This is a genomic window from Embleya sp. NPDC020886 (assembly GCF_044333915.1).
Lineage (GTDB): Bacteria > Actinomycetota > Actinomycetes > Streptomycetales > Streptomycetaceae > Embleya.
This window is the reverse complement of record NZ_JBIRRX010000004.1, coordinates 1-115,343: the sequence shown is the minus strand read 5'-3', so window position 1 is coordinate 115,343 and position 115,343 is coordinate 1. Positions and strand designations below refer to the sequence as shown.

The 115,343-nt window shown below is 70.8% G+C and carries 99 protein-coding genes, 2 rRNA genes, 1 other RNA gene, 1 pseudogene and 1 riboswitch (1 of these 104 running past the window's edge); of the genes and pseudogenes, 38 read left to right on the top strand and 65 right to left on the bottom strand.

Translation table 11 applies throughout. The features are described 5' to 3' along the window. The 6 genes and pseudogenes from cbiQ to ACH4U8_RS15505 all read left to right on the top strand — a co-directional run. A protein-coding gene (cbiQ, locus tag ACH4U8_RS15530; protein ID WP_395778313.1) for a cobalt ECF transporter T component CbiQ crosses the window boundary here: on the top strand, positions 1 to 564 show its 3' portion. Its footprint begins 198 nt before the window's first position; the window shows 564 of its 762 coding nt (coding positions 199–762); the start codon falls outside the window, past its left edge; its stop codon occupies positions 562 to 564. Further along, positions 561 to 1,337 (top strand): ABC transporter ATP-binding protein, encoded by a 777-nt coding sequence (locus tag ACH4U8_RS15525; protein ID WP_360307434.1) that lies wholly within the window; start codon positions 561 to 563, stop codon positions 1,335 to 1,337. The genes cbiQ and ACH4U8_RS15525 overlap by 4 nt, the downstream gene beginning before the upstream one ends. Before the next feature lie 304 nt (positions 1,338 to 1,641). Then, a pseudogene (locus tag ACH4U8_RS15520) lies at positions 1,642 to 1,923 on the top strand (DUF3618 domain-containing protein); the annotation flags it as partial. A 184-nt stretch (positions 1,924 to 2,107) separates the two neighbouring features. After that, positions 2,108 to 2,410 (top strand): co-chaperone GroES, encoded by a 303-nt coding sequence (locus tag ACH4U8_RS15515; protein ID WP_052173837.1) that lies wholly within the window; start codon positions 2,108 to 2,110, stop codon positions 2,408 to 2,410. Positions 2,411 to 2,614: 204 nt separating this feature from the next. Further along, entirely contained in the window at positions 2,615 to 3,277 is a 663-nt protein-coding gene (locus ACH4U8_RS15510; RefSeq protein ID WP_395778311.1) for an RICIN domain-containing protein, read from the top strand. Between the two features lie 221 nt (positions 3,278 to 3,498). Continuing rightward, complete coding sequence (locus ACH4U8_RS15505) at positions 3,499 to 4,539, top strand: LLM class flavin-dependent oxidoreductase (RefSeq protein WP_395778882.1); 1,041 nt, start codon at positions 3,499 to 3,501, stop codon at positions 4,537 to 4,539. Positions 4,540 to 4,597: 58 nt separating this feature from the next. On the opposite strand, the gene ACH4U8_RS15500 is transcribed toward ACH4U8_RS15505, so the two are convergent. Next, positions 4,598 to 6,160 (bottom strand): molybdopterin-dependent oxidoreductase, encoded by a 1,563-nt coding sequence (locus ACH4U8_RS15500; protein ID WP_395778309.1) that lies wholly within the window; start codon positions 6,158 to 6,160, stop codon positions 4,598 to 4,600. Positions 6,161 to 6,348: 188 nt separating this feature from the next. On the opposite strand from ACH4U8_RS15500, the gene ACH4U8_RS15495 reads away from it, so the two are divergent. Then, entirely contained in the window at positions 6,349 to 7,044 is a 696-nt protein-coding gene (locus ACH4U8_RS15495) for a GNAT family N-acetyltransferase (protein WP_395778307.1), read from the top strand. Here ACH4U8_RS15495 and ACH4U8_RS15490 read toward each other — a convergent pair. The 4 genes from ACH4U8_RS15490 to ACH4U8_RS15475 all read right to left on the bottom strand — a co-directional run bounded on the left by ACH4U8_RS15490 (position 7,023) and on the right by ACH4U8_RS15475 (position 15,917). Next, a complete protein-coding gene (locus tag ACH4U8_RS15490) occupies positions 7,023 to 11,828 on the bottom strand; it encodes a DNA repair ATPase (RefSeq protein WP_395778305.1) in 4,806 nt (1,601 codons plus the stop codon). The two genes, ACH4U8_RS15495 and ACH4U8_RS15490, sit on opposite strands and share 22 nt — an antisense overlap. Before the next feature lie 47 nt (positions 11,829 to 11,875). Next, positions 11,876 to 13,906 (bottom strand): flotillin family protein, encoded by a 2,031-nt coding sequence (locus ACH4U8_RS15485; protein WP_395778304.1) that lies wholly within the window; start codon positions 13,904 to 13,906, stop codon positions 11,876 to 11,878. Positions 13,907 to 14,036: 130 nt separating this feature from the next. Beyond that, positions 14,037 to 14,699 carry a hypothetical protein gene (locus ACH4U8_RS15480; RefSeq protein WP_360307411.1) on the bottom strand — a complete coding sequence of 221 codons (663 nt, stop codon included), beginning with the start codon at positions 14,697 to 14,699 and terminating at the stop codon, positions 14,037 to 14,039. Positions 14,700 to 14,825: 126 nt separating this feature from the next. Next, complete coding sequence (locus ACH4U8_RS15475; RefSeq protein ID WP_395778880.1) at positions 14,826 to 15,917, bottom strand: PucR family transcriptional regulator; 1,092 nt, start codon at positions 15,915 to 15,917, stop codon at positions 14,826 to 14,828. Positions 15,918 to 16,086: 169 nt separating this feature from the next. On the opposite strand from ACH4U8_RS15475, the gene ACH4U8_RS15470 reads away from it, so the two are divergent. The 4 genes from ACH4U8_RS15470 (at position 16,087) to ACH4U8_RS15455 (ending at position 20,533) form a co-directional block, all read left to right on the top strand. Beyond that, on the top strand, positions 16,087 to 16,752 hold the full coding sequence (locus ACH4U8_RS15470) for a response regulator transcription factor (RefSeq protein ID WP_360307408.1): 666 nt from the start codon (positions 16,087 to 16,089) through the stop codon (positions 16,750 to 16,752). Beyond that, positions 16,749 to 17,927, top strand: a complete 1,179-nt coding sequence (locus tag ACH4U8_RS15465; protein ID WP_395778302.1) for a sensor histidine kinase — start codon at positions 16,749 to 16,751, stop codon at positions 17,925 to 17,927. Before ACH4U8_RS15470 ends, ACH4U8_RS15465 begins: the two co-directional genes overlap by 4 nt. A gap of 153 nt (positions 17,928 to 18,080) precedes the next feature. Next, complete coding sequence (locus ACH4U8_RS15460; protein WP_395778300.1) at positions 18,081 to 18,974, top strand: ATP-binding cassette domain-containing protein; 894 nt, start codon at positions 18,081 to 18,083, stop codon at positions 18,972 to 18,974. After that, positions 18,971 to 20,533, top strand: coding sequence for an ABC transporter permease (locus ACH4U8_RS15455; protein ID WP_395778298.1), 1,563 nt, complete (start codon positions 18,971 to 18,973; stop codon positions 20,531 to 20,533). Before ACH4U8_RS15460 ends, ACH4U8_RS15455 begins: the two co-directional genes overlap by 4 nt. A 27-nt stretch (positions 20,534 to 20,560) precedes the next feature. Here the strand turns inward: ACH4U8_RS15455 and rdgB are convergent, their stop codons facing one another. The 6 genes from rdgB to ACH4U8_RS15425 all read right to left on the bottom strand — a co-directional run bounded on the left by rdgB (position 20,561) and on the right by ACH4U8_RS15425 (position 24,869). Continuing rightward, positions 20,561 to 21,163: an RdgB/HAM1 family non-canonical purine NTP pyrophosphatase gene (gene rdgB, locus ACH4U8_RS15450; protein ID WP_360307396.1), complete on the bottom strand. Its 603-nt coding sequence runs from the start codon at positions 21,161 to 21,163 to the stop codon at positions 20,561 to 20,563. 73 nt (positions 21,164 to 21,236) lie between these two features. After that, complete coding sequence (locus ACH4U8_RS15445; protein ID WP_360307393.1) at positions 21,237 to 21,635, bottom strand: hypothetical protein; 399 nt, start codon at positions 21,633 to 21,635, stop codon at positions 21,237 to 21,239. 216 nt (positions 21,636 to 21,851) lie between these two features. Continuing rightward, a complete protein-coding gene (gene rph, locus ACH4U8_RS15440) occupies positions 21,852 to 22,577 on the bottom strand; it encodes a ribonuclease PH (protein ID WP_360307390.1) in 726 nt (241 codons plus the stop codon). Between the two features lie 54 nt (positions 22,578 to 22,631). Continuing rightward, positions 22,632 to 23,387, bottom strand: a complete 756-nt coding sequence (locus tag ACH4U8_RS15435) for an MBL fold metallo-hydrolase (protein ID WP_360307387.1) — start codon at positions 23,385 to 23,387, stop codon at positions 22,632 to 22,634. Beyond that, on the bottom strand, positions 23,384 to 24,199 hold the full coding sequence (murI, locus tag ACH4U8_RS15430) for a glutamate racemase (protein WP_360307384.1): 816 nt from the start codon (positions 24,197 to 24,199) through the stop codon (positions 23,384 to 23,386). Before murI ends, ACH4U8_RS15435 begins: the two co-directional genes overlap by 4 nt. A 283-nt stretch (positions 24,200 to 24,482) precedes the next feature. After that, positions 24,483 to 24,869 (bottom strand): hypothetical protein, encoded by a 387-nt coding sequence (locus tag ACH4U8_RS15425; protein WP_395778296.1) that lies wholly within the window; start codon positions 24,867 to 24,869, stop codon positions 24,483 to 24,485. A 59-nt stretch (positions 24,870 to 24,928) separates the two neighbouring features. On the opposite strand from ACH4U8_RS15425, the gene ACH4U8_RS15420 reads away from it, so the two are divergent. Next, on the top strand, positions 24,929 to 25,396 hold the full coding sequence (locus ACH4U8_RS15420; RefSeq protein ID WP_395778294.1) for a MarR family winged helix-turn-helix transcriptional regulator: 468 nt from the start codon (positions 24,929 to 24,931) through the stop codon (positions 25,394 to 25,396). A gap of 93 nt (positions 25,397 to 25,489) precedes the next feature. Here the strand turns inward: ACH4U8_RS15420 and ACH4U8_RS15415 are convergent, their stop codons facing one another. Together ACH4U8_RS15415 and ACH4U8_RS15410 are read right to left on the bottom strand one after the other, a co-directional pair. Then, positions 25,490 to 25,966: a hypothetical protein gene (locus tag ACH4U8_RS15415; RefSeq protein ID WP_395778292.1), complete on the bottom strand. Its 477-nt coding sequence runs from the start codon at positions 25,964 to 25,966 to the stop codon at positions 25,490 to 25,492. Positions 25,967 to 26,154: 188 nt separating this feature from the next. Continuing rightward, positions 26,155 to 26,328 (bottom strand): hypothetical protein, encoded by a 174-nt coding sequence (locus tag ACH4U8_RS15410; RefSeq protein ID WP_395778291.1) that lies wholly within the window; start codon positions 26,326 to 26,328, stop codon positions 26,155 to 26,157. Positions 26,329 to 26,372: 44 nt separating this feature from the next. On the opposite strand from ACH4U8_RS15410, the gene ACH4U8_RS15405 reads away from it, so the two are divergent. From ACH4U8_RS15405 to ACH4U8_RS15390, 4 genes are all read left to right on the top strand, one after another. Next, a complete protein-coding gene (locus tag ACH4U8_RS15405; protein WP_395778289.1) occupies positions 26,373 to 26,990 on the top strand; it encodes a DUF5753 domain-containing protein in 618 nt (205 codons plus the stop codon). Next, positions 26,990 to 27,214 carry a DUF397 domain-containing protein gene (locus tag ACH4U8_RS15400; RefSeq protein ID WP_395778287.1) on the top strand — a complete coding sequence of 75 codons (225 nt, stop codon included), beginning with the start codon at positions 26,990 to 26,992 and terminating at the stop codon, positions 27,212 to 27,214. The genes ACH4U8_RS15405 and ACH4U8_RS15400 overlap by 1 nt, the downstream gene beginning before the upstream one ends. A gap of 158 nt (positions 27,215 to 27,372) precedes the next feature. Next, positions 27,373 to 28,215 (top strand): helix-turn-helix domain-containing protein, encoded by an 843-nt coding sequence (locus tag ACH4U8_RS15395; protein WP_395778285.1) that lies wholly within the window; start codon positions 27,373 to 27,375, stop codon positions 28,213 to 28,215. A 716-nt stretch (positions 28,216 to 28,931) separates the two neighbouring features. Further along, the gene (locus tag ACH4U8_RS15390; protein ID WP_395778283.1) at positions 28,932 to 30,065 is read left to right on the top strand and encodes a methyltransferase domain-containing protein; all 1,134 of its coding nucleotides are present in this window, start codon (positions 28,932 to 28,934) and stop codon (positions 30,063 to 30,065) included. Here the strand turns inward: ACH4U8_RS15390 and ACH4U8_RS15385 are convergent. The 9 genes from ACH4U8_RS15385 to clpS all read right to left on the bottom strand — a co-directional run bounded on the left by ACH4U8_RS15385 (position 30,029) and on the right by clpS (position 36,477). Beyond that, complete coding sequence (locus tag ACH4U8_RS15385; RefSeq protein WP_395778281.1) at positions 30,029 to 30,931, bottom strand: NAD(P)-dependent oxidoreductase; 903 nt, start codon at positions 30,929 to 30,931, stop codon at positions 30,029 to 30,031. The genes ACH4U8_RS15390 and ACH4U8_RS15385 overlap by 37 nt on opposite strands. Positions 30,932 to 31,069: 138 nt before the next feature. After that, positions 31,070 to 31,504 (bottom strand): zinc-binding dehydrogenase, encoded by a 435-nt coding sequence (locus ACH4U8_RS15380; protein WP_395778279.1) that lies wholly within the window; start codon positions 31,502 to 31,504, stop codon positions 31,070 to 31,072. Positions 31,505 to 31,772: 268 nt separating this feature from the next. Further along, the gene (locus tag ACH4U8_RS15375; RefSeq protein WP_360307363.1) at positions 31,773 to 32,723 is read right to left on the bottom strand and encodes a cysteine synthase; all 951 of its coding nucleotides are present in this window, start codon (positions 32,721 to 32,723) and stop codon (positions 31,773 to 31,775) included. Beyond that, positions 32,723 to 33,004, bottom strand: a complete 282-nt coding sequence (locus tag ACH4U8_RS15370) for a MoaD family protein (RefSeq protein ID WP_395778277.1) — start codon at positions 33,002 to 33,004, stop codon at positions 32,723 to 32,725. Before ACH4U8_RS15370 ends, ACH4U8_RS15375 begins: the two co-directional genes overlap by 1 nt. Before the next feature lie 176 nt (positions 33,005 to 33,180). After that, positions 33,181 to 33,279 carry a putative leader peptide gene (locus ACH4U8_RS15365; protein ID WP_360307782.1) on the bottom strand — a complete coding sequence of 33 codons (99 nt, stop codon included), beginning with the start codon at positions 33,277 to 33,279 and terminating at the stop codon, positions 33,181 to 33,183. A 178-nt stretch (positions 33,280 to 33,457) separates the two neighbouring features. Further along, a complete protein-coding gene (locus ACH4U8_RS15360; RefSeq protein WP_360307357.1) occupies positions 33,458 to 33,871 on the bottom strand; it encodes a M67 family metallopeptidase in 414 nt (137 codons plus the stop codon). A gap of 65 nt (positions 33,872 to 33,936) precedes the next feature. After that, a complete protein-coding gene (locus tag ACH4U8_RS15355) occupies positions 33,937 to 35,346 on the bottom strand; it encodes an amino acid permease (protein ID WP_360307354.1) in 1,410 nt (469 codons plus the stop codon). A gap of 164 nt (positions 35,347 to 35,510) precedes the next feature. Continuing rightward, a complete protein-coding gene (locus tag ACH4U8_RS15350; RefSeq protein WP_360307351.1) occupies positions 35,511 to 36,110 on the bottom strand; it encodes a DUF2017 domain-containing protein in 600 nt (199 codons plus the stop codon). A gap of 76 nt (positions 36,111 to 36,186) precedes the next feature. Further along, positions 36,187 to 36,477, bottom strand: coding sequence for an ATP-dependent Clp protease adapter ClpS (clpS, locus tag ACH4U8_RS15345; RefSeq protein WP_020553361.1), 291 nt, complete (start codon positions 36,475 to 36,477; stop codon positions 36,187 to 36,189). A gap of 116 nt (positions 36,478 to 36,593) precedes the next feature. Between clpS and ACH4U8_RS15340 the strand changes: the two genes are divergently transcribed. Next, the gene (locus ACH4U8_RS15340; protein WP_395778275.1) at positions 36,594 to 37,529 is read left to right on the top strand and encodes an RDD family protein; all 936 of its coding nucleotides are present in this window, start codon (positions 36,594 to 36,596) and stop codon (positions 37,527 to 37,529) included. 184 nt (positions 37,530 to 37,713) lie between these two features. After that, complete coding sequence (locus ACH4U8_RS15335) at positions 37,714 to 38,514, top strand: RDD family protein (protein ID WP_395778273.1); 801 nt, start codon at positions 37,714 to 37,716, stop codon at positions 38,512 to 38,514. Here ACH4U8_RS15335 and ACH4U8_RS15330 read toward each other — a convergent pair. From ACH4U8_RS15330 to ACH4U8_RS15310, 5 genes are all read right to left on the bottom strand, one after another. Then, positions 38,498 to 38,701: a hypothetical protein gene (locus tag ACH4U8_RS15330; protein WP_158696122.1), complete on the bottom strand. Its 204-nt coding sequence runs from the start codon at positions 38,699 to 38,701 to the stop codon at positions 38,498 to 38,500. The two genes, ACH4U8_RS15335 and ACH4U8_RS15330, sit on opposite strands and share 17 nt — an antisense overlap. A 663-nt stretch (positions 38,702 to 39,364) precedes the next feature. Then, positions 39,365 to 39,988 (bottom strand): isochorismatase family protein, encoded by a 624-nt coding sequence (locus ACH4U8_RS15325; protein ID WP_360307340.1) that lies wholly within the window; start codon positions 39,986 to 39,988, stop codon positions 39,365 to 39,367. A 60-nt stretch (positions 39,989 to 40,048) separates the two neighbouring features. Continuing rightward, the gene (locus ACH4U8_RS15320; RefSeq protein ID WP_395778271.1) at positions 40,049 to 41,353 is read right to left on the bottom strand and encodes a nicotinate phosphoribosyltransferase; all 1,305 of its coding nucleotides are present in this window, start codon (positions 41,351 to 41,353) and stop codon (positions 40,049 to 40,051) included. Positions 41,354 to 41,466: 113 nt separating this feature from the next. Next, positions 41,467 to 42,273, bottom strand: a complete 807-nt coding sequence (locus ACH4U8_RS15315; RefSeq protein WP_360307335.1) for an SDR family oxidoreductase — start codon at positions 42,271 to 42,273, stop codon at positions 41,467 to 41,469. A gap of 97 nt (positions 42,274 to 42,370) precedes the next feature. Continuing rightward, a complete protein-coding gene (locus ACH4U8_RS15310; protein WP_395778270.1) occupies positions 42,371 to 42,733 on the bottom strand; it encodes a hypothetical protein in 363 nt (120 codons plus the stop codon). A gap of 217 nt (positions 42,734 to 42,950) precedes the next feature. Here ACH4U8_RS15310 and alaS point away from each other — a divergent pair, with 217 nt between their 5' ends. Next, positions 42,951 to 44,249 carry an alanine--tRNA ligase gene (gene alaS, locus ACH4U8_RS15305; RefSeq protein WP_395778268.1) on the top strand — a complete coding sequence of 433 codons (1,299 nt, stop codon included), beginning with the start codon at positions 42,951 to 42,953 and terminating at the stop codon, positions 44,247 to 44,249. A 450-nt stretch (positions 44,250 to 44,699) separates the two neighbouring features. On the opposite strand, the gene ACH4U8_RS15300 is transcribed toward alaS, so the two are convergent. Beyond that, positions 44,700 to 45,560 carry a helix-turn-helix transcriptional regulator gene (locus tag ACH4U8_RS15300; protein ID WP_395778266.1) on the bottom strand — a complete coding sequence of 287 codons (861 nt, stop codon included), beginning with the start codon at positions 45,558 to 45,560 and terminating at the stop codon, positions 44,700 to 44,702. 591 nt (positions 45,561 to 46,151) lie between these two features. After that, positions 46,152 to 47,519, bottom strand: a complete 1,368-nt coding sequence (locus ACH4U8_RS15295; protein ID WP_360307324.1) for an FAD-linked oxidase C-terminal domain-containing protein — start codon at positions 47,517 to 47,519, stop codon at positions 46,152 to 46,154. 72 nt (positions 47,520 to 47,591) lie between these two features. Here ACH4U8_RS15295 and ACH4U8_RS15290 point away from each other — a divergent pair, with 72 nt between their 5' ends. After that, positions 47,592 to 48,059 (top strand): Lrp/AsnC family transcriptional regulator, encoded by a 468-nt coding sequence (locus tag ACH4U8_RS15290; RefSeq protein ID WP_360307321.1) that lies wholly within the window; start codon positions 47,592 to 47,594, stop codon positions 48,057 to 48,059. A 121-nt stretch (positions 48,060 to 48,180) separates the two neighbouring features. Here ACH4U8_RS15290 and ACH4U8_RS15285 read toward each other — a convergent pair whose 3' ends face one another. The 10 genes from ACH4U8_RS15285 to ACH4U8_RS15240 all read right to left on the bottom strand — a co-directional run bounded on the left by ACH4U8_RS15285 (position 48,181) and on the right by ACH4U8_RS15240 (position 58,943). Beyond that, positions 48,181 to 48,960, bottom strand: a complete 780-nt coding sequence (locus tag ACH4U8_RS15285; RefSeq protein WP_360307318.1) for a S16 family serine protease — start codon at positions 48,958 to 48,960, stop codon at positions 48,181 to 48,183. 87 nt (positions 48,961 to 49,047) lie between these two features. Continuing rightward, the gene (locus tag ACH4U8_RS15280) at positions 49,048 to 49,719 is read right to left on the bottom strand and encodes a helix-turn-helix domain-containing protein (RefSeq protein ID WP_360307315.1); all 672 of its coding nucleotides are present in this window, start codon (positions 49,717 to 49,719) and stop codon (positions 49,048 to 49,050) included. 442 nt (positions 49,720 to 50,161) lie between these two features. Next, on the bottom strand, positions 50,162 to 51,943 hold the full coding sequence (locus ACH4U8_RS15275; RefSeq protein WP_360307312.1) for a DEAD/DEAH box helicase: 1,782 nt from the start codon (positions 51,941 to 51,943) through the stop codon (positions 50,162 to 50,164). Between the two features lie 115 nt (positions 51,944 to 52,058). Further along, complete coding sequence (locus tag ACH4U8_RS15270) at positions 52,059 to 53,468, bottom strand: MFS transporter (protein WP_395778264.1); 1,410 nt, start codon at positions 53,466 to 53,468, stop codon at positions 52,059 to 52,061. Between the two features lie 121 nt (positions 53,469 to 53,589). Continuing rightward, the gene (locus ACH4U8_RS15265; RefSeq protein WP_360307300.1) at positions 53,590 to 55,761 is read right to left on the bottom strand and encodes a xanthine dehydrogenase family protein; all 2,172 of its coding nucleotides are present in this window, start codon (positions 55,759 to 55,761) and stop codon (positions 53,590 to 53,592) included. A gap of 30 nt (positions 55,762 to 55,791) precedes the next feature. Then, complete coding sequence (locus ACH4U8_RS15260; protein WP_395778262.1) at positions 55,792 to 56,361, bottom strand: (2Fe-2S)-binding protein; 570 nt, start codon at positions 56,359 to 56,361, stop codon at positions 55,792 to 55,794. Then, positions 56,358 to 57,191 carry an FAD binding domain-containing protein gene (locus ACH4U8_RS15255; RefSeq protein WP_360307779.1) on the bottom strand — a complete coding sequence of 278 codons (834 nt, stop codon included), beginning with the start codon at positions 57,189 to 57,191 and terminating at the stop codon, positions 56,358 to 56,360. Before ACH4U8_RS15255 ends, ACH4U8_RS15260 begins: the two co-directional genes overlap by 4 nt. A 378-nt stretch (positions 57,192 to 57,569) precedes the next feature. Next, positions 57,570 to 57,887: a DUF3039 domain-containing protein gene (locus tag ACH4U8_RS15250; protein ID WP_360307294.1), complete on the bottom strand. Its 318-nt coding sequence runs from the start codon at positions 57,885 to 57,887 to the stop codon at positions 57,570 to 57,572. Between the two features lie 119 nt (positions 57,888 to 58,006). Continuing rightward, complete coding sequence (locus ACH4U8_RS15245) at positions 58,007 to 58,564, bottom strand: YqgE/AlgH family protein (RefSeq protein WP_360307291.1); 558 nt, start codon at positions 58,562 to 58,564, stop codon at positions 58,007 to 58,009. Between the two features lie 4 nt (positions 58,565 to 58,568). After that, positions 58,569 to 58,943, bottom strand: coding sequence for a hypothetical protein (locus tag ACH4U8_RS15240; RefSeq protein ID WP_360307288.1), 375 nt, complete (start codon positions 58,941 to 58,943; stop codon positions 58,569 to 58,571). A 151-nt stretch (positions 58,944 to 59,094) separates the two neighbouring features. Here ACH4U8_RS15240 and murA point away from each other — a divergent pair, with 151 nt between their 5' ends. Then, complete coding sequence (murA, locus tag ACH4U8_RS15235) at positions 59,095 to 60,438, top strand: UDP-N-acetylglucosamine 1-carboxyvinyltransferase (protein ID WP_360307285.1); 1,344 nt, start codon at positions 59,095 to 59,097, stop codon at positions 60,436 to 60,438. Positions 60,439 to 60,596: 158 nt separating this feature from the next. On the opposite strand, the gene ACH4U8_RS15230 is transcribed toward murA, so the two are convergent. From ACH4U8_RS15230 to ftsE, 7 genes are all read right to left on the bottom strand, one after another. Further along, complete coding sequence (locus ACH4U8_RS15230) at positions 60,597 to 60,878, bottom strand: HU family DNA-binding protein (protein ID WP_355539945.1); 282 nt, start codon at positions 60,876 to 60,878, stop codon at positions 60,597 to 60,599. Between the two features lie 256 nt (positions 60,879 to 61,134). Next, entirely contained in the window at positions 61,135 to 62,541 is a 1,407-nt protein-coding gene (locus ACH4U8_RS15225) for an NAD-dependent malic enzyme (RefSeq protein WP_395778260.1), read from the bottom strand. A 445-nt stretch (positions 62,542 to 62,986) separates the two neighbouring features. After that, positions 62,987 to 63,356: a transfer-messenger RNA gene (ssrA, locus tag ACH4U8_RS15220) on the bottom strand. Positions 63,357 to 63,496: 140 nt separating this feature from the next. Further along, a complete protein-coding gene (smpB, locus tag ACH4U8_RS15215; RefSeq protein WP_360307776.1) occupies positions 63,497 to 63,976 on the bottom strand; it encodes an SsrA-binding protein SmpB in 480 nt (159 codons plus the stop codon). 57 nt (positions 63,977 to 64,033) lie between these two features. After that, entirely contained in the window at positions 64,034 to 65,290 is a 1,257-nt protein-coding gene (locus tag ACH4U8_RS15210; protein WP_379992829.1) for a M23 family metallopeptidase, read from the bottom strand. Between the two features lie 165 nt (positions 65,291 to 65,455). After that, positions 65,456 to 66,361, bottom strand: a complete 906-nt coding sequence (ftsX, locus tag ACH4U8_RS15205; protein WP_360307276.1) for a permease-like cell division protein FtsX — start codon at positions 66,359 to 66,361, stop codon at positions 65,456 to 65,458. 56 nt (positions 66,362 to 66,417) lie between these two features. Further along, the gene (ftsE, locus tag ACH4U8_RS15200) at positions 66,418 to 67,107 is read right to left on the bottom strand and encodes a cell division ATP-binding protein FtsE (RefSeq protein WP_020553326.1); all 690 of its coding nucleotides are present in this window, start codon (positions 67,105 to 67,107) and stop codon (positions 66,418 to 66,420) included. A gap of 237 nt (positions 67,108 to 67,344) precedes the next feature. Between ftsE and ACH4U8_RS15195 the strand changes: the two genes are divergently transcribed. Next, positions 67,345 to 67,533, top strand: coding sequence for a hypothetical protein (locus ACH4U8_RS15195; RefSeq protein WP_360307273.1), 189 nt, complete (start codon positions 67,345 to 67,347; stop codon positions 67,531 to 67,533). Positions 67,534 to 67,909: 376 nt separating this feature from the next. Here ACH4U8_RS15195 and ACH4U8_RS15190 read toward each other — a convergent pair whose 3' ends face one another. Next, entirely contained in the window at positions 67,910 to 68,101 is a 192-nt protein-coding gene (locus ACH4U8_RS15190; RefSeq protein WP_360307270.1) for an LPXTG cell wall anchor domain-containing protein, read from the bottom strand. A gap of 88 nt (positions 68,102 to 68,189) precedes the next feature. Here ACH4U8_RS15190 and ACH4U8_RS15185 point away from each other — a divergent pair, with 88 nt between their 5' ends. Beyond that, positions 68,190 to 68,915 carry a hypothetical protein gene (locus tag ACH4U8_RS15185; RefSeq protein WP_395778258.1) on the top strand — a complete coding sequence of 242 codons (726 nt, stop codon included), beginning with the start codon at positions 68,190 to 68,192 and terminating at the stop codon, positions 68,913 to 68,915. Between the two features lie 352 nt (positions 68,916 to 69,267). On the opposite strand, the gene prfB is transcribed toward ACH4U8_RS15185, so the two are convergent. From prfB to ACH4U8_RS15170, 3 genes are all read right to left on the bottom strand, one after another. Further along, positions 69,268 to 70,380: a peptide chain release factor 2 gene (prfB, locus tag ACH4U8_RS15180; RefSeq protein ID WP_360307264.1), complete on the bottom strand. Its 1,113-nt coding sequence runs from the start codon at positions 70,378 to 70,380 to the stop codon at positions 69,268 to 69,270. Positions 70,381 to 70,417: 37 nt separating this feature from the next. Next, positions 70,418 to 72,481, bottom strand: a complete 2,064-nt coding sequence (locus ACH4U8_RS15175; RefSeq protein ID WP_395778256.1) for a protein kinase — start codon at positions 72,479 to 72,481, stop codon at positions 70,418 to 70,420. 147 nt (positions 72,482 to 72,628) lie between these two features. Next, complete coding sequence (locus ACH4U8_RS15170) at positions 72,629 to 74,104, bottom strand: serine/threonine-protein kinase (RefSeq protein ID WP_395778254.1); 1,476 nt, start codon at positions 74,102 to 74,104, stop codon at positions 72,629 to 72,631. Between the two features lie 305 nt (positions 74,105 to 74,409). On the opposite strand from ACH4U8_RS15170, the gene ACH4U8_RS15165 reads away from it, so the two are divergent. Continuing rightward, entirely contained in the window at positions 74,410 to 77,034 is a 2,625-nt protein-coding gene (locus tag ACH4U8_RS15165; RefSeq protein ID WP_395778252.1) for an FHA domain-containing protein, read from the top strand. A gap of 84 nt (positions 77,035 to 77,118) precedes the next feature. Here the strand turns inward: ACH4U8_RS15165 and glyA are convergent, their stop codons facing one another. Then, positions 77,119 to 78,402 carry a serine hydroxymethyltransferase gene (gene glyA, locus ACH4U8_RS15160; RefSeq protein ID WP_395778250.1) on the bottom strand — a complete coding sequence of 428 codons (1,284 nt, stop codon included), beginning with the start codon at positions 78,400 to 78,402 and terminating at the stop codon, positions 77,119 to 77,121. A 32-nt stretch (positions 78,403 to 78,434) separates the two neighbouring features. Then, positions 78,435 to 78,523, bottom strand: a riboswitch (ZMP/ZTP riboswitch). A gap of 158 nt (positions 78,524 to 78,681) precedes the next feature. Here glyA and ACH4U8_RS15155 point away from each other — a divergent pair. From ACH4U8_RS15155 to ACH4U8_RS15140, 4 genes are read left to right on the top strand one after another with little or no spacing between them, the layout of a single operon-like run. Next, positions 78,682 to 79,893, top strand: a complete 1,212-nt coding sequence (locus ACH4U8_RS15155) for an ABC transporter ATP-binding protein (protein WP_395778248.1) — start codon at positions 78,682 to 78,684, stop codon at positions 79,891 to 79,893. Then, positions 79,890 to 81,236: an ABC transporter substrate-binding protein gene (locus ACH4U8_RS15150; protein WP_395778246.1), complete on the top strand. Its 1,347-nt coding sequence runs from the start codon at positions 79,890 to 79,892 to the stop codon at positions 81,234 to 81,236. The genes ACH4U8_RS15155 and ACH4U8_RS15150 overlap by 4 nt, the downstream gene beginning before the upstream one ends. A gap of 9 nt (positions 81,237 to 81,245) precedes the next feature. Continuing rightward, the gene (locus ACH4U8_RS15145) at positions 81,246 to 82,607 is read left to right on the top strand and encodes an ABC transporter permease subunit (RefSeq protein WP_360307243.1); all 1,362 of its coding nucleotides are present in this window, start codon (positions 81,246 to 81,248) and stop codon (positions 82,605 to 82,607) included. A 20-nt stretch (positions 82,608 to 82,627) separates the two neighbouring features. Then, positions 82,628 to 83,524: a carbohydrate ABC transporter permease gene (locus ACH4U8_RS15140; protein ID WP_360307773.1), complete on the top strand. Its 897-nt coding sequence runs from the start codon at positions 82,628 to 82,630 to the stop codon at positions 83,522 to 83,524. Here ACH4U8_RS15140 and ACH4U8_RS15135 read toward each other — a convergent pair. Further along, positions 83,485 to 83,667 (bottom strand): hypothetical protein, encoded by a 183-nt coding sequence (locus ACH4U8_RS15135; RefSeq protein WP_395778244.1) that lies wholly within the window; start codon positions 83,665 to 83,667, stop codon positions 83,485 to 83,487. The genes ACH4U8_RS15140 and ACH4U8_RS15135 overlap by 40 nt on opposite strands. Before the next feature lie 146 nt (positions 83,668 to 83,813). On the opposite strand from ACH4U8_RS15135, the gene ACH4U8_RS15130 reads away from it, so the two are divergent. Next, positions 83,814 to 84,239 carry a hypothetical protein gene (locus ACH4U8_RS15130; protein WP_360307238.1) on the top strand — a complete coding sequence of 142 codons (426 nt, stop codon included), beginning with the start codon at positions 83,814 to 83,816 and terminating at the stop codon, positions 84,237 to 84,239. 67 nt (positions 84,240 to 84,306) lie between these two features. On the opposite strand, the gene ACH4U8_RS15125 is transcribed toward ACH4U8_RS15130, so the two are convergent. Further along, positions 84,307 to 89,190 carry an NAD-glutamate dehydrogenase gene (locus tag ACH4U8_RS15125; RefSeq protein WP_395778242.1) on the bottom strand — a complete coding sequence of 1,628 codons (4,884 nt, stop codon included), beginning with the start codon at positions 89,188 to 89,190 and terminating at the stop codon, positions 84,307 to 84,309. Between the two features lie 358 nt (positions 89,191 to 89,548). Here ACH4U8_RS15125 and ACH4U8_RS15120 point away from each other — a divergent pair, with 358 nt between their 5' ends. Continuing rightward, the gene (locus tag ACH4U8_RS15120; protein WP_395778240.1) at positions 89,549 to 90,112 is read left to right on the top strand and encodes a DJ-1/PfpI family protein; all 564 of its coding nucleotides are present in this window, start codon (positions 89,549 to 89,551) and stop codon (positions 90,110 to 90,112) included. Positions 90,113 to 90,143: 31 nt separating this feature from the next. On the opposite strand, the gene ACH4U8_RS15115 is transcribed toward ACH4U8_RS15120, so the two are convergent. Next, complete coding sequence (locus tag ACH4U8_RS15115) at positions 90,144 to 90,803, bottom strand: HAD hydrolase-like protein (RefSeq protein WP_360307229.1); 660 nt, start codon at positions 90,801 to 90,803, stop codon at positions 90,144 to 90,146. 26 nt (positions 90,804 to 90,829) lie between these two features. Further along, entirely contained in the window at positions 90,830 to 91,291 is a 462-nt protein-coding gene (locus tag ACH4U8_RS15110) for a DUF6912 family protein (RefSeq protein ID WP_395778238.1), read from the bottom strand. 268 nt (positions 91,292 to 91,559) lie between these two features. Between ACH4U8_RS15110 and ACH4U8_RS15105 the strand changes: the two genes are divergently transcribed. Further along, on the top strand, positions 91,560 to 92,153 hold the full coding sequence (locus ACH4U8_RS15105) for an Rv3235 family protein (RefSeq protein ID WP_360307223.1): 594 nt from the start codon (positions 91,560 to 91,562) through the stop codon (positions 92,151 to 92,153). A gap of 113 nt (positions 92,154 to 92,266) precedes the next feature. Here the strand turns inward: ACH4U8_RS15105 and secA are convergent, their stop codons facing one another. After that, on the bottom strand, positions 92,267 to 95,035 hold the full coding sequence (secA, locus tag ACH4U8_RS15100) for a preprotein translocase subunit SecA (RefSeq protein WP_360307220.1): 2,769 nt from the start codon (positions 95,033 to 95,035) through the stop codon (positions 92,267 to 92,269). Positions 95,036 to 95,174: 139 nt separating this feature from the next. Here secA and ACH4U8_RS15095 point away from each other — a divergent pair, with 139 nt between their 5' ends. Both ACH4U8_RS15095 and ACH4U8_RS15090 read left to right on the top strand, forming a co-directional pair. Next, complete coding sequence (locus tag ACH4U8_RS15095; protein WP_395778236.1) at positions 95,175 to 95,705, top strand: GNAT family N-acetyltransferase; 531 nt, start codon at positions 95,175 to 95,177, stop codon at positions 95,703 to 95,705. A 28-nt stretch (positions 95,706 to 95,733) separates the two neighbouring features. Continuing rightward, positions 95,734 to 96,948: a winged helix-turn-helix domain-containing protein gene (locus ACH4U8_RS15090; protein WP_395778234.1), complete on the top strand. Its 1,215-nt coding sequence runs from the start codon at positions 95,734 to 95,736 to the stop codon at positions 96,946 to 96,948. 60 nt (positions 96,949 to 97,008) lie between these two features. Here ACH4U8_RS15090 and ACH4U8_RS15085 read toward each other — a convergent pair whose 3' ends face one another. From ACH4U8_RS15085 to mtrA, 6 genes are all read right to left on the bottom strand, one after another. Next, positions 97,009 to 97,719 (bottom strand): response regulator transcription factor, encoded by a 711-nt coding sequence (locus ACH4U8_RS15085; protein WP_052174179.1) that lies wholly within the window; start codon positions 97,717 to 97,719, stop codon positions 97,009 to 97,011. A gap of 220 nt (positions 97,720 to 97,939) precedes the next feature. Further along, positions 97,940 to 98,620 (bottom strand): ribosome hibernation-promoting factor, HPF/YfiA family, encoded by a 681-nt coding sequence (gene hpf / locus ACH4U8_RS15080; protein WP_360307211.1) that lies wholly within the window; start codon positions 98,618 to 98,620, stop codon positions 97,940 to 97,942. Next, positions 98,508 to 98,873: a phosphoribosyltransferase family protein gene (locus ACH4U8_RS15075; protein WP_360307770.1), complete on the bottom strand. Its 366-nt coding sequence runs from the start codon at positions 98,871 to 98,873 to the stop codon at positions 98,508 to 98,510. Before ACH4U8_RS15075 ends, hpf begins: the two co-directional genes overlap by 113 nt. A 750-nt stretch (positions 98,874 to 99,623) precedes the next feature. Continuing rightward, positions 99,624 to 101,399 (bottom strand): LpqB family beta-propeller domain-containing protein, encoded by a 1,776-nt coding sequence (locus ACH4U8_RS15070; RefSeq protein ID WP_360307208.1) that lies wholly within the window; start codon positions 101,397 to 101,399, stop codon positions 99,624 to 99,626. Then, positions 101,396 to 103,063 carry an MtrAB system histidine kinase MtrB gene (gene mtrB, locus ACH4U8_RS15065; protein ID WP_395778232.1) on the bottom strand — a complete coding sequence of 556 codons (1,668 nt, stop codon included), beginning with the start codon at positions 103,061 to 103,063 and terminating at the stop codon, positions 101,396 to 101,398. The genes ACH4U8_RS15070 and mtrB overlap by 4 nt, the downstream gene beginning before the upstream one ends. A 133-nt stretch (positions 103,064 to 103,196) precedes the next feature. Beyond that, complete coding sequence (gene mtrA / locus ACH4U8_RS15060) at positions 103,197 to 103,874, bottom strand: MtrAB system response regulator MtrA (protein ID WP_026219725.1); 678 nt, start codon at positions 103,872 to 103,874, stop codon at positions 103,197 to 103,199. A gap of 392 nt (positions 103,875 to 104,266) precedes the next feature. On the opposite strand from mtrA, the gene ACH4U8_RS15055 reads away from it, so the two are divergent. The 5 genes from ACH4U8_RS15055 to ACH4U8_RS15035 are packed head-to-tail and all read left to right on the top strand — an operon-like array spanning position 104,267 to position 109,729. After that, on the top strand, positions 104,267 to 105,661 hold the full coding sequence (locus ACH4U8_RS15055) for a hypothetical protein (protein WP_395778230.1): 1,395 nt from the start codon (positions 104,267 to 104,269) through the stop codon (positions 105,659 to 105,661). Continuing rightward, positions 105,658 to 106,323, top strand: coding sequence for a DUF4129 domain-containing protein (locus tag ACH4U8_RS15050; protein ID WP_395778228.1), 666 nt, complete (start codon positions 105,658 to 105,660; stop codon positions 106,321 to 106,323). Before ACH4U8_RS15055 ends, ACH4U8_RS15050 begins: the two co-directional genes overlap by 4 nt. After that, a complete protein-coding gene (locus ACH4U8_RS15045) occupies positions 106,320 to 107,462 on the top strand; it encodes a DUF4350 domain-containing protein (protein ID WP_395778226.1) in 1,143 nt (380 codons plus the stop codon). Before ACH4U8_RS15050 ends, ACH4U8_RS15045 begins: the two co-directional genes overlap by 4 nt. Continuing rightward, on the top strand, positions 107,459 to 108,427 hold the full coding sequence (locus ACH4U8_RS15040) for an AAA family ATPase (protein ID WP_395778224.1): 969 nt from the start codon (positions 107,459 to 107,461) through the stop codon (positions 108,425 to 108,427). The genes ACH4U8_RS15045 and ACH4U8_RS15040 overlap by 4 nt, the downstream gene beginning before the upstream one ends. Before the next feature lie 6 nt (positions 108,428 to 108,433). Beyond that, complete coding sequence (locus tag ACH4U8_RS15035) at positions 108,434 to 109,729, top strand: DUF58 domain-containing protein (RefSeq protein WP_395778222.1); 1,296 nt, start codon at positions 108,434 to 108,436, stop codon at positions 109,727 to 109,729. Between the two features lie 246 nt (positions 109,730 to 109,975). On the opposite strand, the gene ACH4U8_RS15030 is transcribed toward ACH4U8_RS15035, so the two are convergent. The 3 genes from ACH4U8_RS15030 to ACH4U8_RS15020 form a co-directional block, all read right to left on the bottom strand. Further along, positions 109,976 to 110,242, bottom strand: a complete 267-nt coding sequence (locus ACH4U8_RS15030; RefSeq protein WP_395778220.1) for a hypothetical protein — start codon at positions 110,240 to 110,242, stop codon at positions 109,976 to 109,978. A gap of 1,674 nt (positions 110,243 to 111,916) precedes the next feature. Next, positions 111,917 to 112,033 (bottom strand): 5S ribosomal RNA (gene rrf, locus ACH4U8_RS15025). A gap of 129 nt (positions 112,034 to 112,162) precedes the next feature. Continuing rightward, a 23S ribosomal RNA gene (locus ACH4U8_RS15020) occupies positions 112,163 to 115,289 on the bottom strand. Between the last annotated feature and the right edge of the window lie 54 nt (positions 115,290 to 115,343).

Sequence of the window (115,343 nt, the reverse complement as noted above, 5' to 3'; positions counted from 1 at the left end):
TTCCTGCTGCGACGCATGCTCGTCGAGCTGCCGTTCGTGGGCTTCGCGCTGCTGTTGCCGTTCGTGGCGAACGGGCCGAGCGTCGAGGTGCTGGGCCTGTCGGTCAGCCGGGACGGCCTGCTCGGCGCCTGGAACATCATGGCCAAGGGCACCCTGGGCGTGATCGCCGGAGTCCTGCTCGCGGCCACCACCGAACTGCGCGACCTGCTGCTGGGCCTGCAGAAGTTGCGGATGCCGCCGCTACTGGTCCAGATCATGTCGTTCATGCTGCGCTACGGCGCGGTGATCACCGCCGAGATGGGCCGGATGCGGATCGCCCGCGAGTCCCGCGGCTTCGTCGCGCGCGACCTGCGGCAGACCCCGGCGGTGGCCAAGTCCGCCGGCGCGCTGTTCATCCGCTCCTACGAACGCGGCGAGCGGGTGCACCTGGCCATGCTCAGCCGGGGCTACACCGGGACCATGCCGGTAATCCTGGACACTCGGGCGAGCGGTGCGCACTGGGCCGCCGCCGCGGCGCTGCCGGCGGCGGCGCTCGTGCTCTGGGCGGGTGCGCTGACCCTATGAACGGAGTACCTCACGTGAGCGAACCGACCGCCGCCCCCTCGCTGGCCGTCCGCGGCCTCGCCTACGCCTACCCCGACGGCCATCAGGCGCTGTACGGCGTCGACCTGACCATCGCCCGGGGCGAACGGGTCGCCCTGCTCGGCCCCAACGGCGCCGGCAAGACCACCCTGGTGCTGCACCTCAACGGCATCCTGACCGCGGGCGCCGGCACCGTCGAGGTGGCCGGGCTGCCGGTGGCCAAGGAGCACCTGCGCGAGATCCGTCGCCGGGTCGGCATCGTCTTCCAGGACCCGGACGACCAACTGTTCATGCCCACGGTCCGCGAGGACGTCGCGTTCGGCCCGGCCAACCTGGGCCTGCGCGGCGCCGCGCTGGAGGAACGCGTACAACACGCCCTGGCCCGGGTGGGCATGGCCGGCTTCGCCGATCGCCCGCCGCACCACCTCAGCTACGGCCAGCGCCGCCGGGTCGCGGTGGCCACGGTGCTCGCGATGGAGCCGGAGATCCTGGTCCTGGACGAGCCCTCCTCGAACCTGGACCCGGCGAGCCGGCGCGAGTTGGCCGAGGTACTGCGTTCGCTCGACGTCACCGTGTTGATGGTGACCCACGACCTGCCCTACGCGTTGGAGCTGTGTCCGCGCGCGCTGGTGCTGGCCGGCGGCGTCGTGGTCGCCGACGGGACCACCCGCGAGCTGCTCCTGGATCGCGACCTGATGGCCGCCCACCGGCTGGAACTGCCGTACGGTTTCGACCCGTCGTCGGTCCCGGCCTGACCGGCTCGCCCCCGCCCGCCCGCGCCACGCCACCCGGTTGACACGGGTGCGGGGCTGCACCTGACAGACTTGGGGAACACACGAGCGCAGGGGCCGGAGAGGACGGGTTGTGAGCGACCACGGGCGGGAACTGTCTCCGGCGGAGTTGGAGCGGCAAGGCCGGGCGGCGTTGGGCCGTCCGGTGACGGCACACGCTGAGCGGAGTCGGGTGGAGTCGGTGAACGGTGCGCACAAGGCCGACGGTTCGAACGCCGGGCACAAGGCCGGGGAGGCCGTCGACAAGCCGTCGACCGGCGACCAGCCGGACCGGCGCTCGCCGCAGCAGATCGAGCGGGACATCGAGGCCGCCCGGGCCAATCTGGCGGTGACGCTGGACGAGATCGTCGATCGGGTGAAGCCGGCCAACGTCGCGGCGCGCGCGAAGGACAAGGTCCGGGCGCAGTTCATCGACAGCGACACGGGCGCACCGCGCACCGAGCGGATCGTGCCGCTGGTGGGCGGGGTGGCGGGGCTGCTCCTGCTGGTCGTACTGGTCAAGAGCCGCGGCAAGGGCGACAAGAACGGCAAGGCCGGCAAGAAGCGCTGAGGTCCCGCACCGACGCCGGGCCGACCTCGCCGGGCCCGGCCGAGGCGGAATCGGATCGGGACATCACACCTCCCGGTGACGCACGTTCCGCGTCGGACGGGTAGCTTGTCGAAGCGTGAGTTCCGACAGGTCCCAGTCTTCGAGCAAAAACGCCCACGATCTCGGCGAGAAACTGCCCATCCGCATGCTGCACGACCGCGTGCTGGTCCGCCAGGACGCGGCGGAGGGCGAGCGTCGTTCCGGCGGTGGCATCCTCATTCCCGCGACCGCGCAGGTCGGCAAGCGGCTGGCGTGGGCGGAGGTGGTCGCGGTCGGCCAGAACGTCCGCACCGTCGAACCGGGCGATCGTGTCCTGTACGACCCCGAGGAGCGCGCCGAGGTCGAGGTGCGCGGTGTTCCGTACGTCCTGCTCCGCGAGCGCGATCTGCACGCGGTCGCCGCCGAACGCATCGAGGTTTCCGGCGAGGCCACCGGCCTCTACCTCTGACCGCGGACCGTCCGCCGAGAGATCCCCGAACAGCCGTCGAACGCCGGGTGGTGAGCCCTTCACCACCCGGCGGCTTCGTATGCGCGCGGTGGATCGGGCCGCCGGGATGGACCGAATCGGGTGAGCCGGCTCACTCCTGCGGGTGAACTCTTCTGCCAGGATGACCCGATCCGCACGAAGAGCCGGCCAAGAGGAGAGGGACAGATGCCGCGACGTCGGATCTGGATAGCGGCGCTGTGCGCGGTCGCGCTGGTGGGTTTCCTGGGCGGCGGCCTGGTCGGGGTGTTCGGTGGTGGCGGTGGCGGTGGTGGCAAGTCCGCCGCCGCGGCGACGTCGCCCGGTGCGACCAGCCCCTCCCCCACCACCGTGGTCGGTGCACAGGTCAGTACGCCGCCGACCACCGCCGCGCCCACCTCGACGTCCCCGTCACCGTCCAGGACCGCGCCGCCCAAGTCGCCGCTGACCCTGGGTGCCCGCTACGTGCTGACCCTCGGGGACGGCCGGGCGATGGACGTGAGCGGCGCCAGCGACCGGGACCGGGCCGCGGTGATCGCGTATCCGGCCGGAGCGGGCAAGGCGAACCAGCAGTGGGTGGTGCGCGACGCGGGCGGCGGCTTCGTCCGGCTGGAGTCGGCGCTCTCGCGCAAGTGCCTGGAGGTGTCGGGCGGCCGGGACTCGCGGGCGTACCAGGACGACTGCGGACGCGGCGACAACCAGTTGTGGAAGCCGCAGGCCGACGGCTCCGGTGTGGTCCTGCTGGCCCGCAACGGCTCGGCGCTCGGGCTGGGCGAGCAGAACAAGGGCCTGCAGGGGCTGGGCCTGGTGCCGGCCGGCTCGGGCGCGGTGTGGCGAGCCGCCGGCGCGTGAGCGGGCGCCGGGCGAACCGGCCGGGCCCGCCCGGCCCTGCGGCGGATGTGCTCCCCCACCGGGTGTGACCCCCTGCACGCCCGCCGCCCGGAACAGCGCGCGCCGCCCTGCGGTTGCACCTCAGAGCGATCGCGGCCACCCCACCCTCGGCGGCACGGGTGCACGGGTGCGCAATCGGGCGGGCGAGAAACGGCGAGGAAGAGGGACGCGGAGTGGACGCTGTGAAGCTGTCGGTACTGGACGTGGCCCCGGTGGGGACCGGGTATTCGGCGACCGAGGCACTGCGCACGAGCACCGAGCTGGCCCGGCGGGCCGAGCAATGGGGCTTCCATCGGTTCTGGGTGGCCGAGCACCACAACATGCCCGGCATCGCCAGCTCCTCGCCGCCGGTGCTGCTCGCCCACCTGGCCGCGCACACCTCCACCCTGCGGCTGGGCTCGGGCGGCGTGATGTTGCCCAACCACGCGCCGCTGGTGGTCGCCGAGCAGTTCGGCACGCTCCAGGCGCTGCACCCCGGGCGGATCGACATCGGCATCGGCCGGGCCCCGGGCACCGACCAGGTCACCATGCGCGCCCTGCGCCGCGGCGGTGGCGCCGAGTCGGTCGACGAGTTCCCGCAGGCGCTCGGCGAGCTGATCGGCTTCGTCACCGGGTCGTTCGCCCCGGATCATCCCTACTCGCGAATGCACGCGGTGCCCGGTCCCGCGTCCGGGATCGAGGCGGGCGGCGAGTTCGCGGCCGGCGAGGCGCCGGTGTGGCTGCTCGGATCCAGCGGCTACAGCGCCCAACTGGCCGGGATCCTGGGCCTGCCGTTCGCCTTCGCGCACCACTTCAGCGGGCAGCACACGGTGCCCGCGCTGCGGTTGTACCGCGAGTCGTTCCAGCCGTCCGAGTCGCTCAAGGAGCCGTACTCGATGATCGCGGCCGGGGTGATCGCGGCCGACACCCACGAGCAGGCGGAGCGGCTCGCGCAGTCCCAGGCGTTGTCGATGTTGCGGCTGCGCAGCGGCAATCCGGGCCGGATGCCCTCGCCGGAGGAGGCCGAGTCCTATCCGTGGACGCCGGCCGAGCGGGAGTTCGTGGCGAACTACCGACGCCAACACATCAGCGGTGACCTGGCCGAGGTGCGAGCCGGTATGCGGGAGTTGCGCGAGCGCACGCAGGTGGACGAGTTGATGGTGATCAGCAACGTCTACGGGCACGATGCCCGGATCCGGTCGTACGAGTTGATCGCGAAGGCGTGGGGGCTCATCGAGGAGTGAGCCCGGCGCCGGGCCCGGCTCGTTGTCGGGCTCCGGGCCCGGCTCGCCGGTCGGCGATTCAGCGCACCGTGACCTCGACGTGGTGCTGCCCGGTGGCGCCGTCGGGCAGCACGTCCGCGGTCTTGGCGGTCTGTACCGCGCCGGTGCCGTCGGTGGCTCGGACGCGCAGGGTGTGCCGGCCCGGCGTGGCGTCCCAGCGCAGGCGGTACTGCCGCCAGGTGTCGGTGGTGGTCTGCGGCGCGAGTTCGGCGGGCCGCCACGGGCCGTCGTCGACCTGGATCTCGACCGCAGCGATGCCTCGGTGCTGGGCCCAGGCGACGCCCGCGACCGGGATCGGGCCGGCCTCGACGCTGCTCCCGTCCCTGGGGGTGTCCAGTCGCGACTGGATCTTGATCGGGGCCTGCCGGGCCCAGCCGAGCCTGACCCAGTAGGCGCTGAACGTGTCGAACCGGGTCACCTCCAGGTCCACGAGCCACTTGCACGCGGAGACGTAGCCGTACAACCCCGGCACCACCATCCGCACCGGGAAGCCGTGTTTGATCGGCAGCGGCTCGCCGTTCATCGCGTACGCCAACATCGCGTCACGCCCGTCCAGCACCTCGCGCAGCGGGGTGCCGATGGTCATCCCGTCCGACGAGCGGGAGACCAACTGGTCGGCGCCGGGCCGGATGCCCGCCTCGCGCAGCAGGTCGGCCAGCGGGGTGCCCAGCCAACGGGCGTTGCCGATCAGGTCCTCGCCGACCTCGTTGGACACGCAGGCCAGCGTGATGTCCCGCTCGATCGCGACGCGCTCCAGCAACTGCCGGTAGTCGAGCCGGATTTCCCGGTCGACCAGGCCGTGGATGCGCAGCTCCCAGTCCTCGGCGCGCAGTTGCGGCACGGTGAAGGCGGTGTCGATCCGGTAGAAGTCGGCGTTCGAGGTCAGGTACGGGGTCAGGCCGGGTTCGAGCAGGCCGGGGCCGGCCGGGGCGGCGGGGCTGAGCGGTGTGGGCAGGTTCGCGGCGACCGCGGCCCGGGACTTCTCCGCGTTGAACCGGGCGTGTTGCAGCATCCGGCCGCCGAACCCGGTCAACGCGGCGAGCGCGGCGGCGCCGGCCACGAGCACCGTGCGGCGTGTGGTGTCCGGGGCCGGCTCGCTCACGCCGTCCTCGGGCGCGCCCGGCAGCGGGCGGGCGAGCGGGCGGCGGTCGATCAGGTCCGGCCGGGTCAGCACGACCAGCGTCAGCACCCCGAACAGCGTGCCGACCGACACCGGCGCCAGGTCGGCGGCTTCGAACGAGGGTCGGTCGGCGGCGGTCCACGCGGCGAAGGCGCCGAGCGCGAGCACCCCGGCGATCCCGTAGCGGAGCCGGCGGGCGGCGAGCACACCCAGTCCGGCGGCGAACACCACGAGCAGCACGGCGATCACGGTCAGCAGAAACGCCTTGTCGCCGGTCCCGAAGGTGCGGATCGCCCACTCGCGCGGCCCCTGCGGCGCCCGGTCGGTGACCGCGCCGCTGATCGTCACGAACGGGGTGGCCTCCGGTCGCACGAAGGCCGCGACCGCCTCGGCCACCCCGAGCGCCACCGCCGCCGAGACCACACCGACCAACGCGGCACCGGACCGACCAGAACGCCGCACAACGCCACCTCACGTCCGAGAACAACCCTGGCGAACGGCTCGCCAGGGCTGCCCCCCATCGTGGCTTCGCGCCGGCCCGCACGGGGAAATCCGCTGCTTACCGTTGTGTGACGAAGCACCCCGAGCCTTATTGCGAGTACCTTGCAATAAGCTTTCCGGGTCGAGTCGTCGATCCGTCTGGGGAAGCCGTGACCACCACCGTCCGCGAGCACCTTCCGTTCCCCGCCGCCGAACTGGTGCGGGCCTGGGTCACCGGTTGGGCGCCCGCCCGCGAGGTGCCGCCGCCGGTCGAGGTGGCGGGCGGCTTCCGGCTACAGGTGGGCCTGCCGGGTCATCGGGTGCGGTACGTACTCTTCGATCTCGATCGGGTGGCCGAACTCGCCCGGACCCGGACCGCTCCCGGGACCTGGATCAAGGTCCTCGCCCCGGTCGAGCGGGTGCGGGCCGAACTGACATCCGCGTGGACCGTGGGCGAGCCGGAGTATCCGATGACCGGACCGCTGCGGCGGGCGACGGTGGACGTGCCGAGCGGCTACACGATCGAGATCGAGCCGACGGGCGGGGTGGTCCAGGTCCGGCTGCGGGCCGCCGACGGTGCCGTCGCCGCCCACGGTTGGATCGCGGTGACCGGGGAGACCGCGGTGGCGGACCAAATCGGGACCGATGCGGCGCACCGCCGTCGGGGCCTGGGCAGCGTGGTGATGACCGCCCTCGGCGACGCCGCCGCCGCGCGGGGCGCCCGGACCGGGGTCCTGGTGGCCAGCCCGGACGGGCTGGCGCTGTACCGCACGCTGGGCTGGACGCAACACGGCGTGCTCACCGCGGCCTGGATCCCGGAGCCGGTCCGAGAAGACGATGCGGCTCAGCCCCGACCCGCCAGGTAGGCCCGCTTCACCTGCGCCCAGCGCAGTTCCTGGGCCGGCGTCGACCGGCCGCGCAGTTCGGCCAGCTTGAGCAGGTTCGCCTCCGCGTCGCCGGTCAACGTCTGGGCCTCCGCGGCGTAGTGGTCGTCCAACAGCGTTTCGACCTCGGCGTCGTCCAGCACCGGCAGGAGCCGCTCGGCCAGCCTGTTGGTGTCCCGATAGGAGCCCTGGAGGCGGAACGGCGGTTCGGTGCGCGAGGATTCGGACTGTGCCGCCGAGGCGATGTAGGCCCGGTTGACCGCGAGGACCGTCTCGCACACGTGCAACAGTCGGCGCAACACCGCCACGATGCGCTCCAGTTCGGTCGGATCGTACGGGTGGGCGAGGCGCTCCGGGCGGGCGGCGGCGTCGCCGCGGGCGAGCCGGACCAGCAGTTCCAGGTCGCCGCGCTCGCGACCGACGAGCGGGGCCAGGATCGGGTTCGCGGTCAGCGCGTTCTCGATGTGGCTCAGTGCGAACAGCTCCTCCCGGCCGCCCAGCACGTCGCCGAGGTTCCACACGTCGGCCCGGTTGGCGAGCATGTCCGGGATCCGGAAGCGGGCCCCGGACTCGGTGTACGGGTTGCCCGCCATGCACACCGCGAACCGCTTGCCGCGCAGGTCGTAGCTGCGCGCCTCGCCCGCTCGCACGCCCTCGATCCGGCGTTGCGCGTCGCACAACGAGACGAATTTCTGGAGCAGTTCGGGCGAGACGTGCTGGATGTCGTCCAGGTGCAGCAGCACGTTGTTGCCCAACTCCAGCGCGAAGCCGATCTTCTCGATCTCGCGCCGCGCGGCGGCGTCCGGTGCGGCGGCCGGGTCCAGGGACGTGGTGCGCGACCCCAGGGCCGGGCCGTCGATCCGGACGAACGCCAGGCCCAGGCGGGCCGCGACGTATTCCAGGAGCGTGGTCTTGCCGTATCCGGGCGGGGACAGCAGCAGCAACAGACCCTGGTTGTCGGTGCGCCGGGCGTCGCCGGCCGCGCCCAGTTGCCTGGCCAGGTTGTCGCCGATCAGCGGCAGATAGACCTCGTCGATCAGCCGGTTGCGCACGAAGGTCGGCAACACCCGGGGGGTGTGCGCGTCCGGCCGCAGTCGCTCGCGCTCGGCGGCGAGCAGGCTCGCCCGGGTGCGCTCGTAGGCCCGATACGCGGGCACCCGGACCCGGCGGAACTCGTCGGTGCGCAGCAGGAATTCGTCCAGCCGCAGGTCCAGCGTGCCGGCGCCGGTCAGGCGCGGGTGGCTGCCGAGCAGACCGGTCACGGTGGTCGCCAGGGGCGCGTCCACGGGGTGTCGGTCCAGCGTCTTGCCGCACACCTCGATCGCGATCGCCTCGGGCAGGTCGACGGGCGGGCCGGCGTCGAGTCGTTCGGCGTAGGCGCCGAGCCACGCGGCGACCAGTTGGTGGCGGGCGGCGAGGTCGTCGCCGAGGGCGCGCAGGTCCTCGGCGAAGTCCTTGGCGGCGGGTGAGCCGTCGCCGCCGAGCGCGGTGCGGAAGTCGGCGAGCAGCGTCCGGGCCGCGGCTCCGGTGACGAAACGTGGTCCGCCGGCCGCGAGTTCCTCGACCAGGTAGCCGCCGACCGCCTCCCCGGCCACGGTCGGCGCGCCGAGCGTGCCCGCCAGGAACTCGACGGCCCGTTCGCCGAGTTCGGCGGCCAGATCGTGCGCGGCCGGCACCGGGCCGAAGGTCTCCCGGGCCCGGGCCAACGATTGGGCCCGGATCGTCCACGGCGCCCGGGCGTCCGGACCGGCGCCGTAGGCCCAGAAGAGCTGGGCCGCGGCCCGCACCTGCGGCGTGAAGCGCAGCAGTCCGGCGCCGGCACGCAACCGCAGTACGGCCGCCAGCAGCGCCGCCGCGTCGTGGTCGTGCACGCCTCGGTCGTAGCCCTCGCCGTGCCGGGGCAGCGCGATCCGGCGCACCTCGGCGAGCAGTTCCTCGGCCGAGGGGGTGGCCGAAGCCGGGAATCGGATCTCGGCCAGCACCACCGCGGCGAGGTACTCGGCCCGGTAGACCTGCGGCGACTCCGAGCCCAACGGCTGGTCCCGAAAGGCCCGGTGCGCGGCCGGCAGCGGCTCGCGCAGCGGCGCGCGGTAGTCGGTGCCGGTGATCGCGAAGGCCAGGCCGTCCCCGTCCGGGAGCAGGGTCAACTCCATCGGCCGCCCGTGCACCGCGAACCGATGCCGGCCCAGCCGTACGGTTCCCGCCGCGTCGTGGAGTTCGGCCCGGTCGCGCAGGGCCCGGGCGGCCTCCTGCCGAGCGGCCTTGAGCCGGCCCTCCAACTCGCCGGCCCGCACCGGGTCGCCGAGTCGGTGCAGTTCCGCCGCGGTCGAGCGCACCTTGGCGACCAGCGCGTCGGAGGCGAACCAGGTGTTGATCTCGTCGGTGCTCGCCAGGTCGGCGACCCGGCGAGCGATCGTGGTCAGGATCCGCCGCGCCGAGTCGACCAGTCGGGCGCTGTGTCGGGCGCGCTCGTCCAGCCGGGCCTGCTTGCGGGCGGAGAACGCGTCGTGGACGCGCTCGCGTTCGTGGTCGATCCGGGCCTGGTGCTCGTCGAGATCGCCGAATCGGGCCTCCAGGTTCTCGATCCGGGCGAGCAGCCTGCCGAGTTGTTCGTCGCACTCCTCGGGATCGACGGCGGCGGACAGCGCGCCGACCACGGTCTGTTCCAGGAGGGTGATCTCGGCGGCGAATTCGGCGCGTTGTTCGGCCGCGACCAGCTCGCGCCGGCGGGTCGAGAGGGTGGCACGGGCCCGGTTGACCCCGCCGAGCACCTCGCCGATCCGGGTCAGGATCGTGGTGCGCACGGTGGCGTCGGTGCCCTCCAGCGTGCCGACCACCTCGGTGACGATGCGCAGGCCCTCGGCCTGTTCGTCGATCCGCTCGGTCAGCGCGGCCGATCCGGCGACGGTGTCCGACTCGGCGGCTTCGGCGGCCAGGCGGTCCACGGTCCGGTGGGTGTCGGCGAACGCGTCGGCGGTGGCGAGGAAGGCGACCGCACGCCGGCCGGCCTCGGCCAGTTCCTCGACCACGCTCGCGTCGAGGCCGTCCAGGGCCGCGGTGTCCACGTAGCGGATCTCCCGCAGGGTGGCCAACCGGCCCTGGGCCCGCCGCAGTTCGGTGAGCTGTCGGACGCACGCCGCGGCGCTGTCCGGGTGTTCGCCGCGCACCCGCCGGGTCAGCGTGACGGTGTTCGCGGCGGCCTCCTCGACCGCCTCGGCGGCGATCCGGCGCAGGTCCAGGACCCGGCGGAACTCCTCGACCACATCGGCCGCGGTGCCCCGGACGGCGGCCAACGGTTCGTCGAGTCGCTCGAGTTCGGGATCGGCGAGCCAGTGGTGGGTGTCCTCGACCCGGGCCGCGGCTGCGGCGATCGCGGCGAAGACCGCCGTGGTGGGCGCCATCTCCTCGGCCATCGCGGCGATCGAGAGGCAGTCGGCGATGCCGCGCACCAGTTCGGGGTTGCCGATCCGGGCCAGCGGGCCGGTCCCGGCGGGCCGCGCCGCCGCGTACGCGTCCGAGGTGTACGGCGTGCGCCACACCTGGATCGGGTGCACCCGGCCGGGTTCCTCGCCCACCGCGCGCAGCACCGCCATCGTGCCGTCCGCGAAGAACGCCCGGCCGTGTCCGACGATCGGCGCCGCGGCCTCCTCGCGGATCACGTTGTAGGAGAGCAGCACGGTGCGACCCTGGGCGCGGACCCGGAACACATAGAGCACGTCCTCGCCGTTGGGCGAGCGCACCGTCGACTCGAACTCCAGGCCGACGGTGTCGATGTCGAACGTGCGCGCGGTGCCGGTGCTCAGGTAGTAGCCGCCGGGGAAGACGATGCCCTGCTCGTCGGGAAGTCGCCGACAGGCCGCCCCGATGCCGTCCAGGCGCAGCACCTCGCCGGTGCGGGTGTTGTGCACCAGATGCCGCCACGCGTCCTCGTGGTACGGGCGCACCCGGACCAGCAACAGCGGCCCGACCCGGGCGTGTTCGACGTCCGCGTCGGCCAGCGACTGGAGCGGATCCTCAACCGGTTCGGCGTAGACGCCCTCGGCGGTCGCGGTGTCGTCCACCACCTTGACGGTGAGCCGGCCGTCGAGGGTGGACACGTACAACGTCTGTGCGATCGCGATGTGCGGATGCCGGCCCGGCACGTGGTCGGCGCGGGTGCTCGCGGTCCAGGCGAAGTCGTGTGCCGGCGGGAGGGCGTACTCGCGCTCGCCCTGCGCGTCCAGATAGGTCGGGCTGCCGTCCGGGCCGAGCCGCCAGCGCAACACCCGGATGTCGGTGAGCCGTTCGCCGACCCGAAAGACCGCGAGCAGGTGCGTGCCGGTGTCGCGCAGGTGCAGCAGTTCGGTGTCGCGGAAGTAGCGGAAGAGTTCGGTGAAGTCCTGCCGGAAGCGGGCGTCGTCGAGCAGACCGGGCACCGCGTCCGCCGGCGCCGGGGCGAAGCCCTCGGGCGTGCGCCGGTGCAGCGCGAACACGTCGTCGGGGCAGACCGGTTCGCCCGGCACGCCGCCGCCCCGGAGGCCGACCAGGAGCAGCCCGCCGACCTGGACGACGTCCCGGGCCCAGGCGGGGCGTTGCGTGTGCACCCGGTGGGTGTCGGCCAGGTCGAGCGTGCCGCCGCCGTAGGTGTGCACCCGGCGCTCGTTCAGCGCCCCGGCCCGCGCGCCCAGGTCGCGGGCCGCGCTCAGCAACCGGTCGCGCAGGACCTCGTAGGTCCCGGACTCGGCCTCGGACTCGGAACCGCCCCGGGCCGGGGCTGGGCTGCTCACGTTCGGGTCAACTCCCTTGTCGTACGGGCGGTTCGGGACGCCGGTGACTACTTGCCGGCGCCGTTGAGCTGCGCCGGGACCACCAGGTCGGCGAGTCGGGTGTCGCCGAGGCCGCCGGCCCGCACCGATTCGAGCAGGCCCTTGAGCACGGCGGTCTGCGGGCCGCCGCCGGCGATCAGCGCGCCGAGCGCGCCGGCCAGGGTGAGGTCGCGCACGCCGCTCGCGCCCAGGCCGCCGACCATCGCACCGAGGTCGGCGGCGAAGGTGGAGCCGTTCGGGTCCAGCCAGGCGCCGGCCATCGTGCGTACCGTGTCGGAGCGGTCCACGAACGCGTCCACACTCTTCCCGGCGGCCATCGCCCCCATGATGCGGTCGAAGAACATGCTGTCGCCGCCGACGATGTCGATCTTGGCGTTCTCCAGGCCGGTCGCCAGCACCGTGGCCTGGGCCTCGGCGATCTGCCGGTTCACCTCCAGGCCGGCCAGCCGGATCTCCTTCTCCGCCTCCAACCGCAGCCGGTATTCCTCGTGCTCGCGGCTGGACTCGTCCAGCGCGGCCATCGCGGCAGCCTTCTCGGTCAGGCCCTCGGCCTCGCCCTTGAGCCGCTCGCGCAGGCCCTCGGCGCTCGCGAGCGCCTTCTGCCGGGTCACCTCCGCCTCGGCGTGGCCCAGCTTGGCCACCGCCTCGGCCATCCGCTCCTGCACCTCGGCCTCGGCCAGGCCGACCGCCGCCGCCTCGGCCCGCTTGCCCTCGGCGCCGCGGATCGCCGCCTGGGTGTCCAGCTCGGCGGCCTTGCGCCGGGCCTCGGCCAGGGTGAGCTGCTCGGCCGCCCGGTGTCCGGCCGCCTGCTCGGCGGCCTCGGCCGCCTTGATGTCCTTGACCAGTCGCTCCTGCGCCTGGGCCTCGGCCTGGATGATCAACGCCTGGCGCTCGCGCTCGGCCTCCTCGACCAGCCGGAGCTTCTTGATCTCCTCCTCCTGCGCGGCGACGGTGCGCTCGACCGCGATCCGCTCCCGGATCACCTCGGCGATCTCGCGCTTCTCCCCCTCGACCTCCTTGTCGCCGGCGATCCGACGCAGTTGGGTCTCCCGCTCCCGGGCGATCACCTCCAGGAGCCGGTCCTTCTCGATCCGCTCGTTCTCCACCGCGATCACCCGCTCGCGGTTCTTCTGCGCGACGGCCACCTCACGCTCGCGGTTCTCGTTCTGGATCCCGAGCGCCTCCTCCGTCTTCATGTGGGCGCTCTGCGCGCGCAGCCGCTCCTCGGCCTGCACCCGGGCGGTCTCGGCCTCCTCGCGGGCCCGGCTGATCTCGATCTCCCGGCGCTGCTTGATCTCCGCGTCGGCCTGCCGGCGCTCCAGTTCGAGCACGGTCTCCCGGGCCTCGACGTTCTGCCGGGTCATCTCCTTCTCCTCGGTGCGCTGGTACTCGTTGGTGCGCACGTGTTCGATCGCGGTCAGCTCGGTGATCTTGCGAATGCCCTGGGCGTCCAGGATGTTCGCACCGTCGAGCTGGCTCATCGGGGTCTGTTCGAGGAAATCGATCGCGGCGTCGTCGAGGTGGTAGCCGTTGAGGTCGGTGCCGATCACCGCGAGGATGCGGTCCCGGAACTCCTCGCGCTTGGTGTACAGGTCGACGAAGTCGAGTTGCTTGCCGACCGTCTTGAGCGCCTCGGCGAACTTGGCGGCGAAGAAGTCCTGGATCGCGGCCCGATCGCTGGCCCGGTCCGCGCCGATCGCCTGGGCGACCTTGATCACGTCCTCGACGGTCTTGTTGACCCGGACGAAGAAGTAGATGTGGATGTCGGCACGGATGTTGTCCCGACAGATCAGGCCCTCGCGGCCGGTCCGGCGGATCTCGATGGTCTTCACCGAGATGTCCATGGTCTCGGCCCGGTGCAGCACGGGCAGCACCACGGCACCGGTGAAGGTGACGTCGACCGTGTCCGCCTTGGAGATGATCAGGGCCTGGCCCTGCGACACCTTGCGGTACAGCCGGGCCACGGCGAGCAGCACGACGAACAGGACGAGCAGGACGACGGCGACGAGCACACCGATGCCCACGGTGATGGCATCCATCAGTGAAATCCCTTGGTCGAACGGGACGTTGGTTGGCAGGAAGGCGGTTTCGGCGCAGGCGATCCCGCGGCCGCGACGCACGGCGCCGCGAGCGGGGTGGGGACGAGCACGAGGGGCGGGCGCGGCCCGATCAGCGCACCGTGCGATCCGGGTCCAGCGCACTGTCGAAGCGGGTGACCCGGAAGAACTCGCCCGCCACGTCGTAGTCGAAGATCAACGCGGTGCTGCCGGAGACCAGCCCGCTCTCGTCGGTGCGCACCTGGAGGATCGCGGTCGAGCCGTCCTCGGCGCGGACCTCGGCCTGGCCGAAGTCGGGGCCCACCCGGCCGGTCCGGACCCGACAGGTACGACCGACGAAGTCGGCGCGCACAGAGGGCCGTTCGGCCGGCAGGAAGCGCCGGCCCAAAGCTCGCACCAGGCGTGCGGCGAGCAGGCCGAGACCGAGCGCCGCGGGGAGCGCCGCGGCGCGCAGCCACCATCGGTCGGTCAGCGCGGTGCCGACCAGACAGACGAACCAGGTCACCACGATCGCGAACGAAAGGGTCACGGTGATCGGCACGCCGGCGGTGTCGCGAGGGTCGTGGTCCCCATGACCCGGATGACCACCGTGAGCATCATGGCCCCCGTGGGCCCAGGGCCCCCCATGATGTGCACCCCCATGGTCCCCGTGGCCGCCATGACCCACGACGACACCGCCGAGCAGCACCAGCAGCCAGTAGGCCGCCACCACGACGAGCGCGAAGCTGAACAGGACGGCGGGAAACGCCAGTGCCGCCCGCACGAAATCCCCCACCGTTCCACCCCCTCGGCTCGCTGTGCGCCGACATCGTGGCACCGGCCGCCCGGCCGGCGCATTGCCGGAAGCCGGCAGTGTTGACACCTGTTTGGCGTCCGGTACCGGGCCCGAGGGAAAGCGCGATTAAAGCGGGGTACCGGGCCAGCCCAAGAGCCGGGCACCCAGGGCGGCCGTCTCCAGGGTGTAGCGCTGGAGCGCGTCGCCCGGGTCGTATCCGGTCAGCGTGCGAATGCGCTCCAGCCGGTAGGACAGCGTGCGTACGCTGATCCGCAACCGGCGGGCGGCCTCGGCATTGACGTAACCGGCCGCCGCACACGCGGTGATCGTCTCCAGCAGCGGGCCCGCGCCGCCGCGCGCGTGCACGAGCGGACCCAGGGCGGTGCGGACCAGGTCCGCCATCGCCGCCCGGTCGCGCATCAGCACCGGGAAGACCAGCAGATCGCCCGCGTCCAGCACGGTGCCGGGCAACTCCAGCCGCACGGCCAGGTCGAGCGCGCCCAACGCCTCCTCGTAGGACAACACCACGCCGCTCGCCCCGGCGTGCGGTCGGCCCGTCGCGACCCGGTGCGCGCCCTCGTGGCCGGCGTCGGTCCGGGTCGCGTGCTTGGCGAACGCCGTCAGTACCGACTGCTCGTTCGCCGCCGCGATGCACACGAGCCGGCCGTCCTTGGTGGTCAACAACACGTCGCGCTCGCCGAACCGGCCGATCAACTCGCGCTCGACCCGGCGGGCCAGCGGATGCACCTCGTCGTAGTCGCTCGGGCCCACGGCCACCGCGACCGTGTGCGCCCGGGCCAGGCGCAGCCCGAACCGCTCGGCGCGCTCGGCCAACCGTCCCGGGTCGCTGCGGCCGTAGAGCAGATCGTCGATGAACTCGCGGCGCGCGGCCTCCTCCTGGCGCACCGCGAGCCGCCGCGCGCGCTCGTGCCCCGCGCCGAGGGCGGCGATCGCCGCATCGAGCGCGGCCAGCACCGCGTCCCCGCTCCGAGCCGCGCCGCTCACACTCGCCGCGCGCCCGATGCCCGGCAACGTGGCCCACGCCCGCCGGGTCTCGCCCAGGTACAGCCCGACCAGGGGGCGCCAATCGTGCCCGGCCTCCGCCGCCCGCTCGCCCGACTCCGCCAACGCCTGCAACTCCGCCCGCCGCAACAGCCGCCCGGTCTCGGAGACCTCCCCGAGCACCTCCGGCCAGCCGTCCGCGAACTCGACCGGCATCCCGTCGTCGCTCTCCACGTCCGGTCCCCCCGAAGCCCCACCCCGTTGCCGAATTCCCGAGACCGAAACGCTACCAACATTGCCGATTCCCGGCAGCGACCGGGCGCGCGGCGCAACACCCGGCCCTGGCAGGACGCGGCACCGAAGGGCGCCGGCAGAATCGAGGGTTGTGACGATCTCGGTATTGCTGGCGGACGACCAGGAAATGGTGCGGCGAGGGATGCGGCGCATTCTGGAGCGGCAGGCCGACATCGAGGTGGTCGGCGAGGCCGGCGACGGTGTGGCCGCGCTGGAGGCGGCACGGCGATTGCGGCCGGATGTGGCGCTGGTGGACATCCGGATGCCCCGGATGGACGGGCTCGAACTGACCCGACTCCTGGCCGGGCCGCACGCCGAGGTGCCGGTCAAGGTGGTCGTGGTGACCACGTTCGACCTGGACGAGTACGTCTACCCGGCGTTGCACGACGGCGCGTCGGGCTTCCTGCTCAAGCGGGCCGGCCCGACCCTGCTGGTCGAGGCGATCCGGGCGGCGGTGGTCGGCGACACCCTGATCAGTCCCTCGATCACCGTGCGCCTGCTCGAACACGTCACCCGACCGAGGCCGGCACGCGGCCGGCCCGCGCCGATCGAGGCGCTGACCGAGCGCGAGGTGGAGATCGCCGGCCAGGTCGCGGAGGGCAAGACCAACGCCGACATCGCGAGCGAGCTGTTCATCTCGCCCGGCACGGTCAAGACGCACGTGGCCGCCATCGGACGCAAACTGGGCGTGCGCAACCGGGTCGGCATCGCGATGCACGCCTGGGAGATGGGCTACGCCCCGGCCGGGCCGCGATGACCCCCGTTCGGCAGCGTCGCCGGATCGGCTGGGCCGTCGCGGCCGTGGCCCTGGTCCTGCTGCCGCTTTTGCTCGCCCCGCCCGTGGGGATCCTCGCCGCGCTGCCGGCCGCACTCGCCGTCGGTGTCGCGCTGCCCCGCTGGCCGATCGGGCGGGTGAACCTGGCGGGCGCCGCGTGGGTGGTCGTGGCGACCTCGTTGCTGCTCGACCTCTGCTATCCGGGCCCGCATCAACTCGCGGGCTTTTGGCTGCCGTTCGAATTCGTCGGCCTGTGGCTGACGGTCGAGCGGGTGGTCCGCCGGCTGCCGGCCCGCACCGCCGCACGGCTGGGTTCGGCGCTCGGCCTGGCCGTCGCGGTGCTTCCACTGCGCTTCACGTTGCGCGCCCCGGAGGCGACCTGGGAGGCGTCGGTGGCGATGTGCGCGGTGGCGCTGCTGCCCGCGGCGGCCACCGCCGGCGTCGGCCTCTACCTGCGCTCGCTCGACGACCGCCGCACCCGCGCGGTCGCCCTCGCCCGCCGGCTCCAGCGCCTGGAAGTGGCCCGCGACCTGCACGACTTCGTCGCCCACGAGGTCACCGGCATCGTCTTGGAGGCCCAGGCGGGGCAGCTCGACGAGCCGACCGGGCCGGACACCGAGCACACCCACGCGTTGCTCGCCCGGATCGAACAGGCCGGACTGCGCGCGCTGGACTCGATGGACCGCACGGTACGGACCCTGCGCGAGAGCGCGGGGGAGGGCGACGCGACTCAGTTGCCCGAGCCACCGACCCGGGTGTACGGAATCGCCGATCTCCCGCTCCTGGTCGAGCGCTTCACCGACTCGGGCCGGGTGCGCGCCGAACTCGACCTGGCCCCGGACCTGGCCGCCGTACCGCCCGGACCACTGGACGAGGCGGCCTACTTCGTCGTCCTGGAGGCACTCACCAACGTGCGCCGGCACGCCCCGGACACGGCCGGCGTCACGGTCGCGGTCGGCCCCGCCCGCGGCCCAGGGGTCGAGATATCGGTGACCGACCTCGGCGGCGGCGCCCGTCCCGCATCGACCGAACGGGACGGCGGCGGCACCGGGTTGGCCGCCCTCCGAACCCGCCTGGAAGCACTGGGCGGCACCTTGTCGGCCGGTCCCCACCAGGGCGGCTGGCGCGTGGTCGGGCTGCTGCCGAACCCGCGATAGCACCGGCGCACGGCGCCCCGACCCCACCGGATATCTGCCGAACGGCAGATGTCCCCGCTCTCGCGAACGCCCAGGCTGGTCCGGTGCCGCCACATCACGCGGCGCGGCGTCGGGCGACCCGTCCCGGCGCGTCATCGCGGAGGGTCGACCGACATGCTCGAACTGATCGACGTCACCAAGGAATACCCCGGCGGCAAACGCGCCGTCGCCGGCGTCACACTGCGCCTGGAACCGGGCCTGCTCGGGCTGTTGGGTCCCAACGGCGCGGGCAAGTCCTCGCTGATGCGCATCATCGCCACGGTGACCCGGCCGACCTCCGGGCGCATCCGCTTCGACGACGTCGACGTGCTCGCCGACCCGGACGCGCTGCGCCGTTCGCTGGGCTACCTCCCGCAGGACTTCGGGGTCTATCCGAACCTGGGCGCCCGCGAGTTCCTGGGCTACCTCGCCGCCGCGAAGGGCCTGAGCGCGCGCTCCGCCCGGGCCCGGATCGAGGAGCTGCTCGAAGCGGTCAACCTCGCCGACGTCGGCAAACGCCCGCTGGGCAAATTCTCCGGGGGCATGCTGCGCCGAGTGGGCATCGCCCAGGCGCTGCTGGCCGACCCGCGCGTGCTGGTCGTGGACGAGCCGACCGCCGGCCTGGACCCCGAGGAGCGGGTCCGCTTCCGCCACCTGCTGGCCGAACTCGCGGTGGACCGGGTGGTGCTGTTGTCCACGCACATCGTCTCGGACGTCGAGTCGGTCGCCTCCGACATCGCGGTGCTCGCCGCCGGAACCCTGCTCCGTCGCGCGAGCCCGGAGCGGTTGCTGCACGAAGTACGTGACGTGGTCTGGGAGATGACGGTGCCTCAGGACCAGGTGTCGGCCGCCCGGGGCCGCTGGGTGGTGAGCCGGATGGTGCGCACCGCGGCGGGCGTACGGCTGCGCGTACTCGCGCCGCGGCAACCAGCCGATTCCGCCGTCCCGGTCGTGCCCGACCTGGAGGACGCCTACCTGGCGATCGTCTCCGGCCTGCTCGCCGACAGCGCCCAGGCGGTGCGGCCGTGACCGCGGGCATCGTGGTGCGCCTGGCCGGTGCCGACTTCCGCGATCGGGTCCGCCGTCCGGCCTACCTGGTCACCCTGGCCGCGGCGGTCGCGCTCGCCTATGTGGCCATCCCCGGCCCCAACGCGCACTGGACCGTGATGAACATCGGCGACTACCGGGGCCGGTACGACAGCGCGTACGTGGGCACGGCCACCGCGCTGGCGGGCGCGCTGTGGTTGACCCTGGGCGGCTTCCACGTGGTGCGCGACGCGATCGGCCGGGACGAGCGCACCCGGGTCGGCCGGTTGCTGGCGGCGACACCACTGCGTACGTGGGCCTACCTCGCGGCCAAGTTCCTCGGCAACGTGCTGGTGCTCGCCTCGATGGTGGGCGTGCTCGCGCTGACCGCGGCCGGCATGCAGTTGCTGCGTGGTGAGGATCGGCGGATCGAACCGGTCGCGCTGCTCCTGCCGTTCGCCACCATCACGCTGCCGATGGTGGTGGTCACGGCCGCGATGGCGCTGCTGTTCGAGACGATTCCCCGGCTGCGTGGCACCCTGGGCACCGCCGTGTGGTTCTTCGTCTCGCTCACCGCGGCACTGGGCGGGCAGTCCGGGTCGGCGCCCCTGGGCGGCCTCGGCGTGCATGCCGCAGTCGCCTCGATGCGTGACGAACTCGTCGCGCAGAACGGCGAATTGGCCGGTCAGGAGTTCAGTCTCGGGCTGACCTGGCGGGACGAGCCGCTGCGCACCTTCGACTGGGCCGGCTTCACTCCCGGCGGCGTCTTCCTGCTCCAACGGCTGGCCCTGGTGCTCCTCGCGGTCGCCGTCGCGGTGCTGCCCGCGCTGTGGTTCGCCCGTTTCGACCCGGCCCGGGCCGGCACGCGCGTCGCCGTCGGGGACGAGCCGTCGACCCAGCCGGTTCGCCCGGACACACCGCCCGCGCTGCCGCGCACTCCGGCCCGCGTCGGCTTCACCTTCCCGCGTCTGCTCGCGGGCGAGCTGCGCATCCTGGTCCAGGGCGTGTCCCGACGTTGGTGGGTGGTGGCCGCGTCGTTGTCCGCGTTCGGCCTGGCCGCGACCGGGAACGTGGTGACCTCGGCGGTGCTGCCCGCGTTGTGGATCTGGCCGCTCATGGTGTGGTCGCGGCTGGGCACCCAGCGCACCGAACACGACTTGGCCGGCCTGCTCGGCGCCTATCCGACGCCGCGTCGACGGCTGTTCGCCGAGTGGACGGCCGGCCTGCTGCTGACCGTGTTGATCGGACTCGCCCCGGCCGTCCGGATGGTGGTCGCGGGAGACACCCCGGGGCTGGCCGCGTGGGCCGCCGGCGCGCTGCTGATCCCGTCCTTCGCCCTGTGCACCGGACTGGCCGGTCGCACCCACCGGCTCTTCCAGGCGCTCTATCTGCCGCTGTGGTGGGGCATCCTGAACAACATCACCGGACTGGACTTCATGGGCGCGATCCGCCGCCAGGGCGAACCGGCCGGACCGCCGTGGTTCGCGGTCGCGGCCGTGGCGGTGGTACTGCTCGCGGTGGCGATGGGGATCGGCGCGGCACGCCGGCCGGACCGCCGCTGAACGCGGGCGGCGAGCGACCGGGCCGGGTCAGCCGACCAGTTCGGAGACGATCGGCGCCAGAGCCCGAAACGCCTTGCCCCGGTGGCTGATCGCGTTCTTCTCGGCGGGGCTGAGCTCGGCCGCGGTCCGGGTGTCGTCGGCGACCCGGAGGATCGGGTCGTAGCCGAAACCGCCGGTGCCACGCGGCTCGCGGGTCAGCGTGCCCTCGAACCGGCCCTCGACCACCCGCTCGGTGCCGTCCGGCAGGGCCAGCGCCGCCGCGCAGGCGAACCACGCGGCGCGGTGCTCGTCGCCGATGTCGGACAACTGCGCGAGCAACAGCCGCAGGTTGGCCGCGTCGTCGCCGTGCGTGCCGGCCCACCGCGCGGAGAAGATGCCGGGCATGCCGTTGAGCGCGGCCACGCACAGGCCGGAGTCGTCGGCGATCGCCGCAAGTCCGGTGGCCTGCGCGATGGCATGCGCCTTGAGCAGGGCGTTGGCCGCGAAGGTGAGGCCCGTCTCGGGCACGTCGGGGACCTCCGGATAGGCGTCCATGCCGACGAGTTCCACATCGAGCCCGGCATCCTTGAGGATCTGCTGAAGCTCGACGACCTTGTTGGCGTTGCGCGTGGCGAGTACGAGACGGCTCATGCGGCCAGCCTAGCCTCGCCGGGTGTGGCCGGATTCCCGGCGGCGGATCGACACCGACCGCCGCCCGGGTCCGCTACTTCACACAGATCGTGGTCAGGTTCTTCGCACCGTTGATCAGCGGCTGCACGTCGCTCGCGCTCAGGTTGCCGCCGTTGGCGAGCCGGGTGCTGAGCTGGGTGATCACGTCGCCGAGGCCGTTCGCGGCGTTCTTCGCGTCGTTCGAGTCCAAGTCCTTGGTCTTGTCGTCCAAGGTCTTCTGCAGGTTGTCGAGCGCCTTGCGGGCGGCGTCCGGGTCGTTCAGCACGTTGCCCAGCGTGGAGATGTCGTTGGTGAGGTTGGTGGCCAGTTCGGCACACGAGATGGCCTGCTGCGCCTGCTCGCACGCGGCGGTGGCGAACAACGCGCCCGCCATGACGGTGGCCGCGATCGTGGTGCGCAGGACCCGGCGGGAACGGTACGTGGCGCGGAACATGGAGCTCCTCGTCAGGGACGGGCTGATCGGCCCGGTCGTGGCTGCTGCTGATCGGGATGACCAGGTGCCCCGACCGTACTCGCGTCCGACCACGCGACGGGCCGTCGGTGGCACACCCGATGCGTGCCGGTTGCGCGTACGTGACACTCGCAACCGGCACGTGACCACCACTTGCGGCGGTATGCCGGGAAAGCGCGCCCGGGGGACGCAGCGCTCTCAGGACTCCAGAGCGAGCTGCTGAAGCACCGTCAGTTCCTCGCAGCCGTGCGTACCGAGGTCGAGCAGGTTGTTCAGCAGCGCGCGGTCGAACGGCTCCTTCTCCGCGGTGCCCTGCACCTCGACGAAGCGTCCGTCGCCGGTGCAGACGATGTTCATGTCGGTCTCGGCGCGGACGTCCTCCTCGTACGGGAGATCGAGCATCGGCACGCCGTCGATGATGCCGACGCTGACCGCCGCCACCGAACCGATCAGCGGGTTGGCGCCCTTGCGGGTGAGCTTGTGCTCGCGCGCCCAGGTCACCGCGTCGGCGAGCGCGACATAGGCGCCGGTGATCGCCGCGGTCCGGGTGCCGCCGTCGGCCTGGAGCACGTCGCAGTCGAGGTGGATCGTGGTCTCGCCGAGCGCCTTGGTGTCGATCACCGCACGCAGCGAACGACCGATCAACCGCGAGATCTCGTGCGTACGCCCGCCGATCCGGCCCTTGACCGACTCGCGGTCGCCACGCGTGTGGGTGGCGCGCGGCAACATCGAGTACTCGGCGGTGACCCAGCCCTCCCCGCTGCCCTTGCGCCAGCGCGGCACACCTTCGGTGACGCTCGCGGCGACCAGGACACGCGTACGGCCGAACTCGACGAGGACCGAGCCCTCGGCGTGGTCGAGCCACTTGCGCTGGAACGTGACCGGTCGGAGCTGGTCGGGGGTACGGCCGTCTACTCGTGACATGGACCCAGCCTAAGCGGTGCCGCGCACGCTTTCGGACCGGACGCCCGGCGTGCCTCAGACCGTGTGCGTGGCGTCCGGCAGAGCCAGCTCGACGGCGCCGCTGAAGGTCTTGCGGGCATCGTCGAGGTTGCGCCCGCGGCTCGTCCACGGCGGGATGTGGGTGAGCAACAGCCTTCCCACGCCTGCCCGTTCGGCATGCTCACCGGCCTGTCGGCCGTTCAGGTGCACATGCGGCAGGTCTTCCCGGCCGTACTCGAAGGACGCCTCGCACAGCAGCAGGTCGGCGCCGCGCGAGATCCGCACCAGGTCGTCGCTGACCCCGGTGTCGCCGGAGTAGACGAGCGATCGGCCGCCGACCTCGATCCGGTAGGCGTACGACTCGACCGGGTGCGGCATGCGGTCCGCGGTGATCCGGAACGGGCCGACCTCGAAGGTGCCGGTGACCACGGTGCGGAAGTCGAACACGTCGGCCATCCGCCCGTTGTCGATCGCACCCTCGACGTCGTAGGCGCGCGCGATCCGCTCGTGCGTGTCGACCGGGCCGTACACCGGCAGCCGGGGCAGTTCCCCGGCCGGACAGTACTTGCGGGCCACGAAGTAGCAGGCGAGGTCGAGGCAGTGGTCGGCGTGCAGGTGGCTGAGCAGCACCGCGTCGACCGAGGCGAGCGTGGCGTGCCGTTGCAGGGCGCCCAGGGCGCCGTTGCCGAGATCGATCAGGATCCGGACCCCGTCGGCCTCCAGGAGGTAACACGAGCAGGGGCTGTCCGGCCCGGGGAAGCTGCCGGAGCAGCCGACGACGGTGAGTTTCACGTGAGGGCTCCGAGCGCGTCGACGTGCGCGAGTTCGGGGCCGAGGAACCGGCGACCTACGTCGCGGAACTGGGCGGGATCGCCCGTGGTGAGGAATCGGTGATCGGGTGCGGGCCGACCGACGTCGCGCATCAGGCCGCCGGCCACGAGTGCGCGATAGACGTCCTTGGCGGTCTCCTCCGCGCTGGAGATGAGCGTGACCTGCTCGCCCATGACGTAGGAGATGACGCCGGTGAGCAACGGGTAGTGCGTACAGCCGAGGATCAACGTGTCCACGCCCTCGGACACCACCGGGTCGAGGTAGCCGCGGGCGACCTTGAGCAGTTCGTCGCCCCCGGTCACGCCCCGCTCGACGAACTCGACGAAGCGCGGGCACGCCTGCGTGGTGAGCCGAATGTGCGGCGCTGCGGCGAACGCGTCCTCGTAGGCCATCGAGGTCTTGGTCGCCTGCGTCGAGATCACCCCGACCCGCCCGTTGCGGGTGGCCGCCGCGGCCCGCCGGGTGGCGGGCTTGATCACTTCGACCACCGGAACGGCGTACCGCTCGCGCGCGTCCCGCAACATCGCGGCGGACGCGCTGTTGCACGCTATGACGAGGACCTTGACGCCCTCGTCCACGAGCCGATCCAGGCACTCCAGCGCATAGCGGCGCACCTCCGCGATCGGCCTCGGCCCGTAGGGCTGCCGCGCGGTGTCGCCGAGATACCGGATCGATTCGTTCGGAAGTTGGTCGAGCACGGCCCTGGCCACGGTGAGACCACCGAAGCTGGAGTCGAAGATTCCGATCGGCGCGTCGTTGGATGCGAATGCCACTCCCCGAGAGTACGCAGTAGAGAGGTACGTCCCGGTGCACAACGGGCACGGGGGTGACCGACGTCACGGGACATCGGCCCTTCGGGCCGGCAGCGGCTCCGCCGCTCTCCTCGGTACTGCTCGTCGATCACTGGTCGACGATCAAGTCGTGGGCGCCGGCACGCCGGAGGGGTGGGCCGGGTCGACGTCGCGGTCGGGTGAGCCAAGGGCCCACCGGACCCCGAGGTCGCGGGTCGGCTCAACTCGCCCGCCCGTTCGCATCGTTACCCGAACGCGTGGTGAATCACGTGGCGCCGAGGGTCGGGGCGGTCGCGGTCGGGCGGGTGAGCCACCAGGCGGAGGCCAGGTGCACGGTCGCGCTCAGGGTGCCGCCGAGGGCCATGCCGGTGATGCCCTGTTCGATCCCGATCACCGCGTCGCCCAGTTGTGCGGCGCCGGCGACGGCCAGGATCGGGATCAGGCCGCGGTCGGTACGCCGGGCGAGAAGGTAGAGCAGGCCGGCGGCGAGCGGAACCGCCCGAACGCCATACGCCTGGGCGTACATCCGCATCCCGTCGCTCACCTCGGCACCCGACCCCGACAGGATCCCCGGGTCCACCATCCCCAGCACCGCCGACCCCGCCGCCCCCAACGCCATCGCCGCATTGACCAACAACACCGCACGCCGCATGACTTCACTCCCAGAATCATTCGAACTCTGAATGGTTCTCACAGGGTATTATGCAAACCATGAAAGATGTCAAGGGCCAAAGCCCGGCAGACCCAGCCGGTCCGCTGACGAGCACCCTCACGTTCCGCCTGGGCACCCTCGGCGCCATCGCCACCGAGCGCTTCACCGAGGCCGTCCAGGCGCACGGCCTCAAGCCCAAACAGGTCGGCCTGATGGCGGTCCTGGCCGCCGGCACCGCCGACTCCCAACAGGACATCGCCCGCACCATGGGCGTCGCCCCCAGCCTGGTGGTCAGCCTCGCCGACCACCTCGAAACCCTCGGCGCCATCCGCCGCGAACGCGACCCCAACGACCGCCGCCGCCAAGTCCTCACCCTCACCGACCGAGGCCACACCCTGCTCGCCGAATGCACCACAGCCGCCCACACCCTCGACGCGGCCCTCACCGAGGCCCTACCCCCGGCCGCCCGCCAAGCCCTCCACCAGGCCCTGACCACCCTCGCCGCCCAAGCCGGCCTCCCGACCTGATCCGACGCACCCCCGAACGCCTTCCCCACCCCGAGAAGAGATTTCGAGAAGCACGTCGAAACGCCGGCCTCGATCGCCCCTACCGTCGGAGCATCACCCTCGGCGGCAGCAACAAGACGAGGGATCTTCGGCCACCCGAGAATGGCGGTCCGTCCCGGCCGGCCCCCCACGCCAACCATCCGTCTCCCGCCCGATCGTCATGTAGGGCACCTCGAAGCGCAGCAGATACTCCATGAGGAACTTGCCCCCGTCGGCGGGCAACTCGGCGGCACCTCGCTCGGTGTACAACTCGCGCGCCCGCGAAATGGAACCGCCCGCCGCCACAAGAACCGCCAAGGCCACCACGGTGGTGTGGGGTTGCGCGCCCAACACCACAACCCGCTTGTGCCGAGCCATCAACGTGAGCAGCCCGATCAACCGCTCGAACGCAACGACCGGCTGATCCTCCACCCCACGCTCGAGCACCGGAGACCGCAACAACACCGCCGGCCACATCGCCCGGCGAATCGGCACATCGTCAATACGCCGATCGACGACCACGACCAATGCGGGTGCCTGCTCCGGAGCCAACTCCCATTGCGTCAGCGCCCATTCCCGACAGCGGTTGCGTCTCACCCGGTGGCGACGAAGCCCACCTACCACTTCCGATCGATGGCGGGGCAGTTGTCCGGGCGGCTCCGCAACCCACAAGTTCGGTACCACCAACCACGCTCGCCGAGTCGGGGCCGTGACGTTCTTCTCCATTCGAGGTGTGAGCGTCACGGGCGAACCACGAACCCGGCCACGAATGCCTGGTAGCCGCCCTGTCGGGGTTCGCATCGGAACGAGATCGTCAGCGCGCGGGTGATGAGCAAACCCCGCCCGGACTCGGCATCCGGATCCTCGACGGGTCGCGGCAGGTCCACCGGAGCCTGCCGGGCCAGGACGGTCACCCGAGGTCCCGCCGGAAGCACAGCCGGAACTGCGCGACCTGCTCGTGCAAAAGCGCATCCGGCACTGGTGGCAGGAGTTCGCGAACGACGTCAACGCCACCCTGGCGGAAGTGATCGCGCTGGAAGACGACGCCGCTGAGGCGTTGGAGTACCAACCGAACGTAATCCCGGGACTTCTCCAGACCAGGGACTACGCGAGCGCGATCATCACGACAGGCTTCAACGCCTATGGACCCGACCAGGCAGAGGCTTTGGTCACTGTCCGGGAGATGCGACAACGCCTGCTCCGCGACGACGAACCGCTGAGGTACCACGCCATCGCCACGGAGGCCGCCCTGCGCTTCGACGTCGGCGGCCCCGCCGTCATGCGAGAGCAGATGCGGCATCTGAACGGGGAAATGGCGCTGCCGAACGTCACCTTCCAGATCGTCCCGTTCTCGGCCGGACGAATGGCGGCTCAGGCGGCGGGCTTTGCCATCCTCAAGTTCGAGGACACTCACGATCCCGACGCCGCTTGGATGGAAGGTGTCGGCGGTATGATTCCACGTGACTCGGAGCGCGAAATCCGCCTGTACAACAGGCTGTTCGCCGAAATCGCGTCAGCAGCGTTGTCGCCGGACGAGACCGCCGCGCTACTACGGGAACGAGCAGAGAGTCTGTGATGAACAAGAGCGAGCTTTACGAAGCCGACCTGACGGACGCCGTCTGGATCAAGGCAAGCGCTTCGAACCAGAACGGCACCTGCGTCGAACTTGCGGACCTACCCGAGGGTGTTGCGATGCGCGACTCCAAGAACCCCGCCCTCCCCGCCCTTCGCTATACCCGCGACGAACTCGCCGCCTTCATCGCCGGCGCCAAAGCCGGCGAGTTCGACCACCTGATCTGACACCCACTCGCACACGTCTCGATCGCCCAACACATCCGCCGGGTGATCGAGACGCTGTTCGGGAAGCCCAAGACACCGGCTCGCCCCGGCCTACGGCACCTTCGCTGGCACTTCGCCATCCGGTACGCCGACTTCGTGACCGGAGTACCTTCTCGCGCGTGAGCACCGACTACCAGCGGGCGCGCGAAGCTCTCGGTGCGCGACTGCGTGAGTTGCGTACCGAGAACGGCACGAGTGGGCGAGCGCTTGCCCACCGTCTCGGGTGGCCGCCGTCGAAGGTCTCGAAATTGGAGACCGGCCGCCAGACGCCCACCGTCGCCGATCTCGATGCCTGGTCGGAGGCGGTCGGACAGCCCGGCCTGGCAGGCGAACTGAAGGGCCGACTCCGGGGCCTGGAGACCAACATCCGCTCGTGGCGGCGGCAGTTGGCCGCCGGGCATCGACCACGGCAGGACGAAGCGCTGGTCCAGGAGCGGGCGACACGGTTGGTGCGGGCCTACGAATCCTCGGTGGTACCCGGCCTCCTGCAAACCGCCGAATACGCGCGCCACCTTCTCCTCCTGAACGCCGAACTCCGCCGAACTCCGCGCGACACGGAAGCTGCCGTCCGGGCCAGGATGCGCCGACAGGAAGTCCTTTACGAACGCGGGCACATGTTTCACGCCGTGCTTTGGGAGGGCGCGATTCGAGCTCTGATCTGCCCACCGCAGGTAATGGCCGGGCAGCTCGACCGCCTCATGGGTGTAATCGGTTTGGACACGGTCAAGCTCGGGATCGTTCCGCTCGACACACCGATGACCGTCACGCCTCGACACGGCTTCTGGGTCTACGACACTCGCCTGGTGATCGTGGAAACGATCCACACCGAGATTTGGCTCGACGACAAGGCGGACATCGACCTGTATCTGAAGGTCTGGCGGCAACTCGATGATGCCGCCGTGTACGGGGCGCGGGCACACCAAGTGATCACACGGGCTCGTGCCGCGCTGCCGGCCTGCTGAGCGCCTCCGAACTTCGGGCATCGACAGGGCCACGGGCGACCGCGATGTACCCGCACGTGCGTTCCCCTCCGGAAACAACGCGAACCCGGTCCCCCGTCCGGCGAAATTCGGAGAAACCGGGCAGCCGCGAAGCACCGACGCCTCTAACGTCGGAGCGTGATCGTCGTTTCCATTCACGAATGGGCGAATCGAAGACCGTACGAGTCGGCAAGGAGCACCGAGATGACCCATCCATCACGAGTTTCACCCGAAGCGGATTTGGTTTCATACCCCGAGCCTCCCGGCAGCAAAATCATCTTGGCGGTATATCGAATCGGCCCCGGCGGAGTCGAGGTGGTTGCGCCCCGGGAGACGCATGTCGGATTCAGCCGCAGTGCGGGATCGGCGGAACCGGCATGCGCCTGCTCGGTGCATTGCCGGTGGCCCTACCGGAACGGGGAACAAACACGCCACGCAGATGGAGAGGTGACCGCGGTGACAACCCACACCGCCCGGCATCGGGACAAGAGTGGTGACGATTCGCAGCAGGATCGGCCGATTCCGCCGAAGCTTCCGCCGGATCCGCCGCCGCAGAAGTGACGACGACCGGCCGAGGAAGAAGAGGAGCGTCCGTGAGAGTCGGCGAGGTGGAACATGGCCGCGCCATCGAAGAGTTGCTTCGCCTGGTCGAGGCGCGTGTCGGGTCCCTGGGGCCATGGCGGGATGCCCTTCGAGCCGTGCCCAGGCACCACTTCCTGCCTGATGTCGTCCGGGTGCGGCCTGCGGGTGGGCGCTCGCCGGTGCGGGTCGATCGGCGGGTGGCTCCCGAGGCGTGGTTCGAACTCGCCTATCAGGACGTGTCGGTGATCGTGCAGGTCAACGATGGCGCCGAAGGCGACGCCGGGGGCGGCCCCGACTGGCCGTCCTCGGCCGCGTCGCAACCGAGCGTGGTGGCACGGATGTTGCTCGACCTCGACGTCCACGACAGGCAGCGCATCCTGGAGGTGGGTACCGGGTCGGGGTGGAACGCCGCGCTGCTCGCACATCGGGTCGGCGCCGATCGTGTCGTCACCGTAGAGATCGATGCCGCCCTCGCCGCGCGGGCCCGCCGACGACTGGCCGCACTCGGACCGGCCGCCCCCAAGGTGGTCACCGCCGACGGCGCGGCGGGAGGACCCACCGGCGAACCCTACGACCGGCTGCTCTGTACGTGTGCCGTCGAACGGGTGCCGATGTCGTGGCTCGCCCGCACCCGACCCGGCGGCCGGATCGTCACGCCCTGGGCCACGTCCTGGACCGCGGCTGGTTCGGCGATCCTGACAACACGTCAAGACGGCTCCGCCACAGGTCGCTTCACCCCGGGCGGCGCCTTCATGCGGATGCGCGCCCATCGCGCCGGCCGGATCGACGACCTGGACACCGTCGTCCGCCCCGAGCACGTGCCGGACCTCGGCCGCACCGCGGTGTCCCCGTGGGAGGTGACCGGCGACGCCGACTTCGCGATCGGCGTCGCCGTACCCGGAGCCTGGCACCTGTGGGAGCCACAACGCCCCGCCGAATCCGTACACACCCGGTTCTGGGTGGCCGACGAAGCGGGCACCTCATGGGCCTGCGTCGACTACGACGGAACGCAGCTCGCGCACTTCGCCGTACGGCAGTTCGGCCCGCGCCGACTGTGGGACGAGGTATCGGCCGCGCACGCCTGGTGGGCTTCGGTGGGCCGCCCCGGCCTCGACCGGTTCGCGCTCACCGTCGACACCGACAGCACCCAGTCCGTCCGGCACGACTCGCCCACCGGCGCCTCCTGGCCCGTCCCCGGCACCGCCCCGGAAGTTCACCGCTTCCCGAAGTGCTCCACCAACCGGGAGTAGCTGTCCTCGCCGTGCCCGCGCTCGACCGCATCGGCCACCAACGCCCTCGTGTACTCCGGGAATTCGACGTCGATCCCACGCGCCCTGCTCTCCCCGACCAGGTCCGCCAACGACGGCAGGTGGTGCTTGAGCGCACCGAAGTCGGCCGCGTACTCGCCTCGATCGACCTCGGCCGCGATCGACGGCAGGATCGAGAACAGCGCCGACACCGAGGGCCCGGCCTGCTCCAGGAAACGCCTCACCTCGACGCCCTCGGCGGACAACAACGCCGCCGCGTGCAGGAAGCCGTTGAGCGTGCCCCACATCGTGCCGTGCACGGCCATCCCGTACAGGCCCGGAATCCCCGCGTCCTCGCCGAGCAGACTCCCCCGCCCGCCGATCAACGCGAGCTCCGCGCCGTACCGGGCGAAGACCTCCCCGGACCCGCCGTAGAACACCACCGCGTCCGGATCCCCGACGGCCGGCGCGATCGTCATGATCTGCCCGTGCAGATAGGCCGCTTCCCGCCCCGCCGCCCACTCCGCCATCGCCCGGGCCTCCCCCGACGTCCCGTCGGTCAGATTGACCACCGCGCGACCCGCGAGCGCATCCCCCGCCGCCGCCAAGATCTCCCGAGCGGCGTCGTTGCCCTTCACGTTGACGATCACCAACGACCCCGCCGCGACCGCCTCCCGAACATCGCCCGCCGGCCGCGCCCCCAGCGCGAGCAAAGCCTCGTCCCGCCCCGGCGTCCGGTTCCACACCGTGGTCGGCCGCCCCCCGGCGACGAACGCGCCCGCCAACGCCGAGCCCATCTCCCCCAATCCGAGCACGGTCACCGCCGTACGGGCATCGCTGTCACCGGAGGCAAAGGTGGTGGTGGTCATGATCGTGGCCCTCCCGAACAGCCGCGACCCGCTTCCACACCGGCCCCGGCGACGTAGTCGTGCAGGAGTCGACACGCTAGGAATTCAACCGCACTTGAGGTCAAGGCCCCACCGCGCGCACACCGCGACCCACCCCGGCTACGGCACCAGCAGCACCCGCCCCAACTGCCCCCGCCCCTCCAGCACCCGATGCGCCTCGACCGCCTCGGTCAGCGGCAGCCGCGCATGCACCGCGACCCGCAACCGGCCCGAGGCCAGATATTCGGCCACCTCGGCCGGCTCCCGCCGCGCCGCCGCCGGATTCGCCGCCTGCCAGGCGAGCAGCGAAAACCCGGCCACCGACCGCAACGCGAACAGGTCCGTGACCGGAATCGCCGGCAACTCGCCACTCGCCGCGCCGTACACCGCGATCCGACCGAACGGAGCCAACACGTCGAAGCTCTGCCGCAGAATCCCGCCGCCCACCGAGTCGAGCACGACATCGACCCCGCCCGGCGCCACCTCGCGCACCCACGCCGCGCACGCCCCGACCGAGGACGGCTGACCGCCCCCGAATCGCGAGGACCGCGCCATCGAGCGGCCGAAAACCCGATCGCCCCCGGTGCCGAAAAGGCACTCGGGGGCGACGGAAACTCTGCAATCAGCGCGGGCTCGAAACTCGAACCCGCAGGCCGGCCCGCACAAAACCGACCTCGGCCCGAAGGCCGACGAGGCCGACGAGGCCAACGAGGCCAACGAGGCCAACGAGGCCAACGAGGCCAACAAGGGGGACGAGGGCGACGCAGGCCGACGCACCCGAGCCCACCCTCAGCTCAGCCCCCGGGGCCGACCCACCCGAACCTCACGCCCACAACTGACCCTGCAACCCCTCGACCGCGGCCTCGGTGCTCTCGGCCGTGTAGATCCCGGTGGACAGGTACTTCCACCCCGCGTCCGCGATCACGAACGCGATGTCCGCGTCCTCGCCCGCCTTGACCGCCTTCCGCGCGATCCCGAGCGCCGCGTGCAGCACCGCGCCGGTCGAGATGCCCGCGAAGATGCCTTCCTTCTCCAGCAGTTCCCGGGTACGCCGAACCGCGTCGGCGGAACCCACCGAGTAGCGCGTGGTCAACACCTCGGCGTCGTACAACTCCGGCACGAAGCCCTCGTCGAGGTTGCGCAGGCCGTACACCACGTCGTCGTAGCGCGGCTCGGCCGCGACGATCGTCACGCCCGGAACCTTCTCCCGCAGGTAACGACCGACGCCCATCAACGTGCCGGTGGTGCCCAGCCCGGCCACGAAGTGGGTGATCGTCGGCAGATCCTCCAGCAACTCGGGCCCGGTCGTGGCGTAGTGCGCGTCCGGATTGGCCGGATTGCCGTACTGGTACAACATCACCCAGTCGGGATTCTCGGCCGCGAGCTCCTTGGCCACCCGTACCGCCGTGTTGGAGCCGCCCGCCGCCGGCGACCCGATGATCCGGGCGCCCCACATGCGCAACAACTCGCGGCGTTCCTCGGAGGTGTTCTCCGGCATCACGCAGACGATCCGGTAACCCTTGAGCTTGGCCGCCATCGCCAGCGCGATGCCGGTGTTGCCCGAGGTCGGCTCCAGGATCGTGCAGCCGGGGGTGAGCAGCCCGTCCCGCTCGGCCGCCTCGATCATGTGCAGGGCCGGACGGTCCTTGATCGAACCGGTCGGGTTGCGGTCCTCCAGCTTGGCCCACACCCGCACGGTCGGCGACGGCGACAGACTCGGCAGGCCGACCAACGGGGTGCGGCCCACCGAGTCGAGCAACGATTCGTAGCGCATCAGATCGAGCCGCCGGCGACCGCCGGAAGAATGGTGACCGTGTCGCCGTCGCCCAGCTTGGTGGTGAGCCCGCCGGTGAACCGCACGTCCTCGTCGTTGAGGTAGACGTTGACGAAGCGGCGCAGTTCGCCGTTCTCCTCCACCAGGCGAGCACGCACGCCCGGGTGCCGGGCCTCCAGGTCGACCAGCAGGTCGGCGAGCGTGTCGCCGGACCCGGGTACGGCCTTGGCGCCGTCGGTGTAGGTGCGGAGGATGGTCGGGATGCGGACCTCGATGGCCATGGATGCGCTCCTCTGGTGTTGACTCGAACGGAGAGAACGCAGTCCGGACGCGGGCCGCACCCCAAACGCTCCGACGGGGCCGATGGAGACCGCGGGGCGGGGGTCGTTCGCATGCGCCGGTGCTGCGGGACTTGCCTGCTGCCTGGGGTGCCTGGTGAGCCGATCCGGGAAGCGGATCAGCCCACGCGCGCAGCGCGACAGAGGGCGCTGGAGAGTCGGCACAGATCGACGTGCAGGCGTGCGACGAGAAACGCGCCCGGGGCACCGCCCGGCACCGCTTCCGTCGTATTCACGCCCGCATAACGCATATGGTCATGCTAGCCATTCCCCCGGCCCGCTCCGATGTGATCTCGCATGGCGGAACACCCCATATCGACAGGTGAGACGCAGTGGGTCCGGCAAGGGAATCAACCGGCAACAACCCGACATCGATCACCCCTGCATCGACAGGCATCAATAGGTGTCCACCACACTGACCTCCTCCTCGGTGATCACCCCGTCGACGATCCGGTACGACCGGAACTCGTACGTCTCCTCGTCCCGCGTCGACACCAGCACGTAGTGCGCGTTGGGCTCGGACGCGTACGACACGTCGGTACGCGACGGATACGCCTCGGTCGCGGTGTGCGAGTGGTAGACGATCACCGGCTCCTCGTCGCGATCGTCCATCTCCCGGTAGAGCTTGAACAGGTCGGCCGAGTCGAACTCGTAGAACGTGGGCGACCGCGCGGCGTTGAGCATCGGGATGAACCGCTCGGGGCGGTCGGTGCCCTCGGGCCCGGCGACGACGCCGCACGCCTCGTCGGGGTGGTCGGCACGGGCGTGGGCGACGATCCGATCGCGCAGATCTGCGGTGATGGTGAGCATGCCCCGAGCGTACTGAGCACCTCCCGACCCCGCGCGAGGCCCACCGCCCGCCGCCGACCCGCCGATCAGACCTTCATCGGCTTCGCGTGCCGCGCCGGGATGTACGCCGCCACCAGGAACGCCACCCAGATCGGCACCACGTACAACGCGATCCTGGTGTCCGCGGAGAACCCGAGCAGGACCACCACCATCACCAGGAAGGTCAGCACCGCCCAGCCCGTGTACGGCGCACCCGGCATCCGGAACCCGTGCCCGGCCAGCCGGCCCCGGTCCACCGCCCGCCGGTAGCGCATCTGGCAGGCGACGATCATGCCCCACGTCCACAGCGCGCCCACGGTGGCCACCGAGGTGATGTACATGAACGCCTTGTCCGGGACCAGCGCGTTGATCAGTACGCCCAGACCCATCACGATCGCCGACACGGTGATCGCCGCCGCGGGCACCCGATGCGCGCTCAGCCCGCTCACCCCCGGCGGCGCCTGTCCCTCGACCGCGAGCGTGCGCAACATCCGGCCGGTCGAGTACAGGCCCGAGTTGCACGAGGACAGCGCGGCGGTGAGCACCACGAAGTTGATGATCGCGGCCGCGGCCGGGATGCCCACCCGGTCGAAGACCAGCACGAACGGGCTCTCCTGGGCGTGGAAATCGGTCCACGGCGCCAGCGAGAGGATGATCAGCAGGGCGCCGATGTAGAACAGCCCGATCCGGAACGGGATGGTGTTGATCGCGCGCGGCAGCACCTTCTCCGGATCCTGCGCCTCCCCGGCGGTGACCCCGACCAGTTCGACACCCAGGAAGGCGAACATCACGATCTGGAGCACCAGCAACGTCTCGCCGACGCCGTTGGGCGCGAACCCGCCGTCCGACCACAGGTGGGTGACCGACGCCTGGTCGCCGGCCTCGCCGAAGCCGAAGATCAGCACCCCGATGCCGACCAGGATCATCCCGATGATCGCGGTCACCTTGATCATCGAGAACCAGAACTCGAACTCGCCGAACAGCTTGACCGAGATCAGGTTGGCGGCGAACAGCACCGACAGCACCACCAGCGCGGTGACCCACTGCGGCACCGAGGGCCACCAGTACTGCACGTAGACGCCCGCCGCGGTGATCTCGGCCATCCCGGTGACCACCCACATCACCCAGTACGTCCAGCCGGTCACGAAGCCGGCGAACGGCCCGAAGAACTCCCGGGCGTACTCGGCGAAACTGCCCGCCACCGGGCGATACATCAGCAGTTCACCCAGCGCGCGCATCACGAAGAAGATCACTACGCCGGCCACCGCGTAGGCCGCGATCAACGACGGCCCGGCCTTCTCGATCGCACCGCCCGCGCCCAGGAAGAGGCCGGTACCGATCGCGCCGCCGATCGCGATCATCTGGATCTGACGGCTGTTGAGTCCCCGTTCGTACCCTTCGGCGTCGACACTCGGTTCGGCCGCATTCGCGCTCGATCCGGCCTCGGTGTCCATCATGATCGCTCCCGTTCGTCGGTACGGAGGCCGTATTACCAACGAACCGGGGCGGAAACCCGATGCCGATCGATCCGGCGTGTCCCTCTTTCAACGGATACGCCATGTGCAAGGAATGCGCCGTTGCCATGGGCACGCCGCGCGGCGTGCCCTCGACCCACCGGTCGCTACAGCGCCCCGAGCAACGAGTCCTGCAGGCCGCCCAGCCAGTGGAAGACCGCGAACAACCAGCGCCGCGGATCGTCGTCGGCCAGCTTGGCCTCGAACTCCTCCATGTCCTCGGTGACTTCGAGCCGGGTGCCGATCACCAGCCGCAGGTCGTTGAGCGTGCCCAGCCAGGCCTGAACGCCGGCCGCGTCGAGCACCACGCGGTGTTCGCCGCCCTGGGTGCGCAGCTCCTCGGCGTCCGCCGGTTCGGTCAGGTCGACCAACTCGGCCAGGTCGGCCAGCACGATCCGCGCGTTGTCCCGCTTGCGCAGCCGCAGGTCGGTCTCGGTGTAGCGACGGAACTCGGCCGCCGCCTCGGCGTCCTCGGCATACGCGTCCGGCAGCAGGCGGGCCAGCGCGGGGTCGTCCGGGGTGACCGGCACCTCGGACGAGCCGAGCCCGGTCAGGCCCAGCTCGGCGGCCAGCGGATCGGTCGCGTCGTCGTCGGGCGAGACCATCTCCACCAGTTGACCGCACAGATCGGCCAGCACCCGCACGTGCATGTCCTCCAGGACGATCTCGGGTCGACCCGAGCGTCCGCGCATGAAGAGGCCGTTCACAGGCTGTGCAACTCCCGGAGAAGGTGGGGCGGGAACCGAAGTGGTCGGCGGGCCGAACGGGCGAACCGCCCGGGTGTCACTTGTCGTGCTGGATGGTGGCCCACAGGCCGAAGCCGTGCATCGCGGTGGTGTCGCGCTCCATCTCCTCGCGCGTCCCCGACGAAACCACGGCCCGCCCCTTGTTGTGCACGTCGTGCATCAGCTTCTCGGCCTTCTTCTTCGGATAGCCGAAGTAGGACTGGAAGACGTAGGTCACGTACGACATCAAGTTGATCGGGTCGTTCCAGACGATGCACACCCAAGGGGTCTCCGCCCGGACGTCCTCGTCGGGCTTGTGCTTCTCGACCTCGATGGGAGCGACACTCATGGGTCCCATGCTGCCATCCGGGCTGGGCCCGGGCGAACCGGCTCGACGAGAGCGATCGGGCCCGGATGTGACCCGGGGCGTACCCGTCACCCCTCCCGTACGGCAAAATCCCGCCCATGTCCTCTGCACCCGCACCGGGTTGGTACCCGGATCCGGAGATCACCGGCCACATCCGTTACTGGGACGGCGGTGCCTGGGTGCCGGACAGCAGTCGGCCGGCCGAGGAACCCGGCCGGTCCGCCGCCGAACAACCGGACCAGGCCGCGCAATCGGGTGCCCCCGAGGCGCTCGAACAGGGCGGTCGGGTGATCCGGGGCGAGGTGCTGTCCGCGCGGGCCGGCGGGTTGTACGACATGTCCTCGACGGGCATGTACGCACCGCCGACCGGCACACCCGAATCCGCCGGCCCGGCCGACGCCGGTGCGGCGCGCTCCGGCCCGACCGGTCCCACCGCCCCCACCGGCCCGAGGCGCGGCGCGACGCCGGGCGCCGAGGTGCCGCCGCAGCGCGCCGCCGAGGAGCCGGGGCCGTGGCGACCGGTCCAGGCCGACATCTTCGGCAGCAACGAGCGGCGCCCGGCGAACCCGGGTCGGCGCCTGCTCGCCCGGATCGCCGACGCGCTGGTGCCGCTCGCGGCCGGTGTCGCGGTCGGCATCCCGCTCGTCCCGGACGCGGTCGACCACATCCGGGACAAGATCGACCGGGCCCGCTACGAGGGCCGCGACACCACCGTCTGGCTGATCGACGGCACCACCGGCACGGCGCTCGCCGCGGTGCTCGGCACCGTGCTCGTGGCCGCACTGCTGTACGAGGCGCTGCCCACCTGGAAGTGGGGCCGCTCGCTCGGCAAGACCCTGTTCGGCCTGCGCGTCGCCGACCTGGACAGCCACGACACGCCGTCGTTGTGGCAGTCGGTGCGGCGGTGGGCGGTGCTCTACGTCCCGGGCGTGTTGGTGATCGGCCTGTTCGGCGCCCTGTGGGGGCTGTTCGACCGGCCGTGGCGTCAGGGTCTGCACGACAAGGCGGCACGCACGTTCGTGGCGCGGGACTGAGCGGGCCGGTCCGGAACGAGTCGGTCCGCAAGGGATCGGTCCGGAATGGATCGGTCCCGAGCGGGTCGGGGTGCGGCGGGGCCGGCTCGCCCCGCCCCCACCACTGACCCATCCAGGCGCGACACGCCCGAATTGACCCGAGACGTCACACTTACGTCAGCTTTTGTCCGCTTTACTCGGCTTCATGACAGGTAGTGCGCCGCCTCCACCGCCCGACCCGTACGGCGACGACCCCTCGGGTCGCAACCCGTCCGGACCACCACCTCCGCCCGGCCGACAACCCCCGCCCGGCCAACCGCCGTACGGACAGCCGCCTTACGGACAACCGCCCTACGGGCAGCAGCAACCGCCCGGCGGGCAGCCGCCCTACGGCCAGGACCCGACCGGGCAGCAGCAACCCCCATACGGCCAGGGCCCGTCCGGGCAACCGCCGTACGGCCAGGACCCCACCGGGCAGTATCCCTACGGTCAGGGCGGCTCGTACGGACCGGGCGGTCCCTACGGCCAGGACCCCTCCTACGGCGCCGGCGGCGGCGGTCACGGCGCGGGCCCCACCCTCGGCGGTCCGGTGCGGCGACTGCTCGCGCGGATCGTCGACAGCATCATCGTCGGCGTGGTCGCGGGGCTGATCTCGTGGCCGGTCACCGACTACGACTACGACGACGTGACCTTCGGCTCGCAGTTCGCCTCGGGCCTGATCTTCTCGTTGGTCTATTTCGTCTACGAGGGCTTCCAGCTCGACCGGTTCGGCCGCACGCTCGGCAAACGAGTGGTGCGCATCCGGGTGGTTCGGGTGGCCGACGGCGGGCCCATCGCTGGGTCGATCGCATGGACCCGCGCCGGCGTGTACACGTTGCCCCTGGCCGTGCCCTGCCTGGGCACGCTCTTCTGGCTGGTCAACGTGTTGTGGCAATTCTGGGATCAGCCGTGGCACCAGTGTCTGCACGACAAGGCCGCCCGGACCACCGTCATCCGCGGGTCGTGACCCGGGACGGGTGATGCCGTGCGCGGATGCCGAGCACTGCCGTCGTCGTGCCCAGCGCGACCCCGATGCCCATGGCGACGGCAGCTCCCGCCACGGTGCGCGGCTCCCAGGCCGCCAATAGTGAGACCGTCAAGACGATCGTGACGAATACGCCGTAGCCGAGACGGAAGAAATCTCCTCTTGCCACGACGCACCACCTCCCCTGCACCCCTATGTGCACGCCCCCCGTCTCTCACGCTACTGCGCGGGCCGCGCAATGTAACCATTCGATTGCGATCGGGATTTATCGGTCCGGGCTGCGGGCACCCTCCCGCGACCGGTCGGAGCGGTGATCTTCGGCTCAGGAATGGCCGAGACCCGGAGAACGCACGTGAACCCGAGGCACCTCGCCCCTGCCGTCGTCGCCACGCTGTGCGCACTGCTCCTGCCGGCCACCGCGCCTGCCGCGCCGGGCCCGGCGGCCGATCCCCCGGCGGGGCGCACCGCGGACTCCGGCCCCTTCGTCGAACGCGACGACGATCTTGCGCATCCGTTCACCGAGCGGCGCGGGCAGCGGCGCGGCGCGGCGCGGCGGTGCAGGCGATCACCGAGGACCCCGGGCTCACGGCGCGCACCGTGCCGGCGGCCAAGGCGGGCGCGGCGGAGATCCGTCCGCCCAGGCGCGGGTGTTCGTGATCCTGGTCGAGTTCGGCGATCGCCCGAACACGTCGGGCGGGCCGGGGTCCGGGGCTCCCGGCCGGGTGAGGCGAACCCAGCCTGCCCGGCGCATGAGGGCAACCAGCCCGGCCGGCGCATGAGGCCAAGCAGCCCCGCCGGCGCTTGAGGCGAACAAGCCGAACCCCCACCGCCCTCAGGGCAAGACCCGCTCCCCCACGACCTCCGCCCCCGCCCCCCGAAGCTCGGCAAGCGCGACGGCCGTACTCTCCCGCCCCACCCCCGCCGTCAACCCCACCAACACCCGCGTCGAAAACCCCTCCCGCACCGCATCCAACGCAGTCGCCCGCACGCAGTGATCCGTGGCAATCCCCACCACGTCCACCTGCGTAACCCCCCGCGCCCGCAACCAGTCCGCCAACGACGTCCCGTCCCCGGCCGCCCCCTCGAACCCGCTGTAGGCGGCCGCGTACGCCCCCTTGGAGAAGACCTCCTCGACCCGCCCCGACTCGACCACCGGCGCGAACGCCGGATGGAACCGCGCCCCCTCGGTCCCGGCCACACAGTGCACCGGCCAGGTCCCCGCATAATCCGGCGTCGCCGAAAAGTGCGCCCCGGGATCCACATGGTGATCCCGCGTCGCCACGATGTGCGCATACGCCGGCGTCTCCGTGTGCACCGGATCCGGCGGCTGCTCGGCCGCATTGGCCGCGACGTGGTGCCGGATCGCCTCGGCGACCGCCGCCCCGCCCTCGACCGCGAGGCTGCCGCCCTCACAGAAGTCGTTCTGTACGTCGACCACGATCAATGCCCGGGTCATCGCTTCGTGCCTCCTCGTGACCGGCCCGGCCCCGTCGAGTCCGACGAGCCCGTTCCGCGCCTACTCGTAGATGGTCGGAAGTACCGGTTCCCCGCGCGAGAGCTGCGTAGCCGAAAGCGGCAGTTCCTCACGCGAACGCGCGTGTCGCGTGCGCGCCGCCGACAGCGGCTCGCGCCCGACGATCTCTCCGTCCACGACCAGCGGGACCAGCAATTCCCGCTCGCCCGGCACGGCTTCCGCATCGGCGCGAAAGGGCCGCAGCACCTCGGCCTCGGCCACCCCGTCCGCGTCGTACCGCCGCACCGCGCTCTTGCGACCGCCGTGGCTCGGCTTGCCCGGCGACTTCTTGGCCACCGGCACCAGCGGCGCGTCCGGCGCATCGCTCATCGCCCGCGCGACCAGTTTGTACACCAGCGACGCGGTCGGCTGCCCCGAGCCGGTGACCAATTGGGTGCCTACCCCATAGGCGTCCACGGGAGCCGCCCGCAGCGAGGCGATCGCGTACTCGTCGAGGTCGCTGGTGACCACGATCCGGGTCTTGACCGCCCCGAGCTCGTCGAGCTGCGCCCGTACCCGGTGCGCGAGCAACAGCAGATCACCCGAGTCGAGCCGAACCGCGCCGAGTTCGTGCCCGGCCACCTCCACCGCCGTGCGCACCGCGCTCGCCACGTCGTAGGTGTCCACGAGCAGCGTGGTGTCCGCGCCGAGCGCGGCCACCTGCGCCGCGAACGCCTCGCGCTCGTCGTCGTGCAGCAGCGTGAACGCGTGCGCGCTGGTGCCCCGAGTCGGGATCCCGTACCGCTGCCCGGCACGCAGGTTCGAGGTGCTCGCGAAACCGCAGATGTACGCGGCCCGCGCGGCGGCCACCGCCGCCTCCTCGTGGGTGCGGCGCGAGCCCATCTCGATGCACGGACGCCCGGCCGCGGCCGACGTCATCCGGGATGCGGCGGCGGCGACGGCGGCGTCGTGGTTGAGGATCGACAGGATCAACGTCTCCAGCACCACCGCCTCGGCGAAGCTGCCCTCGACCACCACCAGCGGCGAACCCGGGAACCAGCACTCGCCCTCGGCGTAGCCCCAGATGTTGCCGGTGAACCGGTAGCCCGCCAGCCAGTCCAGCGTCGCCGGACCGACCACCCCGGCCTCGCCGAGGAAGCGCAGCGTCTCGTCGTCGAAGCGGAAGTTCTCGACAGCGTCGAGCAGCCGCCCGGTGCCGGCGGTCACGCCGTAGCGCCGACCGTCCGGCAGTCGGCGGGCGAAGACCTCGAACACCGAACGGCGATGCGCCGCGCCGCTGCGAAGTGCGGCTTCGAGCATCGTCAGCTCGTAGTGATCCGTGAGCAATGCCGTGGTTGCGGTGTCCATGTCGTCAGCATAACACGATTACTCGTCAGTTTGACGATTACTCGCAAGAGTGGTGCGCATCACGGTAATTCGCCCACTCAAGCCTCGATATCCGGACAATTTCCACCATCTCGCTATCCGACCCGGTCCTCCTCCGGCGTCGGCGCCCAGGTCGAACCGTTGATGTGCGTGCCGCCGCCGACGAAGAGCGTGTTCCCCGTGACATAGCGCGAGTCGTCACTGGCCAGGAACAGGGCGGCGCCGCCGATGTCGGTCTCCGGGTCGCCCATCCGGCCCATCGGATTGGCCGACTCCGCGAGCGCGGCGGCCTCCGGGTTCACCTTGGCGTAGGCCGCGAACGCGTCGGTCCTGGCCCCGGGACAGATCACGTTGGCCCGGATCTGATGCGGCGCCCACTCCCGCGCCGCCGAGCGGGTCAGCGCCCGCAGCGCCTCCTTGCCGACGTTGTACTCGGCGGTGAACCGATGCGCGTTGACGCCGTTCAGGCTGGCGATGTTGATCACGCTGCCGCCACCCGCGTCCCGCATCGGCTCGAACGCCGCGCGCATCGTCCACCATCCGGCCCACAGGGCCATGTCCAGACCGTGCTGCAACATCTCGTCGGTCTTGTTCTCCAGGCGGTTGATCCGCCCGCCGCCCCACGCGTTGTTCACCAACGTGTCCAACCGGCCCCACCGGTCCAGCGCGGCCTCGACCAGGCCGACCGCCTCCGCCTTGACCGTGACGTCGGCGACCACCGCGAGCGTGTCGACGCCGAACACCTCGGCGATCTCGGCGGCGACCCGATCCGCCGACTCGGCCCCGATGTCGTTGACCAGGATCCGACATCCCTCGGCCGCGAACCGCCGGGCGATCCCGCGCCCGATGCCCGCCCCGGAGCCGGTGATCACCGCGACGTGGTCCTGAAGACGTCCTGCCATGGCGCTGCCTCCCACGTTGATCGTTTTGCCTTCGTGGGTATCCGCAACAGCCCTACAAAACAAGGGCCTCCCACCGAAAGCGCGACGAAGCCGCAGGTCAGCTGGGGCGCCACTGGTGATCGCAGTCCCGACACTTGCGGTCCCCGTACGGCATCGAGGACACCTTGCCCGAGCCGCACTCGGGACACGTGGGACCGTCCGCGGCGGTCGGCGGACGCCAACGCGCGGCGCACGAACCGCAGACGTAGTCGCCGACGATGTCGGTGCTCACCTTGGTCGAGCCGCACTTGCCGCACTGCACCTCGACGTGTCGCCGCTTGCGCGGCGCGGCCCGGCCGATCGCCGCCTGGCGTTCGCGCTGCGCGGAGAAGCCCCAGTAGGAACGCAGCCGGTCGGCCATGTCCGGCTGCAGGTCCGCCCCCCGGCCGTACGGCGCTTCGATGCTCGGCAGGTCACTCATGCCCGTCACGGTAGGCCATCCGGGCGACCGGGCACCGGTTCGCGGCCCGAAAATCCCGTCGCCGACAACCCGGTGTCGGTTATCGTCGAAACATGTGGATCAACGGGCAGCGAGCTACCGGCGTCGGGCCGGCGAACCGAGCGCGATAGCGCCGCTCGGCCCGGCTCGGCGTGTGTGTACTCCCACCGCCCGCTGCTCTCGCGAAGGCCGATTCGCCATGCTCTCGCCACAGATCCGTTCCACCTTCCTCGACTTCTTCACCGCGCGCGGACACCGCCTCGTGCCGTCCGGTTCGCTGCTGCCGCCCGATTCGAGCCTGCTCGTGGCCAACGCGGGGATGAACCAGTTCAAGCCCTGGTTCCTGGGCGACGTCGAACCCGAAGTGCCCCGCGCGACCTCGGTGCAAAAGTGCGTACGCACCGTGGACATCGACCACATCGGACACACCCGCCGGCACTCCACCTTCTTCGAGATGCTCGGCAACTTCTCCTTCGGCGACTACTTCAAGTCGGAGGCGATCGCGTTCGCGTACGAGGTGCTGACCGAACACTTCGGCCTCTCCCCCGACCGCCTGTGGGTCACCGTCTACGAGGACGACGACGAGTCGGCGCGCATCTGGCGCTCGGTCGGCATGCCCTCGGAGCGCATCCAACGCCTGGGCGCGGCGGACAACTTCTGGTCGATGGGCGTACCGGGGCCGTGCGGTCCGTGCTCGGACGTCACCTACGACCGGGGACCGGCGTACGGGCGCGACGGGGGACCCTCGGTCGACCCCGAACGCTTCGTCGAGTTGTGGAGCCTGGTCTTCATGCGCAGCGTGCGCGGCGAGAGCGAACCCGGCGGCGGTTTCCCGGTACTCGGCGACCTACCGCGCACCGGCATCGACACGGGCCTGGGCCTGGATCGGCTCGCGACGGTGCTCCAGGGCGTGGACAGCACCGTACAAACCGACCTGCTGCGCCCCACGTTGGCGACGGTCGAGGAACTGGCGGGCCGGGCCTACTCCCCCACCGACCGCGACAACCCCGATCGGGTGTCCTTCGAAGTCCTCACCGACCACGCGCGGGCGATCGCGTTCCTGCTCGCGGACGGCATCCGTCCGGGCAAGGAGGGCACCGAATACGTCCTGCGTCGACTGATCCGAAGGGCGCTCCGACACGGCCGTCGCCTCGGCATCCGGGGCCCCGTCCTGCCACCCCTCACCGCAAGCATCGTCACGACGCTCTCCCCCGCCTGGCCGGAACTCACCCGAGGCGCGTCCCTCATCGAATCCCTGACCGCCCGGGAGGAAGAATCCTTCGCCCGCACCCTCCACAAGGGCACCCGCCTCCTCGACAAGGCGATCCGCCGCCGCCTGGAAGCCGGCCACCCCGACCTCCCCACCGAAACCGTCGTCACCCTCTACACCACCCACGGCTTCCCCCCGGACCTGACCCTCGAAGCCGCCAAAGAAGCCGGCCTGACCATCGACACCCCCCACCTCACCTCCCTCCTCCCCCCACCAACCCACCCCTGAAGCAACCCCCAAGCCCGGCCGGCCCCCGGTACCTCACGACCCGGCCGGCGCCTGGGGCCACTCGCCCCCGCCGGCACATGAGGCGAACCCAGCCGGCCCGACGCTTGGGCCACCCAACCTCGCCGACGCTCAAGCCGAATCAGCCCCGCCGGCGCATGAGGCCAAATCAGCCCCGCCGGCGTTTGAGGCGAACCCAGCCCGACGCATGAGGCCATCCAGCCTCGCCGGCGTTTGAGGCGAATCAGCCCCGCCGGCGCTTGAGGCGAATCAGCCCGGCCGGCGCTTGAGGCCACATCAGCCCCGCCGGCGCTTGAGGCGAACCAGCCCGGCCGGCGCTTGAGGCCACATCAGCCCCGCCGGCGCTTGAGGCGAACCAGCCCGGCCGGCGCTTGAGGCGAACCCAGCCCGCCCGGCGACCGAGGGCAACCCGACCCGCCAACCCACCCACCACTAGGCCGACATCGTTTGCACGCCGACAACCCGAAGCAACGCCAACCGCCCAGCCGCCAGGCTCCCCGCAGGGGCCGAATAAACGACCACCCGCTGCCCCGCCTCCACGGCAACAAGCACCTGACTCCGCAAGGCGATCTCCCCGACCTCCGGATGCCAAACCGTCTCCCCCCGCCGCCCGGCCCCCTCGCACAGGCCGCCCCCCTCGTCCCCGCCCCCCGACCCCGCCGCCGCCCACAACGCGGCGAACTCGGCCGACCGCGCACACAACCGCGCCACCACCCCCGCGACCCGCGCATCACCCGGCCGTTCCCTGAGCACACCCCGCAGATCGGCCACATACGCCCGGGAGATCGCATCCACGTCCGCCCCGCGAAACCGCTCCCGCGAACCCGGCTCGCAAAACCACCGCACCACGACGTTGCGCCCGACGTTCGCCCCCAGCAGCGCCACCGCCATCGCGTTCTGCGCCAATACGTCGCCCGAATCCGAGATCACCTGCGCCGGCACATCGTGCAGCCGATCCAGGATCAGCAATATCGCCGGCGACACATGCTCGTCCGCACCGCAGGACCGCCCCGGCGGAACACGACCGGCAAGCCGGAAAAGGTGATCACGCCCGTCCTCCTCCAACCGCAACGCGCGCGCCAACGCGGCAAGAAGCTGCGGCGACGGATGCGGGCCCCGGTTCTGCTCCAGCCGCGCGTAGTAGTCGACCGACATCCCGGCCAGCCGCGCGACCTCCTCGCGACGTAGCCCCGCCGTACGGCGCCGGACCCCGTCGGGCAGCCCCACGTCCGCCGGCGACAGCCGTTCCCGGCAGTGCAGCAGAAAGCCGGCCAGCTCCTGTCGATCGTTCATGCCCACAGGATCCGACGTCCCCGCACCGGTATCCAGGGCCCATCCGTCCCTGGATCACCAGTCCCCGGTTGGGCGTTCCCTGGGACCGGGCAGCTCCGAAGCGGCCGACCCACCGGCAGCCGGCCGCCGATTGCCCGAGGCCGCCCACCCACCCGGCGATCAAGCGCCGAACACCCAAAGCCCGAACAAGCCCCGGCGAATCAGGCCGCCCGGCGGATCGCGGTGACGAGTCGGGCGGTGGCCTGCGCGCGTGCCTGTCGACGGCGGCGCAGTGCGATTGCCGCGACCCGTACCTCTCGACTGTCCCGCTTCTCCACGACCGCCACCTCCGAACGAACCCGTCCCGCCCGAGAAGGCGACACCGTGCGCCCCAACAGGAGCGACACCCACAAACCTAGGTGCCACACCCCCCGTCGGGCGTCGCCCGGGAGTGCCGATCGGCCCTACTACCGGAGGACGACTCGAACCCCCGGGTACCCCCGAGACATGCCACCCCGGGAGTACCCGACGGGACTTCCGACGGAGCCGCCCCCTCCTCGGCCCGGCCCGGAGCACCTGCCCCGGGCCCGGGCTCGGATCACCTTCCCGGGTTCAGATCACCTTCCCCGGGTTCAGGATGCCCAGCGGGTCGAACGCGGCCTTGACCCCCCGGTGCACCCGAACCCCCACCGGCCCGAGTTCCTCCGCGAGCCAATCCCGCTTGAGCACGCCCACCCCGTGCTCCCCGGTGATCGTGCCGCCGAGGTCCAACCCCAGACGCATGATCGCGTCGAACGCGACCCCGGCCCGCTCCACCGCCGCCGGGTCGGTCGCGTCGAAGATCACGATCGGGTGGGTGTTCCCGTCCCCGGCGTGCGCGCACACCCCGATCACCGTGTCGTGCCGCTCGGCGATCGCGGCCACCCCGTCGAGCAGGTCGCCGAGCCGCGAGCGCGGCACCGCGACGTCGTCGATCATGCTGGTGCCCAGCCGTTCCAGTGCGGGCAGCGCGAGTCGACGGGCCTGCATGAACAGCGCCGAGTCCTCGGCGTCCTCGGCGGTGAACGCCTCGAACGCGCCCGCCTCGGTACAGATCGCCTCGATCGCGGCCAACTCGGCGGCGGGCTCCGGGGTGTCCACCGCGACCAGGAGCAGCGCGGCGCTGTGCTCCGGCAGGCCCATGTTCGCCATCGCGTTCACCGCGCGCAGGGTGGTGCCGTCCATCAGTTCCATCAGCGAGGGGGTGTGGCCGGCCGCCATGATCGCCGAGACCGCACCGGCCGCCGAGGCGGTACTCGCGAACTGGGCCACCGTCACCAACGCGGGCGGCGGCGTCGGTCGCAGCGCGAGGGTGGCCCGGGTGACCACGCCGAGCGTGCCCTCCGCGCCGACGAACAGCCGGGTCAGGTCGTAGCCCGCGACGCCCTTGGCGGTCCGCCGCCCGGTGCGCAGCAGTTCCCCGTCGGCGAGCACGACCTCCAGGCCCAGCACGTACTCGGCGGTCACCCCGTACTTGACGCAGCACAATCCGCCCGCGCCGGTGCCGATGTTGCCGCCGATCGTGCAGGTCTCCCAACTGGACGGGTCCGGCGGGTAGACCAGGCCGTGCTCGGCGGTCGCCTTGGACAGGTCGGCGTTGATCACCCCCGGCTCCACCACGGCCGTACGGTCGACGGGATCGATCTGCAGGATGCGATTCATCCGAACGAGCGAAAGCACGATGCAGCCGTCGACCGCGTTGGCGCCGCCGGACAAGCCGGTACGCGCGCCCTGCGGGACCACCGGTACCCGCAGTCGGGTGGCCACCCGCATGACGTGTTGCACCTGCTCGGTGGTCTCGGCCAGGACCACCACCGCAGGGTGACCGGCCGCACACAGGCCGGCCATGTCACGCGCGTACGATGCGGCGATGTCCGCGTCCGTCACCAGGACGTGCGCGGGTAGTTCCTCCCGCAGTGCCGTGATCAGGTCGGTGGTCATGCTGCCTCCCGGTGTGGCCGTGAATGGCCCCAGGGTAGGCACCGGGAAACCAGTCCCCCGAGGGAGGGCACCTTGCAGATCGACCGGTTGGATGCCGCGCTGATCCGATTGCTGGTGGAAACACCGCGGATCGGTGTCGTGGAGTGTTCGCGCCGGCTGGCGGTGGCGCGCGGCACGGTACAGGTGCGCCTGGACCGGCTGCGCGAGGCCGGCGTGATCAGAGGCTTCGGGCCGGACGTGGACCCCGCCACCCTCGGCTTCTCGGTGACCGCCTTCGCGACCCTGGAGATCCGCCAGGGCCAGGGCCGCGACCTGCGCAAGCAACTGGAATGCGTGGCCCAGATCCTCGAAGTGCACGCCATCACCGGCCGAGGCGACCTGCTGTGCCGAATCGTCGCCCGCTCGAACGCGGACCTACAACACGTAATCGAACAGATCATCGAACTCGAAGGCGTGGTCCGCGCCTCCACCACCATCGCCCTGGAAACCCCGGTCCCCTACCGGGTCCTGCCCCTGGTCGAGTCCGCGGTGGACGAATAGCCGGCCCACCCGGCCCGGCCGGCGTTCGAGGCCGCTCAGCCCCGCCGGCGCAGGCGGCGAACCCGGCCGGGCCGGCGTTCGAGGCCGACCGGGCCGGCCGGCGGACGAGGCCGAACCCCCGTCAGCACGAAGGCACCTTGCCCCCCGCGTTCAACGCCTCGAGCGCCGAAACCGCGCCCGAGAGCGTCTCGACCGGAATCAGCCGAAGCCCGCCGTCCCCGACCCGCCCGGCCTCCCCGCACTCCCCCTTCGGCAAAACGAAAACCGTGGCCCCCGCCCGCTTCGCGGCCAGCAGCTTCATCGGCAACCCGCCGATCTCCCCGACCTTGCCGTTCGCGTCGATCGCCCCCGTGCCGGCAATCGTCCGCCCGCCGGTGAGCTGACCCTCCGTCAGCTTGTCCACGATGCCCAGCGCGAAGAACAGCCCCGCACTCGGTCCGCCGACATCGTTCAGGTGCAACGTCACCTTGACCTGGTCCGGCGACTTGCCGAGGTACTTCAGCGCCGCGACGGTCGCGCTGTCCTGCGACTTGACCATGTCCTTGACGTTGGTCTCGACGACCTGCTCGACCGACTTGCCGTCCGGATAAACGGACTTCCTCGGCACGACCGACTCCTCCGAGTCCCACCACGCGCCGATCAGCGATGCCAGCCGACGCTTGTCGTCGCGCCCGCTCGCGTGGATCGTGGTCAACAGCAGGTGCCCGGTGGTCGGATACACCGCGGCGGGGCCGGAGATCTCGACCACCGGCCGCCCCCCGTCCTCGCCGAGCGTGTCGGCCACCGATCCGGGCGTGATCAGGACGTACGGCATCGGCACCAGGAACGCGAAGAGGAACAGGATCGCGACGAGGAGCAGGGACACCGGGAGGGTGAGCTTGGTACGGGCCACGCCTGGCATTAAACACGGCGCGCCCCCACCCGCCGTACCGGACTCGCCTCACCGAAGCCGCGGTCGGCGATCCGTGCGTGGTCGCGACGCTCGGGACTACGCGGCGGAGACCCGTACCCCGCCCAGTTCGTCGGACAGTTCGGCCGCGGCCTGGGCCACTCGGCGGCCCAGCCGTTCGGTGTCCAGGTTGCCGAGCGAGACGATCCCGACGCTCGACTCGACCGCCGCGAGATCCGGCACCGAGGCGGCGATCCCGGGCACCGTGTGCCGACCGTCGCCGGGGGCGTACACATAGGACCTGGGCCCGTCCAGGCCCGCCACCACGCGGCGCGCGGCCAGGATGGCCAACCCCGCGGCCCCCGCGTCCAGCGTGTGCCGCGAACCGACCCGGTAGGCCACGTGGTAGTCGGTCCAGGTGGGCTCGGCCACCGCGACCACCAGGGCCTCCATGCCGTCCACGATGGTCAGGTGCGCGGTGGCGCCGGTCTCCTCGGCCAGTCGGCGCAGACAGGGCACCGCCGCGTCGCGCACCAGCGGGTGTGCGCGACGGGCCAGCTGCAGCGCGCCGAGGCCGAGTCTGGTGCGGCCGCTCTCGTCGCGCCGGACGAGGCCGTGCTGTTCGAGCGTGGCGAGGATGCGATAGACGACGGTGCGGTTGACGCCGAGTGCGGCGGCGATGTCGTGTACCGACAAGCCGTCCGAGGCATCGGCGAGCAGTTCGAGGACCTTGAGACCTCGGTCCAGGGTCTGTGACGTTTCGGCGACCACCGGCCCCCCTCCCTTCGCGTGACGTTGCATTACGTCCAGCGGCGTTCGATCCCCGAACGAAACACCACATTCGCGAGGCTGTGCGGCGCCAGGTCATGGGGCCAGGACACGTACTCGTCGCCACTCGGCGGGCAGGCCGAACGGATTCCCACGTCCGCGAAGGACGGTTCCTCCTGCGCGGCGCGTCGGAAGATCACGCTAACCAGAGAGGGCAGTTTTGGCACCGGATATCCGGGATACGGACAGGAAAAATCTCCGCTGAACCAGGACGTTTAGCACATACCGCACAAATCGCCAAATGCGATCCTCGACACGTGTCCCCAGGACCACGACCGAGCAGCCCCGTACTCACCAGCCGGACACACCGTCCCAACCCATGAGATCGCCGGCCACGAACCGACTCCCCGTACCGGCCCGAGTCGCGCCCCGGCCGCCGCGAATCTCACCGCCCGGACGTGGCCCACTCGCGAATCTTCCCGATCCGCGCCTCCAACTGCCCGGCCGACGCCTGGGCCACCGCCGGCCCGCCGCACACCCGGCGCAGCTCGTTGTGGATCTGCCCGTGGGTCTGCCCGGTGCGGTGGTGCCACGCGGCCACCATCGTGTTGAGTTCCTTGCGCATCGAGGTCATCTGACGATGCGTCACCACCGGTCGCTGGTCCGCCGGTTTCTCCGACAGGTCGGCCTGCTGGTCCGGCTTGCGCCGGCTCTTGGCCACCTGCTTGGCCTGCCGGGACTGGAGCAACATCTGCACCTGGTCGGGTTCGAGCAGTCCGGGCAGGCCGAGGTACTCCTCTTCCTCCTCGCTGCCCACGTGCGCCTGGAGCCCGAACTCCGCACCGTCGAACAACACCCGGTCGAACCGCGCCTCGCTCTCCAGCGCCTCGAACGCGAACTCCTCCTGCTGCCCCGGCTCGTCCTGCTGCGCGTTGGCCTGCGCGACGAGGGCGTCCTCCTCGTCGTACATCCCGCCCTCCTTCTTCGGGCGGTCCAACACGTGATCGCGCTCGATCTCCATCTCGTTCGCGTGCTGGAGCAGCGTCGGCACCGAAGGCAGGAACACCGAGGCCGTCTCGCCCCGCCGCCGGGCCCGGACGAATCGGCCCACGGCCTGCGCGAAGAACAACGGCGTGGAGATCGTGGTGGCGAACACCCCCACCGAAAGCCGAGGCACGTCCACCCCCTCGGACACCATCCGCACCGCGACCATCCAGCGATCCTCGGACGCCGAGAAGTCCTCGATCTTCTTCGACGCGCCGGTGTCGTCCGACAACACCAGGGTCGCGCCCTGCCCGGTGATCTCCCGAATCATCCGCGCGTACGCCCGCGCCGACTCGTGGTCGGTGGCGATCACCAACCCACCCGCGTCCGGAATCGCCTTGCGCACCTCGCCCAACCGCTTGTCCGCGGCCCGCAACACCTGCGGCATCCAGGCACCCTGCGGATCCAGCGCGGTACGCCAGGCCTGGCTGATCGCATCCTTGGTCATCGGCTCGCCCAACGAGGCCGCGATCTCGTCCCCGGCCTTGGTCCGCCACCTCAAGTCGCCCGAATACGACAGAAAGATGACCGGCCGCACCACCCCGTCCGAAAGCGCGTGGCCATAGCCGTACGTGTAGTCGGCGGACGAACGCCGAATGCCGTCCTTGCCCTCCACGTACGCGACGAACGGAATCGGATTGATGTCCGACCGAAACGGCGTGCCGGTCAGCGCGAGCCGGCGCGTGGCCGGCTCGAACGCCTCCATGCACGCCTCGCCCCACGACTTGCTGTCGCCCGCGTGGTGGATCTCATCCAGGATCACCAGCGTCTTACGGTTCTCCACCCGCCGCCGATGCAACATCGGATGCACGCCGACACCCGCGTAGGTGACCGCGATCCCGTGATACTCCCGCGACACCGGCCCCGACGAACTCGAATAATTCGGGTCGATCCGCAGACCTATGCGTGCCGCGGCCTCGGCCCACTGCTTCTTGAGATGCTCGGTCGGCGCAACGATGGTGACCTGATGGATCACGTGCGCCTCCAGCAACTCCGAGGCGATCCGCAACGCGAACGTCGTCTTGCCGGCACCCGGCGTGGCCACCGCGAGAAAGTCCCGAGGCTGCCGTTCGAGATAGGTGTCCAAGGCCCCCTGCTGCCACGCACGCAGCTTGTTCGCCGTACCCCAGGAGGCACGATTCGGGAAGGCCGGGGACAGATGGGACGCGGCTGCAATACTCACTGCGACGACTCTGCTCCAACCCGGAATTCCACCCGACACCAAGCCCTCAGGCTACCCGAGCCCCCACCGGGTTCCCCCACCCCGACGTCGTCCCGACACGTCCCGAACCGAGCGGTCAGGGGGTTTGGGGGGTGGGGTGGAGGCGGGGGGCGAGGAGGGTGCCGAGGAGGGCGGTGGCGAGCATGATGGCGAAGATCAGGGTGAAGACGCCGGAGTCCTTGCCGGTGCCCTCGTGGAGGGCGGCGAAGATGGCGCCGGCCAGGCCGACCATGACGATCGTGCCGAGCGAGTCGGCGACCTGGAGGGAGGAGGAGTTGGTGCCCGACTCCTCCGGGGTGGACAGGTCGAGGGTGAGCACGCTCATCGACGAGACGGCCATGCCCATGCCGGCGCCGCCGAAGAACCAGCCGACCGTGACCACGTACGGCGATACGCCGGGGACCAGCGCCAGCAGTGCCCCGCCGATCGCGACGGCCACGAAGAGGAAGCCCATCCGGACCAGGAGCGGCCGACGTTCGTGCGGCGAGCGGCCCTGGTACCAGGACCCCAGCGCCCAGGACAGCGCGCCCACGGTCAGCGTCAGCCCCGCCCGCGTCGGCGACAGGCCGTGCTCGCTGATCAGCATCAGGGGTACGAAGGACTCGACCGAGAAGAACGCGCTCGCGAGCACACCCCGACACAGGATCACCGCCGGCAGCCCGCGCACCGCGCGCAACGTCCCCGCCGGCAACAGCCGAGGCACCGTCACCACCATCAGCGCCAGGCCCGCGACCGCCGACAACACGCCCGGCACGTTCAGGTCTTGGCCGCCGTACTGCAACATGCCCGCGCCCACCGAGGCGCCGAGCGCGGCCCGGATCCGGCCCCGGTTCATCCGCGCGTCCGGATCCGGCTCGCCCGCCATCCGCTTGAGCTGCGGCAGCATCATCATGATCGGCAACACCACGAGCACCGGAATGGCCAGGAACACCCAGCGCCAGCCCAGGTGATCGGTGACCAGACCGGCCACCGGCGGCCCGACGATCGAGGGCAGCACCCACGCCGCGGAGAACGCCGAGAACACCCGCGGGCGCAGCGCGGACGGGTACGCCTTGCCGACCACCACGTACAGCGCCACGATCACCAGCCCGCCACCGAGGCCCTGCACGGCCCGGCCCGCGATGAACGGCCACATCGACTGAGCGGTGCCGGCCAGCACGAGGCCGGCCGCGAACGCCCCGATCCCGCCGAACAGCGGCAGTCGGGGTCCACGCGCGTCACACCATTCGCCGGAGACCACCATGGCGAGCAGGCTCGTGGTGAAGAACGCGGAGAAGGCCAGGGCGTACAGCGGCACGCCGTCGAGTTCCTCGACCGCCACCGGCATCGCGGTGCCCACGGCCATCGCCTCGAAGGCGATCAGCAGGACGACCGACACGATGCCGAGCGTGAGCTGAAGATAGGGCCGGGTCAGCACCCCGGGCTCCCGATCGCCGGACGTCTCGGCGCTGCGTCGCGTGGACTTCGACTCCCCTACGGCTGTCACCGAGACAGCCTAGACCCTGGCATATCAACCTACTTATCCCCGAGCAGCACCCGGCAGCACCGAGCAGCACCAAGCCACCCGAGCAACCCGACCAGCCCGAGCAACACCCGCTGCTCCTCCGCTACTCCACCACCACGTCCCGAGGCCGCAGCGGCAACCGGGGCAGTTCCAGCCCCGTCGCATCCCGCACCGCCGCCGCGACTGCGGCCGGCACCGGCACGACGGCCGCGTCGCCCAGGCCCTTCGCGCCGAACGGCGCGCCAGGTTGCGGCTCCTCGATCCACGCGGCGACCCGCACCGCCGGCACGTCCCACGTCCCCGGCGGCGACCACACCGACTCGATGTCCTCGGTCAGCGCGAGCCCGACCCCCATCGCCACCGAACTCTCCACCCGCACCCGGGCCTGCCCGGGATCCAACACCCGCCCCGCGTCGTAGGCGCCGGTCACGTCCACCACCCGGATCGTGCCCAACTCCGGATCCAGGTCGACCACGACCCGACAGGCCGAAAAGGCCACCGCCGGGTACGCGTTGCCCTGCCCCGCGTCGTCCAGCGGCTCCGTGCTCGGCGCCCGGCACGCGCCCGCCGTCGTCACCGTCGCGGTGTCCTCGTACATCGCGTCCACCGACAGGTCGATCAGCCCGTCGTAGGACTTGATCCGCCCGTCCCGCACGTCCAACAACCGCGCCGTCATCCCGTACCGCGCCGCCACCGGCGCCAACAGCCGCTCGCGGATCTCCCGCGCCGCCTGCTCCACCGCGCCCGCCGTCAGCCAGGTATGCCGCCCCACCCCCGGCGCCCCGGCCGTCGGCAACGCGGTGCCCGCCTGCAGCACGATCGCGTCCGGCACCCCCAACACCTCGTCCACGATCTGCCGGACCAGGGTCACGAAGCCCTGCCCGACCTCGACCGCCGCGCAGGTCACCGTCACCACGCCACCGTCCAGCCGCACGGTCGCCGTCGACGACTCGTCGGCCCCCTCGATGCCCAGCAGCGGCATCAACCCGACCGCGTACCCCGTCCCGCGCAACGTCCCGGGCGCGGGCGGCGCGGCCGGCGGCGCGGCCTCGGCCACCGCCCGCAACGCGGCCCCCACCGGCACCGGCCCGTCCAGTACCTGACCCGTCGTCAACATCGTTCCGGAGCTGAGCGCGTTGCGCAGCCGCAACTCCACCGGGTCCATCCCCAGCGCGTCCGCGAGCTTGTCCATCTGCGCCTCGTGCGCGAAGCACACCTGCACCGCGCCGGGCCCACGCATCGCCCCCGCCGGCGGATTGTTGGTCCGCACCGCCCACGCGTCCACCGCCGCGTACGGCACCATGTACGGCCCGGCCGCGCAGCCGATCAGCCGCCCGATCACCTCCGCCGAGACACCCGCGTACGCGCCGCCGTCCAGGATGATCTGCGCCTCCACCCCGAGCAACCGGCCGTCCCGATCCGCCCGATGGGTGTACTTCATCCGGGCCGCGTGCCGATGTCCGCCCACCGACAACGACTCGTCCCGCTCCAGCACCGCCTTGACCGGCCGCCCGGTGCGCAGCGCCAACAGCGCGACCACGGCGGTCAGTCCGACGTCCTCGCGCGTGCCGGCGGAGCCGCCCGCGCCGGTGGGCATCAACCGGACCATCCCGGCGGGCAGCCCCAGACACTCCGCGACCTGGTCCCGATCCGCGTGCGGATACGGCGACGCCACGTGCAGTTCGACGCCGCCGTCCGGCGAGGGCAGCGCGAGCGCGGCGTCGGTGGCCGGGTTGGCCTGGTACTGCGCGGGCACCTCGTACAGCCCCTCGACCACCACCTCGTCCACCGGCGTGCCGTCCCGGCGCAGCTTGACCGGCCGGCCGTGGCGCAGCGCGATGTGCCGCAGCACATTGCCGTCCGGATGCAACGGCGGCCCGGCGAAGGCGTGTTCGGGATCCGAGGCGGCCTCCAATGGTTGGTACGACACGAGCACCGCCGCGGCGCCGGCCCGCGCCGCGTGCAGCGTCTCCGCGGCGACCGCCGCGACCGCCTCCCCGGCAAAGCGCACCACGCCGTCCGCGAGCACCGGCCGGTCGGCCACGATCACCCCATGGCACGCGCCCGGCGGCAGATCCGCCGCGGTGACCACGCCGCGCACCCCCGGCACCGCGTAGGCCCCGGCCGGGTCCACGTCCAGGATCCGCGCGTGCCGGTACGGGGAGCGCACCAGCACGCACCACAGCAGGCCGGGCGCCCACAGGTCGCCGGTGTAGGAGAACCGCCCCCGTGCCTTGGCGTCCCCGTCGGGGCGCGGTGCGGACTCGCCGATCACCGATTCGTGCCGATCACTTGGTCTCGCCGATCACTCGGTGCCGCCGGCCGCCGGCGGCGCGATCACGTTGAACATCATCGTCGAGTGGGTCTCGCGCGGGGCGCGCCTGCGCGCCGCGGTGCGCACCGCGTCCACCATCGGATGCGGCCCGGCACACCGACAGGGGTGCCCGTCCAGCGCCCGCCGGATCTCCACCTCGCCCGGCTCGGAGCTGCGGGCCAGCAGCGCACACGCGGACGCGACCACTCCCGGCACGCAGTATCCGCACTGGACCGCGCCGGACTCGACCATCGCGCGCTGCACCCCGGTGGTCTCCGGGTCGTTGTCCAGGTCCTCGATGGTGCGCACCTCGCGGTCGCCCAGGGTGGCCGCCGCGACCAGACACGCGGAGACCGCGACCCCGTCCAGGTGCACCGTGCAGGTCCCGCAGACGCCCTGTCCGCAGCCGTCCTTGGCGCCGGGCAGGCCGAGCCGCTCGCGCAGCACGTACAGCAGGTTCTCGCCGATCCAGGCGTTCTCGATCAGCCGCGCCTCGCCGTTGACGCGCAGGACGTACGACGTGGTGGGGGCCGCGTCGAAGTCGAACCCGGGGCCGCTCATCCGCCGAACGCCCGTTGTACCGCGCGCCGCGCGCACACCGCGACCACGTGCCGCAGGTGCGCCCGGGCGGCCCGCTGTTCCGCCTCGGGCCGGATCTCGTCCGCGACCAACCGGCCGAAGTCGGCCGCGTCGCGCGCGTCCGAGAGCCGACCCGTGTGCGGGTCCATCCGTCCCGCCAGCCACTGTTCGGCCGCGAACGCGCGCACCGGACCGGGATGCGCCCCGCCGACCGCACAACGCACGTCGCCGACCACGGGACCGGCCACCAGCGCCAGGGTCAGGTGTCGCCCACCACCCACCGGCGCCTTGACGAACTCCTGCACGCCGCGCAGCAACGGCACCCGCACCCCGGTGATCAACTCCCCCGGGCGCAACAGTTGTTCGGCGATCGGGCCCGCCTGGGGCGCGAGCAGATGCGGGGCGACCTCGCGCACTCCGCCCGGCGAACGGCAGGACACGGTGGCCTCCAGGGCGGCGAGTACGGGCAGCGAGTCGGCGGCGCGGCCGCTCGCGAGGATGTTGCCGCCCAGCGTGCCCATCGCGCGCACCTGCGCGGTGCCCACCTCGTTGGCGGCGGCGGCCAACGCCGGGACGAGCGAGGCCAGGTCGGCGTCCGCGAGCCGGGCCCAGGTCAGCCCGGCGCCGAGCATGACGAAATCGCCCTCGTAACCCCACCGCCGCAGGTCGGCGACCTTGGCCAGACCCACCAGGGCCGGCGGTCGCACCGTTCCGGCGTTGACGCGGGGCATGAGGTCGGTCCCCCCGGCCACCGGCAGTGCCCGGGGATCGCGCGCGAGGGCATCCACGGCCTCGTCGAGCGACAGCGGCATCAAGATCGTCGCGTCCACAGCGCCGCCCACCCTATTGCCACGCGCCGACCGAAAGGGCCGACCCGGCACAGATTTGAGGCAACCCGAAACCCCGGCACCCCCGAACGCCACCAGGCCCGCCCAGACCCGCTCCGAAGCCGTAAAACACCGGCCTCCGATCAAATCGAACGGACCTTCCCGACCGACACGAGACGCGACGCCGGCGCGCCGCCGAACGCCACCCGGACGGGATGCGAGAGACGCCACCCGAACGGGATGCGAGACAGGAGGCGGGACCGGAAGCCGAACCCGACACCCGAAGCCCCGCACCCGGGCAACGCAAGAGGCGCCGGTCACCACGACCGACGCCTCCGGCACCATCAGTACATCCGCGGCGACCTACTTCTTGCCGCCGCTCTTGCCACCGCTCTTGTCCTTGTCGCCACCGGCCCCGCCGGCCGGCATCGTTTCGTAGATCTCCTTGCACATCGGGCAGACCGGGTACTTCTTCGGGTCGCGACCCGGCACCCAGACCTTGCCGCAAAGGGCGATGACCGGGCTCCCGGACATCGCGCTTTCCATGATCTTGTCGCGCTGGACGTAGTGCGCGAAGCGCTCGTGGTCACCGTCGCCGTGGGAGAGCTTCGGCGTCTCCTCGATCAGCGTGCCGGTGCCCGTCCCGTGCTCCGGCTCCGGGAAGCTCTGGGGAGTGGTCATGCCCACCAGGATAGCCAGACGTCGGCGGCACCGAACGGCGCGTTGGATCACGCCCGCGTCGCGGTCCGCACCACCCGGCGCACACCCGGGCCCGGCCCCGCTCCGGCCCCGCCCCGCCGTCAGTTCAGCGTCGGATCCTCCGGATACGTGGCGACCATGGCCAACTCGCCCACCTGGCGCCGCAGTACCGCCCGCCACAGCCGGTCCGGCGCGGGTGTGAACGCGTCGCCCGGCTCGGAGTCGACCACGTACCACGCACCGGACTTGAGCTCGGTCTCCAACTGCCCCGGCCCCCACCCCGCGTACCCGGCGAACACCCGCATCGAGCCGAAGTCGGCGGCGACCAGTTCGGGCGGCACGTCCAGGTCGACCAGCCCCAGGCCGCCGTGCACACGACGCCAGCCCAGCGGCTCGGCCCCGCCCGGCACCGACGCGATGGCCAGTGCCGAGTCCATCGCGACCGGACCGCCCTGGAAGACCACGGGCGGCTCGCTGACGATCTTGGACCACGGCACGAGCACGTCGTTGACGTCCACCGGGCTGGGGCGGTTGATCACCACACCGAGGGTGCCGTCCTCGTCGTGCTCCAGGAGGAAGACCACACACCGGTCGAAGTTGGGATCGGCCAGCGCGGGCGTGGCCACGAGCAGGCGTCCGGTGAGCGTTACCTCGGTCATGCGCTCATGATCCCGCAACCGCCGCGTCGCGGTGTGCCACCCCGCGAGGAAGTCGGCCGGCGAGTGTCAGCGCGCCGAGGGCGCCGAGCAGATCCGCGGCCACGTCCCACGGGTCGCCGCTGCGGTGCGGAAGCAGGAAATGCTGGACCAGTTCGCTCTCCACCGCGTGTGCCGCGAGCGCCGCGCCCAGCACGAACGGACCGATTCCGACACGCCGACCGGTCCAGGCTATGGCCGCGAACGAGAGAAAATGCACGATCTTGTCACGATGTGGAACAAACGGCGCCGGGTCGCCCGGACTGCCCGGATTGAACAGGAGGACCAGGTTCACCAGCACCGCTCCCGCGAATGCCCAGTACGCAAGCCTGCCGACGGTCATCCGACCCCTTCGGTCACGGGCCGAACGACCCTTTTTCCCGGGCCCTTCGGCGCCGTGAGTCGGCACGGGAGCGGCACCGGTCCCACTACCGTGTAGCGCTGTCGGCCCATCTCCCCTGTCGGCTTCGGTACCCACAGAAGTGCGAGGATTCATGCAAGACGACGTGCTCTTGGTTCACGGCGGTTCCCCGCTTGAGGGCGAGGTTCGCGTCAAGGGCGCCAAGAACCTGGTGCCGAAGGCGATGGTGGCCGCACTCCTGGGCGAGGCGCCGAGTCGGCTGCGCAACGTCCCGGAGATCAGCGACGTACGCATCGTCAAGGGCCTGCTGCAACTGCACGGCGTGGCGGTCCGCGACGGCGACGAGCCCGGCGAGCTGCTGATGGACCCGACCCAGGTCGAACAGGCCAACGTCGCGGACATCGACGCGCACGCGGGTTCGAGCCGGATCCCGATCCTGTTCTGCGGGCCGCTGCTGCACCGACTGGGTCGCGCGTTCATCCCGGACCTGGGCGGCTGCATGATCGGCGACCGACCGATCGACTTCCACCTCAGCGTGCTGCGCGAGTTCGGCGCGGTGATCACCAAGCGCCCCGAGGGGCTCTACATCGAGGCGCCCAACGGCCTCAAGGGCACCAAGGTCAGCCTGCCGTTCCCCAGCGTGGGCGCCACCGAGCAGGTGCTGCTGGCCGCGGTGCGCGCGGAGGGCACCACCGAGCTGTCCAACGCGGCGGTGGAGCCGGAGATCATAGACCTCATCTGCGTGCTCCAGAAGATGGGCGCGATCATCTCGGTGACCACGGACCGGGTGATCCGGATCACCGGCGTGTCCAAGCTCGGCGGCTACGACCACCGCGCCCTGCCGGACCGTCTGGAGGCCGCCTCCTGGGCCTGCGCGGCGCTGGCCACCCACGGCGACATCTACGTCCGCGGCGCCCGCCAGCTCGACATGATGACGTTCCTGAACGTCTTCCGCCAGGTCGGCGGCGCGTTCTCGATCGAGGACGAGGGCATCCGCTTCTGGCACCCGGGCGGTCCGCTGAACGCGATCGCGCTGGAGACCGACGTGCACCCCGGCTTCCAGACCGACTGGCAGCAGCCGCTGGTGGTCGCGTTGACCCAGGCGACCGGGCTGTCCATCGTGCACGAGACGGTCTACGAGCGGCGGCTCGGCTTCACCTCCGCGCTCAACCAGATGGGCGCCACGATCCAGCTCTACAGCGAGTGCCTGGGCGGCACGCCGTGCCGCTTCGGCCAGCGCAACTTCCAGCACTCCGCGGTCATCTCCGGACCGGCCAAGCTGCACGCGACCGACCTGGACATCCCGGACCTGCGCGCGGGCTTCTCGTACCTGATCGCCGCCCTCGCCGCGGAGGGCACCTCGCGGGTCACCGGCATCGACCTGATCGAACGCGGCTACGAGGACTTCCAGGCCAAGCTGGAGGCCCTGGGCGCCCGCGTGGAGCTGCCGATGCGGGTCACCGAGAGCGTCGCCTGACGATTTTCAGCCGGCCGCTCGGGCCCCGGTGCCCCCTTCCCGGGGCCACAGGGGCCCGAGGAGGGCCGGAACGGGTCCGGGTGGACCCCACAACGCCGGAAGGGCGGCTTCCCCGAGGGGAAGCCGCCCTTCCGGTTTTCCTCCGGGGCGCTACGGGCTTACTTGCCCGAGGCCGCGGCCTTGAGCTTCGAGCCCGCCGAAACCTTGACGCCGAAGCCGGCCGGGATGTCGATCGGGTCACCGGTCTGCGGGTTCCGCGCGGTGCGGGCAGCGCGGTGGGTGCGCTCGAAGGTGAGGAAGCCCGGGATCGAGACCTTCTCGTCACCCTTGGCGACGATCTCGCCGACGACGTCGGCGAGCGCGCTCAGTACGGCGTCCGCGTCCTTGCGGGTCACGTCGGCGCGCTCCGCGAGGGCGGCCACCAGCTCACTGCGGTTCATGTGTCACTCCCGTGTCTTGCTGACCTCCGCCGACGACCACGAACGTGGTCGCAAACGTGGTTCAGTCCAACTCGCTGTTCTTGCCCCGGGGACGAATCCTGCACTCATCCATGCCCGGAAGCTAATCAAGGACACGCGAAATCACTGGGAAAGCCCCGTGATTTCGCGGTTCCGGCAGATTACGGGGCCGTTCGGGGGCCCCTGCAACCGGGATCCGTACGGACAGTACGACGATCATCCCGCAGGGTTCCGACGCTCATCCCGCAGGGTTCTGCCGCTCCGCCAACACCGCGTCCCGCACCGCCGCCGCCACCACGGCGGACACCTCCGGGTGGAAAACACTCGGAATGATGTAGTTCGGGTTCACTTCGTCGTCGGTGACCACCGACGCCAGCGCCCGCGCGGCGGCGAGCAGCATGTCGTTGGTGATGTGCCGGCTCTGCGCGTCCACCAGACCTCGGAAGACACCCGGGAAGACGAGCACGTTGTTGATCTGGTTCGGGAAGTCGCTGCGGCCGGTGGCGACCACCGCGGCGTGCTCCAGGGCCGCCGCCGGGTCCACCTCGGGATCCGGGTTGGCCAGCGCGAACACGGTCGAGTCCGGGGCCATCGCGGCGATGTCGGAGCCGGCGAGTACGTTCGGCGCCGACACGCCGATGAACACGTCCGCGCCGACCACGGCCTCCTTGAGGGTGCCGCTGAGGGCCTGCTCGTTGGTGTGCTCGGCGATCCAGCGCAGGTCCTCGCCCATGTCCGTACGACCCGTGTGCACCACGCCGTGTACGTCCGCGACCACCACGTGGCCGGCGCCCGCGGACAGCAGAAGTTTGAGGATCGCCGTGCCCGCCGCGCCCGCGCCGGACATGACGATGCGCACATTCTCGATCTTCTTGCCGACCACCCGCAGGGCGTTGGTGAGCGCCGCCAGCACCACGATCGCGGTGCCGTGCTGGTCGTCGTGGAAGACCGGGATGTCCAGCGTCTCGCGCAGCCGACGCTCGATCTCGAAGCAGCGCGGCGCGGAGATGTCCTCCAGGTTGATCCCGGCGAAGCCCGGCGCCATCACCTGCACCGCCCGGACGATCTCGTCCGGGTCCTGGGTGTCCAGGCAGATCGGCCAGGCGTCGATCCCGGCGAACCGCTTGAACAGGGCCGCCTTGCCCTCCATCACCGGCAGCGCGGCCTTGGGGCCGATGTTGCCCAGGCCCAGCACCGCGGAGCCGTCGGTGACCACCGCGACGGTGTTGCGCTTGATGGTCAGCCGGCGCGCGTCGTCCGGGTTCTCCGCGATGGCCAGACACACCCGGGCCACACCCGGGGTGTAGATCATCGAGAGGTCGTCACGGTTGCGGATCGGATGCTTGGACTGCATCTCGATCTTGCCGCCGAGGTGCATCAGGAAGGTTCGGTCCGAGACCTTGCCGAGGGTGACCCCCTCGATCTGCCGGATCGCCTCGACGAGCCGGTCCGCGTGGTCGGTCGAGGTCGCGGCGATCGTGACGTCGATCCGCAGGCGCTCGTGGCCGGACGCGGTGACGTCGAGCGCGGTGATCGACCCCCCGGCGGATTCGACCGTATTGGTGAGCCGGCTGACCGATCGGCCCCCCGCGGGGACCTCCAGCCGAGCCGTGATCGAGTACGAGGCGCTGGGCGCTGCGGGCATGAACTCTTTCTCCTCCGATCGCTGCGACACCCGTTTCCCACGGCGTCGCATCGCTCCCGATGGTCTCACTTCGTGGACACGGACGGGGCCGCGGGCCGCGCCGCGGCCCCGCTCTACCCGGAGCCGACGGCTCCGCAAACTGTGATCCTCCTCCTTCGCCGATCATTCCGGCGCCGCCGGACGGTCGGCTACGCTGGTCGACGACACCGGCTCGATCCAAGCCCCCGGGCCCAACCATTAGTCCCTACGAGGGACCACTTGCCGAGAGGCGAGCATTGGCGGGTCGGTGTCCTCGACTTCGCGAACCGGCGGCCCCCAGGGCCGCCGGTTCGTCGCTTTCGGGAACGCACGCCTCTTCCGGGATGCACGGTCTCCCGGAGCACACAGCTTTCCCGGAACGCAAAAAGACCCGGTGCGCAGGCACACCGGGTCTTTTCGTCAACAGGGGTGGAGGTGGCGGGAATTGAACCCGCGTCCTACGGTGCAGAACCAGAGCTTCTCCGAGCGCAGTCCACAACGATTTTCTCGGCCCCGGTGTTCACGTGGACAAGACACCGACGGGCCCAGTTACTGTTTTTTGTCCCGTACCACCCCGTAACCGGGTCGTACGGTGGAGTCCCCTAGATTATGCCAGGGTCCGGAGCGGGGACGCATCCGGTCTGACACCTTCGGATACTCGCTTAGGCAGCGAGGGCGAAGGAATCGCGCTTGGTATCGGCGATTATTTGTTTGCGACAGGTGGTTAACGAGATCATTGTCGCTTCCTCGGCTCGCTTCCTCTGCTTCGACAGCCGCAGTCGAAACCGATCACCCCCTATTGAGTTGTCAAGCAACCACCGAGGCTCCGAGGAACCCTGGTGCCCTGCCCGACGGCCCGACCCGCCACACCTGCTCGGCCCGAACCACGCACATCGTACGGTCCAACGTCGGACCGGTCCACTTCATTCCCGGCGGGTCACGCTCGGCGGCCGCGCACGTACTTCGACATCACGCGCTCCGTCTCGCGCCGGTCCTGCTGCTCGCGCAGGGTCTGTCGTTTGTCGTAGTTCTTCTTGCCCTTGGCCAGCGCCAGTTCGAGTTTGGCCCGACCGTCCTTGAAGTACAGGCTGAGCGGCACCAGGGTGTGACCCGTTTCCTGGGTCTCCTGGATCAGCTTCTCGATCTCGTGCCGGTGCAACAGCAGCTTGCGTTTGCGCCGCGCCGTGTGATTGGTCCACGTGCCCTGCGAGTACTCCGAGATGTGCACGTTGTGCAGCCACACCTCGCCGCCGTCGATGCTGGCGTAGCCGTCCACCAGGGACGCCTTGCCGGCCCGCAACGACTTGACCTCGGTGCCGGTCAGGACGAGGCCGACTTCGAGGGTGTCCTCGATGAGGTAGTCGTGCCGCGCCTTCTTGTTCTGCGCGATGAGCTTGCGCCCGGTCTCTTTCGCCATGATCCCTGCATTCTCGCGCATCGCCGCAAGCTCATTACCCGCCCGGCCCCACGCCGTTCACAACCACAGTGCCGGGTCGACGAAGTCGCCGTCCACGAGCACCTCGAAATGCAGGTGTGCGCCGGTGGACCAGCCGGTGTTGCCCGATCGGCCGACCTGATCGCCGCGCGGGATCCGCTGCCCCTCGCGCACGGTGATCCGGGACAGGTGGTTGTAGGTCGTGGTCAGCGCGACCCCGCCGACCCGCCCGTGCGAGAGCACCACGCGGTAGCCGTACGCCGCGTTGTAGCCGGTCTGCACGACCGTGCCCGCGCGGGCGGCGGTCACCGAGGTGTCCTCGGGGACGGCGAAGTCGGTGCCGGTGTGCAGCTTCGTGTACTCCAGGATCGGGTGGTAACGCATCCCGAAGTCCGAGCTGACCGGGCCGCGCACCGGGTGGGACAGCGCGCCGCCCTGCATCGAGGACGCGGCCGGGCGACCGCTCGCGGCGGCCGGCGCGTTGCTCCGGTTCACCAGCTCGGTCAGCCGCTTCTGCTCGGCCCGGATCGCCTCGTAGCGCTGCTGGTCGGCCGCCTTCTCCTCACGCGCGGTGACCAGCGCCGCCTCGCGTTGCGCCGCCAGCGCGGTCACCCTGGCCGCCGCGTCGTTCGCGGCCTTCTCCAGCGCGACCACCTCGACCAGTTGTCGCCCGGCCTCCGCGTGCCGGACCCGGGCCTCCTCCCGCCGGCGCTCCAGCTCGGCCCGCCGCAGGTCGATCGCGTCGCGGGTGCGCTCCAGCCGCGCGATCGTCTCGTGGTCCGCCTGGAGCATCTGCCGGTAACCCTGGAGATTGCTCAGCAGCTCCGCCGGGGTCTGCGCGCGCAGGATCATCGACAACTGCGCCATTGCGCCGTTGCGGTACGCCCGACCCACCAGCCGCGTGACGTCCTCGCGCACCGCCTGGGTCGCCGCCGCCACATCGCGCAGCTCGGCCTCGGCGGTGGCCACCGCGGCCCGGGCCAGTTCCACGCCGTGCGCCAGTTCGGCGCTGCGGGCCTGCGCCCGGGCCACCCGCGCCCGGGCCTGGTCCAGGGCTGCCCGGGCGCCCGGCCCGGCCGCCTCGGCCTCCGCGTACGCGGTCTCCGCGGTGGCCAGGCGGGCCAGCGACGCGTCCAGGTCGGCCCGCATGTCCTTGGCCGCGACGTCGGCACGCTGCTTTCGCACGTGCGCGTCGCCGTCGTCGCCGTCGGCGTACGCGGGCACGAAACCCACCGCGGCGGCCGTGATCACCACGAGCACCGACAATCCGAGTCGCCTCGTCCGAATTCCGCCCATGATCATAAGAAACGCGCAATCGTCGATGATTGCCACGACCCACACCGGTATGGAAGTAATACGAACCCATCCGGTCGCATACAGACGTTCGAAGGCCCTGTTCCGCCGCGGCGGAACAGGGCCTTCGAAGCGGATCCGCACGCGGATCCCGGGATCGGACGAAGGTCAGACCTTGAGGTACTTGAGGAGCGTGAAGAACGACGCGATCGCGGACATCAACACCCCGAAGACGACCAGCAACGGCAGGGTGGCCAGCACCGGCCCCCACCCGATCAACTCGAATGCGTTGAACTGCTGCCCGAGCCCCTTCTTGACGCCGAAGAAGAACCCGGTGCTCAACAGACCGGAGGCCAGCGCACCGCCCAGCAGGCCGGCGATGGCGGATTCCATGATGAACGGCAATTGGATGTAGAGATTCGACGCGCCGACGAGTCGCATGATGCCCGTTTCCCGCCTACGGCTGAACGCCGAGACCCGGGCCGTGTTGACGATCAGCAGAATCGCCACCAGGAGCATGAAGCCCATCACGCCGATCGCGGCCCATTGCGCGTTGTTCAGCAGCTTGAAGAACGGTTCCAGGATCTTGCGCTGGTCCTGGACCGACTGCACGCCCGGTCTGCCCGCGAACGCGCTCGCCACGACCTGGTACTTGGTCGGGTCCTTCAACTTGACCCGGAAGGATTCCGGCAACTGGTCGGCGGTCACGCTGCCGGACAGCGGCGATTCCTTGTTCTGGTCCTTGAAGTGCTGGAACGCTTCCTGCTTGGTCTCGTAGTAGGTCTTCTCCACGAGGGCCATCCGACTGAGTTCCTGACGGAACCCCTCGCGCTGCTCGTTCGAGACCTCGCCGCCCTCGCACCCGGGGCCGTGGTCGCTCTTGCCGCACAGGAAGATCGAGACCTCGACCCGGTCGTACCAGAAGTCCTTCATCTCGTTCACCTGAACGCGCAGCAGCAGACCCGCTCCGGCCAGCGTGAGGGACAGCGCGACACTGACGATCACCGCGATCGTCATGGTCAGGTTCCGGCGGAGACCGACTCCGATCTCCGAGAGGACGAACTGGGCGCGCATGATGTCCTAGTCGCTAGGGGCGCGGCCGGACTGCCGCGCCGTGGTGGTCCGGTGGATCAGTGCTGGTAGCCGTACACGCCGCGAGACTGGTCGCGGACCAGTCGGCCCTGCTCCAGCTCGATGACGCGCTTGCGCATCTGGTCCACGATCGCCTGGTCGTGCGTGGCCATCAGAATCGTGGTGCCCGTCCGGTTGATCCGGTCGAGCAGCTTCATGATGCCGACGCTGTTCTGCGGGTCGAGGTTGCCGGTGGGCTCGTCGGCGATGAGGATCATCGGCCGGTTCACGAAGGCACGCGCGATCGCCACGCGCTGCTGTTCACCACCGGACAGTTCGCCGGGCATGCGGTCTTCCTTGCCGCCCAGGCCCACCAGGTCCAGAACCTCCGGTACCACCTTGCGGATCGTGCCTCGGGGCTTGCCGATCACCTCGAGCGCGAACGCGACATTCTGATAGACCGTCTTGTTGGGGAGCAGGCGGAAGTCCTGGAAGACGGTGCCCACCTGACGGCGCAGGGCCGGCACCTTCCAGTTGGACAACCGACCGAGGTCCTTGCCGGCCACGAAGATGTTGCCCAGCGATGGTCGTTCCTCTTTGAGGACGAGCCGCAGGAAGGTGGACTTACCCGAGCCCGAGGACCCGACGAGGAAGACGAACTCACCCTTCTCCACTTCGAGGGAGACGTCGTGCAACGCGGGGCGCGGCTGCTTCGGGTAGGTCTTGCTGACGTTGTCGAATCGGATCACGGTTGCATCACGGTGCGCCAGTGTAGGGGGCAGGGCATACGGCCGGGGGCACAGAGGGGGCCAAGGGACCACACTGTCCGGGGCCGGGCGCCCAGGCTCGAACAGAGTGGTCGTCGGGCATGGCCATTCCGTGAGTGTAAGCGGCACAGTGGAAGGGGACGGGAACTTCCCACCGCGTCGTGAGCGTTATGGGTAGCGATGCGTGATAGTGGAGCAAATCGAGGCGGAGGAGTCGAGATGACCTTGGACCGCCTGGTGTGCGCGAACTGTGCCGGCCTGGTCACCGAGGGTCGCTGTCCGACGTGCCGAGCGAGCCGCGAACGGCTCCGGCGCTCGAGCGGAATCAACCTCAATCCGGCCATGCTCGCGGCCCTCGCACTGCTGGTCTTGGTGTGCGCGCTGCTGCTGGCCCGCGTGGGCGGCTGAGCCGCCGTAAGACGAGTCGCCGGGCCGGATACGACGAGCCGGACGCGCGACGAAGGCCGAGAACAACCCCCCGAGACGACACGAAGGCCCTGGGTGCCCCCAGGGCCTTCGCGCTGTACAGCGGCGCTCCGCAGCTTCCGGAACCCGGTTCGATCCTGTCGACAGGGCCCTGTCGACGCGTACCGATCCGAGCGGGCGCCCCGTTCTCGATGCCGGGCCTGAGCCCGGCGTCGTACCGCGGTGCCGCCCACCGTCCGTGGTCCCGAGCCGACCGTTGCACAGACGCACTCGCGATGACGCGGTGCGCCCGGCTCGGAACGCCGGGACGGCGGATTCAGTGCCCCGGAACCGCCGCGCCGGGGCACAAGTCTTCGGCTCAGGCCGCGGAGGCCTGCTGACGGCGCTTGAGTCGCGCGGGCAGCACGGTGAAGGTGAAGCCACCGGCCGCCATCGCGGCACCGCCGACGATCAGGAACGCCATGTTGGCGCCCGAACCGGTCGAGGCCAGTTCCTTGTTCGCGGGCTGCTGCGCCGCCGGAGCGGTGTCGCCGCCGCCGAAGTCGCGCACAGGCGCGTTCTGCTGGTCGCCGTTGCCGCTGGTGGTGCGGGTGTTCCCGTCGCCGCCGCAGTTCAGGTCCAGGCCGCCGGAGGCGTGCGTGGCGTCACACGTGTTGCCGCCACCGGTGTTGCCGCCCGTGCTGCCCTTCGAAGTACCGCCGGAACCGCCCGAGTTGCCCTTGGTGGTGTTGCCACCGCCCGTGGTGCCGCCACCGGATGTGGCCGCGCCGGAGCTGCCCGAGGTGCTGTTCCCGGTGGTCGAACCCGAGGTGGTGTTGCCCGTGGTCGAACCCGACGTGGTGTTACCGGTCGTCGAACCGGACGTCGTGTTGCCGGTGGTCGAACCGGACGTCGTGTTGCCCGTGGTCGAACCCGACGTGGTCTCACCGGTCGTCGAACCCGACGTGGTGTTGCCGGTGGTCGAACCGGACGTCGTGTTGCCCGTGGTCGAACCCGACGTGGTCTCACCGGTCGTCGAACCCGACGTCGTGTTGCCCGTGGTCGAACCGGACGTCGTGTTGCCCGTGGTCGAACCCGAGGTGCTGTTGCCCGTGGTCGAACCCGACGTGGTACCGGTGGTCGCACCCACGACGGTGCCGCCCGTGGTGGCTCCCACGACGGTGCCGCCGGTGGTGTTACCGGCGGTGCTGCCCGTGGTCGAACCCTCGGTCTCGCCGCCCGGGCAGGTGTGCGTCTGCTCGCACCCGTCCGAACCGTCCGTCGCGCTCGCGACGCCCGCGACCGCGAAGGACGCGCCCGCCGCGAACAGCGCGGCGGCGGCTATCCGAGCCGTCCGGACGCGCATTTTGGTTGTCATCAATTAACCCCCAGTTGGATGAGATCCCCGTATCCGCGCCGGCGCGGGTGGGGTCCCAAACGCCGTTGGGCATCACCTCGACGCTCGTCCGTGCCATCTGTCGATGCGCCTCGGACTCCGATCGGATGCGTCGTGGTAATGCCGCCGTTCAGACTGGTAACCGGGCGGATGCCGCGTCAAGGGCGTTCGGAGAGGGTTGCGGGGTTAATTCCGATTCGCCGAGAAAATCGGCACGAAAGCGCAACGCGGCATACCACGAAGGCCCCCGCGAATACACGGAGGCCCTCGGGGTCACGAATCGGGTTGTTGCCCCGTTTTCGTCGGGGTCGGGACCGGCGTCGGCATCGCCCGCCGACCCGCTACGCGGCGGCGGTCTGCTGCGTCTTGCGCCAGCGGATTCCGGCCTCGATGAAACCGTCGATTTCGCCGTCGAGCACCGACTGCGGATTGCCCACCTCGAATTCGGTGCGCAGGTCCTTGACCATCTGATACGGGTGCAGGACGTACGAACGCATCTGGTTGCCCCAGGACGAACCCTCGCCCTTGAGCGCGTTCATCCGGGCCTGCTCCTCCTGGCGCTGCCGCTCCAGCAGCTTGGCGGACAACACCGCCATCGCGGAGGCGCGGTTCTGGATCTGCGAGCGCTCGTTCTGGCAGGACACCACGATGCCGGTCGGGATGTGCGTGATGCGCACGGCCGAGTCGGTGGTGTTGACGCCCTGGCCACCGGGACCGGACGAACGGTAGACGTCCACCCGCAGCTCGGACTCGTCGATGTCGACGCGGTCGCTCTGCTCGACGACCGGCAGCACCTCGACGCCCGCGAACGAGGTCTGTCGGCGGCCCTGGTTGTCGAACGGCGAGATCCGCACCAGTCGGTGCGTGCCCTGCTCGACGGACAGCGTGCCGTACGCGTACGGCACCTTGACCGCGAAGGTGGCCGACTTGATGCCGGCCTCTTCGGCGTAGGACGTGTCGTAGACCTCGGTCGGGTAGCCGTGCCGCTCGGCCCAGCGGGTGTACATCCGCAGGAGCATCTCGGCGAAGTCGGCGGCGTCCACGCCACCGGCCTCGGAGCGAATGGTCACCAGTGCCTCACGCGAGTCGTACTCGCCCGAGAGCAGCGTGCGCACCTCGAGTTCGCCGACCGCCTTGTGCACCGACGTGAGCTCGTTCTCGGCCTCGGTGCGGGTGTCCGCGTCGTCCTCGGCCTCGGCCAGCTCGAACAGCACGTTGACGTCGTCCAGCCGCCGGCGCAGGTCTTCGACCCGGCGCAGTTCGCCCTGGAGGAACGAGAGCCGGCTCGTCACCTTCTGGGCGGCTTCGGGGTCGTCCCAAAGGTCCGGCGCAGCCGCCTTTTCGTTGAGCGCGGCCACATCGGCCCGCATCTTGTCGAGGTCGAGGACGGCCTCGATCGACGTCATGGTCGATTCGACGGACTTGAGCTCTTCGGAAGGATCAACGGCAGCCACCCCACCATCCTAAGTGGACGATGGGCCGGACTCGGACTCAGCCCGCGTCCGGGCTCGACGAGGCGGCCTGCAGTCGGCCGTTGTCGGCCCGGATGTACACGTCCACCCGGTCGGGTCCGGCGGCCACCGCGCCGGGGGCGTCGGCGGTGGCGGTGTTCGGGTCGACCGGCCGCCAGCCGCCCTCGCCGGGCACCGCGCCGAGCAGCCGGCCGTTGCCGTCGCGGGCCAGCACGACCAGGCCGCGGCCCTGGCTGTAGGCGGCGGCCGGGCGCGCGGAGGCGGCCAGGCCGACCCGTTCGGGTTCGCGCCAGCCGCCGTCGACGAAGGGGATGTGCAACACCGCGTGGTCGCCGGCGCGCACCACGAACGCGTCCAGCGTGCCGGGGGCGCCGGTGGCGAGCGCGGGCGCGGCCTCGATCCGCCCCGCGCTGGGCACCGTGGTGAAGCCGCTCCAGCCGGCCCCGGTGAGCGATCCGGCGGCCAGGCCGTCGCTGCCGGTGCGCGCGACGATGTCGATGCGATCACCGGTGACGACCGCGGCGGGCGCGCCGGCGAGTTTGGTCCTGGTGTCCGTCCTGGTCCACTCGCCGAATCGGCCGTCGGCCAAGGTGGCCCGGTAGAGCAGCTTGTCGGTCGAACCGACCGCGAACACGTCCATCCGACCGGGCGCGGCGCTGACCGCGGCGGGATCGTCGCCGGTGCGGAAGGCGGGCAGCCTGCGCCACTCGCCCCAGCGCGGCCCGTCGCTGCCGAGGTACCACAGGGCGCCCTCGCCGTCGCGTTGCACCACGTAGCTGTGCTCGGCATCGGTCCGGGTCACCGCCGGGCCGCCCTGGAGCAGCACCGGGGCGGCGGGCAGCGGCGCGAACGCGGCCCAGATGTAGCCGCCGGCGCGCCCCGAGGTGGGTCCGGCCGAGCCGGCGGCGCTCCCGGAGGGGACCGGTCGCGGGGTGGCGGAGGTCTGTCCGGCGGGTCGGGTCGGGGTGCCCTCGTCCCGGGTGAACCACACCGCGCCCGCGCCGACCGCGGCGACGGCGAGTACGCCGCAGATCACCGGGATCAGCCGGCGGCGTGCGCCGCCCTCGCGCCGGCCCGGTTTGCCGCGCCGGTGCGACTGCACCGGCACCGCTCCGTCGAACACCGGGCGGGTCAGGTTGGTGTGCGTATCCCGGCTGCCGTCGGCGGCCTCCGAGGTGCCGGAGACCAGCGGGACCACGCCGGCCGGGCGGGGCACGGGGGTGTCCTGGCGGCCGACGTTCCCGTTGGGGTCGGGCACGTCGAACGCGGGCAGGCCGATCAGCGCGGGCAGTGCCGAGCGCAGCCGTTCGCCGAATTCGCGGGCGGTCAGCCGGGCCGCAGGGGCCTTGGACAGGCAGGACGCGAGTACGGCGGCGAGCGGGTCGGGCAGGCCGGGAATGCCCGGCACCGGTTCGGTGACGTGCCGGCGCAGCACCGCGCCGGGGTGGCCGCCGCCGAACGGCGTCCAGCCGGTGAGCAGTTCGTACAGCACGGTGGCCAGCGCGTACACGTCCACGGCGGCGGTCGGCTGGAGGCCCTCGATGATCTCGGGGGCCAGGTAGTCGGGCGTGCCGATGATCCGGGTGGCCCGGGTGCGGCGCGGCGCGTCGACCAGGCGGGCGATGCCGAAGTCGGTGAGTCGGGCCCGGGAGACCCCGGCCGAGTTGTCGATCAGGATGTTCTCGGGCTTGACGTCGCGGTGGATCACGCCCTCGGCGTGGGCGGCGGACAGGCCGTCCGCGACGTCGGCCACGATGGCGGCGGCCAGCCGGGGGGTGAGCACTCGTTCGCGCTCCAGCCGGGCGCGCAGGTCGGGGCCGATCACCAGGTCCATCACCAGCGCGAGGTCGGTGCCGTCGACGACCAGGTCGTGCACGCCCACGATGTTGGGGTGGTCCAGGCTGGTCAGCGCGGTGCGCTCCTGGACGAAGCGCGCGACCAACACCTGGTCGGACGCGAGGTCTTCGCGCAACAGCTTGATCGCGACGGGTCCCTCGGGTCCCTCGCCCTGCCAGACGGTCCCGCTGGCGCCGCGCCCGAGCACCTTCAGGGCGACGTATCGGCTACCGATCTTGCGTGCCAAAGCAGCTCCGTGGACCCAGCGAGCGTGGTGCTCACAGCGGACTTCCCCGACCGCACCCTACGCGGCCGGGCCCCGGATGCGGGGACCGTCGGGTGGGACGGCGTGTACGAGGTCGTCCTCGACACGGGCGAAAGGGATGACTATGCGTCAATTCTTGGTGTCGCCGCCGTTGTCGCCGCCGGTGACGAAGTCCTTGACACTGTCGTACCAGCCTCGAACGGTATCGAATCCGTCGATAGCGGAGTGCACCCAGTCGCGCAGCGGGCTGAACCAGTAGACGGCGAACAGGATCGCGCCCAGGATCACCAGCCGCAGCAGGCAGCCGATGGTGCAGCCCACGCCCGGAATGCTGGAGAGCCGGAAGCCGCGGCGGCGGCGTGGTTCGCGGTCGCGGGGCTCGGGCTCGCGTTCCCTGGGTTCGCGCGGTTCGCGTACGGCGCGGTCGCGGCGCCGCGGCTCGCGCTCGGGCGCCTCCTCGCGTCGGTAGCGCGGCGGCGGCGGGGGCGGCGGTCCGGGGTCGGCGAGCGGCGGCGGCGCGGCGGCCGGCCCGGCCTGTTGCCGCACCGGCTCGGCCCGGGCCGGCTGCGGCGGGTAGTGCTGCGGCGGTTGTGGATAGCCGGGCGGCTGGGTGCTCATCACCCGGGTCGCGTTGGGTGCGCTCGGCGGGGTCGGCGGCGGCGTGGTCGGCGGGGTCGGATAGCCGACCTGGGTCTGCGGCAGGGCGCGGGTGGGATCGGCGGCCCCGGCCTGCGCGCCGAACGCGCTCGCGGCCAGCACCTGGGCGAGCGAGCCGTCGTCGGGCCGGACGCCGGCGACGATGTCGGCGGCCAGCCGCAGGGCGCGGCCCAGGCCCGCCGCGTCCGGTCGGGTCTCGGGTCGCTTGGCCAGGCAGCGCTCGGTGATCAGCCAGTAGGCGTCGGGCATGCCGGCCGCGCGGGTGGGTACCTCGGTCAGGTGGTGGTGCAGCAGCGCGATCGGGTTGGTGTCCCGGAACGGCGGGTGGCCGGCCACCAGTTCGTAGAGCACCACGCCCGCCGCGTAGACGTCCACGGCCGGGGTGAGCGGGCGGCCCTCGGCGGTCTCGGGCGCGACGTAGCTGGGCGTGCCGACGAGTTCGTGGGTGCGGGTGAGCGCGGGCGAGTCGGCGAGGCGGGCGATGCCGAAGTCGGTCAGCATCGGGTAGAGCGAGTCGCCGTTGCGGGCGAGCATGATGTTGGCCGGTTTCAGGTCCCGGTGTATCACCCCGTCCGCGTGCGTCACGCTGAGCGCGTCGCAGATCTGAGCCATCGTCAAGGCGGCGGCGGCCGGCGGCAACGGGCCGTTCTCGCGCAGGTAGGTGCGCAGATCGGGGCCGTCGATCAGGTCCATCACCAGGGCGAGCGTCTCGCCCTCGACGACGAGGTCGCGCACGTGCACCAGGTTGGGGTGGCGCAGGTTGAGCAGCAGCGAGCGCTCGCGCAGGAAGCGGGTGACCACGTCCGGGTCGGTGCTCAACTCCTCGCGCAGCACCTTGACCGCGACGATCTCGCCGGAATCGCGCACGCTCGCGCGCCAGACGGTGCCACTGGCTCCGCGCCCCAGGGTTTCCTGGAGCAGATATTTGCTGCCGACCGGCCGGTCCACGACGCTCCCCACTGTCCTGTCCGCCACCTGGGCGGTGGTGCCGGGTTGCCTTCCACCCTAGGTGGTACTCCGCTTGGGACGCATCGACCCCAGGTACGGTTCGGCTCCGGTGCCCGGAGCGTGTGCGACCCATACTCGGTGACGAGGGTGGCTCGGATCGGTATCACGTTCGGGCGATTCGCCGGCGACCCGGTCCTTTCCGGTCGAAATTCGGACAAGATCCGTCGTCTGTCCGGCCGTGGGCGACATGACGGTCGCGGGTGCGAGGATGCCTCTTGTTTTCTGCTCGGAGGAGGGAGGCGCGCATGCAGATCCGGCTCACCGTGCACGGCCCGCAGCGGACCGGACCGGGCGCCGACGTGCTCGTCACCGCGCCGTCCGGGACGACCTTCGCGGGAATAGCGGGCGCACTGCGAACCGCCTCCGGGACCGAGGGCCAACGCTTTTGGGTGGGCGACATCCGGCTGCGCGACGACACCCTCGTGGGTCGGCCGCCGCTGGTGGACGGCGCGCTGATCACCGTCGACGCGCTCGGCTCGCCGTCGCCCTCGGCCGGCTCCCCGCAGTTGCGCGTGGTCGGCGGGCCGGACGCGGGCGGTGTGCACCTGCTGCACCAGGGCGGGGTACGGATCGGCCGCGCGCCGGAGGCCGAGGTGCGCCTCGGCGATCCCGACCTGTCCCGCCTGCACGCCGAATTGTGGATAGAGCCCGGCCGGATCCGGATCGCCGATCTCGGCTCGACCAACGGCACCACCGTGGACGGGATGCCGATCGGCCGCGAACCGGTCGAGTTGCCGCCGGGCTCGCTGTTGCGGGTCGGCGAGTCCACCCTGCAGACCTTCCTGCCCCAGCCCTACGGCTCCCCCGAGGACGACACCGGCGCCCGCGCCCGGGCCGACGGCACCGGGCACATCGAGGTGCGCCGCACCGCCCGGGCCCAACTGCCGGTGCCCGCCCGGGCCCGCTTCGAACTGCCCGAGGAGAGCGGGGGCCGACGCCGGCCGTTCGCGCTGCGCCGCAAGGTCGCCGGGACCGAGCGCGAGACGATCGAGGCGGCCGCCCGCTCGGCGCTGCTCGACGAGGTGCGCTGGCGCCGCGACCAGTCGCCCGACCCGGCGACACTGCTGTTGGACGCGCTGGCCACCGGTGAGCCGGGGCCGGCGGGCCGGCTGTGGGAACGCGCGGCCGGCCACCCGGAGGCGCTCGGCGTGCGCCTGGGGGTCGGCGACCTGCCCTCGCGGGTGACCCTGGTGGAGCCCTCGACCGTCGCGGGCACCGACGGCGAGGAACGCAGGCTGACCGCGTTCTCGGTCCCGGTCACCGTCTCGCTCAAGGACACCGTGCTCGGCCTGACCGGACACCGACCCCGGTTGCTGGGCCTGGCCCGCTCGGTGGTGGCTCAACTCGCCGGACTGCACGGACCGCAGGACGTGGAGCTGGTCGTACTGTGCGCGGATCCCGGCACCGCCGGCGACTGGTCCTGGGCCCGCTGGCTGCCGCATCTGCGGCCGGGCGAGGGTCAGGACTGCCGGCTCCTGGTCGGTCTGGGGGCGGACCAGGTGCGGGCGCGCGCGGGCGAGTTGCTCGATCGCATAGACACCGCCGAGCGGGTTCCGGTCCGGCGCACCGTGGTGATCCTGGACGGCGCGGGCCGGTTGGCCGCCCGCCCGGAGATCGTCCGGCTCCTGGTCGAGGGACCGGCGGCGGGCGTACACGCGCTGTGCCTGGACGAGCGGGCCGAGGAGTTGCCGGCGCAGTGCTCGGCGGTCGCGCACGTCACCGGCGAGGTCGGCACCCGGATCGACCTGATCGGGCCGGGCACCCGGCGCGTGGAGGACGTGGTCGCGGACGCGGTGTCGTCCGCGTGGGCGGACCGCTTCGCCCGGGCCCTGGCCCCGTTGCGCGAGGCCACCCGCCGGGTCACCTCGCCGCTGCCGGAGTCGGTGCGGCTGCTCGACCTGCTCAATCTGGACCTGCTCACCCCCGCCAAGCTGTTGGCCGGCTGGCGCGAGGCGGGCCGCTCACCGCGCGCGGTGCTCGGCTCGGACGCGCGCGGCGCGGTCGCCGTGGACCTGTCCGCCGACGGTCCGCACGTGGTGATCGGCGGGGCCGCCGGCTCCGGCCGCTCCGAGTTGTTGGCGTCCGTGTTGTGCTCGCTCGCGGTGGCCAATCGGCCGGACGAGTTGGCCATCGCGCTGGTCCGCGGCCCGCAGGGGCTCTCCGAGCTGCCACACGTGGTGGGCTATATCGCCGACGCGGACATCCCGGCCACCGGCGCTGCGATCGCCGCAGTGCGGGACGAACTGGACCGCCGCGAGGGGCTGTTGCGCGGTGCCCCGTTCGAGGCGTACCGACCGGGCCCGGGTCGGCCGCTGCCCCGGCTGGTGGTGGCGGTGGACGACATAGACCTGCTGGCCGAGGCGTACCCCGGCTTCGTCAAGAGCCTCGCCGACGTGGCCCACCGCGGCGGCCCGCACGGCGTGCACCTGCTGGTGACCACCGGCCGGCCCGCCCGCACCCCGGAGATCGAGGCCGCCGCGGCCGCCGAGCTGCGGATCGCCCTGCGGGTGGACGACCCGCAGGCTTCCCGGGTGCTGATCGACGTCGAGGACGCGGCGGCCGTGGACGAGGACTATCCCGGCCGCGGCTTCGTGCGCGGGCGAGACGGCGCCGTCGTCCCGTTCCAGGGCGGCCGGGTGACCGGCCGGATGCCGCGCACGGCCACCCTGCGGCCCACCGTGGTGCGCCAGGAGTGGCAGGAGATGGGCAACCGCCTGGCCCGACGCCCCACGCCCGTGGGCGGCGGCAAGGGCCCCACCGACCTGGCCCTGCTCACCGGCGCCGTCCGCCGAGCGGCGGAACAACTCGGCACCCCCCTGCAAACCCCCTTGTGGCCCGCCCTGGAACACCTCGCCCGCAAGGCCCGCTGACCCGCCCACCGGGCCGCGGGGCCCACCAGGCGGCCCCGCAGCCGTGCACCGCAGCGGGCGGGCGAACTCCCCCGACCCAACCGACTACACAGGCAACCCGGGCGCCGGAAACCCGCTCAGGAACGAGCGCACCTCGGCCCGAACCACCGCGATCTCGTCCTCCGACGACCCCGCCGCCGCCCCCGTCACGATGCGATCCATCCACCCCGCGATCAGCGACATGTGCGACTCGCGCAACCCGCGCGACGTGAGCGCGGGCGTACCGATCCGAATCCCGGACGGATCGAACGGCGACCGGGTGTCGAACGGCACGGTGTTGTAATTGACCACGATCCCGGCCCGATCCAGCGCCTTCGCCGCGACCTTCCCGGCCACCCCGCGCCGGGTCAGATCCACCAGCAGCAGATGGTTGTCCGTCCCGCCCGACACCAACTCGAAGCCGCGCTCCGCGAGTTCCTCCCCGAGCCGCTTCGCGTTCGCGACCACCTGCCGCGCATAGGAACGGAATTCGTCGGTATCGGCCTCGCGCAGCGCCACCGCGATGGCCGCCGTGGTGTTGTTGTGCGGCCCACCCTGCAGGCCCGGGAAGACCGCCTTGTCGATCGCCTTGGCATGTTCGGCGCGGCACATCAACATCGCCCCACGCGGGCCCCGCAGCGTCTTGTGCGTGGTCGTGGAGACCACGTCCACATGCCCGACCGGCGAGGGATGCACCCCACCCGCGATCAGCCCGGCGATATGCGACACGTCCGCGACCAGGATCGCGTCCACCTCGCGGGCGATCGCCGCGAACCCGGCGAAGTCCACCGTGCGCGGCACCGCCGTACCGCCGCAGAAGATGATCCGGGGCCGCTCGCGCAGCGCGAGATCGCGTACCTCGTCCAGATCGGTGCGCCCGGTGTCGGCCCGTACGCCGTAGCGGACCCCGCGAAACCAGGTGCCGGTCGCGGACACGCCCCAGCCGTGGGTGAGATGCCCGCCCATCGGCAACGCCATGCCCAACACCGTGTCACCGGGCCGGGCGAAGGCGAGGTAGACCGCGAGGTTGGCCGGCGAGCCGGAGTACGGCTGCACGTTGGCGTGCTCCACGCCGAACAACGCCCGCGCCCGGTCGCGGGCGATGATCTCGATCGGGTCGATGTTCTGCTGGCCCTCGTAGTACCGCCGGCCCGGATAGCCCTCGGAGTACTTGTTGGTGAGCACCGTCCCGGTTGCCGCCAGGACGGCGGCGGAGACGTAGTTCTCACTCGGGATCAGGCGCAGCGTGTCCTGCTGGAGCAGTTCCTCGGCGCGCACCAGGGCGGCGATCTCCGGGTCGGTGCGGTCCAGTTCGTCCCGACGGTTGTTCGTCTGCACGTGGTCGTCCATGCGTCCTCCGGCTCGGTTCACAATCGATGTGATCCGGGTGCCCAGGCGGACGACACCGCGTCGGTGGAACCGCCGCTTCCTCGTGGTCGATCCCACGCAGACGCCAGTCGCGACCCGCTCAGCATACGGAGCGCGACCGGCCCCCGTCGCCCCATTACGCAGTGATGATCGAAAGTCACGAATAAGGCTCGTTGCTCCGGGCAGGGGTTGTGGTCGACGCCACACCAGGCGTACCACAGGACATCGGTAGGCGGGATCTGTCCACCCTCGGGGGAATTCGTGGCGGAAGTGGTTCTTGCTGGAGTCGGAAAGCTGTACACGGATGGCACACGGGCGGTCACCTCGCTCGATCTGACGGTCGCCGACGGGGAGTTCCTGGTCCTGGTCGGTCCCTCCGGATGCGGGAAGACCACCGCGCTGCGGATGGTCGCCGGCCTGGAGGAGATCAGCGAGGGCACGATCAGCATCGGCGACCGAGTCGTCAACCACGTCCCCTCCCGCGATCGGGACGTGGCGATGGTGTTCCAGAGCTACGCGCTGTATCCGCATCTCAATGTCCGGGACAACATCGGATTCGGTTTGCGATTGCGGAAGTTGCCCAAGGACGAGATCCGCCGACGGGTCGGCGACGCGGCGCGGACCCTGGGCCTGGAGGAACATCTGGGCCGAAAACCGCGGCAACTCTCCGGCGGCCAACGCCAGCGGGTGGCGATGGGCCGGGCCATCGTGCGCGAGCCGCAGGCGTTCCTGATGGACGAACCGCTGTCCAATCTCGACGCGAAGCTACGCGTGCAGATGCGCGCCCAGATCGCCCGGCTGACCCGCGAACTCGGGGTCACCACGCTGTATGTGACGCACGATCAGACAGAGGCGATGACCCTCGGCGATCGGGTCGCGGTGATGAAGAAGGGCGTTCTGCAACAGGTCGCCCCACCGCAGGAGCTGTACGACCACCCGGTCAACCTGTTCGTGGCCGGCTTCATCGGCTCGCCCGCGATGAACCTGATGACCGGCACCCTGCACCACGACGACGCGGGCGGGGCCACCGTGGACATCGGCAGCCAACGACTGACCGTGCACCCCGACGTGCTCGCCGCGCGCCCGGCGTTGGCCGGCTACCGGGAGCGTTCGCTGATCGTCGGGATCCGTCCCGAGGATCTGCACGACACCGCCCTGGAGGGCGCCGAGCCCGTCGAGGGCGCCGTCCTGCGCGCCGAGGCCGACCTGGTCGAGGCGATGGGCTCGGAGGTGCTCGTACACATGCGCCTGGACGCGCCTCCGGCGGTCACCGAGGACGTCCAGGAACTGGCGCGCGACGTGGGCGCGGAGGACACGGTGCCGGACGCCGACGCGGCGCATTCCGAGTTGGTGGCCCGCTTCGGGCCGCGGACCCGGGCGCGCGAGGGCGCCGACGTGGTGATGCGGGTGGCAATCGATCGGCTGCACTTCTTCGACCCGGAAACGGGTCTGTCCATAACGGAGGATGCGTGAAGCGGTTCGTGGGCGCCTTGGCGGTCGCCTCGATGCTCGCCATGGGTCTCGCGGCCTGTAGCGACGACGGTAACGACAAGGGCAAGAAGGGCGACTCGACGCCGAGCGGGAGCGGCGCGCCGGCCGTACCCCGGCTCGACGGGACCACGGTGAGCGTGGCCGCGGTGTGGACCGGTGACGAGCAGGCGGCGTTCAAGAAGGTGCTCGCCGACTTCGAGAAGCGCACCGGGGCCAAGACCGAGTTCATTCCCACCGGCGACAGCGCCTCCACCTTCCTCGGCCAACGGGTCGAGGGCAACGCGCCGCCGGACGTGGCGTTCCTGGCCCAGCCGGGCGTACTCCAACAGTTCGCCCAAAAGGGCTGGATCAAGCCACTGTCGGCCGACGTGCAGCAGGCCGTGCAGGCCAACTTCTCGAGCCAGTGGCAAAAGCTCGGCTCGTACCAGGACAAGCTCTACGGCGTCTACTACAAGGGCGCCAACAAGTCGCTGGTCTGGTACAACGCCAAGGTCTACGAGAACGCGGGCGCGACCGAGGCCAAGTCCTGGGAGGACCTGCTCAAGAACGCGGGCCTGATCTCCGACTCCGGCACCCCGCCGTTCGCCATCGGCGGCGCCGACGGGTGGGTGCTCACCGACTGGTTCGAGAACATCTACCTGAGCCAGGCCGGCCCGGAGAAGTACGACCAGTTGGCCCAGCACAAGATCCCGTGGACCGACCCCTCGGTCAAGACCGCCCTGGAGACCCTGGCCCAGGTCTTCGGCAAGGGCGACTGGTTCCCCGGCGGCAGCGGCGGTGTGCTCCAGACCGAGTTCCCGGCCTCGGTGCCCCAGGTGTTCGGCGACCCGCCGAAGGCGGGGATGATCTCCGGCGGCGACTTCATCGGCACCAACATCATCAAGGACACCAAGGCCAAGATCGGCACCGACGCGAAGTTCTTCGGGTTCCCGGCGGTCGGCACCGGCAAGGCGCCGGTGGTCACCGGCGGCGACGTGGCCGTGGCGATGAAGGACTCCCCCGGCGCGCAGGCGTTGCTCAAGTACCTGGCCTCGCCGGACGCCGCCAAGGTGTGGGCACAGCAGGGCGGTTACCTCTCGCCGAACAAGAACCTGGACCTCGCCGCCTATCGCGACGACACCACGCGCGGGATCGCCAAGAACCTGATCGGCGCGGGCGACGACTTCCGCTTCGACCTCTCCGATCAGGCACCGGCCGCGTTCGGCGGCACCAAGGGTGAGGGCGAATGGCGCGACCTCCAGGACTTCCTGCGCAACCCCTCGGACGTGGCCGGGGCGCAGAGCAAGCTCGAAGCGGACGCCGCCAAGGCATACGCGGGCGGGTGATCCGCTGCCATGAGTGACAAGGCACCCGTACCGGTCGCGGTGCCCGAGAAGACGAAGCCGATGCCCGCGCGCGAGTCGCGCGGGCTCGGTTCGGGCGCCCTGTTGGGCTGGCTGTTCCTGCTGCCGGCCATCGTCATGCTCGCCGTCCTGGTCGCCTATCCGATCGTGTGGTCGTTGTTGCGCAGCCTGTTCGGCGCGGACGGCTGGTCGGACTTCGTGGGGATCGACAACTACAAGGAACTGTTCACCGACGACGACACCTTCACCGCACTCGAGAACAACCTGATCTGGGTCCTGGTGGTACCGGCCGCGGTCACCTCGCTCGGCCTGATCTTCGCGGTGCTGACCGAACGGGTCAGGTTCGCCACGGCGTTCAAGCTGATCGTCTTCATGCCGATGGCCGTGTCCATGTTGGCCGCGGGCATCACCTTCCGGCTCGTCTACGACCGCGAGCCCGACCAGGGCGTGGCCAACGCGGTGATCACGAGCGTGCACGACATCTTCAGCGAGGGCGCGCCGTATCCGGGTGCCCGCCCACGCAACGACACCGTGCTCACCCCCCAGGGCGGCGGCTTCGTCACCCGGGCCGGCACCGGGCCGGGCGGCACCGCACTGCTGCCGCTGGTCTCCCTGCCCGCGGAAAAGATTCCCGGCGACGCGCGGGACGCCAGGCCCGGGGTGCCGGCCGCCGGCGGACTCGGCGGCGTGGTGTGGGTCGACTTCAGCAAGGGCAACGCGGGCAAGCCGGGCGTGGTCGATCCCGGCGAGAAGGGCCTGCCGGGCGTCCGGGTCGAGGCGGTGCGTGGCGGGAGGACCGTCGCGAGCGCGACCACCGGCAAGGACGGCTCGTTCACCATGCCCGCCTCCGCCGCCCGCGAGGGCCCGGTGCAACTGCGGCTGACCGAGGGCAACTTCGCCAAGTCCTTCGGTGGCTACGACTGGCTCGGGCCGAACCTGATCACCGCCGCGATCATCGGCGCCTACATCTGGATGTGGGCGGGCTTCGCGATGGTGCTGATCGCGGCGGGCCTGGCCGCGATCCCCAGGGACGCGCTGGAGGCCGCGCGCGTGGACGGCGCGACCGAATGGCAGGTCTTCCGCCGGGTCACCATCCCGCTGCTGTCCCCGGTGCTGGTGGTGGTGATGGTCACCCTGGTGATCAACGTGCTCAAGATCTTCGACCTGGTGTACATCATCTCGCTGGGCTCGTCGCAGAAGGAGGCCAACGTCCTGGCCCTGCAGATGTACATCGCCTCCTTCGGCGGCGGCAACAACCAGGGCCTGGGCAGCGCCATCGGCATCCTGCTCTTCCTGCTGGTACTGCCGGCGATGTTGTTCAACATCCGACGCTTCCGAAGGGAGAACCGGTGAGCGCGTCCGCAGCCCCCGACCTGACGAAGCCTCGACAACCACCGGTGGGCGGGGAGGGAGGCATCAAGCGCGGCCTGGCCTCCCGGATCGTGGGCCGCACCGGCGGCGGCCTGGCGGCGGTCGCACTCGTGCTGATCGCGTTGTTCTGGCTGATGCCCACCTTCGGTCTGCTCGTCTCCTCGCTGCGCGACCCGCAGGAGATGAGCAAGTCCGGTTGGTGGAAGGTGCTGGGCAAACCGAGCGACCTGACCTTCTCGAACTACGACAAGCTGCTCGACAACAAGGACATGACCCGGGCGTTCTTCAACACGATCTGGATCACCGTGCCCAGCACGCTGTTGGTGATCCTGATCGGCTCGCTCGCGGCCTACGCCTTCGCGTGGCTGGAATTCCCCGGTCGGGACTGGCTGTTCCTGATCGTGGTCGGCCTGTTGGTGGTGCCGGTACAGGTCGCGCTGATCCCGATCTCGAAGTTGTACGGCGACACCGGCCTGTTCGGCACCATCGCGGGCGTGGTGCTCTTCCACGTCGCCTTCGGCCTGCCGTTCGCGGTGTTCCTGCTGCGCAACTACTTCGCGGGCATCCCCCGCGACCTGCTGGAGGCCGCCCGGATGGACGGTGGCACCGACCTGACCATCTTCTTCCGGGTCATCCTGCCGCTGGGCCTGCCGGCCATCGCGTCGCTGGGCATCTTCCAGTTCCTGTGGGTGTGGAACGACATGCTGATCGCGTTGATCTACGCGGACACCGAATCGGCGCCGCTGACCGTCGCGTTGCAGTCCCAATCCCGGGCGTTCGGCGCCAACATCGACGTGCTGGCACCCGGCGCCTTCCTGTCGCTGATCGTCCCGGTGATCGTCTTCTTCAGCTTCCAGCGCTACTTCGTCCAGGGCGTGATGGCGGGCGCCGTCAAGTAGTCGAGCAGGTGGTCGATCAGGTCGTCGAGCACGTCGTCGAGCAGGTTGCCGGCGCTCGATCGACGTCCCGAGGACATCGCGGCGAAGGCCGCGGGGCCGTCCGGCAACGCCCGGACGAACCCCGCGGCCTTCGTGTTTCCCACCGTGTTTCGTACCGCCATCGTTACCGACCCGACTTCGGGAACGGGATTCCGTGTGGCATCGTCCGAAGGCGTAGGGTGCTCCCCGCCGCTTCGGAACCGGCTCGGGGGTGTACCGAACGGGGGGCAAACGTCATTTCGGGGGAACTATGAGGGGAAATCGTCGAATCGGTTTTCTGCGAACCCTGCTGATCGCGCTGGCCGTCGAGACGGTGCTGATGAGCGCGACCGCCGTCACGTTGGCGATCATGTCGTTCGCGGTGCGCGACGACCGCAAGAGCCTGGAAGGGCTCGGCGACCTGCTGCTGATCGCGTCGGTGTTGTGCGCGGGTGTCGCGGTGGTCTGCGGCATGGGCGTGGCCGGGGTGCGCGACGCGATGCGGCGCGGCACCGGGGCACTCGCCCGGGCGGCCGCGGTGGGCCTGATCCATGTATTCGTCGCACTGGTGGCGGCACTGATGAACTGCCCGACCTGGTCGATCCTGGTGGCCGGCCTGCCCGCGGTGATCTACCTGCCGTGCTGGTGGGCGGTGCGCGAACGCAGCCACCACGAACTGCTGATGCTCGAACCGTAGTCGGGCCCGAACAGGCCGCCGGCCCGGAACCCCGGCGGGTTCCGGGCCAGCGGCGCTTGCGCACCGATCAGCTCTTGCTACCGGTCCGCAGCAGCGTACGGATCGTCCGCATCGCGACCGAGAGCGTCGCGAGGTCGTAGTTCTCCGCCTCCTGCAACTCGTCCAGCGTGGACCGTGCCCGGGTGAGCACCGGCGCGTTCTTGTGCTCCCACGCCTTGAACCGCAACTCCGGGCTGTCGTCCGGGTCCCCGGAACCGAGCACCTCCGCGGTGAGCCCGGCCTGTGCCGCGTACAGATCCTCGCGCAGCGAGGCGCGGGCCATCGACTTCCACCGGTCGCTGCGCGGCAGTTCGATGATCCGGTCGAGCAGGTACGCGATCGGCAGCCGGTCGGCGATGTCGAAGTACACCTGCGCGACGTCGAGCACCGCACGCTCGGAATCGCGGGCCACCTCGACGATGTCCAGCGCCGCGTACGCCGAGGACATCCCGGCCACCGCGGTGGCCAGTTCGGTCGGCACGCCGGCCCCGGTGAACTCCTCGTACAGCCCGTCCATCCAGGCCAGGTCCGAGCCGCGCAGCACCTTGGGCAGGTGTGCGACCACCTCGGCCACCCCGTCCCGGAAGAACTCCACCTGCGCGGCGATGTCGATCTCGCGCCGGCTGCCCAGGAACCAGCGGGTGGCCCGCTCGATCAGCCGCCGACTGTGCAGCCGCAGCGTGGTCTGCATCTCGGCCGGGACCTTGTTGTCCAGCGCCGCGATCGCGCCCATGATGCGATCGACGCCGAAGATCTCCCGCGCGGTGATGTGCGCCCGGGCCACCTCCTCCGCCGACGCGCCGCTCTCCTCGCGCATGCGGAACATGAACGAGAGACCGGCCAGGTTGACCACCTCGTTGACCACGACGGTGGTGATGATGTCCCGGCGCAGCGGGTGCCGGTCCATCTGCTCGACGAACCTCGCCCGCAGCGCGCTGGGGAAGTAGCGGTACAACTCCCTTGCCAGGAACGGGTCGTCCGGCAGGTCCGAGGCGATCAGGTCCTGGGCCATCACGATCTTGGTGTACGCCAGCAGCACGGCCAGCTCGGGCTGGGTCATCGCCTGCCCGTTCTGCTGCCGCTCGCGCAACTGCCGATCGGTGGGCAGGAACTCGATCTCCCGGTCGAGGTGCCCGTCGCGCACCAGCCGGCGCATGTACCGCATGTGCACGTGCAGCAGGCTGCCGGCCTGGGAGACCGCGTTGGACAGCGCGCAGTTCTGGCCGTAGTTGGCGGCCAACACCAGGTGTCCGACTTCGTCCGTCATGGCCGCGAGCAGCTCGTTGCGCTGCTTGAGGGTCATGTCGCCGGCGGCGGTGACCTGGTTGAGCAGGATCTTGATGTTCACCTCGTGGTCCGAGGTGTCCACGCCCGCCGAGTTGTCGATCGCGTCGGTGTTGATCCGGCCGCCGGCGAGCGCGAACTCGACCCGACCGAGCTGGGTGCAACCCAGGTTGCCGCCCTCGCCGACGACCTTGACCCGCAGATCGGCGCCGTTGACCCGGATCGCGTCGTTGGCCTTGTCGCCGACGTCGGCGTGCGATTCGCCGCTCGACTTGATGTAGGTGCCGATTCCACCGTTCCAGAACAGGTCCGCGGGGGCCTTCAGGATCGCCTTCATCAGCTCGGCCGGGGTGAGTCGGATCATCCCGTCCGGCAGCCCCAGCGCCTGACGCACCGGGGCACTGATCGGCACCGACTTGGCGGTGCGCGGGTAGACCCCGCCGCCGGCCGAGATCAGCTCCTTGCCGTAGTCCGCCCACGAGCTGCGCGGCAGGTCGAACAACCGGCGCCGCTCGGCGAAGGAGGCCGCCGCGTCCGGGTTCGGGTCCAGGAAGATGTGCCGGTGGTCGAAGGCGGCGACCAGTCGGATGTGCTCGGACAGCAGCATGCCGTTGCCGAACACGTCACCGGACATGTCCCCGATGCCGACCACGGTGAAGTCCTCGGTCTGGGTGTCGTGACCCAGTTCGCGGAAGTGCCGCTTGACCGACTCCCACGCACCACGCGCGGTGATGCCCATGCCCTTGTGGTCGTAGCCCGCCGAGCCGCCGGAGGCGAACGCGTCGCCCAGCCAGAAGCCGTACGCCTGCGCCACCTCGTTGGCGATGTCGGAGAACGTCGCGGTGCCCTTGTCCGCGGCCACCACCAGGTAGGTGTCGTCCGCGTCGTGGCGCACCACGTCCGCCGGCGGCACGACCGCGCCGTCCACCAGGTTGTCGGTGATGTCGAGCAGCGCGCCGATGAAGGTGCGGTAGCAGGCGATGCCCTCGGCCAGCCACGCCTCGCGGTCCGAGGCGTCGGGCAGTTGCTTGCAGAAGAAGCCGCCCTTGGCGCCGACCGGCACGATCACCGTGTTCTTGACCATCTGCGCCTTGACCAGGCCCAGGATCTCGGTGCGGAAGTCCTCGCGCCGGTCCGACCAGCGCAGTCCGCCGCGCGCGACCGCGCCGAAGCGCAGGTGCACACCCTCGACCCGGGGCGAGTAGACGAAGATCTCGAACCTGGGCCGCGGCGCGGGCAGGTCCGGGATCTCCTGCGGGTCGAACTTGAGCGAGAGGTAGTCGTGCGCCTCGCCGTCCTCGCGGTGCTGGAAGAAGTTGGTCCGCAGGGTCGCCTTGACCATCGCCAGGAAGGAACGCAGGATGCGGTCCTCGTCCAGGCTGGCCACCTGGTCCAGAGCGCCCTCGATGGCCTCGACGATGCCGTCCACCAGCTCGGTGCCGGCCTGCTGGTGGCCCGGCGAGAAGCGGGCCTCGAACAGGTTCACCAACAGCCGCGTGGTGTGCGGGTTGGAGACCAGGACGCCCTCGATGTACTCCTGCCCGAAGGTGGTCCCGGCCTGCCGCTGGTACTTGGCGTACGCACGCAGCACCATCGCCTGGCGCCAGGTCAGCCCGGCCCGGAAGACCAGGGCGTTGAACCCGTCGTTCTCCGCCCGCCCGGTCCAGGTCGCCGAGAACGCGTCCTGGAACAGCTCCTTGACGTCCTCGGGCTGCCCGTACATCGACGTCGCGTCGTAACGCAGGCCGAAGTCGTACACCCACGCCACGGTCCCGTCGGCGCGGCGCAGCTCGTAGGGCCGCTCGTCGACGACCTCCAGACCCATGCGCTGCAGAATCGGCAGCACCTCGGAGAGCGACACGTGCCCACCGGAACGATAGATCTTGAACCGCCGCTCGCCCGGCAGTGCTCCTATCGGCTCGTACAGGTGCAGCTTGAAGTCCGCCTCGGGGGTCAGCTCCTCGATCCGCTTGAGGTCGGCCACCGCGGTCCGGGGCGGGAAGTCGGACTTGTAGCCCTCGCTGAACGCGTGCGCGTAGCGCCGGGACAGCTCGGCCGCGCTCTCCTCGCCGCATTCGGCGACGAGGGCCTCGCCGAAGTCGTCGATCCACGAGCGGGTGGCCTCGGCCAGCAGTCGTTCGATGTAGTCCACGTCCGGGTCGCCCAGTTCGGCGCCGGTGGGCACGCGCACCGTGAAGTGCAGGCGCGCGAGCACGGACTCGGTGTTGCGCGCGGTGTAGTCGACCACCGAACCGGCCAGCTCGGCGAGCAGGATGTCCTGCATCTTGAGCCGGACCTCGGTGGTGTACCGGTCACGCGGCAGGTAGACCAGGGCCGAGTAGAACCGGCCGTACTCGTCCTTGCGCAGGAACAGCCGCAACCGGCGACGCTCCTGGAGGTAGAGCACGCTGATCACGATGTCGTGCAGTTCGTCCACGGCGATCTGGAACAGATCGTCGCGCGGGTAGGTCTCCAGGATCTGCAGCAGGTCCCGGCCGTCGTGGCTGACCGGCGGGAAGCCGGCCTTGTCCAGCACCGCGTGCACCTTGCGGCGCACCACCGGGATGCGCTGGACGCTGTCGGTGTACGCGGCGGAGCTGAACAGCCCCAGGAAGCGACGCTCGCCGACCACGTTGCCGGCCGCGTCGAACTTCTTCACGCCGATGTAGTCGAGGTAGGCCGAGCGGTGCACGGTCGCCCGGGAGTTGGCCTTGGTCAGGATCAGCAGCTGCTTTTCCCGGGCCTTCGCGCGTGCCTGGGTGGAGAGCCGGCTGAAGGACGCGGACAGGTCCTGGTCGGCGCGCAGAATACCGAGACCGGTACCGGGCACCGCGCGCAGCACGTCCTCGTCGTCCTCGCACACCAGGTCGTACTCGCGGTACCCGAGGAAGGTGAAGTGGTCCTCGGAGAGCCAGCGCAGCAGCTCCCACGCCTCGCCGATCTCCTCCTCCGGCAGCGCCGCCGGCGGGTCGCTCGCGAGTTCGTCGGCCAACCGCAGCGAGGTGTCACGCATCTTGGCCCAGTCCTCGACCACCTCGCGCACGTCGCGGATGATGCGCTGCAACCCCGCCTCGACCGAGCGCAGGTCCTCGCGGTCGCTCTCCCGGTCGATCTCGATGTGCATCCAGGACTCGATGATCGCGTCCTCGGGCACCCCGTGCGCGTCGGTGGTGTCCACGATCTCCAGCAGCTCGCCGGCGATCGTGCGCCGCACGATGAGCTGGGGGTGGATCACCACGTGGATGCTGCGCTCCTGGCGGGACAGCTCGTTGGTGACCGAGTCCACCAGGAAGGGCATGTCGTCGGTGACCACCTCGACCACGGTGTGCCCCGAAGCCCAACCGTTCTCCTCCACCGTGGGCGTGTACGCCCGGACCCGCGCGGTGCCCTGAGGGCGCTCCGCCGCGAGTCGACAGTGCGAGATCGCCGCGCCGTACACGTCGACCGGATCGCGATCGATCAGGTCGTCGGGTGCGGTGTGCCGGTAATAGCGGGACAGGAGGACATCGAGGTCCACCCGGTTCGGGCCCTCGGGCCCGCCGCCTCCGTGCTGTGACGATGCCGCTCGTGCCGCTTCCGCCGCTCGGGCGAGAAGCTCCGCCTTCGCCTCGTCCAGCTTGCTCTGCATGATGCTGCCGCTCCTGTCGCGCGCCGTTGCGTGACCATTGCCGTCCCCGGGCGTGCCCGGCTGTGTATTGCCGGTACCCGCTTTGTCGCGAGTACCTGTTTCAGGCGACGTCGTCCGACCGGCGGTGGTTCCGGGACTCCGTCGTCCCGGCCCGCGGCCGCGCGGCGTCGCCGCATCGTCAGGCTACTCGGGTGCCCCTCGACCGCCGAGAGGGGATCTTGGAACAGGCTGTAAGTAATTTCCCGGTCGCTCCGGACACCTCGTACCCATTGCCCCGAAGGCGACGTCCGGGGCACCGTGGACGGTCGAGGGCGACATCCGTGCACGGCGGGACGAATTCGGTGGGGAGACGATCGTCATGGCCAAGAAGGTGCTGCTGATCACCGGCGACGCGGCGGAGTCGCTGGAAGTGCTCTACCCGTACCAACGCCTGCGCGAGGAGGGGTACGACGTGCACGTGGCGGGCCCCTCGCGCAAGAAGCTCGCCTTCGTCGTGCACGACTTCGTCGACGGCTTCGACACCTTCACCGAGAAGCCCGGCTACACGTGGCCCGCCGACTTCGCGTTCGTGGAGGTGCGGCCGGAGAACTACGTCGCGCTCGTGCTGCCGGGCGGCCGGGCGCCGGAATACCTGCGCAACAACCCGGTCGTACAGCGCCTGGTGCGGCACTTCTTCGAGGCGGACAAGCCGATCGCGCAGATCTGTCACGGCCCGCTGATCGCCGCCGCCGCGGGCATGCTGACCGGGCGCCGGACCGCCGCCTACCCGACGATCGCGCCGGACATCAGAGCCGCGGGCGGCACCTGGGTGGACGGCGAGGCGGTCGTCGACGGCACCCTGGTCTCCGCCCGAAGCTGGGTCGACCATCCGGCCTGGATGCGCGAGTTCGTCCGGGTCCTGCGGACCAAGGCACCGGCCTGAGCACTCGACCCGCCCGACGGCCGCGCACGGCTCAGCCCGGCAGGGTACGCGCCAGCTCCACCGCGTCCGCGAGCGAGTCCACCACCGGCACGCCGACCGCCTCCAGGCCGGCCCGCGCGTGCGAACCGCCCGAGTACAACACCGCCCGCGCGCCCACGTGCAACGCCGCCGCCGCGTCGTCGGCGGCATCGCCGATCAGCACCACCTCGGCCGGCTCCCGACCCAGCCCGGCCAGGTGCCGGACCAGGTGCTCGGCCTTGCCGCCGCCGGCCGGACCCACCCGCCCGTCGACCCGGACGAACCGGTCCTCGATCCCGAACCGGCGCACGAACGGCATCAGCGCCTCGTGCGCGGTCAACGACAACAACGACTGGGTGCCACCCTCGCGCTGCCAGGCGTGCAGCAACTCGTCCGCACCGTCGGCCAGCTCACACAGCGCGCTGTGCGCGGTGTAGACCTCCTGGAAGGCGTCGTCGAGCAACACCCACTCGGCCGGCTCGGGGACCCGGCCGGTGACCTTCTCGTAGAACTTGGGCACGGGCACGCAATACAGCTCGCGATAGCGCTCCAGCGTCATCGGCGGCAGCCCGAGCAGAGCGAACGAGGCATTGGTGGCCGCGATGATCGCGTCCATGTCGTGGAACAGCGTGCTGTTCCAGTCCCAGACCAGGTGCGGAGATCGACTCTTCATGGACCTTCATTGTGCCGTGGGCGCGCTCACAGCAGATCGGCCAGCTCCTGTGTCGCGAACCACAACAGCTCGTGCTCCTCGGTCGCCTCGATCCATTCGTCGGTGAGTCCGCCGGCCAGCGCCGCGGCGATCGCGCCCTCGGCCTCGGTGGTGTCCATGTGCACCGCCGCGATCCGCTTGCGCGGCACCGTCGCGTCCACCAGGACCGCGCCCGGCCCGTCCTGCGCCCGCTCGCGCACCAGCGCGTCCGGCACATCCGCCGCCAGCACGACCCGGCGCATCGCCCCCGGCTCGGCCGCGAGCAGCCGCAACGAGTCCTCGGCGGCCCGGGTCAGCGCCCCGTACTCCAACTCCTCCTCGTCCGAGCTGTCGTACCAGGCACGAAACGCGTCGGTGACCGCGAACGCGACCACCGGCGCCGACCCGATCCCGCCGTCGGCGTGCACCGAGGCCAGACCTGCGGGCGTGGTGGGGATGAACACGCGCATCGGGCGACTCCAATCGAGTGAAATCCCGACATCCGTTCGTGTGCGACGGGAGCCGGGGTGACGGTCGACCTACCGCCACATTGCGTGAGTCGACGCGTCAGCGTAATCCCCGGGTCGGCCGAACGAATGGTTGACCATGCGCCGCGAGCCGGCTAGGAAGTGCCTGCACACGTCCCGGTCGGGGGAACGAGCGGAACGAGTGCGGCACACCCATGCCCGGCACGTCGGCGGCGGGCACGTCATGTTCGGCACTTCTCGGGGAGGACCCATGGTCCACACGAACACCGCCCGCACCACTTCGCCACCGCACCTGTACGTGGTGCGCGCACCCGCCGGCGAAAGCCCCTTCGACCCGGCCCCGGCCCGTAGCTCGCCACGCGCGCTCCTCGCGCCGGACGCCCCCGCGTACCGATCCGCGCGGGTACACGGCTCCCTCGCACTGGCCGCCGACCCCGACTTCGTCCCCCGGCCGGTATCGCGCCCCGCCCTGCGGCTGATCCACACCCCGGCCGAGCCGGACCCGACCGAGGCCCGCCTGCGCGCCCGGCGACTGGCCCACGCCCTGGCCGAGATCGGCTCCGGCCTGCGCACGGTCGGCCAACTGCGCCCGTACGCCTCCGCCGCCGTCTACGCCACCACGCAACACCTGGTCCGCCGCCTCGCCGCCCGCCGGGTCGGCCGGCTGAGCGTGGAATCGTGCGGCGGTCGCACCCCCGCCGACGGCGTCGCCGAGGGCTACGCCCGCCTGCGCGCCGCCTCCTGGGTCCTCACCCTGGCCTTCCGCCTCGAACGCGACGCCCCCACCCGCCGGCCCACCGACACCTGGCTGTGCACAGCCCTGGAACACGACAACCTGACCTGACCCGGAAAGCCCGAGGGCCCGAATCGCCACAGCGATCCGGGCCCTCGGGTCGAACATCCGGCCCAACCGGCGTTCGAGGACAAGCGGGCCGCAGGCCCACCCGCCCCCGTCGACTACTTCTTCTTGCGCTTCGCCCGCTGAGCCCGCCGCCGCTCGGCCCGAGTCGCACCCTCGTCGAGCTCGACCTCGTCCTCGTCGAAGCTCTCCTCGGAGGTGACCACGCCACCCTCGCCGTCGATCGTCGGCGCGCTGTACTGCAGGTGCGCCGGCCGCTGGGGCGCGTCCAGGCCCTTCGCGTGGATCTCCGGCAGCGGCGCGGCCTTGTCGATCGAGATGCTCGGCGCCTCGGGCACCTGCTCGATCTCGACCTCGACGTTGAAGAGGTAGCCGACCGACTCCTCCTTGATGCCCTCCATCATGGCGTTGAACATGTCGAAGCCCTCGCGCTGGTACTCCACCAGCGGGTCGCGCTGCGCCATCGCCCGCAGGCCGATGCCCTCCTGGAGGTAGTCCATCTCGTAGAGGTGCTCACGCCAGCGGCGGTCGAGAACCGAAAGGATGACCCGGCGCTCCAGCTCGCGCGTGACCTCCTCGCCGAGCTTCTCCTCGCGCAGCGCGTAGGCGGCCTGGGCGTCCGCCCGCAGCAGTTCGACGAGCTGCTCGGTGTCCAGGTCGGAGCGGTCGCCGAACTCCTCCTCGACCTCCTCGATCGTGACGCTGACCGGGTAGAGGCGCTTGAGTTCGGCCCAGAGCTTCTCCAGGTCCCATTCCTCGGCGAAGCCCTCGGTCGCACCGTGCACGTACGCCTGGACGGTGTCGTCGATGAAGTGGCCGATCTGCTCCTGCAGGTTCTCGCCCGCGAGCACCCGGCGGCGCTCGCCGTAGATCACCTCGCGCTGGCGGTTCAGCACCTCGTCGTACTTGAGCACGTTCTTGCGGATCTCGAAGTTCTGCTGCTCGACCTGGGTCTGCGCGGACTTGATCGCGTTGGAGACCATCTTCGACTCGATCGGCTGGTCCTCGGGCACGTTGGCCAGGGTCAGCACGCGCTCGACGATGTTCGCCTTGAACAAACGCATCAGGTCGTCACCGAGCGAGAGGTAGAAGCGCGACTCGCCCGGGTCGCCCTGGCGGCCGGAACGACCGCGGAGCTGGTTGTCGATCCGGCGGGACTCGTGCCGCTCGGTGCCCAGCACGTACAGGCCGCCGAGGTCGGAGACCTCCTCGTGCTCGGCCTTGACCGCCTTCTTGGCCTTCTCCAGCGCGTCCGGCCAGGCGCTCTCGTACTCCTCCGGCGTCTCGGTCGGGGTGAGCCCGCGCTGGGCCAGCTCGGCCGCGGCCAGGTGGTCCGGGTTGCCGCCGAGCATGATGTCGGTACCGCGGCCGGCCATGTTGGTGGCCACCGTGACCGCGCCCTTGCGGCCGGCCTGCGCGACGATCTGCGCCTCGCGCTCGTGGTGCTTGGCGTTGAGCACCTCGTGCGGCACGCCGCGCTTGCGCAGTTGGGCGGAGAGGTACTCGGACTTCTCCACGCTCGTGGTGCCGACCAGGACCGGCTGGCCCTTCTCGTGCTTTTGCGTGATGTCCTCGACCACCGCGTCGAACTTGGCCTCCTCGGTCTTGTACACGAGGTCGGACTGGTCCACGCGCTGCACCGAGCGGTGGGTGGGGATGGGCACCACGCCGAGCTTGTAGATCTGGTGGAACTCGGCGGCCTCGGTCATCGCCGTACCGGTCATGCCGCCGAGCTTCTTGTACAGGCGGAAGAAGTTCTGGAGGGTGACGGTGGCCAGGGTCTGGTTCTCGTCCTTGATGTCCACCCCCTCCTTGGCCTCGATCGCCTGGTGCATGCCCTCGTTGTAGCGGCGACCGGCGAGGATGCGGCCGGTGTGCTCGTCGACGATGAGCACCTCGCCGTCCACGACCACGTATTCCTTGTCCCGCTTGTACAGCTCCTTCGCCTTGATGGCGTTGTTCAGGTAGCCGACCAGCGGGGTGTTGACCGCCTCGTAGAGGTTGTCGATGCCGAGGTAGTCCTCGACCCGGCCGACGCCGGACTCGTGGATGGCGACGGTGCGCTTCTTCTCGTCGACGTCGTAGTCGCCGGTCTCCTCGATGCCCTTGAGCGGGTTGGCCGCCTCGCCGCGCTTGAGCCGCTTGACCATCTTGGCGAAGTCGGCGTACCACTTCGTGGCCTGGTCGGCCGGGCCGGAGATGATCAGCGGTGTACGGGCCTCGTCGACCAGGATCGAGTCGACCTCGTCGACCACGGCGAAGAAGTGGCCGCGCTGCACCAGCTCGTCGGCCGACCACGCCATGTTGTCGCGCAGGTAGTCGAAGCCGAACTCGTTGTTGGTGCCGTAGGTGATGTCGTAGCCGTACGCCTTGCGGCGCTCGTGCGGCGGCATGTTGGCCAGGATGCAGCCGACGGTCAGCCCCAGGAAGCGGTGGACGCGTCCCATCCACTCCGAGTCGCGCTCGGCGAGGTAGTCGTTGACCGTGACCACGTGCACGCCCTCGCCGGCGATCGCGTTCAGGTAAGCGGGCAGCGTCGAGACGAGGGTCTTGCCCTCGCCGGTGCGCATCTCGGCGATGTTGCCCAGGTGCAGCGCGGCGCCGCCCATGAGCTGCACCTTGTAGTGCCGCTGGCCCAGGGTGCGGCGGGCGGCCTCGCGAACGGTGGCGAAGGCTTCCGGAAGCAGGTCGTCGAGGGTCTCCCCGTCGGCGTAGCGCTGCTTGTACTCGTCCGTCAGTGCGCGCAGCTCGGCGTCGGAGAGGTCCTTGAAGTCATCTTCGATCGACTCGATCTGATCTGCGATGCGGTTGAGCTTGCGCAGGATTTTGCCCTCGCCGGCGCGCAGGACCTTATCGAAGATAGACACGCTGGATGAGCTCCTTGCCCGACGGCGCCCGCCCGCCTTTCGGACGTGACGGCACGGCGGGGCCCGTCCCGCCGATACGGCCATCGTATGCGAGGAGGCAAGCCGGGATCGAGCCTCGCGGGCCGGCACAGTGACCGGCATGGAACCTGTGGAGATCGCGGCGGGGCGCTTTCAGCTCCGCCCCTGGAACGAACACGACGTCGACGTGGTCCGCACCGCTCTCGCCGATCCGGAGATCACCCGCTGGATGGCGGTGCCGACGGACGGTGATCCGAGCGCGTGGCTGGCCACCCGCGCGCGGCGCTGGGCCGACGGCGAGGGGCCCTCGTTCGCGGTGATGGACGCGGTGACCGGCGAGGTCCTCGGCCATGTGGGGCTCGCCGACACCACCCTGCGGTGGCGCACCACCGCGATCGGCTACTGGACGCTGGAGCACGCCCGAGGTCGCGGCGTGGCCCGACACGGGGTGGGCGCGGTGAGCCGTTGGGCGTTCGGCGCACTGGACCTGCACCGGGTGGAACTGCGGCACGCCGTGACCAACGCCGGCTCGTGCGCGGTCGCGGGCGCGGCGGGATATGCACTCGAAGGAGTACTGCGGCAGTGCTTCACCGGTGCCGACGAACCGTTCGCGGACGTACATCTGCATGCCCGGCTCGCCACGGACACCTGATGCGAACATACGTTCTAAGGTGGCGTCCATGACCCCACAGCCGACAGCCGACCGGCACCCCGTCGCCGAGCTGACCGCCGACCAGGCCCGCCGGATCGTGCTGGCCGCCCAGGGCTTCCTCGGTGCCCCCGACCGCCGCACCGGCGTCCTGGGCGTGCTGCACGCGCTCGGCGCGGTACAGCTCGACACCATCTCGACCCTGGCCCGCTCGCACGAACTGGTGCCGTACGCCCGCCTGGGAGCGGTCGGTCGACCGGCCGTCGAGGCCGCCTACTGGAGTGGCGAGACCGCCTTCGAGTACTGGTCGCACGCGGCCTGTGTGCTGCCGATGGACGCCTGGCCCGACTTCGCCTTCCGCCGTCGGCACCACCGAGATCGCGGTCACCTGTGGGGCCAACGGGTCACCGAGGAGGCGTACCGCAACGTCCTGGAGCGGCTGCGCGCCGAGGGCCCGCTCACCGCCACCGGCCTGGGCGGCGCCAAGAACAAGGGCGAGTGGTGGGACTGGAGCGAGACCAAGATCGCGGCCGAGCGCGCGCTCGCCTTCGGCGACGTGGTCTGCGTGCGCCGCGAGGGCTGGAAGCGGGTGTACGACCTGCCGGAGCGGGTGATCCCGCCGGCCCTGCTCGCCGAGGAGCCCGACGACGCCGAGTGCGTGCGCCGCCTGGTCGCCCTCGCGGGCCGTCAACTGGGCGTGGCCACCCGGGCCGACCTGATGGACCAGTACCGGCTGACCCGGGCCGAGGTCGACGCCGCGCTGCCGGACAGCGGCCTGGTCCCGGTCACCGTCGCGGGTTGGGGCGAGCGGGCCGCCCGCGAGGGCACCTGGGCAGATCCCGCCGCGCTGGCCGCTCCCGCGCGCGGCCGGCATCGCAACACGCTGCTGTCGCCGTTCGACGCGCTGGTGTGGGACCGACCGCGCACCGCCAGGGTGTTCGGCGGCTTCGAGCACCGCCTGGAGGCGTATGTGCCGGCCGCCAAGCGGGTGCACGGCTACTTCGTGATGCCGCTGCTCGCCGGCGGGCGGCTGGTCGGCCGGGTGGACCCGGCTCGCGAGGGGCGCACGCTGGTGGCCCGGCGGTTGTCCTTCGAGGCCGGCGCCAAGGTCACCGAGCGCACCCTCGCGGCGGCGGCCGGGGCGCTGCGCGAGGCCGCCCACTGGGTGGGTTGCCAGGACGTCCGGATCGAGCACATCGACCACGAGCGCACCCGCGCACCGCTGGGCGCCCTGCTCGCGAGCTGATCCGCCCACGCACGACTGCCGACCGGGCGGATCCTCGCCCGGTCGGCAGCCACCGCCGGGTCAGTCGCCGATCTCCAGGATCTTCTCCCGCATCGCGTAGACCACGGCCTCCATGCGCGAGTGCAGTTGGAGTTTCTCCAGGATGTTGCGCACGTGGTTCTTGACCGTGTTCTCGCTGATGAACAACTGCTTGGCGATGTCGCGGTTGTTGCGCCCGGTGGCCACCAGCCGCAGCACCTCGATCTCGCGATCGGTCAGCCGCGGCGCCGGCACCAGGCGTCGTTCGTCGTCGCGCCGGCTCATCGACTTGAACTCGGTCAGCAGCTTGACCGCCATCGACGGACTGATCTGCGACTGCCCGTCGGCCACGGCGCGAATCGCCGAGGCCACCTCGCCGTGCGAGATCTCCTTCAGCAGATAGCCGGTCGCGCCGGCCTTGATCGCGTCGTAGAGGTCGGCTTCTTCCTCACTCATCGTCAGCATGATGATCTGCGTGCTGGGTGCGACTTCCTTGATCGCCGTGCACGCCTCGATACCGCCGCGTCTGGGCATCCGGACGTCCATCAGGATGATGTCGGGCAGCAGATCCTGTGCGGCCTCCAGCGCCTCGGCGCCGTCCCCCGCCTCGCCCACCACCGTGATGTCCGGTTCGGGCGCGAGCACGATGTCCAGACCCCGGCGAAACAGATCGTGGTCGTCGACCACCAGCACGCGAATCGGTTCGCCCGCTGAGCCGTGGTCCACGCGGGTCGGAACAGACTGTTCACCCACCGTGTTTCCCCCCTGGGTCGGCACGATCCGTGTCCAGGACATGATCCCACGTGATCGCCACGACGCCAGGCCCTGATGGGTGTTATGTGCGGAACGTACTTGCGAAGCGGAACTTTCGCCAGGGAACGCCACGGTCGAGAACGCAACCGACGCCGAAACCCCGAAGGGTTTCGGCGTCCGTTGACCGCCAAAGGGCGCGGCGGGACGGCCCGACCGCTGCTTACTGCGGTCCGCCGTCCTCGCGGTCCTCGGGCTTGAGGTGGATCACACCGTAGTCGTAGCCGTGCCGGCGGTACACCACACTCGGCCACCTGGTGCTCGAATCGATGAACAGATAGAAGTCGTGGCCTACCAACTCCATCTCGTACAGCGCCTGGTCGAGCGCCATCGGGCGCCCGGCGTGTACCTTCTCGCGAACCACGAGGGGGCCTTCGCCGTCTACCTCGATCGGGCCCGCCATGTGCGGCTGGGGCCTCAATTCGCCGTTCTTCACAGCCTCGATGTCTTCCGCGGACGCCACCACGGCCCCATTGAGCCGGTCGGCGTGATTGATCTCCGCAGTGGCCGCGCCCACCGATACGGGGGAACGGTGACCATGGTGCACGCGCCGCCGGTCGGCGGCCTTGCGCAACTGCGCTTCGAGTCTCGCGCACGCCATGTCGAGTGCGGCGTATGGGTCGGACGCGGCGGCTTCGCCCCGGATGACGGGACCACGCGTGTTCAGCGTGATCTCCACCCGGTCCGAGCGCTCCGCCAGCCGCGGGTTCCGCTCCTTGGACACCTCCACGTCAACGCTGATCACCTTGTCGTCGAGCTTGCGGATCTTCTCCAGCTTCTCGACGCAGTGCCTGCGAAAACGCTCGGGTACCTCGGTCTTGCGGCCCTTGACGACAATGTCCACGCAGAACTCCATCCATTGCGCCATGCCGGAGGGGTGGCCACCCATCCGGCCGACCAGGTCGGCGATGGTCCTGCTCCGCCCGGCGCCGTCGGGTCGTCGCGGCCACCACGGCCGCCGCCCCGACTCGCCCTCCCACGGCTCGGACCGCACGGGTCGCCTCCGCGAGAGTTGCGCCGGTGGTGCAAACATCATCGACGACGATCACCACACTAATGCCCGTAAACAAGGGCGCCAACCTGTCCGAAACGATCATTGATCGGCGGATGTTCATCCTCCGTTCATGCGCCGAAAGACCTGATTGATCCCTTACTCGCCTGGTATGTCGCAGGGCCGGCAGCACCCGGGTGGGCACTCCGGCCGCGCGCAGTCGACCGGCCGCGCGCCGGGCCAACTCGCCGGTGGCGTCCCGACCCCGGCGGCGCACCGCGGCCCGGGTCGAGGGCACCGGGACCAGCAGGGCGGACCCGGCCGGATCGGGCAGCCCGGCCGCTGCGGCCCGCGCGAGCGCGTCGCCGAGCGGGCGGGCCAGTCGGCGCGCGCCGTGCTCCTTGAAGGCGGCGAGCACCGGGCGCACCGGCCCCAGGTACGCGGTGACCGCGTGCACGGGCGGCAGCCCCTCCGGCGCCGGCGTCGGCCGCACGGGCACGGGCGCCGCGGCGAACACCGCCCGGCAGCGCCCGCACAGCAACGCCCCGGACTCGGCACAACCCGCGCAACACACGGGCAGCACCAGGTCGGCCCACGCCGCGAGCACCCGAGACCGTTCCATGCCCCCAAGCTCGCACGGCCGGCCCCGAAACGGACCGACGGTACGCACAACCACCCGATCCGGTCATGGCGCGCCGTGGCGGACGATCGAGGCGGACCCGACGCGACCGGGACCGCCCCCGATCCGACCGAATCCGACGGGACCGATCGACCCCGCGGCCCCGCCGAGAGCCGGCCGACCGGCCCCGCCGCCAGGCCCTGTCCGGCGGATCCCGGTGGGGCCGCCGGACGGGGCCTAGCCCGGATAGACCGGGTACAGGCCGCTGTGCACCTTGGTCCAGTTGTTGCCCTGGGACAACTGGTAGATGTTCTCCTCGCCGGAGTCCGCCAACAGGGGCTGGTCCGAGCCGTCCGGTGCCGCGATGCGCAGCATGCCGTTGACCGAGGCGACGGAGACCGACAGGCCCCCGTCGATGTCCACGATCTGCGGGGCCAGCGCGCCCTGGCCCTCCTTGCCGAGTACCGCGAGCCGGTCGGGGCCGTTCCAGGAGATCGCCTTGACCTCGACCAGCGAGGGGATCACCGAGCGTGGCGCGGCGATGGTCAGGGCCACCGCGCCGTTGTTCACCCGACGCTCCACCCGACCGATCAGCACCTTGCCGTTGTCCACGATCAGCGCGGCGCGGGTGCCGTCCGGGGACAGCCGCAGGCCGGTGATCCGGGCGGCGGTGATGCCCTCCACGTCGACCGCGACCCGGGTGATCTGCCTGCGCTCGTCCTCGTACAGCGCGAGCACCTGTTCGGCGTCCTTGGTGCGGTCGAGCACCCACAACACGCCGCGACCGTCCCAGGTCGGACTGAGCAGCGACGCCGGAGCGGTGGTCAGCCACTCCTGGACCTCGCCGTGGCCGTCCACGTCGCCGACCAGCAGTCGGCGACCGCTGGTGTCGATGCCCGCGATCCGGCGGCGGAACGGGTCGCGCGAGACGGCGATCTGGTCGACCTTGTAGGTGCCGTCGCCGAACGGTCCGGGCAACACCGGCGGATTGCCGTTCGGGCCGGGCACCACGTTGACCACGTTGCCCTTGGCGATGAAGTAGCCGGTGGGCGCGGACGTCCGGGCCGCTCGCCCCGGGTCGTACTGGGCGGCGTCGTCGTAGGACAGCGAGCACATCGGCTCGCCGCCGCCGGTGATCGAGACGGAATCCACTCCGGAGACCTGGCGCAGGGTGTAGAGCAGTTGTGCGGCCATCCGCTCGCAGCCCTTGGTCTGGGCGAGCCGGGCCTGCCGGTTGAGTTGCACCCGGGCGATCCGGTTGTCCTCGATCGAGACGACCCGGTCGGCGGGTTCGGTGCCCGCCGGGAACGCGGTCTCCACCACCGGCCGCAGCCAGTCGGTGGGCCCGCCCACCAGTTGGCGCACCAGCGCCGAGGTCAGTCCGACGCGGCTGCGCAGGTAGACCGGGTCGGGCACCAGGATGTCCTTGCCCACCGGCATCGCGGTGGCGAACCAGTAGGTGTTCACCGACCGGTAGATCCGGTGGAACTCGGCCCGGGACAGGATCAGCCCGTCCGGCAGGTCGGCGATCCGCCACTGGTTGTCGGTACCCAGCCGCAGTTGCAGTGTCGCCCGGTACTGCGCGTTCGGCAGTTGTTCGGGCTGGTAGGCGTTGCGGTTGTCGACCGTGCCCACCTTGGTGCCCGACACCTCCGCCTGATAGGTGCGCTCGTCGGCGCCGGGGACCAGTTCGATCCGGGCGATCGAGTCGAGCACCACGATCTCGCGGGTGGGCACCCACTTGGCCCGGGCCTCCGGGGTCAGGTAGGCGCGCGCCGTCGTGTAGTCGGGCTCGTCGCTGGTGACCGCCTCCAGGAAGCCGGCGACCATCCCGTGCGGTTGCTCGCCGGGCTTGGGCGGCACCGCGAACACCCGCACCTGCTGCTCGGGGCCCTGCTCCTTGCTTTCGCCCTTGGCCGCCTCGCGCACGCTGCCGCTGTGCGGCATGGACGCACACGCGCTGAGCGTGCACAACACGCACACCAGGGCCAGGAACGGGCTGATCCGCCTCATCGAGTGCCTCCCGCGGGGCCGGCCGCACGCACGGTGCGCCGATAGGGCGAGCCCGCCGGGCCCAGGCCCCGATTCGCCCGCGAGTCCTCGGGCTCCAACGGCAGCGGCGAACGCACCAGATCGCCACCCGCGGTCTTGGGCAGGCTCAGCCGGAACTGCGAGCCGCCGCCCGGCTCGCCCCACGCCTGGAGCCAGCCGCCGTGCAGGTGCGCGTCCTCCAACGCGATCGACAGGCCCAGTCCGGTACCGCCGGTGGTCCGGGCCCGGGCCGGGTCGGCCCGCCAGAATCGGGCGAACACCAGCGAGGACTCGCCGGGCTTGAGGCCCACGCCGTAGTCGCGCACGGCCACCGCGACCGAGTCCTCGCCGCCGGCCACGGTGACCACCACATCGTGGCCCTCGCCGTGCTCGACCGCGTTGACCACCAGATTGCGCAACACCCGGTCGATCCGGCGCGGGTCCACCTCGGCCACGCACGGCTTGTCCGGTGCGCGCACCACCAGTCGGCTGCCGCGCCGCTCGGCCAGCGGCTCCGCGCCCTCGACCACCCGACGCACCAGGTCGCGCAGGTCCACCGGCTCGGCGTCCAGCACGGCCGCGCCGGCGTCGAAGCGGCTGATCTCCAGCAGGTCCGACAACAGTGCCTCGAACCGGTCCAACTGGTTCTGCAACAGCTCGGCCGAGCGCCGCGTGGCCGGGTCGAAGTCCTCGCGGGCCTCGTGCAGCACGTCGGCCGCCATCCGCACGGTGGTCAGCGGGGTGCGCAGTTCGTGCGAGACGTCCGAGACGAACCGGCGTTGCACGCGCGAGAGCTCCTCCAACTGCCGGATCTGGTTCTGCAGATTGGAGGCCATCTTGTTGAACGAGGAGCCCAGTCGCGCCAGGTCGTCCGCGCCGACGACCCGCATGCGTTCCTCCAGGCGACCGGCGGCCAACCGCTCGGCGATCCGGGCCGCCATCCGCACCGGGGTGACCACCCACCGGGTCACCAGCGCCGCGATCGCCACCAGGAGCAGCACCAGGAAGACCCCGGCGGTGGCCAGCGTGCTGCGCACCAGACCCAGGGTCTTCTCCTCCGGGCCGAAGGAGAAGAAGTAGTAGAGCTGGTAGAAGCCGCCGTCGGGATCCTCCAGTTCCGCACCGACCACCAGGCCGGCCTCGCGGGTGGTCTCGGCCGGGCCCTCGCCGTGCTGGCCCTCGCGCACGATCTGGGTGTACTGGAGCAGTGGCACACCGCGCTTGAGCCCGACCTCGCGGCGCAGCTCGTCCGGCACGCTGGCGTCGGGGACCACGTCGCCGGACGCGCGGGGGCTGCGACCGGACCCGGGCGGGTTGTCCACCGTGTCCTGGCTGGTGGCGGCCACGTCGTAGACCCCCTGGCCGCCGCTGGAGAGCTGCTTGACCAGGGCGTTGAGCCAGTCGCCGGTGTTCACCCGGTTGCCGGACGCCGGGGTGCCGGCCGGCACGCCGGTGGGTACCTGGACGTGCCGGCCCGGGCTGGTGGCGATCTCGTCGGCCTGGGCCCGGGCATCGGCGATCCCGCCCTGGGCCTGGGACCGGGCGGAGGCCACCTTCGCGTCCAGCAGGCCGTTGCGGACCTGGCCGACCACCACCACCCCGAGCAGCACCATCACCGCGACGGACAACACCAGGGTGGTGGCCACGACGCGAAACTGGATCGATCTGTTCCACAACGCCATGACCCGGCCCACGCCACCGCGTACGCGACGCAGGGCGAGGGACCAGGCCGATGGGGAGGGCGACCGCTGTGCGGTGCTCACCGGAACGAACTCAAGGTCAGGCCGGTCCCGCCTTGTAGCCGACCCCGCGCACGGTGACCACGGTCTCCGGACGCTCGGGGTCGCGCTCGATCTTCGAGCGCAGCCGCTGGACGTGCACGTTCACCAAGCGGGTGTCCGCCGCGTGTCGGTATCCCCAGACCTGTTCGAGAAGCACCTCGCGGGTGAACACCTGCCAGGGCTTGCGGGCGAGTGCGACAAGGAGGTCGAACTCCAGCGGAGTGAGCGCGATGTTCTGCCCGTCCCGCTTCACGGCGTGGCCGGCCACGTCGATCACCAGATCGCCGATCACCAACTGCTCCGGGGTGGGTTCTTCGGCTCTGCGCAGGCGGGCCCGCACACGAGCGACAAGCTCCTTGGGCTTGAACGGTTTGATCACATAGTCGTCGGCTCCGGATTCCAGCCCGACCACGACGTCGACCGTGTCGCTCTTGGCGGTGAGCATCACGATCGGCACGCCGGACTCGGCACGGATCTGGCGGCAGACGTCGATGCCGTCACGGCCGGGCAGCATCAGGTCCAGCAGTACCAGGTCCGGTTTTACATCCCGAAAAGCCTGGAGTGCCTTGTCGCCGTCCGCCACGAACGACGGCTCGAACCCTTCGCCACGCAGCACGATCCCGAGCATCTCGGACAGTGCGGTGTCGTCGTCAACGATGAGGACGCGTCCCTTCATGTACATCATCGTCGCATTACCGGATTGTGACCTGCACTCATCCGACCGATTCCGGCCGCGCCGATCGACGACAAAATCTCCCAAATACTGATCATTGCCACCGGAGAGAGTGCGGAGTCACGTCCCCGACCGGGCCGTACGCCGGCCCACCGACCGGCGCAACGGGCATTTCGGCCATGCCCACGACCCCCCGACGGCGTCCGCCGGACCTCGCCGGGCCCGCCGGAGCCCGGGCGAACCGGTGCCGGAACGTGCGACGCGCGCTCGACGTTGTCCCGGCGGTCGAGGTACCCGCGCCGGCGGACCGGATCCGATGGCCGCCCGTTCATCCGGGGCCCACACCGGCATGCCACGATGAGTCACCACCCGATCAGGACGAGGAGCGCAATCGCATGACGGACTCGCCCGGCCCGCCCACCCCGGACGCCCCGGGGCCGGACGAGGAACGCCCGGCGGACGACGCCACGTCACCCGACCGACCCGCGCCCGCGCCCGACTCGCCGTCGCCGGCCACGCCCCCGTCCCTGGACAAGCCGCCGTCGCCGGACAAGCCGTCCCTGGACAAACCCCCGGCCGAGGACGAGCCCGCGGCTCCGGAACAGCCCGGCCCCCGAGCCCCGGCCCCCGGGTGGGCCCCGGTCCAGCCGCCCGCCTCCGGATGGGGACCGCCGCAGCAGGGCCCGGCGGCCGGATGGGGACCCCCGCAACCGGGCCCCGGCCAGGACCCGCGCTGGGGTGCCCCCCAGCAGCAACCGCCGCTGTGGGGCGCGCCTCCCGGCTGGAACGGCCCCTACGTACAGGCCGCCAAGCCCGGCGTGATCCCACTGCGCCCGCTGAGCGTCGGCGAGATCCTCGACGGCGCGTTCGCCGCCATGCGCGCGCACTGGAAGGTCATGATCGGCATCGCCGTCGTGGTCGCCCTGCTCACCCAGTGCCTCGAGGTACCGGTCACCTGGCTGCTCAACCGCGAGTTCTCGCCCAGCGACCTCGGCGACGACGCCACCGGCGAGGAGGCGTGGCGCTACCTGCGCGACACCAGCGCGCTGGTGATCGTGCCGATCGTGGTCGCCGCCCTCGGGCAGATCGCCGCCACCGCGATGCTCACCGTCGTGGTCAGCCGCGCCGTGATCGCCAAGACCATGTCCGCCACCCAGGCCTGGACGGCGGTGCGCCCGCTGCTCCCGCGCCTGCTCGGCGTCACCTTCGCCTCCTGGCTGATCCCGGTCGGCACCCTCCTGATCGCGATGTTGCCGGGCCTGCTGCTGCTGGCCGTCGGCGCCGACGGCCTCGGCGCGCTGCTGTTGCTCCCGGGCATGATCGGCGGCGTCGTCGCGGCGGTCTACCTCTACGTCTGCTTCTCGCTCGCCGGCCCCACCCTGATGCTGGAGAAGCAGTCGGTGCGCAAGGCGCTGGAGCGCTCGCGCAAGCTGGTCACCGGCGCGTGGTGGCGGGTGTGCGGCATCCTGCTGCTGATCGCGCTGATCATGACGGTCGTCGGCGCCATCATCCAGTTCCCGTTCCTGCTGGTCTCCGACGGCATCTCGGCGCTCACCGCGTCCAAGCCCTCCGACGTTCCGGACCCCTCCTTCGGCGACCTGCTGATCACCGGCGTCGGCGCGGTGATCAGCGCCGCGCTGCTCTACCCCTTCGCCGCCGGCGCCACCGCACTGCTCTACATCGACCAGCGCATCCGCCGCGAGGCACTCGACCTCGACCTCGCCCGCGCGGCCGGCATCCTGGACGAAGAACCCGGCGGCGACGCGACCTCGGGACCCGCGCCGGCGTGAACCGCCACGCGCTCACGACCCTGGTCCGGGACTGGGAGCCGGTGGACGTCCCGCGCGACGACGCGCGGGACGCCGCCCGGGACGAACTCTCGCGCCCCGAATACCACCGCGACGACCCCAGCCCGGTCCGCCGGGCCCTGGAGTGGTTTCTCGACCACCTGGGCGACCTGATCTCCCGGGCCGGCGACCACAGCCCCGGTGGTGGTCTCGGCCTCGTGGTGATCGTGCTCCTGGTGATCGCCGCGCTCGTGGTGTTGCGGCTGCGGCTGGGTCCGCTGCGCACCGCCCGCCGCGCCGAGCTGCCGCTGTACGGCGAACAGGGCCCGTTGTCGGCCGCCGAGCACCGTGCCGCCGCCGACGCGCACGCCGACCGGGGGCACTGGGACGAGGCGGTACGGGAGCGCTTCCGGGCGATCGTGCGGGCCCTGGAGGAGCGTGCCGTGCTCGACGTACGCCCCGGCCGCACCGCCGACGAGGCCGCCGCCGAGGCCGGCCGGGCGCTGCCCGAGGCCGCCGCGGACCTGCGGGCCGCCGCCGCGACCTTCGACGACGTGCACTACGGCGGGCGTACCGCCGATCGGGAGCTGGACCGCGACCTGCGCGAGCTGGACGCCCGCTGCGCCGCCGCCCGCCCACGCGTGGACGAACGGATGCCCCGATGAGCGACACCGCGCTCGGCCCCACCACCGAGCAGGTCCGGCGCCGGGTGCGCACGCCGCTCGCCCTGGTCGCCCTGGTCCTGATCGTGGTCTCCGCCCTGATCCTGATCCGCGGCGACCGGCACGAGGGCCGGCTCGACCCGCGCTCCACCCACCCGCAGGGCAGCAAGGCCCTGGCCCAACTGCTGCGGGCCCGCGGCGTCGAGGTGCACCTGGCCCGCTCCGCCGACGAGGCCGCCCGGGCGATCCGCCCGGACAGCACCCTCGTGGTGCCCTTCCCCGACCTGCTCGCCGACGACCGGCTGCGCACCGTCGCCGCCGCCGGGCCCGCCCGCACGGTGCTGGTCCGCCCCGGCGAGGCCGCGCTGGCGATCCTGGCGCCCGGCGTGCACACCGCCCGCGACGCGGGCCGGCGCACCCTGCAACCGCGCTGCGAACTGCCCGCCGCGACCCGGGCCGGCGATGCGGACACCGGCGGCGCCCGGTTCGACCTCGACCTGCTCCCCGACGCCACCGGTTGTTATCCCTACGCGGGCCGCCCGACCCTGGTCCGCACCCCGCCCCGCGCCGGCCACGACACCGTCGTGCTCGGCTCCGACCGCCCGCTGGTCAACGACCGCCTCGACGACAACGGCAACGCCGCCCTCGCGCTCAACCTGCTCGGGGCCCATCCGCACCTGGTCTGGTACCTGCCCGGCGCCGACGAACTCCCGCCCGCCGACGACTCGCTGTGGGACCTGCTGCCCGCCGGCTGGCGCTGGGGCGCCGCACAACTGGCCGTCGCCGCCGTCCTGCTCGCCCTGTGGCGGGCCCGCCGACTGGGCCCGGTGGTGACCGAACCGCTCCCGGTGGTGGTCCGCGCCGCCGAGACCGTCGAGGGCCGCGCCCGGCTCTACCGCCGCGGCCGCGCCCGCGACACCGCCGCCGAACTGCTGCGCGCCGCCGCCCGCGAACGCATCGCCCGCGTCCTGGGCGCCGACCCCACCGAGGCCGCCCTGATCGCCTCGGTCACCGCCCGCACCGACCACACGCCCGCGCACCTGCACGCCCTGTTGTACGGTGCGAGCCCGGAGAGCGACGAAGCCCTCGTCGCCCTGTCCGACGAACTCGACGCGCTGATAAGGCAGGTACGCACGACGTGAGCGCACCCGAGCAGACCCGCGAGGCGCGCGACGCCCTCGAAGCCCTGCGCGGCGAGATCGGCAAGGCCGTGGTCGGCCAGGACGCCGCCGTCACCGGACTGGTGATCGCCCTCCTGTGCCGGGGCCACGTACTCCTGGAGGGCGTGCCCGGCGTCGCCAAGACGCTGATGGTGCGCGCCCTGGCCCGCAGCCTGGAACTGACGACCACCCGCGTGCAGTTCACCCCCGACCTGATGCCGGGCGACGTCACCGGCTCGATGGTCTACGACGCGCGCACCGCCGCGTTCTCCTTCCGCGAGGGCCCGGTGTTCACCAACCTGCTCCTCGCCGACGAGATCAACCGCACCCCGCCCAAGACCCAGGCCGCCCTGCTCGAAGCCATGGAGGAGCGCCAAGTCTCGGTCGACGGCACCACCCGCCCGCTGCCCGACCCGTTCATGGTCGCCGCGACGCAGAACCCGATCGAGTACGAGGGCACCTACCCGCTGCCCGAGGCCCAGTTGGACCGCTTCCTGCTCAAGCTCACCCTGCCGCTGCCCGAACGCGACGACGAGATCGTGGTGCTGCGCCGGCACGCGGAGGGCTTCGACCCGCGCGACCTCGAAGCCGCCGGCGTCCGCCCGGTCGCCGGCGCCGCGGACCTGGCCGCCGGCCGCCGCGCCGTGGCCGCCCTGCGCGTCGAGCCGGACATCCTGGCCTACGTCGTGGACATCTGCCGAGCCACCCGCACCTCCCCGTCACTGGCCATGGGCGTCTCCCCGCGCGGCGCCACCGCGCTGCTCGCCGCCGTCCGCGCCTGGGCCTGGCTGGCCGGCCGCGACTACGTCACCCCCGACGACGTCAAGGCCCTGGCCCGACCGGCACTGCGACACCGGGTACGGCTGCGCCCCGAGGCCGAGATGGAAGGTGTGACCCCCGACGTGGTGATCGACGCCGTCCTGGCGCACACCCCGGTCCCGCGTTAACCGCCGATGGCCCTGACCGGTCGTGCCGTCCTGGCCGCAGCACTGGGCGTCCTGGTGGTCGGCCTGCTGCTGCCCTCGCTGCTCGGCCTGGCCGTGGTCGAGGGCGCCCTGCTGCTCGCCGTCCTCGTCGACCTGCTGCTCGCCCCCGGCGTCCGCACCCTGACCTTCGACCGCGGCGGCGACACCGCGGTCCGCCTCGGCGAACGCGCCGAGGTCACGCTGACCGTCACCAACCCCGGCCCCCGCCCCCTGCGCGGCCGACTGCGCGACGCCTGGCCACCCAGCACCGGCACCACTGCCCAGCGGCACGACCTGCGCATCCCCGCCGGCGAACGCCGCCGGCTCACCACCACGATGACCCCGACCCGCCGCGGCGACCGCAACGCCCACCGGATCACGGTGCGTTCCGTCGGCCCGCTCGGCCTGGCCGCCCGCCAGGGCTCCCACCACGTACCGTGGCGACTGCGCGTGCTGCCCGGCTTCCCCAGCCGCCGACTGCTCCCCTCGAAACTGGAACGCCTGCGCGAACTCGACGGCCGCTCGGCCCTGCTCACCCGAGGCGCGGGCACCGAGTTCGACACACTGCGCGAATACGTCCCCGGCGACGACGCGAAATCGATCGACTGGCGCGCCTCCGCCCGCAACCAGGGCGTCGTGGTGCGCACCTGGCGCCCCGAACGCGACCGCCACATCCTGGTCGTCCTCGACACCGGCCGCACCTCGGCCGGCCGCATCGGCGACGTCCCCCGCCTGGACGCGGCGATGGACGCGACCCTGCTGCTGACCGCCGTCGCCAACCACGCCGGCGACCGGGTCGACCTGCTCGCCTACGACCGTCGAGTCCGCGCCGAGGTACGCCGCGCACCCCGAAACGGCATACTCCCGGCCTTCGTCCAGGCGATGGCCACGCTGGAACCGGAGTTGGTCGAACCCGACGCCCGATCCCTGACCGCCGAAATCCTGCGCCGCACCCCGCGCCGCTCACTGATCGTGCTGATCACCGGCCTGGAACGGGAGGCGGTCCAGGAGGGCATCCTCCCGGTACTCCCCCGACTCGCCGCCCGACACGAGGTGATCGTGGCCGCCGTCGCCGACCCGGCAATCACCGCGATGGCCACCCGCCGAGGCAACGTGACAGCGATCTACGAGGCCGCCGCCGCCGAACGCGAACTCGCCGAACGCCGGGCAACAGCAGCCGAGTTGCGACGAGGAAGCGTAACCGTCGTGGACGCACCCCCGGGGGAGTTGGCGTCGGCACTCACGGACACGTATTTGGCACTGAAGCTGGCGGGGCGGCTGTAGGGCGGGCGTGGGGCGGGCGGTTGGCGAACGGGCGGTTGTGGAACGGCCGTTGCGGAACGAGCCGTTGGGGAACAAGCCGTTGGGGAGCGGGACTTGTGGGTGGCAATCGGCAGTCGGTTCGAGCCGTGGTGCCGCCGGCTCGACCTCCTGGTGTCACATGCCCGTTCGCCCACGCCCAGGCCAGGCGGCGATCCCAACTCGATTGTGGGCCGCCCGGCTTGGCCTGGATGTTCGCGATATGCGTCTTTACGGTGCCGGCGGTGCGCCGGCGGTGCTGTACAACCCCGCGCCGATCTCGGCGTTGGTGTGCTCGCGGGCGATCAACCGGACGATCTCGCGCTCGCGGGTGGTGAGCGGGTCCGCGGCCGGTTGGTCGGGTACGGCGCAATGGCCTACGGCCGGCGCCGGGGGCGCGGTCGGGTGCGCCGACAGCCGGTCCAGCAGGCGGAGGGTGACCTGCGGGCTGATCAACGTGCCACCTGCCATCGCCGCCCGGACCGCCTCGATCAGCAACGTCGCCCGGACTGCTTGAGCAGGAAGCCACAGTCCAGCACAGGTCTTCCGACACGGGGGACCGCTGAGGTGGTCGGTTGGGGGTCGGGCTGGGATTGAGATTGGGGTCTGGGGCAGGAGTTGGGTGGCCCTGGGGGCCTTCCTGCCGGGTGGGTGGGGTGCTCGCCGCCTGCGGTGCGACTTGGTTGGGTTGGGCACGGGAGGCTCTGTGCTAAACGGCCGGCGTGGGCTGGTGGAGGTGGGCCCGGTCCCACGGTCGCCGGCGGTCGGGAGCCCTGGGCTCCCCGGCGAGACGCGGGCGTTGCCTGCGGGGAAAGGCGCTGGCAACGGCGGAGCGGGAGGGTGCTTGCGTCGGGTCCGCCGGGGAGCCTTTCCGAGTGGGCCGGGCGTTCACGGCCGGCGGTCGCGCTTGGGTCGGCGGCGGGTGGCTCAGTGCTAAACGGTCGGCGTGGATCGGCGGAGGTGGGCCCGGTCCCACCGTCACCGGCGGCCGGGAGCCCTGGGTTTCCCGGCGAGAGGTGGGTGTTGCTCGGCGGGAAAGGCGCTGGCAACGGCGGAGCGGGAGGGCGGCCCGGTGAGGTCCGCCGGGGGGCCTTTTCGAGTGGGTCGGGAGCGTTTCGGTGGGCGTTTCGGGTCGGGTGGCAGGGTGGAGGGCTGTCTGAGGGCTTGGAGGGTCACGATCGGGATCCCGAGGCTGCTTCGCACGCTCGGGATTTCGCTGACCTGCGGTTTTGCGGGGCCGTGCGGCGTGAGTGCGTGTCGAGGGCCGGTTTGTGAATGCCGGTGGTGGATTGCGTGCGGGCAGGGTTCTCGGTGGGCGTTTCGGGTCGGGTGGCGGGAAGGGCGGCCCGGTGAGGGGCGCCGGGAGTCTTTCCGGGGGGGTTGGGGCTGTTCCGGTGGGCGTTTGGGGTCGCGGCGGTCGAGCGGGAGGCCGTCCGAAGGCCGTCTAAGGGGTTCGAGGGTCACGATCGGGATCCCGGGACTGCTTCAAGCTCGCGGCTTCCCGCTGACCTGCGGTTTTACGGGACCGACCGGGAGGAGCGCGTGTCGAGGGCCGGGTTGTGCACTCCGGCGACCGAAACCGCCCACTCACCGCCCGCTCTTCTTCTCGTCTCCCGCCACCGCCCACCCACCGCAGGCCGCAACGGCCCGGCCCACTCGGGAAGGCTCCCCGGCGGACCCGACCGGACCGCCCACCCTTCCGCGCCGTTGCCAGCGCCTTTCCCGCCGAGCAACACCCACCTCTCGCCGGGAAACCCAAGGCTCCCGGCCACCGGCGACCGTGGGACCGGGCCCACCTCCACCAGCCCACGCCGGCCGTTTAGCACTGAGCCACCCGCCGCCGACCAAGACGCGACCGCCCGCCGAAAGCGCCCGGCCCACTCGGAAAGGTCCCCCGGCGGACCCGACGAAAGCACCCACCCGCTCCGCCGTTGCCAGCGCCTTTCCCGCGAGCAACACCCACCTCTCGCCGGGAAACCCAGGGCTCCCGGCCACCGGCGACCGTGGGACCGGGCCCACCTCCACCAGCCCACGCCGGCCGTTTAGCACTGAGCCTCCCGTGCCCGGCCCGGCCGAAATTCCCCGCAGCCCCGAAACGCAAAAAGGTCCGGGAAAGAACCCGGGAAACGCGAAAGGCCCATCCCTGTTCGGGATGGGCCTTTCACACGTAGATTCCGGCGGCGTCCTACTCTCCCACACCCCTTCGAGTGCAGTACCATCGGCGCTGGAGAGCTTAGCTTCCGGGTTCGGAATGAGACCGGGCGTTTCCTCTCCGCCAAGACCACCGGAAAACCATCGAACCCTACAATCAAGGATCGTTCGGTGAACCAGAAATCACATGCGGTGATTCAATTATCAATAACGGGTTCCCCGAAACCGATTGCGGTTCGGGAACCACACAGTGGACGCGTAGCAACTGAGGACAAGTCCTCGGCCTATTAGTACCGGTCAGCTCCACCCCTTACAGGGCTTCCACACCCGGCCTATCAACCCGATCGTCTCTCGGGGGCCTTACCCAACCGAAGTTGGTGGGAGTCCTCATCTCGAAGCAAGCTTCCCGCTTAGATGCTTTCAGCGGTTATCCCTCCCGAACGTAGCCAACCAGCCATGCCCTTGGCAGAACAACTGGCACACCAGAGGTTCGTCCGTCCCGGTCCTCTCGTACTAGGGACAGCCCTTCTCAAGACTCCTACGCGCACAGCGGATAGGGACCGAACTGTCTCACGACGTTCTAAACCCAGCTCGCGTACCGCTTTAATGGGCGAACAGCCCAACCCTTGGGACCTACTCCAGCCCCAGGATGCGACGAGCCGACATCGAGGTGCCAAACCATCCCGTCGATATGGACTCTTGGGGAAGATCAGCCTGTTATCCCCGGGGTACCTTTTATCCGTTGAGCGACGGCGCTTCCACAAGCCACCGCCGGATCACTAGTCCCTGCTTTCGCACCTGCTCGACCTGTCGGTCTCACAGTCAAGCTCCCTTGTGCACTTACACTCGACACCTGATTGCCAACCAGGATGAGGGAACCTTTGGGCGCCTCCGTTACCCTTTAGGAGGCAACCGCCCCAGTTAAACTACCCATCAGACACTGTCCCTGATCCGGATCACGGACCCAGGTTAGACATCCAGCACGACCAGAGTGGTATTTCAACGACGACTCCACAGACACTGGCGTGTCCGCTTCACAGTCTCCCACCTATCCTACACAAGCCGAACCGAACACCAATATCAAACTATAGTAAAGGTCCCGGGGTCTTTCCGTCCTGCTGCGCGAAACGAGCATCTTTACTCGTAGTGCAATTTCACCGGGCCTGTGGTTGAGACAGTCGAGAAGTCGTTACGCCATTCGTGCAGGTCGGAACTTACCCGACAAGGAATTTCGCTACCTTAGGATGGTTATAGTTACCACCGCCGTTTACTGGCGCTTAAGTTCTCAGCTTCGCCCCGAAGAGCTAACCGGTCCCCTTAACGTTCCAGCACCGGGCAGGCGTCAGTCCGTATACATCGTCTTACGACTTCGCACGGACCTGTGTTTTTAGTAAACAGTCGCTTCTCGCTGGTCTCTGCGGCCACCACCAGCTCGGGAAGCAAGTCCCCTCACCAGCAATGGCCCCCCTTCTCCCGAAGTTACGGGGGCATTTTGCCGAGTTCCTTAACCACAGTTCACCCGAACGCCTTAGTATTCTCTACCTGACCACCTGAGTCGGTTTGGGGTACGGGCCGCCACGACACTCGCTAGAGGCTTTTCTCGGCAGCATAGGATCATCCACTTCCCCACAATCGGGTCGGCATCAGGTCTCAGGCTCGTGTTGTGCGGATTTGCCTACACAACGCCCTACACCCTTACCCCGGGACTACCACCGCCCGGGCTGGACTACCTTCCTGCGTCACCCCATCGCTCACCTACTACCCGATTGGTTCGGCGGCTCCACCAAAACCGTTCACCCGAAGGATCCCGGCGGCTTCACGGCCTTAACATCACGAGGTTCAGCGCTGGCGCGTCGTAGCGGGTACGGGAATATCAACCCGTTGTCCATCGACTACGCCTGTCGGCCTCGCCTTAGGTCCCGACTTACCCTGGGCGGATTAGCCTGCCCCAGGAACCCTTGGTCATCCGGCGCACACGTTTCTCACGTGTGATTCGCTACTCATGCCTGCATTCTCACTCGTGCAGCGTCCACCGCTGGTTTCCACCGCGACTTCACTCGCTGCACGACGCTCCCCTACCCATCCGTACGCCTGAACCACGAAGGCTTGGCTGTATGCACGAATGACACGACTTCGGCGGTGCGCTTGAGCCCCGCTACATTATCGGCGCGGAATCACTTGACCAGTGAGCTATTACGCACTCTTTCAAGGGTGGCTGCTTCTAAGCCAACCTCCTGGTTGTCTGTGCGACTCCACATCCTTTCCCACTTAGCGCACGCTTGGGGGCCTTAGTCGGTGCTCTGGGCTGTTTCCCTCTCGACCACGGAGCTTATCCCCCGCAGTCTCACTGCCGCGCTCTCACTTACCGGCATTCGGAGTTTGGCTTATCTCAGTAACCTGGTGAGGCCCATCAACAATCCAGTGCTCTACCTCCGGCAAGAAACACACGACGCTGCACCTAAATGCATTTCGGGGAGAACCAGCTATCACGGAGTTTGATTGGCCTTTCACCCCTAACCACAGGTCATCCCCCAGGTTTTCAACCCTGGTGGGTTCGGGCCTCCACACGGTCTTACCCGCGCTTCACCCTGCCCATGGCTAGATCACTCCGCTTCGGGTCTTGGGCGCGCGACTCAATCGCCCTGTTCGGACTCGCTTTCGCTACGGCTACCCCACACGGGTTAACCTCGCCACACACCGCAAACTCGCAGGCTCATTCTTCAAAAGGCACGCAGTCACGGCCACCCACGTAAACGCGGATGACGACGCTCCCACGGCTTGTAGGCACACGGTTTCAGGTACTATTTCACTCCCCTCCCGGGGTACTTTTCACCTTTCCCTCACGGTACTAGTCCGCTATCGGTCACCAGGGAATATTTAGGCTTAGCGGGTGGTCCCGCCGGATTCACACGGGATTTCTCGGGCCCCGTGCTACTTGGGAAATGCGCAAGCAAGCCGCACATGTTTCGTCTACGGGGGTCTTACCCTCTACGCCGGACCTTTCGCATGTCCTTCGACTACATGTACGGTTTCTGACTCGCCGACCGGCCGGCAGACCGATCAAGCACACTCCCACGACCCCGATCACGCAACCCCTGCCGGGTATCACACGTGACCGGTTTAGCCTCATCCGATTTCGCTCGCCACTACTCTCGGAATCACGGTTGTTTTCTCTTCCTGCGGGTACTGAGATGTTTCACTTCCCCGCGTTCCCTCCACACACCCTATATATTCAGGTGCGGGTGACAGCCCATGACGACTGCCGGGTTTCCCCATTCGGACACCCCCGGATCACAGCTCGGTTGACAGCTCCCCGGGGCCTATCGCGGCCTCCCACGTCCTTCATCGGTTCCTGGTACCTAGGCATCCACCGTGCGCCCTTAACAACTTGGCCACAGATGCTCGCGTCCACTGTGCAGTTCTCAAACAACAACCGATTCCCACAGAC

Bases quoted from the DNA above. Each gene is read 5' to 3' on its own strand.
- ACH4U8_RS15525 (WP_360307434.1), top strand. From the start codon at position 561: ATGAACGGAGTACCTCACGTGAGCGAACCGACCGCCGCCCCCTCGCTG.
- ACH4U8_RS15515 (WP_052173837.1), top strand. From the start codon at position 2,108: ATGCTGCACGACCGCGTGCTGGTCCGCCAGGACGCGGCGGAGGGCGAG.
- ACH4U8_RS15510 (WP_395778311.1), top strand. From the start codon at position 2,615: ATGCCGCGACGTCGGATCTGGATAGCGGCGCTGTGCGCGGTCGCGCTG.
- ACH4U8_RS15485 (WP_395778304.1), bottom strand. From the start codon at position 13,906: ATGGATGCCATCACCGTGGGCATCGGTGTGCTCGTCGCCGTCGTCCTG.
- ACH4U8_RS15475 (WP_395778880.1), bottom strand. From the start codon at position 15,917: ATGCCGGTCGAGTTCGCGGACGGCTGGCCGGAGGTGCTCGGGGAGGTC.
- ACH4U8_RS15465 (WP_395778302.1), top strand. From the start codon at position 16,749: ATGACCCCCGTTCGGCAGCGTCGCCGGATCGGCTGGGCCGTCGCGGCC.
- ACH4U8_RS15460 (WP_395778300.1), top strand. From the start codon at position 18,081: ATGCTCGAACTGATCGACGTCACCAAGGAATACCCCGGCGGCAAACGC.
- rdgB (WP_360307396.1), bottom strand. From the start codon at position 21,163: ATGAGCCGTCTCGTACTCGCCACGCGCAACGCCAACAAGGTCGTCGAG.
- ACH4U8_RS15445 (WP_360307393.1), bottom strand. From the start codon at position 21,635: ATGTTCCGCGCCACGTACCGTTCCCGCCGGGTCCTGCGCACCACGATC.
- rph (WP_360307390.1), bottom strand. From the start codon at position 22,577: ATGTCACGAGTAGACGGCCGTACCCCCGACCAGCTCCGACCGGTCACG.
- ACH4U8_RS15425 (WP_395778296.1), bottom strand. From the start codon at position 24,869: ATGCGGCGTGCGGTGTTGTTGGTCAATGCGGCGATGGCGTTGGGGGCG.
- ACH4U8_RS15420 (WP_395778294.1), top strand. From the start codon at position 24,929: ATGAAAGATGTCAAGGGCCAAAGCCCGGCAGACCCAGCCGGTCCGCTG.
- ACH4U8_RS15400 (WP_395778287.1), top strand. From the start codon at position 26,990: ATGAACAAGAGCGAGCTTTACGAAGCCGACCTGACGGACGCCGTCTGG.
- ACH4U8_RS15385 (WP_395778281.1), bottom strand. From the start codon at position 30,931: ATGACCACCACCACCTTTGCCTCCGGTGACAGCGATGCCCGTACGGCG.
- ACH4U8_RS15380 (WP_395778279.1), bottom strand. From the start codon at position 31,504: ATGGCGCGGTCCTCGCGATTCGGGGGCGGTCAGCCGTCCTCGGTCGGG.
- ACH4U8_RS15375 (WP_360307363.1), bottom strand. From the start codon at position 32,723: ATGCGCTACGAATCGTTGCTCGACTCGGTGGGCCGCACCCCGTTGGTC.
- ACH4U8_RS15370 (WP_395778277.1), bottom strand. From the start codon at position 33,004: ATGGCCATCGAGGTCCGCATCCCGACCATCCTCCGCACCTACACCGAC.
- ACH4U8_RS15360 (WP_360307357.1), bottom strand. From the start codon at position 33,871: ATGCTCACCATCACCGCAGATCTGCGCGATCGGATCGTCGCCCACGCC.
- ACH4U8_RS15355 (WP_360307354.1), bottom strand. From the start codon at position 35,346: ATGATGGACACCGAGGCCGGATCGAGCGCGAATGCGGCCGAACCGAGT.
- clpS (WP_020553361.1), bottom strand. From the start codon at position 36,477: ATGAGTGTCGCTCCCATCGAGGTCGAGAAGCACAAGCCCGACGAGGAC.
- ACH4U8_RS15340 (WP_395778275.1), top strand. From the start codon at position 36,594: ATGTCCTCTGCACCCGCACCGGGTTGGTACCCGGATCCGGAGATCACC.
- ACH4U8_RS15335 (WP_395778273.1), top strand. From the start codon at position 37,714: ATGACAGGTAGTGCGCCGCCTCCACCGCCCGACCCGTACGGCGACGAC.
- ACH4U8_RS15325 (WP_360307340.1), bottom strand. From the start codon at position 39,988: ATGACCCGGGCATTGATCGTGGTCGACGTACAGAACGACTTCTGTGAG.
- ACH4U8_RS15320 (WP_395778271.1), bottom strand. From the start codon at position 41,353: ATGGACACCGCAACCACGGCATTGCTCACGGATCACTACGAGCTGACG.
- ACH4U8_RS15315 (WP_360307335.1), bottom strand. From the start codon at position 42,273: ATGGCAGGACGTCTTCAGGACCACGTCGCGGTGATCACCGGCTCCGGG.
- ACH4U8_RS15310 (WP_395778270.1), bottom strand. From the start codon at position 42,733: ATGAGTGACCTGCCGAGCATCGAAGCGCCGTACGGCCGGGGGGCGGAC.
- alaS (WP_395778268.1), top strand. From the start codon at position 42,951: ATGCTCTCGCCACAGATCCGTTCCACCTTCCTCGACTTCTTCACCGCG.
- ACH4U8_RS15300 (WP_395778266.1), bottom strand. From the start codon at position 45,560: ATGAACGATCGACAGGAGCTGGCCGGCTTTCTGCTGCACTGCCGGGAA.
- ACH4U8_RS15295 (WP_360307324.1), bottom strand. From the start codon at position 47,519: ATGACCACCGACCTGATCACGGCACTGCGGGAGGAACTACCCGCGCAC.
- ACH4U8_RS15285 (WP_360307318.1), bottom strand. From the start codon at position 48,960: ATGCCAGGCGTGGCCCGTACCAAGCTCACCCTCCCGGTGTCCCTGCTC.
- ACH4U8_RS15260 (WP_395778262.1), bottom strand. From the start codon at position 56,361: ATGAGCGGCCCCGGGTTCGACTTCGACGCGGCCCCCACCACGTCGTAC.
- ACH4U8_RS15255 (WP_360307779.1), bottom strand. From the start codon at position 57,191: ATGCCGCTGTCGCTCGACGAGGCCGTGGATGCCCTCGCGCGCGATCCC.
- ACH4U8_RS15250 (WP_360307294.1), bottom strand. From the start codon at position 57,887: ATGACCACTCCCCAGAGCTTCCCGGAGCCGGAGCACGGGACGGGCACC.
- ACH4U8_RS15245 (WP_360307291.1), bottom strand. From the start codon at position 58,564: ATGACCGAGGTAACGCTCACCGGACGCCTGCTCGTGGCCACGCCCGCG.
- ACH4U8_RS15240 (WP_360307288.1), bottom strand. From the start codon at position 58,943: ATGACCGTCGGCAGGCTTGCGTACTGGGCATTCGCGGGAGCGGTGCTG.
- murA (WP_360307285.1), top strand. From the start codon at position 59,095: ATGCAAGACGACGTGCTCTTGGTTCACGGCGGTTCCCCGCTTGAGGGC.
- ACH4U8_RS15230 (WP_355539945.1), bottom strand. From the start codon at position 60,878: ATGAACCGCAGTGAGCTGGTGGCCGCCCTCGCGGAGCGCGCCGACGTG.
- ACH4U8_RS15225 (WP_395778260.1), bottom strand. From the start codon at position 62,541: ATGCCCGCAGCGCCCAGCGCCTCGTACTCGATCACGGCTCGGCTGGAG.
- smpB (WP_360307776.1), bottom strand. From the start codon at position 63,976: ATGGCGAAAGAGACCGGGCGCAAGCTCATCGCGCAGAACAAGAAGGCG.
- ACH4U8_RS15210 (WP_379992829.1), bottom strand. From the start codon at position 65,290: ATGGGCGGAATTCGGACGAGGCGACTCGGATTGTCGGTGCTCGTGGTG.
- ftsX (WP_360307276.1), bottom strand. From the start codon at position 66,361: ATGCGCGCCCAGTTCGTCCTCTCGGAGATCGGAGTCGGTCTCCGCCGG.
- ACH4U8_RS15195 (WP_360307273.1), top strand. From the start codon at position 67,345: ATGACCTTGGACCGCCTGGTGTGCGCGAACTGTGCCGGCCTGGTCACC.
- ACH4U8_RS15165 (WP_395778252.1), top strand. From the start codon at position 74,410: ATGCAGATCCGGCTCACCGTGCACGGCCCGCAGCGGACCGGACCGGGC.
- glyA (WP_395778250.1), bottom strand. From the start codon at position 78,402: ATGGACGACCACGTGCAGACGAACAACCGTCGGGACGAACTGGACCGC.
- ACH4U8_RS15145 (WP_360307243.1), top strand. From the start codon at position 81,246: ATGAGTGACAAGGCACCCGTACCGGTCGCGGTGCCCGAGAAGACGAAG.
- ACH4U8_RS15130 (WP_360307238.1), top strand. From the start codon at position 83,814: ATGAGGGGAAATCGTCGAATCGGTTTTCTGCGAACCCTGCTGATCGCG.
- ACH4U8_RS15125 (WP_395778242.1), bottom strand. From the start codon at position 89,190: ATGCAGAGCAAGCTGGACGAGGCGAAGGCGGAGCTTCTCGCCCGAGCG.
- ACH4U8_RS15120 (WP_395778240.1), top strand. From the start codon at position 89,549: ATGGCCAAGAAGGTGCTGCTGATCACCGGCGACGCGGCGGAGTCGCTG.
- ACH4U8_RS15115 (WP_360307229.1), bottom strand. From the start codon at position 90,803: ATGAAGAGTCGATCTCCGCACCTGGTCTGGGACTGGAACAGCACGCTG.
- ACH4U8_RS15110 (WP_395778238.1), bottom strand. From the start codon at position 91,291: ATGCGCGTGTTCATCCCCACCACGCCCGCAGGTCTGGCCTCGGTGCAC.
- ACH4U8_RS15105 (WP_360307223.1), top strand. From the start codon at position 91,560: ATGGTCCACACGAACACCGCCCGCACCACTTCGCCACCGCACCTGTAC.
- ACH4U8_RS15095 (WP_395778236.1), top strand. From the start codon at position 95,175: ATGGAACCTGTGGAGATCGCGGCGGGGCGCTTTCAGCTCCGCCCCTGG.
- ACH4U8_RS15090 (WP_395778234.1), top strand. From the start codon at position 95,734: ATGACCCCACAGCCGACAGCCGACCGGCACCCCGTCGCCGAGCTGACC.
- ACH4U8_RS15075 (WP_360307770.1), bottom strand. From the start codon at position 98,873: ATGATCGTTTCGGACAGGTTGGCGCCCTTGTTTACGGGCATTAGTGTG.
- ACH4U8_RS15070 (WP_360307208.1), bottom strand. From the start codon at position 101,399: ATGAGGCGGATCAGCCCGTTCCTGGCCCTGGTGTGCGTGTTGTGCACG.
- mtrA (WP_026219725.1), bottom strand. From the start codon at position 103,874: ATGAAGGGACGCGTCCTCATCGTTGACGACGACACCGCACTGTCCGAG.
- ACH4U8_RS15055 (WP_395778230.1), top strand. From the start codon at position 104,267: ATGACGGACTCGCCCGGCCCGCCCACCCCGGACGCCCCGGGGCCGGAC.
- ACH4U8_RS15045 (WP_395778226.1), top strand. From the start codon at position 106,320: ATGAGCGACACCGCGCTCGGCCCCACCACCGAGCAGGTCCGGCGCCGG.
- ACH4U8_RS15035 (WP_395778222.1), top strand. From the start codon at position 108,434: ATGGCCCTGACCGGTCGTGCCGTCCTGGCCGCAGCACTGGGCGTCCTG.